The sequence below is a fragment of the Streptacidiphilus jiangxiensis genome, assembly GCF_900109465.1.
Classification (GTDB): domain Bacteria; phylum Actinomycetota; class Actinomycetes; order Streptomycetales; family Streptomycetaceae; genus Streptacidiphilus; species Streptacidiphilus jiangxiensis.
In genome coordinates, this window is the sequence record NZ_FOAZ01000025.1 from 1 (window position 1) to 114,540 (window position 114,540).

General features: G+C 71.5%; 104 protein-coding genes, 3 tRNA genes and 2 pseudogenes (1 of these 109 only partly in view). 77 read left to right on the top strand and 32 right to left on the bottom strand.

What is annotated here, in order from left to right; translation table 11 throughout:
* The 4 genes from BMY61_RS35205 to BMY61_RS46715 form a co-directional block, all read right to left on the bottom strand.
* Positions 1-1,160, bottom strand: a 1,160-nt coding sequence (locus BMY61_RS35205; protein ID WP_075004189.1) for an FG-GAP repeat domain-containing protein, incomplete at its 3' end; no start/stop codon positions are given.
* 79 nt (positions 1,161-1,239) lie between these two features.
* Positions 1,240-2,052 carry a hypothetical protein gene (locus BMY61_RS35210; protein WP_052439113.1) on the bottom strand — a complete coding sequence of 271 codons (813 nt, stop codon included), beginning with the start codon at positions 2,050-2,052 and terminating at the stop codon, positions 1,240-1,242.
* Positions 2,053-2,326: 274 nt separating this feature from the next.
* Positions 2,327-2,644 (bottom strand): hypothetical protein, encoded by a 318-nt coding sequence (locus tag BMY61_RS35215; RefSeq protein ID WP_042454090.1) that lies wholly within the window; start codon positions 2,642-2,644, stop codon positions 2,327-2,329.
* A 6-nt stretch (positions 2,645-2,650) separates the two neighbouring features.
* Positions 2,651-2,821, bottom strand: a complete 171-nt coding sequence (locus BMY61_RS46715) for a hypothetical protein (RefSeq protein ID WP_161791307.1) — start codon at positions 2,819-2,821, stop codon at positions 2,651-2,653.
* Between the two features lie 373 nt (positions 2,822-3,194).
* Here BMY61_RS46715 and BMY61_RS35220 point away from each other — a divergent pair, with 373 nt between their 5' ends.
* Positions 3,195-4,166, top strand: a complete 972-nt coding sequence (locus BMY61_RS35220; RefSeq protein ID WP_042454088.1) for a helix-turn-helix transcriptional regulator — start codon at positions 3,195-3,197, stop codon at positions 4,164-4,166.
* A gap of 196 nt (positions 4,167-4,362) precedes the next feature.
* A complete protein-coding gene (locus BMY61_RS46720) occupies positions 4,363-4,524 on the top strand; it encodes a hypothetical protein (protein WP_169791883.1) in 162 nt (53 codons plus the stop codon).
* On the opposite strand, the gene BMY61_RS35225 is transcribed toward BMY61_RS46720, so the two are convergent.
* The 5 genes from BMY61_RS35225 to BMY61_RS35245 all read right to left on the bottom strand — a co-directional run bounded on the left by BMY61_RS35225 (position 4,508) and on the right by BMY61_RS35245 (position 13,317).
* Entirely contained in the window at positions 4,508-4,846 is a 339-nt protein-coding gene (locus BMY61_RS35225) for a GtrA family protein (protein WP_042454134.1), read from the bottom strand. The genes BMY61_RS46720 and BMY61_RS35225 overlap by 17 nt on opposite strands.
* Before the next feature lie 92 nt (positions 4,847-4,938).
* Positions 4,939-5,877 carry a glycosyltransferase family 2 protein gene (locus tag BMY61_RS35230; protein WP_042454086.1) on the bottom strand — a complete coding sequence of 313 codons (939 nt, stop codon included), beginning with the start codon at positions 5,875-5,877 and terminating at the stop codon, positions 4,939-4,941.
* Between the two features lie 19 nt (positions 5,878-5,896).
* The gene (locus BMY61_RS35235; protein ID WP_143094681.1) at positions 5,897-8,515 is read right to left on the bottom strand and encodes a YfhO family protein; all 2,619 of its coding nucleotides are present in this window, start codon (positions 8,513-8,515) and stop codon (positions 5,897-5,899) included.
* A gap of 46 nt (positions 8,516-8,561) precedes the next feature.
* Entirely contained in the window at positions 8,562-10,838 is a 2,277-nt protein-coding gene (locus BMY61_RS35240) for a PLL family lectin (protein ID WP_052439111.1), read from the bottom strand.
* Between the two features lie 181 nt (positions 10,839-11,019).
* Entirely contained in the window at positions 11,020-13,317 is a 2,298-nt protein-coding gene (locus tag BMY61_RS35245) for a PIG-L family deacetylase (protein WP_052439110.1), read from the bottom strand.
* 190 nt (positions 13,318-13,507) lie between these two features.
* Between BMY61_RS35245 and BMY61_RS35250 the strand changes: the two genes are divergently transcribed.
* From BMY61_RS35250 to cimA, 4 genes are all read left to right on the top strand, one after another.
* Positions 13,508-16,042 carry a YfhO family protein gene (locus BMY61_RS35250; RefSeq protein ID WP_075004190.1) on the top strand — a complete coding sequence of 845 codons (2,535 nt, stop codon included), beginning with the start codon at positions 13,508-13,510 and terminating at the stop codon, positions 16,040-16,042.
* Between the two features lie 84 nt (positions 16,043-16,126).
* Complete coding sequence (locus tag BMY61_RS35255; protein ID WP_042454084.1) at positions 16,127-17,173, top strand: 3-isopropylmalate dehydrogenase; 1,047 nt, start codon at positions 16,127-16,129, stop codon at positions 17,171-17,173.
* A gap of 193 nt (positions 17,174-17,366) precedes the next feature.
* Positions 17,367-18,458, top strand: coding sequence for a branched-chain amino acid aminotransferase (locus tag BMY61_RS35260; RefSeq protein ID WP_042454082.1), 1,092 nt, complete (start codon positions 17,367-17,369; stop codon positions 18,456-18,458).
* A gap of 221 nt (positions 18,459-18,679) precedes the next feature.
* Complete coding sequence (gene cimA / locus BMY61_RS35265) at positions 18,680-20,269, top strand: citramalate synthase (protein WP_042454080.1); 1,590 nt, start codon at positions 18,680-18,682, stop codon at positions 20,267-20,269.
* Between the two features lie 144 nt (positions 20,270-20,413).
* Here the strand turns inward: cimA and BMY61_RS35270 are convergent, their stop codons facing one another.
* The 8 genes from BMY61_RS35270 to BMY61_RS35305 all read right to left on the bottom strand — a co-directional run bounded on the left by BMY61_RS35270 (position 20,414) and on the right by BMY61_RS35305 (position 30,640).
* Entirely contained in the window at positions 20,414-21,010 is a 597-nt protein-coding gene (locus BMY61_RS35270; protein ID WP_042454078.1) for a GTP-binding protein, read from the bottom strand.
* On the bottom strand, positions 20,991-21,572 hold the full coding sequence (locus BMY61_RS35275) for a DUF742 domain-containing protein (RefSeq protein WP_042454075.1): 582 nt from the start codon (positions 21,570-21,572) through the stop codon (positions 20,991-20,993). Before BMY61_RS35275 ends, BMY61_RS35270 begins: the two co-directional genes overlap by 20 nt.
* A gap of 65 nt (positions 21,573-21,637) precedes the next feature.
* Entirely contained in the window at positions 21,638-22,051 is a 414-nt protein-coding gene (locus BMY61_RS35280; RefSeq protein ID WP_042454072.1) for a roadblock/LC7 domain-containing protein, read from the bottom strand.
* A gap of 15 nt (positions 22,052-22,066) precedes the next feature.
* Positions 22,067-25,306, bottom strand: a complete 3,240-nt coding sequence (locus tag BMY61_RS35285) for a sensor histidine kinase (protein ID WP_052439108.1) — start codon at positions 25,304-25,306, stop codon at positions 22,067-22,069.
* A 258-nt stretch (positions 25,307-25,564) separates the two neighbouring features.
* Positions 25,565-26,146 carry a GTP-binding protein gene (locus tag BMY61_RS35290; protein ID WP_042454068.1) on the bottom strand — a complete coding sequence of 194 codons (582 nt, stop codon included), beginning with the start codon at positions 26,144-26,146 and terminating at the stop codon, positions 25,565-25,567.
* Entirely contained in the window at positions 26,127-26,501 is a 375-nt protein-coding gene (locus BMY61_RS35295) for a DUF742 domain-containing protein (RefSeq protein WP_042454066.1), read from the bottom strand. The genes BMY61_RS35290 and BMY61_RS35295 overlap by 20 nt, the downstream gene beginning before the upstream one ends.
* A gap of 218 nt (positions 26,502-26,719) precedes the next feature.
* Positions 26,720-27,133: a roadblock/LC7 domain-containing protein gene (locus tag BMY61_RS35300; RefSeq protein ID WP_042454064.1), complete on the bottom strand. Its 414-nt coding sequence runs from the start codon at positions 27,131-27,133 to the stop codon at positions 26,720-26,722.
* A gap of 15 nt (positions 27,134-27,148) precedes the next feature.
* A complete protein-coding gene (locus BMY61_RS35305) occupies positions 27,149-30,640 on the bottom strand; it encodes an ATP-binding protein (protein ID WP_244904230.1) in 3,492 nt (1,163 codons plus the stop codon).
* A 736-nt stretch (positions 30,641-31,376) separates the two neighbouring features.
* Between BMY61_RS35305 and BMY61_RS35310 the strand changes: the two genes are divergently transcribed.
* From BMY61_RS35310 to BMY61_RS35340, 7 genes are all read left to right on the top strand, one after another.
* Entirely contained in the window at positions 31,377-31,568 is a 192-nt protein-coding gene (locus tag BMY61_RS35310) for a hypothetical protein (protein WP_042454058.1), read from the top strand.
* A 118-nt stretch (positions 31,569-31,686) separates the two neighbouring features.
* The gene (locus tag BMY61_RS35315) at positions 31,687-32,454 is read left to right on the top strand and encodes a fumarylacetoacetate hydrolase family protein (protein ID WP_042454056.1); all 768 of its coding nucleotides are present in this window, start codon (positions 31,687-31,689) and stop codon (positions 32,452-32,454) included.
* Complete coding sequence (locus tag BMY61_RS35320; RefSeq protein WP_042454054.1) at positions 32,447-33,163, top strand: HAD family hydrolase; 717 nt, start codon at positions 32,447-32,449, stop codon at positions 33,161-33,163. Before BMY61_RS35315 ends, BMY61_RS35320 begins: the two co-directional genes overlap by 8 nt.
* Positions 33,164-33,240: 77 nt before the next feature.
* Positions 33,241-33,312, top strand: a tRNA-Gln gene (locus BMY61_RS35325).
* A gap of 22 nt (positions 33,313-33,334) precedes the next feature.
* Positions 33,335-33,407, top strand: a tRNA-Glu gene (locus BMY61_RS35330).
* A 70-nt stretch (positions 33,408-33,477) separates the two neighbouring features.
* Positions 33,478-34,773, top strand: a complete 1,296-nt coding sequence (locus BMY61_RS35335) for a M48 family metallopeptidase (protein ID WP_143094682.1) — start codon at positions 33,478-33,480, stop codon at positions 34,771-34,773.
* A 31-nt stretch (positions 34,774-34,804) separates the two neighbouring features.
* A tRNA-Gln gene (locus tag BMY61_RS35340) sits at positions 34,805-34,876 on the top strand.
* Between the two features lie 104 nt (positions 34,877-34,980).
* Here the strand turns inward: BMY61_RS35340 and BMY61_RS35345 are convergent.
* Positions 34,981-35,694, bottom strand: coding sequence for an IclR family transcriptional regulator (locus BMY61_RS35345; protein ID WP_042454049.1), 714 nt, complete (start codon positions 35,692-35,694; stop codon positions 34,981-34,983).
* Between the two features lie 178 nt (positions 35,695-35,872).
* On the opposite strand from BMY61_RS35345, the gene leuC reads away from it, so the two are divergent.
* The 4 genes from leuC to BMY61_RS35365 all read left to right on the top strand — a co-directional run bounded on the left by leuC (position 35,873) and on the right by BMY61_RS35365 (position 39,173).
* Complete coding sequence (gene leuC, locus BMY61_RS35350) at positions 35,873-37,297, top strand: 3-isopropylmalate dehydratase large subunit (protein WP_042454047.1); 1,425 nt, start codon at positions 35,873-35,875, stop codon at positions 37,295-37,297.
* A 6-nt stretch (positions 37,298-37,303) separates the two neighbouring features.
* The gene (gene leuD / locus BMY61_RS35355; RefSeq protein ID WP_042454045.1) at positions 37,304-37,900 is read left to right on the top strand and encodes a 3-isopropylmalate dehydratase small subunit; all 597 of its coding nucleotides are present in this window, start codon (positions 37,304-37,306) and stop codon (positions 37,898-37,900) included.
* A gap of 186 nt (positions 37,901-38,086) precedes the next feature.
* Positions 38,087-38,323, top strand: coding sequence for an SCO5555 family protein (locus BMY61_RS35360; protein ID WP_042454120.1), 237 nt, complete (start codon positions 38,087-38,089; stop codon positions 38,321-38,323).
* Positions 38,324-38,447: 124 nt separating this feature from the next.
* Positions 38,448-39,173 carry an HU family DNA-binding protein gene (locus BMY61_RS35365; RefSeq protein WP_042454042.1) on the top strand — a complete coding sequence of 242 codons (726 nt, stop codon included), beginning with the start codon at positions 38,448-38,450 and terminating at the stop codon, positions 39,171-39,173.
* Between the two features lie 417 nt (positions 39,174-39,590).
* On the opposite strand, the pseudogene cofC reads toward BMY61_RS35365, so the two are convergent.
* Positions 39,591-40,223: pseudogene (gene cofC, locus BMY61_RS35370) on the bottom strand (2-phospho-L-lactate guanylyltransferase); the annotation flags it as partial.
* A gap of 141 nt (positions 40,224-40,364) precedes the next feature.
* Here cofC and BMY61_RS35375 point away from each other — a divergent pair.
* The 3 genes from BMY61_RS35375 to BMY61_RS35385 all read left to right on the top strand — a co-directional run bounded on the left by BMY61_RS35375 (position 40,365) and on the right by BMY61_RS35385 (position 43,466).
* Complete coding sequence (locus tag BMY61_RS35375) at positions 40,365-41,153, top strand: lysophospholipid acyltransferase family protein (protein ID WP_042454117.1); 789 nt, start codon at positions 40,365-40,367, stop codon at positions 41,151-41,153.
* A complete protein-coding gene (locus BMY61_RS35380; RefSeq protein ID WP_075004192.1) occupies positions 41,150-42,154 on the top strand; it encodes an NAD(P)H-dependent glycerol-3-phosphate dehydrogenase in 1,005 nt (334 codons plus the stop codon). The genes BMY61_RS35375 and BMY61_RS35380 overlap by 4 nt, the downstream gene beginning before the upstream one ends.
* 163 nt (positions 42,155-42,317) lie before the next feature.
* Positions 42,318-43,466, top strand: coding sequence for a D-alanine--D-alanine ligase family protein (locus BMY61_RS35385; RefSeq protein ID WP_042454039.1), 1,149 nt, complete (start codon positions 42,318-42,320; stop codon positions 43,464-43,466).
* On the opposite strand, the gene BMY61_RS35390 is transcribed toward BMY61_RS35385, so the two are convergent.
* Positions 43,467-43,988, bottom strand: a complete 522-nt coding sequence (locus BMY61_RS35390) for a DUF3515 domain-containing protein (RefSeq protein ID WP_052439107.1) — start codon at positions 43,986-43,988, stop codon at positions 43,467-43,469.
* Between the two features lie 20 nt (positions 43,989-44,008).
* Complete coding sequence (locus BMY61_RS35395; protein WP_042454037.1) at positions 44,009-44,242, bottom strand: Lrp/AsnC family transcriptional regulator; 234 nt, start codon at positions 44,240-44,242, stop codon at positions 44,009-44,011.
* Between the two features lie 237 nt (positions 44,243-44,479).
* Between BMY61_RS35395 and BMY61_RS35400 the strand changes: the two genes are divergently transcribed.
* The 3 genes from BMY61_RS35400 (at position 44,480) to thiD (ending at position 47,476) form a co-directional block, all read left to right on the top strand.
* A complete protein-coding gene (locus tag BMY61_RS35400; RefSeq protein WP_042454035.1) occupies positions 44,480-45,445 on the top strand; it encodes a thiamine-phosphate kinase in 966 nt (321 codons plus the stop codon).
* A gap of 64 nt (positions 45,446-45,509) precedes the next feature.
* Positions 45,510-46,535, top strand: coding sequence for an ATP-dependent 6-phosphofructokinase (locus BMY61_RS35405; protein ID WP_042454032.1), 1,026 nt, complete (start codon positions 45,510-45,512; stop codon positions 46,533-46,535).
* Between the two features lie 128 nt (positions 46,536-46,663).
* Positions 46,664-47,476, top strand: a complete 813-nt coding sequence (thiD, locus tag BMY61_RS35410; protein ID WP_042454029.1) for a bifunctional hydroxymethylpyrimidine kinase/phosphomethylpyrimidine kinase — start codon at positions 46,664-46,666, stop codon at positions 47,474-47,476.
* A gap of 69 nt (positions 47,477-47,545) precedes the next feature.
* On the opposite strand, the gene rpmB is transcribed toward thiD, so the two are convergent.
* On the bottom strand, positions 47,546-47,731 hold the full coding sequence (rpmB, locus tag BMY61_RS35415) for a 50S ribosomal protein L28 (protein WP_035846000.1): 186 nt from the start codon (positions 47,729-47,731) through the stop codon (positions 47,546-47,548).
* A 318-nt stretch (positions 47,732-48,049) separates the two neighbouring features.
* Between rpmB and BMY61_RS35420 the strand changes: the two genes are divergently transcribed.
* The 13 genes from BMY61_RS35420 (at position 48,050) to BMY61_RS35480 (ending at position 59,842) form a co-directional block, all read left to right on the top strand.
* Complete coding sequence (locus BMY61_RS35420; protein WP_042454026.1) at positions 48,050-49,711, top strand: DAK2 domain-containing protein; 1,662 nt, start codon at positions 48,050-48,052, stop codon at positions 49,709-49,711.
* Between the two features lie 60 nt (positions 49,712-49,771).
* Complete coding sequence (recG, locus tag BMY61_RS35425; protein WP_042454024.1) at positions 49,772-51,970, top strand: ATP-dependent DNA helicase RecG; 2,199 nt, start codon at positions 49,772-49,774, stop codon at positions 51,968-51,970.
* A gap of 81 nt (positions 51,971-52,051) precedes the next feature.
* Entirely contained in the window at positions 52,052-52,564 is a 513-nt protein-coding gene (locus BMY61_RS35430; RefSeq protein WP_042454022.1) for a hypothetical protein, read from the top strand.
* A 164-nt stretch (positions 52,565-52,728) separates the two neighbouring features.
* Positions 52,729-53,319 carry a 16S rRNA (guanine(966)-N(2))-methyltransferase RsmD gene (rsmD, locus tag BMY61_RS35435; RefSeq protein ID WP_042454111.1) on the top strand — a complete coding sequence of 197 codons (591 nt, stop codon included), beginning with the start codon at positions 52,729-52,731 and terminating at the stop codon, positions 53,317-53,319.
* A 14-nt stretch (positions 53,320-53,333) separates the two neighbouring features.
* Positions 53,334-53,837 carry a pantetheine-phosphate adenylyltransferase gene (coaD, locus tag BMY61_RS35440; protein ID WP_042454109.1) on the top strand — a complete coding sequence of 168 codons (504 nt, stop codon included), beginning with the start codon at positions 53,334-53,336 and terminating at the stop codon, positions 53,835-53,837.
* Positions 53,838-53,887: 50 nt separating this feature from the next.
* Positions 53,888-54,985 carry a hypothetical protein gene (locus BMY61_RS35445; RefSeq protein WP_042454107.1) on the top strand — a complete coding sequence of 366 codons (1,098 nt, stop codon included), beginning with the start codon at positions 53,888-53,890 and terminating at the stop codon, positions 54,983-54,985.
* A gap of 209 nt (positions 54,986-55,194) precedes the next feature.
* On the top strand, positions 55,195-55,752 hold the full coding sequence (locus BMY61_RS35450; protein ID WP_425314729.1) for a YceD family protein: 558 nt from the start codon (positions 55,195-55,197) through the stop codon (positions 55,750-55,752).
* Between the two features lie 2 nt (positions 55,753-55,754).
* Complete coding sequence (gene rpmF / locus BMY61_RS35455; protein WP_042454021.1) at positions 55,755-55,928, top strand: 50S ribosomal protein L32; 174 nt, start codon at positions 55,755-55,757, stop codon at positions 55,926-55,928.
* 17 nt (positions 55,929-55,945) lie between these two features.
* A complete protein-coding gene (gene rnc / locus BMY61_RS35460; protein WP_042454019.1) occupies positions 55,946-56,698 on the top strand; it encodes a ribonuclease III in 753 nt (250 codons plus the stop codon).
* A 47-nt stretch (positions 56,699-56,745) separates the two neighbouring features.
* Positions 56,746-57,612: a bifunctional DNA-formamidopyrimidine glycosylase/DNA-(apurinic or apyrimidinic site) lyase gene (gene mutM / locus BMY61_RS35465; RefSeq protein WP_042454017.1), complete on the top strand. Its 867-nt coding sequence runs from the start codon at positions 56,746-56,748 to the stop codon at positions 57,610-57,612.
* A gap of 54 nt (positions 57,613-57,666) precedes the next feature.
* Entirely contained in the window at positions 57,667-57,981 is a 315-nt protein-coding gene (locus BMY61_RS35470; protein WP_052439105.1) for a type VII secretion target, read from the top strand.
* The gene (locus BMY61_RS35475) at positions 57,981-59,129 is read left to right on the top strand and encodes a WXG100 family type VII secretion target (protein ID WP_042454015.1); all 1,149 of its coding nucleotides are present in this window, start codon (positions 57,981-57,983) and stop codon (positions 59,127-59,129) included. Before BMY61_RS35470 ends, BMY61_RS35475 begins: the two co-directional genes overlap by 1 nt.
* The gene (locus BMY61_RS35480) at positions 59,126-59,842 is read left to right on the top strand and encodes a hypothetical protein (RefSeq protein WP_042454014.1); all 717 of its coding nucleotides are present in this window, start codon (positions 59,126-59,128) and stop codon (positions 59,840-59,842) included. Before BMY61_RS35475 ends, BMY61_RS35480 begins: the two co-directional genes overlap by 4 nt.
* Positions 59,843-59,855: 13 nt before the next feature.
* On the opposite strand, the gene BMY61_RS35485 is transcribed toward BMY61_RS35480, so the two are convergent.
* Both BMY61_RS35485 and BMY61_RS35490 read right to left on the bottom strand, forming a co-directional pair.
* A complete protein-coding gene (locus BMY61_RS35485) occupies positions 59,856-61,409 on the bottom strand; it encodes a glycosyl hydrolase 53 family protein (RefSeq protein WP_042454012.1) in 1,554 nt (517 codons plus the stop codon).
* A gap of 89 nt (positions 61,410-61,498) precedes the next feature.
* Entirely contained in the window at positions 61,499-63,532 is a 2,034-nt protein-coding gene (locus BMY61_RS35490; protein WP_042454010.1) for a beta-galactosidase, read from the bottom strand.
* A gap of 255 nt (positions 63,533-63,787) precedes the next feature.
* Here BMY61_RS35490 and BMY61_RS35495 point away from each other — a divergent pair, with 255 nt between their 5' ends.
* From BMY61_RS35495 to BMY61_RS35515, 5 genes are all read left to right on the top strand, one after another.
* Positions 63,788-65,110, top strand: coding sequence for an ABC transporter substrate-binding protein (locus tag BMY61_RS35495; RefSeq protein WP_042454008.1), 1,323 nt, complete (start codon positions 63,788-63,790; stop codon positions 65,108-65,110).
* A gap of 94 nt (positions 65,111-65,204) precedes the next feature.
* On the top strand, positions 65,205-66,113 hold the full coding sequence (locus BMY61_RS35500; protein WP_042454005.1) for a carbohydrate ABC transporter permease: 909 nt from the start codon (positions 65,205-65,207) through the stop codon (positions 66,111-66,113).
* Positions 66,110-67,003: a carbohydrate ABC transporter permease gene (locus BMY61_RS35505; protein WP_042454003.1), complete on the top strand. Its 894-nt coding sequence runs from the start codon at positions 66,110-66,112 to the stop codon at positions 67,001-67,003. Before BMY61_RS35500 ends, BMY61_RS35505 begins: the two co-directional genes overlap by 4 nt.
* Before the next feature lie 43 nt (positions 67,004-67,046).
* Entirely contained in the window at positions 67,047-68,081 is a 1,035-nt protein-coding gene (locus BMY61_RS35510; protein WP_042454001.1) for a LacI family DNA-binding transcriptional regulator, read from the top strand.
* Between the two features lie 116 nt (positions 68,082-68,197).
* Positions 68,198-69,394 carry a serine hydrolase domain-containing protein gene (locus BMY61_RS35515; RefSeq protein WP_042453999.1) on the top strand — a complete coding sequence of 399 codons (1,197 nt, stop codon included), beginning with the start codon at positions 68,198-68,200 and terminating at the stop codon, positions 69,392-69,394.
* A 6-nt stretch (positions 69,395-69,400) separates the two neighbouring features.
* On the opposite strand, the gene BMY61_RS35520 is transcribed toward BMY61_RS35515, so the two are convergent.
* Entirely contained in the window at positions 69,401-70,102 is a 702-nt protein-coding gene (locus BMY61_RS35520) for a CAP domain-containing protein (protein WP_236656410.1), read from the bottom strand.
* A gap of 218 nt (positions 70,103-70,320) precedes the next feature.
* Here BMY61_RS35520 and BMY61_RS35525 point away from each other — a divergent pair, with 218 nt between their 5' ends.
* The 4 genes from BMY61_RS35525 to ftsY all read left to right on the top strand — a co-directional run bounded on the left by BMY61_RS35525 (position 70,321) and on the right by ftsY (position 76,426).
* Positions 70,321-70,599, top strand: coding sequence for an acylphosphatase (locus BMY61_RS35525; protein WP_042453995.1), 279 nt, complete (start codon positions 70,321-70,323; stop codon positions 70,597-70,599).
* A gap of 334 nt (positions 70,600-70,933) precedes the next feature.
* Positions 70,934-71,128: a hypothetical protein gene (locus tag BMY61_RS35530; protein ID WP_042453993.1), complete on the top strand. Its 195-nt coding sequence runs from the start codon at positions 70,934-70,936 to the stop codon at positions 71,126-71,128.
* A 237-nt stretch (positions 71,129-71,365) separates the two neighbouring features.
* Entirely contained in the window at positions 71,366-75,157 is a 3,792-nt protein-coding gene (locus tag BMY61_RS35535) for a chromosome segregation SMC family protein (protein ID WP_082015356.1), read from the top strand.
* A gap of 33 nt (positions 75,158-75,190) precedes the next feature.
* Complete coding sequence (gene ftsY / locus BMY61_RS35540) at positions 75,191-76,426, top strand: signal recognition particle-docking protein FtsY (RefSeq protein WP_042453991.1); 1,236 nt, start codon at positions 75,191-75,193, stop codon at positions 76,424-76,426.
* A 91-nt stretch (positions 76,427-76,517) separates the two neighbouring features.
* Here ftsY and BMY61_RS35545 read toward each other — a convergent pair whose 3' ends face one another.
* A complete protein-coding gene (locus BMY61_RS35545) occupies positions 76,518-77,033 on the bottom strand; it encodes a bifunctional DNA primase/polymerase (RefSeq protein ID WP_042453989.1) in 516 nt (171 codons plus the stop codon).
* Between the two features lie 411 nt (positions 77,034-77,444).
* Here BMY61_RS35545 and nsdA point away from each other — a divergent pair, with 411 nt between their 5' ends.
* The 4 genes from nsdA (at position 77,445) to BMY61_RS35565 (ending at position 83,445) form a co-directional block, all read left to right on the top strand.
* Positions 77,445-78,905, top strand: coding sequence for a transcriptional repressor NsdA (gene nsdA, locus BMY61_RS35550; RefSeq protein ID WP_042453987.1), 1,461 nt, complete (start codon positions 77,445-77,447; stop codon positions 78,903-78,905).
* 303 nt (positions 78,906-79,208) lie between these two features.
* Positions 79,209-80,576, top strand: a complete 1,368-nt coding sequence (locus BMY61_RS35555; RefSeq protein WP_042453985.1) for an ammonium transporter — start codon at positions 79,209-79,211, stop codon at positions 80,574-80,576.
* Between the two features lies 1 nt (position 80,577).
* Positions 80,578-80,916, top strand: coding sequence for a P-II family nitrogen regulator (locus BMY61_RS35560; RefSeq protein WP_042453983.1), 339 nt, complete (start codon positions 80,578-80,580; stop codon positions 80,914-80,916).
* A 96-nt stretch (positions 80,917-81,012) separates the two neighbouring features.
* Positions 81,013-83,445, top strand: coding sequence for a [protein-PII] uridylyltransferase (locus tag BMY61_RS35565; RefSeq protein WP_042453981.1), 2,433 nt, complete (start codon positions 81,013-81,015; stop codon positions 83,443-83,445).
* Here BMY61_RS35565 and BMY61_RS35570 read toward each other — a convergent pair.
* Positions 83,379-83,900, bottom strand: a complete 522-nt coding sequence (locus BMY61_RS35570; RefSeq protein WP_052439103.1) for an LbetaH domain-containing protein — start codon at positions 83,898-83,900, stop codon at positions 83,379-83,381. The genes BMY61_RS35565 and BMY61_RS35570 overlap by 67 nt on opposite strands.
* A 207-nt stretch (positions 83,901-84,107) precedes the next feature.
* Here BMY61_RS35570 and ffh point away from each other — a divergent pair, with 207 nt between their 5' ends.
* The 3 genes from ffh (at position 84,108) to ftsH (ending at position 88,194) form a co-directional block, all read left to right on the top strand.
* Positions 84,108-85,661, top strand: coding sequence for a signal recognition particle protein (gene ffh, locus BMY61_RS35575; RefSeq protein WP_042453979.1), 1,554 nt, complete (start codon positions 84,108-84,110; stop codon positions 85,659-85,661).
* A 68-nt stretch (positions 85,662-85,729) separates the two neighbouring features.
* Positions 85,730-86,266: a GNAT family N-acetyltransferase gene (locus BMY61_RS35580; RefSeq protein ID WP_042453977.1), complete on the top strand. Its 537-nt coding sequence runs from the start codon at positions 85,730-85,732 to the stop codon at positions 86,264-86,266.
* A gap of 20 nt (positions 86,267-86,286) precedes the next feature.
* Complete coding sequence (gene ftsH, locus BMY61_RS35585; protein WP_042453975.1) at positions 86,287-88,194, top strand: ATP-dependent zinc metalloprotease FtsH; 1,908 nt, start codon at positions 86,287-86,289, stop codon at positions 88,192-88,194.
* 150 nt (positions 88,195-88,344) lie between these two features.
* Here ftsH and BMY61_RS35590 read toward each other — a convergent pair whose 3' ends face one another.
* Positions 88,345-89,112, bottom strand: a complete 768-nt coding sequence (locus tag BMY61_RS35590) for a class I SAM-dependent methyltransferase (protein ID WP_042453973.1) — start codon at positions 89,110-89,112, stop codon at positions 88,345-88,347.
* 163 nt (positions 89,113-89,275) lie between these two features.
* On the opposite strand from BMY61_RS35590, the gene proS reads away from it, so the two are divergent.
* The 18 genes from proS to BMY61_RS35680 all read left to right on the top strand — a co-directional run bounded on the left by proS (position 89,276) and on the right by BMY61_RS35680 (position 104,038).
* Entirely contained in the window at positions 89,276-90,688 is a 1,413-nt protein-coding gene (gene proS / locus BMY61_RS35595; RefSeq protein WP_042453971.1) for a proline--tRNA ligase, read from the top strand.
* 258 nt (positions 90,689-90,946) lie between these two features.
* Positions 90,947-91,546: a hypothetical protein gene (locus BMY61_RS35600; RefSeq protein WP_042453969.1), complete on the top strand. Its 600-nt coding sequence runs from the start codon at positions 90,947-90,949 to the stop codon at positions 91,544-91,546.
* Between the two features lie 226 nt (positions 91,547-91,772).
* Positions 91,773-92,210, top strand: coding sequence for a 30S ribosomal protein S16 (rpsP, locus tag BMY61_RS35605; RefSeq protein WP_042453967.1), 438 nt, complete (start codon positions 91,773-91,775; stop codon positions 92,208-92,210).
* 2 nt (positions 92,211-92,212) lie between these two features.
* Positions 92,213-92,452 carry an RNA-binding protein gene (locus BMY61_RS35610; protein ID WP_042430524.1) on the top strand — a complete coding sequence of 80 codons (240 nt, stop codon included), beginning with the start codon at positions 92,213-92,215 and terminating at the stop codon, positions 92,450-92,452.
* 107 nt (positions 92,453-92,559) lie between these two features.
* The gene (gene rimM / locus BMY61_RS35615) at positions 92,560-93,144 is read left to right on the top strand and encodes a ribosome maturation factor RimM (RefSeq protein WP_042453965.1); all 585 of its coding nucleotides are present in this window, start codon (positions 92,560-92,562) and stop codon (positions 93,142-93,144) included.
* Entirely contained in the window at positions 93,144-93,965 is an 822-nt protein-coding gene (gene trmD / locus BMY61_RS35620) for a tRNA (guanosine(37)-N1)-methyltransferase TrmD (RefSeq protein ID WP_042453963.1), read from the top strand. The genes rimM and trmD overlap by 1 nt, the downstream gene beginning before the upstream one ends.
* A gap of 155 nt (positions 93,966-94,120) precedes the next feature.
* The gene (gene rplS, locus BMY61_RS35625; protein ID WP_042453961.1) at positions 94,121-94,471 is read left to right on the top strand and encodes a 50S ribosomal protein L19; all 351 of its coding nucleotides are present in this window, start codon (positions 94,121-94,123) and stop codon (positions 94,469-94,471) included.
* Between the two features lie 39 nt (positions 94,472-94,510).
* Positions 94,511-95,248, top strand: coding sequence for a signal peptidase I (lepB, locus tag BMY61_RS35630; RefSeq protein WP_042453959.1), 738 nt, complete (start codon positions 94,511-94,513; stop codon positions 95,246-95,248).
* Positions 95,232-96,170, top strand: coding sequence for a signal peptidase I (lepB, locus tag BMY61_RS35635; RefSeq protein WP_042454096.1), 939 nt, complete (start codon positions 95,232-95,234; stop codon positions 96,168-96,170). Before lepB (BMY61_RS35630) ends, lepB (BMY61_RS35635) begins: the two co-directional genes overlap by 17 nt.
* A gap of 72 nt (positions 96,171-96,242) precedes the next feature.
* Complete coding sequence (gene lepB, locus BMY61_RS35640; RefSeq protein ID WP_042453958.1) at positions 96,243-97,337, top strand: signal peptidase I; 1,095 nt, start codon at positions 96,243-96,245, stop codon at positions 97,335-97,337.
* Between the two features lie 134 nt (positions 97,338-97,471).
* Positions 97,472-98,203: a signal peptidase I gene (lepB, locus tag BMY61_RS35645; protein WP_042453956.1), complete on the top strand. Its 732-nt coding sequence runs from the start codon at positions 97,472-97,474 to the stop codon at positions 98,201-98,203.
* Between the two features lie 30 nt (positions 98,204-98,233).
* On the top strand, positions 98,234-98,752 hold the full coding sequence (locus BMY61_RS35650) for an NUDIX hydrolase (RefSeq protein ID WP_042453954.1): 519 nt from the start codon (positions 98,234-98,236) through the stop codon (positions 98,750-98,752).
* Positions 98,753-98,765: 13 nt separating this feature from the next.
* The gene (locus tag BMY61_RS35655) at positions 98,766-99,098 is read left to right on the top strand and encodes a DUF2469 domain-containing protein (protein ID WP_042373970.1); all 333 of its coding nucleotides are present in this window, start codon (positions 98,766-98,768) and stop codon (positions 99,096-99,098) included.
* 126 nt (positions 99,099-99,224) lie between these two features.
* Positions 99,225-99,608 carry a YraN family protein gene (locus tag BMY61_RS35660; RefSeq protein ID WP_042453952.1) on the top strand — a complete coding sequence of 128 codons (384 nt, stop codon included), beginning with the start codon at positions 99,225-99,227 and terminating at the stop codon, positions 99,606-99,608.
* Between the two features lies 1 nt (position 99,609).
* Positions 99,610-101,223 carry a YifB family Mg chelatase-like AAA ATPase gene (locus BMY61_RS35665; protein WP_042453951.1) on the top strand — a complete coding sequence of 538 codons (1,614 nt, stop codon included), beginning with the start codon at positions 99,610-99,612 and terminating at the stop codon, positions 101,221-101,223.
* A 106-nt stretch (positions 101,224-101,329) separates the two neighbouring features.
* Positions 101,330-102,469, top strand: coding sequence for a DNA-processing protein DprA (gene dprA, locus BMY61_RS35670; RefSeq protein ID WP_042453949.1), 1,140 nt, complete (start codon positions 101,330-101,332; stop codon positions 102,467-102,469).
* A gap of 95 nt (positions 102,470-102,564) precedes the next feature.
* Positions 102,565-103,392, top strand: a complete 828-nt coding sequence (whiG, locus tag BMY61_RS35675) for an RNA polymerase sigma factor WhiG (RefSeq protein ID WP_042453946.1) — start codon at positions 102,565-102,567, stop codon at positions 103,390-103,392.
* A 46-nt stretch (positions 103,393-103,438) separates the two neighbouring features.
* Positions 103,439-104,038 carry a TetR/AcrR family transcriptional regulator gene (locus BMY61_RS35680; protein ID WP_082015355.1) on the top strand — a complete coding sequence of 200 codons (600 nt, stop codon included), beginning with the start codon at positions 103,439-103,441 and terminating at the stop codon, positions 104,036-104,038.
* An 80-nt stretch (positions 104,039-104,118) separates the two neighbouring features.
* Here BMY61_RS35680 and BMY61_RS35685 read toward each other — a convergent pair.
* A pseudogene (locus tag BMY61_RS35685) lies at positions 104,119-104,589 on the bottom strand (peptidoglycan DD-metalloendopeptidase family protein); the annotation flags it as partial.
* A gap of 331 nt (positions 104,590-104,920) precedes the next feature.
* On the opposite strand from BMY61_RS35685, the gene rpsB reads away from it, so the two are divergent.
* From rpsB to rlmN, 7 genes are all read left to right on the top strand, one after another.
* Positions 104,921-105,829, top strand: a complete 909-nt coding sequence (gene rpsB, locus BMY61_RS35690) for a 30S ribosomal protein S2 (protein WP_042453944.1) — start codon at positions 104,921-104,923, stop codon at positions 105,827-105,829.
* Positions 105,830-105,953: 124 nt separating this feature from the next.
* The gene (gene tsf / locus BMY61_RS35695) at positions 105,954-106,787 is read left to right on the top strand and encodes a translation elongation factor Ts (protein ID WP_042453942.1); all 834 of its coding nucleotides are present in this window, start codon (positions 105,954-105,956) and stop codon (positions 106,785-106,787) included.
* A gap of 213 nt (positions 106,788-107,000) precedes the next feature.
* On the top strand, positions 107,001-107,750 hold the full coding sequence (gene pyrH, locus BMY61_RS35700; protein WP_042453940.1) for a UMP kinase: 750 nt from the start codon (positions 107,001-107,003) through the stop codon (positions 107,748-107,750).
* A gap of 128 nt (positions 107,751-107,878) precedes the next feature.
* Complete coding sequence (frr, locus tag BMY61_RS35705) at positions 107,879-108,436, top strand: ribosome recycling factor (protein ID WP_042453938.1); 558 nt, start codon at positions 107,879-107,881, stop codon at positions 108,434-108,436.
* Positions 108,436-109,713 (top strand): phosphatidate cytidylyltransferase, encoded by a 1,278-nt coding sequence (locus tag BMY61_RS35710; RefSeq protein ID WP_042453937.1) that lies wholly within the window; start codon positions 108,436-108,438, stop codon positions 109,711-109,713. Before frr ends, BMY61_RS35710 begins: the two co-directional genes overlap by 1 nt.
* Before the next feature lie 158 nt (positions 109,714-109,871).
* On the top strand, positions 109,872-110,228 hold the full coding sequence (locus BMY61_RS35715) for a DUF805 domain-containing protein (protein ID WP_042453935.1): 357 nt from the start codon (positions 109,872-109,874) through the stop codon (positions 110,226-110,228).
* Between the two features lie 158 nt (positions 110,229-110,386).
* Complete coding sequence (gene rlmN, locus BMY61_RS35720; protein WP_042453933.1) at positions 110,387-111,520, top strand: dual-specificity RNA methyltransferase RlmN; 1,134 nt, start codon at positions 110,387-110,389, stop codon at positions 111,518-111,520.
* Between the two features lie 129 nt (positions 111,521-111,649).
* Here the strand turns inward: rlmN and BMY61_RS35725 are convergent, their stop codons facing one another.
* The 3 genes from BMY61_RS35725 to BMY61_RS35735 form a co-directional block, all read right to left on the bottom strand.
* The gene (locus tag BMY61_RS35725; protein ID WP_042453931.1) at positions 111,650-112,879 is read right to left on the bottom strand and encodes a Clp protease N-terminal domain-containing protein; all 1,230 of its coding nucleotides are present in this window, start codon (positions 112,877-112,879) and stop codon (positions 111,650-111,652) included.
* A gap of 124 nt (positions 112,880-113,003) precedes the next feature.
* A complete protein-coding gene (locus tag BMY61_RS35730) occupies positions 113,004-114,134 on the bottom strand; it encodes a hypothetical protein (RefSeq protein WP_042453929.1) in 1,131 nt (376 codons plus the stop codon).
* Positions 114,116-114,540 carry the 3' portion of an ABC transporter ATP-binding protein gene (locus BMY61_RS35735; protein ID WP_042453927.1) on the bottom strand. The gene runs 328 nt beyond the window's last position, so only the last 425 of its 753 coding nucleotides appear in the window; its start codon lies off the right edge, out of view — the gene reads right to left on this strand; the stop codon is at positions 114,116-114,118. The genes BMY61_RS35730 and BMY61_RS35735 overlap by 19 nt, the downstream gene beginning before the upstream one ends.

Genomic DNA, 114,540 nt, shown 5'->3' on the forward strand with positions numbered 1-114,540 from the left:
TAGTTGGTGAAGCCGTCGCCGGTGCCGACGCCCATCTGGATGGTGCCGTCGGGCTCGTAGATGAGGATGTCGGCCTTGCCGTCGCCGGTGACGTCGGCGAACTGGATGCGGGGGTAGTAGGTGGACCAGCCGCTGCTGATCTCGTGGTAGTTGGTGAAGCCGTTGCCGTTGCTGATGCCGACGGTGAGGGTGCCGTCGGGCTGGAAGATGAGCATGTCGGCCTTGCCGTCGCCGTTGATGTCGGCGAACTGGATGCGGCCGTCGTAGCCGCCCCAGCCGGAGCTGATCTGGTGGTAGTTGGTGAAGCCGTTGCCGGTGCCGACGCCCATCTGGATGGTGCCGTCGGGCTCGTAGATGAGGATGTCGGCCTTGCCGTCGCCGGTGACGTCCGCGAAGTGGATGCGGCCGTCGAACCCGCCCCAGCCGGAGCTGATCTCGTGGTAGTTCGAGAAGCCGTCGCCGTTGCCGACGCCCATCTGGATCGTGCCGTCGGGCTCGTAGATCATCAGGTCCGACTTGCCGTCACCCGTCGCGTCGTGCGTCTTCGGCGTGGCGGTGATGTTGTTGTAGCGAAGGCCCTCGAAGTCCTGCAGCGCGTATCCCTCGAGGGTGCTGTTGTAGATGCTGCCGGTGCTCTGGCTCGGCAGGACGCCGCCCATGTGCTCGGCGTCGTAGGCGAAGTCGCCGTTGCTGTCGGTCCAGTGGTCGAAGAGCACGACGTGCTTGGCGGTGTAGTCGAGGGCGTCGCCGGTCTGCAGGTTGGTGGCGCCGGTGATGTCCGAGGCGACGACCGTCGACACCGAGGGCAGCGTCTGGGTCACCAGGGAGTCCTTCAGGCCCCAGGCCATGGACACGAACCCGGAGCAGTCGGACCGGTAGGGGCCCCCGGTCGCACTGTCCACCCACCCGGCGCCCTCGCTGTACGGGACCTGGCTGTCGATCCATTCCTTGGCCCGGGCGGTCACCTGGGCCTGGGTGATCGTGTCGCCGGGATTGGCGGGGCCGAGGCTGCCGGTGCCGTTGGGGACGGTGTAGTTGCCGGGGGGGTTGACGACGGTGGCGTGCGCGGGGACGGCGGCGAGGATCCCGGTGAGCGCGGTGGTTGCCAGGACGGCTGCGATACGGCGGGACGTGCGCGGAGTGGAAGGGTGCGTGGGCATGACTGTGGCCTCTTTCGCGTGGATGGGTACGTGTGGGAGCGCGTGTTCGTGTCGCCGGGGGCGTCCGACTCGCGGCCGGCTACTTGGCGAGTTCGCCGGTGAGCGTGGCCAGCACCTGGGCGTCGCCGCTGGTGGCGTAGGCGGAGCCGTGCCCCGGGTACTCGCTGAAGGTCAGGACGATGAGGTGGGTGCCCGCGACGGCGGCATAGAAGTGGTTGGTCTGCGGGCCGGACGCGGAGGTGCCGAGCACCCCGGTCCAGGTGCGCTGCCAGGAGCCCGCGTTGGCCAGGCGGTCGGTGGTGACGACGGCGGCGTTCGCGGTGATTCCGGCTGAGGTCTGCACGGCGCGGCTCGTTGCCTGGCACGCGTCCATTTCGGCGACGATGCTCTGGTAGGCGCTGCGTGCGGCGGCGGTGGTGGGCAGGGAGAAGGTGTCCTGGACGGCCATGTTCTGGCCGTCGCCTCCCGCGAACGCCTGCTGTGTCCAGGTGGTGGCGCCGTGGACCTTCACGCACTCGTTCTCGCCGATGTCGTGCCCCACGACGGTGCGGGTCCGGGGGACTCCGACGGGCTGCCAGCGTTCCACGGCGGAGGCCGGCAGCTGCGCGGCGGCCAGCTGCGCGCCGGCGGAGGATCCCGCAGCGGGACTGGCAACGGAGACCGGGCGGGAGGAGGGCGCAGCCGTCGAGGAGGCGCTCGGCAGGGACGCCGTGCTGGGCCGGGACGCTGCCTGGGCAGGAGACGAGGCGGGTGACGAAGCCGGTGGACGCGGCGCGATCGCGGCGGGACCGGGTGCGGCCTCGGCCGATCCGAGCTCGGAGACTCCCACGGCGACGGCCGCCAGCAGCGGGACGGCGGCCAGTGCGAGGATGCGGCGGCGCTTGATGGGCATGACGGATCGAGTCCTTTGCGAGGAGAGACGGCGGGAGGGCGCGCGCACCCCGCGATATCGGCTGTCCTGCAGGGACAGCGGCGGCGGGTCCACAGACGAGGGCCGGGTGGTGGCGCGATGGTGGAGCGGGAGCACCGGAGAAGGGCCGTGAGTTCGGCGATCGGTGCTCTGTCAGGGCCTGCGCGTGGAAGGACGGCTGTCCTGCAGGAACAGCGGTCGTCGAGGCCGGGGGCCAGGTTCGCAGACAGGTCCGGTCAGGCCAGGCGGAACGCGATCACAGGGACGGGCGGCGTGTGTCCGGGACGGGCACGCGGGGCGGCAGGTAGCGGTCGCGCAGCACAGGGGACGCCTGGTGGGAGCGTTCGAGGAGGCGTGCGGCCCGCTGGAGGGCGCCGTTGGAGCTCGGCTCGCCGATGGTCCGGGTGAGCAGGAAGAGCAGCACTCCCAGGCGCTCGCTGTCAGGGCGTCCGCTGGCGTGCTCCAGGCCGTCCTCGGGGCGGGCGTGGGCCCATAGGGCGCTCAGTGCCTCGGCCACCTCGCCGGGGGGTTCGCCCGGAGTCCTGCGTTCGAAGCTGCCGTAGACGATCTCCATGTGATGTCAGCCCCAAGCGGAGGTGTCCGGAGCGACCGTCTGCACCACGGGCGCCGTCGCGCTCTGGGGGGCTGAGGCAGCCGCAGGAGCGGCGACGGCGGCGGAGGGGAGCAGGATCATGGTGCCCAGTGCGAGGGAGGCGACCGCGGCGGCCTGGGCGATACGGGTGCGGATCATGGTGATCCTTCCTTTCGGGTGGAAGTGGCGGTTGTCCTGAACCGGTCTCACGTCCCGCGGTTGACGCTTCGTCCGGTTGCCGTCCGGGGTGTTCCCTTGCCGGCGATCAATAGCTTCGCCGCAGATCACGTCCCACGGAAGGGAAGCCCGTCGCCCTGAACCGGACCTGTCCGGATCAGGAAAGGATGTCAAGCACATGACATGTCGATTCCGACGGCATTTGGTCGAACTTGCGCGGGGAGGCGGGCTCGCTCCGACTTCCCGGAGCTACCCAAACGCCGCAAAACGATCTTGAAATGTTCACGAACGAGCTGCGATGCTGAGCCGGACGCGCGGCCAGGGGGGACGCGCCGAACAGGATGGCCGTGTTCTCATGCTCGAAGCACTAGGACTGAGTACTGCCGCAGCGTCCGTGTACCAGGCCATGCTCGATCACCCGGGCCACAACGTGGACCGCCTCGCCCAGGTGTGTGCGCTGACCCCCGGAGGGGTCCACGACTGCCTCGACGAGCTGGCGGAGCTGATGCTGGTCCGGGCCTCCAGTGAGCACCCCGGGCAGATGCGTGCGGTCGCGCCGGAGGTCGGGTTGGCGGAGATGGTCGCCCGACAGGAGGCCGAGCTCGCCGCCCGTCAGGCGGGGCTTGCCGCCTCCCGCGCCGCGGTGACCCGGATGGTCGCCGATCGCGCCGAGACCCGTGCCGCCCACGGCGAACGCCTGCTGGGCATGGACGCCATCCAGGGCCGTATCGAGCAGCTGGTCCACGTGGCGAGCACCGAGATCATCGGGGTCCAGCCCGGAGTCCTGCGCTCCGAGGACGTCGCCGCCGTACACGCCCAGGACCTTGCGGCGCTGGCCCGCGGCGTCGCCATCCGCTCCCTGTTCCAGGAGGCGGCGCGTGCCCACGCCCACATCGAGACGTTCGCCATCACCCTGTTGGCCCACGGCGGCGAAGTGCGCACCGCGCCCGCCGTCCCGCAGCGGACCGTCATCATCGACCGCGCCCATGCCCTGGTCCCCATCGACCCGGCCGACACCCGCAAGGGTGCCCTGCACGTCACCGAACCCGGCCTCGTCCACGCCCTTCTCGAACTCTTCGAGCAGGCGTGGAGCACCGCGGTGCCCCTCGGCGCCGTCCGCCCCGACGACCCCCGAACCGGCCTGACCGGCCACGAGCGAGAGCTGCTGCGCCTGCTCGGGTCCGGCCTCACCGACGAAGGAGCCGGCCAGCGCCTCGGAGTCACCGATCGCACGGTCCGCCGCCAGATGGCCTCCATCATGGAGCGCCTCGGCGCCACCAGCCGCTTCGAGGCCGGTATCAAGGCCGCCCAACGCGGCTGGCTGTGAGAGCGTCATCTCGAATAGTAGGAAATCCGAGTATCTCTGGAGACAGTTGCTGTCCGCTGTCGTACCGTGAAATGACAAGCAACCGGATGGTCTGCCGTATCCACGGCCTGATCCGGTTCGGCCTCAGCGCAGGAGACCCCTGTCCGGCCCGCATTCACGAAAACGGACCGCACGAACTCTCCCCAGGAGTCTCCCCATGCACGCTGTGAAGACGCGTACCCGTCGTACCCCCGCCACCGCCAAGGACCGCGCGCAGGCCGCCGCCGCCCTGCAGCGTGCCCTGGACCGCCGCGACAACGGCGGTGCCACCGGGCACGAGCTGCAGGCCGACGGAGGGGTCGCTACGCCGTCCTGGTGAGGATCTTCCGCGACAGCACGAAGGTGAACGGGATCGCGGCGAGCGCTGCCACCAGCGGAGCGATCTTGTCGCTCATGCCGCACCCGCTCACCAGCACCACGGTGCCGACGCTCGTGATCACGTAGTTGGTCACGTTCGTCAGCGGGAACCTGACGAACTTCGCCCAGGTGGGCTTGGTCCGGTAGGTGAAGTACGTGTTCATGAAGAACGAGCCGACCATGCTGATCACGAACGCCAGCGTGTAGGCCAGGAAGTACGGCATGTGCGGGTGCAGCAGCAGGTAGCAGCCGTAGAAGGTCGCCGTGTTGACGCCGCCGACCATGCCGAACTTGATGATCTGCCAGAGGTCCTTCCGGCCCACGCGCGACCGTTCGGTCGCGGTGGGCTCGGAGGACGTGTCGGTGGTCACCGCCGTCACCGCCGGTCCAGCCGATCCCCCGCGCGTTCCTTGACCAGGAAGTGCGGACGCCGCTTCGTCTCGTAGTAGATCCGGCCGATGTACTCCCCGACCAGCCCGATCATGGCCATCTGCAGGCCGCCGAGGCCGACGATGGCCACGAGCAGCGTGACGTAACCCGGCGCGGTGATCCCGTTGACGATCGCCAGCACGGTGATGACCGCCGCGTACGCGAACGCCAGCGCACTCAGCAGCAGGCCGACGTGGATCCCCAGACGCAGCGGACGGTTGTTGAAGGAGATCAGCCCGTCGATGGCGTAGTTCAGCAGCGAGCTGAAACGCCACTTGGTCTCGCCCGCCTCACGGCTGGCGTTCTGGTAGTCGAAGGTGACGGTGTCGAAACCGATCCAGGAGAACAGGCCCTTGGAGAAGCGGTTGTACTCCTGCAGCGACAGCAGCGCGTCCACGGCCTGGCGCGACAGCAGTCGGAAGTCGCCGACGCCGTCCGTCAGCTCCACGTCCACCGCGCGGTTGATCAGGCGGTAGTACAGCTTGCTGAACAGCGTCCGGACGAACTTGTCGCCGTCCCGGCTGCGCCGGGCTATGACCTGGTCGTGACCGTGCTGGTAGAGCTCCAGCATCCGCGGGATCAGCGCCGGCGGGTGCTGCAGGTCCGCGTCCATGAGCACCACGGCGTCGCCGGTGGCCTCCTGGAGACCGGCCAGCATGCCCGCCTCCTTGCCGAAGTTGCGGCTGAAGGAGACGTACCGGGTCGTCTCGGGGTTGTCCTTCGCCAGCGTGCGCAGCAGGTTCAGGGTGCCGTCACGGCTGCCGTCGTCGACGTAGCAGACCTCGTACTCGATGGGCAGCTCGTCCAAGGTCTCGCGGATCTTGGCGTCGAAGAGCTGCAGGACAGCTTCCTCGTTGTAGCAGGGGACGACGATCGACAGTCTCATGTGGCGATTCCGGGTCTCATCAAGCGCGGGGACGGAAAAGCGGGAAACGACGGCGGACCCAGAGGTAGCCGGGCGGGACGAGCAGCCCCATCAGGCCGATACCGGTGCCGACGGCACCGGTCCTGACTCCGGGGGGAGTGTATGTGCAGGACAGCGAGTTCGCACCGGAGGGGCCCAGGGGAATACCGAACAGCCCATCGTAGTCGACCGGGGAGAGCGCCGGGCCGCCGTCGACCGAGCAGCTCCATCCGGTGCGGACGGTGGAGGCGAACACCGCGTAGCCGGTGCTGGCCTGGGGGAGCCGGGCGGAGAAGCCGTGCCCGGAGACCTGGAAGGCGGTCGGCCCGCTCGCGTGCTGCGCGGCGACGGCCGCGTCCAGCTTGGCGAGGTCCAGGCAGCCGACCTGCTCCGCCAGGAACGTCTGCGGGCGCGGCGAACGGAACGTCAGGGTGACCTTGCCGTCCGCGCCGACCTTGCCGAAGCCCGGGAGACCGTACTTGGTCAGCGGGTAGGAGCCGAGGAGGGTCGCCGAGGTGCCGTTCACGGTGACCGTGCCGTTGACGAAGCCGCTGTTGACGTGCACCTCGGAGCCGACCGGGCAGCTCGCGGTGAACGTCGGCACGCTCTGGCCCTTGGTGGTTCCCGGCACCACGAGCTCGCCGTTGGGCCGGAACTCCGCCGGAGCGCCGGAGGTCTGGGTGAGCTTCGGCACCTCCCAGACGGTCGCGCCCAGCAGGTCGTCGAGCCGCTGGAACGGCGTCGTGGCCTTGGCACCGGCCGGCGCGTCGCGGTGCACGGTCAGCAGCGGCGAGGCGGTCTGGTGCTGCTGGACGAAGCCGTTGGCGTTGCTCGGGTCGCTCGAGGCGTCCTGCAGGTAGGAGGTGACACCGAAGACCGCCCGGGAGGCGGGGTCGTCGGGGCTGAACACGTGGCGCCCCGCCATCGTGTACATCAGGCCCAGTCGGCCCATCGCGACCGCGGTCTCGGCCGGCACGTAGCTGCTGTAGTAGTCGCCGCCCTGGCCGTTCAACAGTTGGGAGTCGTTGTCGGCGAAGTAGTGCGGTCCCGGGTCGGTCCGGGAGACCGGCCAGTGGTCCGTGGCTGCCAGGGCTGCCCGGGCCGCCCTGGTCTGCGCGTCGACGGTGGTCTTCGGCGCGAAGAAGGGCCGGTGCCGGTCGCGCAACGCGTCGAGCGAGTACACCTGGACGACCCCGCCGGCGAAGACGGTGAGGGCCAGCGCCGCGCCGACGACGCGGGTGGCCCGCACACGGCCCCGGGACCGGCGCAGCGCCTCGACGCCGGCGATCGCCAGCAGCCCGCCGACCACCACGGTCGGGAGCATGTATCCCAGCTCCCCCGGGGTGTGCACGGTACCGAACAGGGCGCAGAGCACGATCACCACGATCAGTGCGGCGCCGCCGAGCAGCTCCTTCAGGGCGGGACGGCGGCTGAGCGCCAGCCAGGCGACGGTGACCAGCATCGCGCTGTAGACGAAGGCCTCACGGAACGGACTGCCGTTGGGCGCCGCCCCGCCGTGCCAGAGGATCAGAGTGGGCTGGAAGATCATGCTGGCCCAGGTGACGACGAGCAGCGCCGTCCAGGCGATCCGCTCCCGGGCAGGCACCCGCCGCATGAACGGGAAGCTGAGGCAGAGCAGCAGCGCGAGCATGCCGACCGCCGTGTCCGGCCCGGCGAACTGGTAGCGGACGGCCGGCAGCAGCCAGGCCACCTGGTCGACGAAGCTCGGCAGCCGGATCGGTGCGGGCGGCATCGGCGACGCCAGCTTGCTGGACTCGTAGGAGACCAGGAGCACGGGCGCCACCAGCGCCACACCCACCGCGATCGTCGCCGCCGCCCGCAGCAGGCTGAACAGCTTGGCGCGCAGCGCGTCCTCCCGCAGGTAGACGCGGACCAGCGCGACCAGCCCGGCGGCGAAGGTCGCCATGGCGGCCGTGTAGAAGTTGCCGAACCAGCCCACCGCCACCAGCAGCGGGCCGAGCACCCAGTGGCGACCCTGCAGGGCCCAGTCCACGGCGATGCCGATCAGCGGCACCGAGACCAGGCCCCAGGACCACATCGGGTCCGGCGAGCCCTCGTTCACGGCCCACGAGCACAGCCCGAAGCCGACCGCGAGCAGCGCCCGCAGCCAGGGCGAGCCCGGACGCACCCGGCCCAGCCAGTGCGTCATCAGCGCGGAGCCCAGGCCGATGCTCAGCAGGGTGGTCAGGAAGACCGGCATGTTCACGGCGTCGCGCGGGAACAGCGGGGTGAGCCAGGAGAACGGGTTGGCCAGGTAGGTGAAGAAGTCGCCGAGGTACGGGACCCCGAAGGCGCTGTTCCAGTTGTAGAAGAGGTCGCCGCCGCCCTTGCCGTGGAACAGGTCCCACAGGTGGGCGTGGAAGGGGACGAACTGGTTGCCGAGGTCGTTGATGGCCCGGCCGCGGTCGCCGAAGGGATAGGTGCCGCGCAGGCCCATGGCGACGCAGTACGCGCCCATCGCCAGTACGGCCGCGAACAGCCCGGCCTGCAGTTCCCGGCCGGGGCGGACGGGGGGCGTCGCCGGGGCGCCGACAACGGGCACGTCGCGCTGAGCCCGCCGTTCGGCGGACGGGCCGGTGGTGTGCACCGTTCTCTCCAACTCCCTCAGTGTGCGGCTCGGACCTGCTGGTTCTTCGGTCGCCTGATCAGCTCGAACGACTCGTCATCGGGCTCCCCTGTGCCTCGGTGTCGCCGACGACCTGCCAGGCACCCATGGCGGTGTCGACCGCCGCGGTGGCAGCCCGTGAGACGGCGATCCGGCCGTCAGGGCCCAGCGTGACCACGACGGGCCGACCGGAGGCATCCTCGATCAGGCTAGGCGAGTGGACATGGAACGGCCCGCCGTGGTCCCAGGCCGTCGGCGCTCCCGCGCCGGTCGCGACGGCCACCTGGCCGGAGTCGTCGCGCGCGGCCAGGACCAGGCCCGAGGCGGCGGCCCCGGTCCGGGACAGGGCCGCGACCCGGCCGTAACCGCCCGCGGTGTCCGGGGTGTCGGTGAAGGTCCAGGCACTCTGGCCGGGCTTCTGGTCGGCGATCAGCACCCGGGCGCTGACCGGCTCGCGGTAGACCAGCCGGACGGTGCCGTCGGCGAGGGTCACGGCGGTGACCGCGTCGCAGGATCCGGGCAGGCCGGTCGGCGCGCCCGGCCGGAGCGGTCCGCCCGGAACCTGCGTGGACCACTGCACCAGGGACTTCGGCGCCGCCGCGAAGACGTGGAGGTTGCCGTCCTGGGTGACGGCCAGCCCGAGGCCGTCGAGCACACCGACGTAGCCCTTGTCGGCGAGCCCGGCCGGCGAGGGGGCCGAGGCCCAGTCCGTCCAGGCTCCGCCGGCCGGCTGGCGCCGTGTGCTCACCGAGCCGGTCCAGTCGCGCACCACCAGGTTCAACGCCCCGGAGCCGTCGAGCACGACGGCGGGAAAGCCCATCTCCAGCGACTTCTGCGCGTCGTTCCACGGGGTGCCGAGGCTCTGCCACGGACCGAACGTGGGCGTGCCGCCCTGAGCGGTGCTCTGCTGGACGCAGGTCACCACCTCACGGCGCTGCCGCTGCAGCCCGGTGTCGAAGCTGGTGCGCAGACCGAACAGGGCGATCGCACCGTCCTGCCGCCGTACCGCGGAGATCTGCCCGGCGAGACCGTCGCCGTCGGTGGGGCCGACGGCGACGGGCCCTCTCCAGGTGCCCTTGCCCGCGGCGCGCTCCACCCACTGGACGGCCCGGCCGCTCAGTACCGCGAAGGCCGCGAGCCGACCGTCGGAGAGCCGCGCCGTCCAGTCGGTCGCGCCCGGTGCGGTCGTCCGGGTGCTGCGCGACCAGCTGTTGTGCGCCCCCGACGGGCCGACCTTCAGATCGCCGCAGCCGGCGGGGTCACCGCAGTGGCGGTTGTCGCTCCAGCCGTAGACGTCGAGCGCCGCCTGCTTCCCGCGCAGCACCGTGGGACCGAGGTTGACCGGCAGGTTCGCGGTGACGTAGCCGCGGAACGACTCCACGCTGCAGCCACGCGGTCGCTGCGCCGAGGCCCAGTAGGTCTGCAGGGCCTGGTGCGCGAAGTAGGCGGAGTAGGTGTGGTCCTGATGGTCCAGGTAGAGCGGTACCTGCAACTGCGGCGCCGGCAGTTTGGCGCCGCCGCCGAAGTTCTTCGGCGGGGTGGGTATGTGGATCGGGTTGGGGTCGAGGGTGCGGACCACGGTGGGGTTCCAGCGCCGGTAGACCGCGACGATCGAGTCGATCACGTCCTGGCGGCTGTAGGCGTAGGCCGACTGGACCGGACCCTCCGCCGGAACCAGCGTCGGCAGCGCCTGTGCGGCTCCCAGCCACAGTCCGCGCAGGCTCGTGGGGTTGGCCAGGTCCACCGAGCGGCTCTCACGCAACTCCATCCAGACCAGCTGGACGTGCGGGTGGTCACGCAACGTGTTGAGCTCGACCTCGAAGCCGGGGATCAGTTCGGCCGCCTCGATGTCCCAGGGGGCGTCCCAGCGGCCGGTCACCATCTGTGAGTGGGCCGCGCGCAGGCCGTTCATCCGGGCGCGGACGAACGCGGGCCGGTTGGACCGGTACTTGTCTCCCTTGTGCATCCGGGAGCGGTAGATGTTCAGGCCGTCCGACTCGCCGCCGGTCAGGCAGACCGTGACCGAGTTCGCCCCGCCCGCCGCGGCGGCCTTGAGCGAGAGCGTCAGGTCAGGGTTGTGGAAGTAGAGTCCGTCGTCGGCGTGCGCGATCACGTGGACGTAGGAGACGCCGGTGCTCACAGCCCCGATGAGGGCGGGCGAGCTCGTGTCCGAATCCCCTTCGCTGTCCGCCCCGGTGTCGGAGGAGGGGAGCAGCTCCCAGAGGCCGCCGGCGGCAAGAGCGGTGACGGCAGCACCACCACCGAGCTGAAGTGCGCGGCGACGGGTCAGGGCAGCCGTCGGGCGGAACTTCGTCATGGATGGGGGCCTTCGTCAATCGGCACGTACGCACGCGTTCGTCGCGGGAATCTCTCGCTGCACGATAGAGCAGTCGTGCAGGAACGATGGTAAGAGCCCGTTGCGACGTCCCTTGCCCGGCGTTCATCCAGAGGACGCCGGGCACGGCTAGTTCGGTTCCGTACGATCCGCGGTGGGGTGGTCAGGCGGGCTCGCGGGTGGCCGCTCCGGCCGGGGTGCCGCCGCCCAGGGCTCCGGACGAGGCCGGGGCCCAGTCGGTGAACGGCGCGTCCGGCGCCGTCGAGGTCTGGCGGGCGAGGTGGAGCCCACCGTCGCTGTGCAGCGCGACGGCCACGGCCCGGCCCTTCGCGTCCACGGCCAGACCGGGTACGTGCATCACGAAGGCCTCGTCCGACTGCCAGGCCTTCGGGAGGGCTGTGGCCGCGGCGGTGCCGGCCGCGACCCCGCCGTCGTCGTTCCGGGTGACCAACGCCACACCGGTCGGGGCGCCGACCGGGCCCGTCTGCCGACCCACGACCAGGCCGTAGCCACCGGCGTCCGGCACCTTGTCGGTGACCCGCCAGGCGGCGGCCTTCGGGGGCAGCTCCGCGACGACGATCCGGGCCGACGAGGGCTCGCGGTACAGCAGTCGGATCGTGCCGTCGGCCAGTGCCTCTCCGTTGATCGGCCCGGAGGAGAGCGGCAGACCCACTGCGACGGCCGGACGCGGGAGTGCTCCCGGCGTGGGGGAGGCCCAGTGGGCCAGGGTCTTGCTGCTCGGCGCGAAGACGTGCACCAGCCCGTCCGGCGTGGCCACGGCAGCCAGACCGTCCTGGACGCCGATCAGGCCGAAGCTCGGGAGGTTGGCGGAGAGGTCGGCCCAGGGCTGCCACGCGTCGTCGCCGCTGCGGGTGCGAACGCTGACGCCGCCGGCGAAGTTGCGGACGAAGACATGGGTGTTGGCGCCGCTGTCCACGGTGACGGCCGGAAAGCCCATCTCCATGGCCTGGACCGGGTCGGTGTCCGGGCAGCCGAGACTCTCCCAGCCCCCGAAGGTCAGCGGCTGGCCCGGTGCGCTGGTCTGCACCGCGCTGACCACCTCGCGAGTGGTCCGGTGCGGGTCGGCGTCGAGCACCATGCGCACGGTGAACAGCGCCAGCTTCCCGTCGGGCAGCTGCACCGCGGAGATCTGGCCGGAGAGTCCGGAGCCGCCGACCGGGGTGGGTCCGGCCCAGCCGTCCTCGCCGGCCTTGCGCTGGACCCACTGAACGGCGGTGCCGCTCAGCAGCGCGAACGCGGCCAGCCTGCCGTCGCTCAGCCGGGCGACCCAGTCCGAGGCGCCGGGAGCGACGTAACGGGTACTGCGGGCCCAGCGCTGGGTGACGTCCCAGGCGCTCAGCTTGCGGTCCGCACAGCCTGCCTGGTCCGTGCAGGAGCCGGCGGGCACACCCATGCCGGCGTAGATCTGCAGCGCCTGCCGCTTCGGACCGAGGATGGCGGGCCCGAGATTCCACGGCATGAACTCGTTGACGTAGCCGCGGTAGGTCTCGACGAGGCAGACCCGGGTCTGCTGGTTCTCGGCCCAGTACTCCTCGAGCGCCTGGTGCGCGAAGAGAGCCGAGTAGACGTGGTCCGCGTGGTCGGTGTAGACGGGCAGCTGGAGCTGCGGAACCGGCGGCTGCTTGCCGTTGCCGAAGTTCGGCGGCTGGTTGAACTTGTGGATCGGATTGGTGTCCAGGGTCCGGACCACGGACGGGCGGTAGAGGCGGAAGACCGCCTTGAGCGAGTCGACGACCTGTTGCCGGGAGTACTGGTAAGGACCCTGGACCGGGCTCTCCTCCGGCTGGATGGTCTCCAGGGTCTGCGTGGCGCCGAGGTACAGACCGCGCAGGCTGTCCGGGACGGGGTTGCCGATCGTGCGGTTCTCGCGCAGCTGCAGCCAGTACAGCTTGACGTTGGGTGCGGCCTCCAGGGTGTTGACCTCCACCTGGTGACCGGCCACCAGCTCACCGGCCTCGATCACCCAGGGGCTCTGCAGGTCGCCGGTGGCTATGAGGGCCATCGCCCGGCGCAGGGCGTTCATCCGGGCGCGGGCGTAGGCGGGGCGGTTCCGCGGGCCGGGCGGGTGCGGCGGGTTCTTGCTGCCGGCCTCGTTGCCCTCCAGCCCGTTGTAGCCGTCCGACTCTCCGCTGGTGAGGCAGACCACGACGCAGGGGTGACCCGACTTCATGGCGAGCGCCAGCTCAGGGTCGTGGAAGTAGAGGCTGTCGTCGGCGTGCGCGATCACGTGCACGAAGGAGGTGCCCGTGCTCTGCCCTATCGGCGAGACGACGCCGGGGGACATCCCGCCGCCCGGGTGCGGAGAGCCGGCGGAGACTCCCTGGAAGAGCTCGCGCGCGGAGATGCCCAACACGGTCGCAGTGGCGGCACCGCCGCCCAACCAGAGTGCGCGACGCCTCGTCAGTCCCCCCGCCAGACGGCTGGTGATGCCTTCCGCCATGTGAGACGCGTCTCCTTCTACCTGTGCCAAAGTTGTCAATCAGCCGATGCAGCACCGAACCCTAGCCGACCTGCGGTTGTGAGTGAGGTGAGGCTCCGTGTGGTCGCTCTTACGTGGGACTGGACGTGCCAGGCCGCTAGACTGTTCCATTCCGAAGGTCACGAATGGGTCCCGAGAGCAGGAAGCTGAATTGCGGAGTATCAAGGCGGCAAGCCTGTCGGCCGTCCTCTCGATGGCGGCCTACTGCGCGGGCCTGGCGATGTACGGCACGTATCCCTTCGGGAGCCACTCGCGGGCCATGAACGACCTGCGGAACCAATATGTGCCTTTTCATGTGGCGTTGTGGGATCTGCTCCACGGCGTCGGGCACAACAGCCTGTTCTTCAACTGGAACAGTTCCTACGGCGTCGGCTTCCTCGGTGAGTACTTCACGTACCTCGCCAGCCCGTTCTCTTTGCTGGTCGGCCTTTTCCCCCGACAGCAGGCGGATTTCCCGGTCTTCCTCGTCTCGCTGCTGAGCATGGGTCTGGCCGCCGCGATGATGACGATCTTCCTGGGCCGTCTCGCGCCGGGTTCCGGTTGGCTGCGGGCGCTGCTCTCGGTCGGATACGCGCTCTGCGGCTGGTCGGTCATCGACGGCTCCGTCGTGCCGATGTGGATGTTCGGCCTGGCGGCACTGCCCATGCTGTGCATCGCCGCCGACTGGTGCCTGCAGGGCCGCCGCTGGGTGGCGGGCGCGCTCGTGGTCGGCCTGTGCTGGTACGCCAACTTCTACTCGGCCGCGATGGCCACCCTGGGCGCCGCGCTGGTACTGATCCTGCGCCTGGCCCTGGACCCGGACCTGGATCTTCGCGGGCGGCTCCGGGTGCTGTGGCGGGCCGCCTCCATGGTCGTCGTCGGCCTGCTGCTGGCGGCACCCGCCATCCTGGTCTCCGGTCTGGCGTCCAAGGACGCGCAGCCCTCCGAGAGTTACGTCATATCCGTCGGCGTGGGGCCGCTGGACTACCTGGCGAAGTTCCTGCCGGGCGTCAACCCGGTCGTCAATGCGCCGAACGTCTTCGTCGGCGTGCTCGTGCTGTTGCTGGTCCTGGTGCTGCCGTTCCAGCGCCGACTGCCGGTCCGTGTCCGCGTCGCCTGGCTCGCGCTGATCGTGCTGACCGCGCTCTCCTTCACGATCCATGCCACCGCACTGGTCTGGCAGGGTTTCGCGATCCCGCACGGGGTGCCGTGGCGGGAGACCTTCGTGCTCAGCGGCTTCATGGTGATGGCGGCCTGGCTGGCCCTGGCCAACCGCCCGGACCGCCGCGCCCTGTTGGGCGGCGGCGGCCTGCTGGCCCTGCTCGCGTTGGTCACCGTCGGGACCGGGACCGCGAACTGGCTCAGCTGGACCCTGCTCGGCGTCGGCGGCGTGCTCGCGCTCGGCGCGCTGGTGCTGCTCGGACGGGAGGGTCTCTCGCCCTCCCGCCGCCGGCTCGTCTGCGGCCTGATGACCGCCGGCGTCTTCGTCGGCGCCACGCTGGGCATCTACAACGTGACGAACCTGCAGGGCGACCGGCCCGCCTACACCGGCCCGCGTACGACGATGAACAGCGTCACCGCCTCCGGCTACGAAGCGATCAAGGCCGCGAACGCCTGGCCGAACCAGCGCTTCGACGTCGGTTCCGAGGTGTTCGTCACCGACAACGACCCGATCCTCATGGACGCCGATGGCGGCTCGTTCTACAGCAGCTACATTCCCGCCCCCACCGCCACCGCACTGCAGCAGCTGGGCCTGCCCTGGGCGATGGCCGGGCGTCACATCATCGCGCCCGCGGACCCGGTCTCCCAAGCGCTGCTGAGCGTCGGCCGGACGCTGACCCCGACCGGCGCCGGCAGCGGCCAGGTCACGGCGAAGCCGGCCCCGGTCGCACCGGTGCCGCTGGTCACCGTCCACAGCGGTGACGGCACGGACACCCACGGCGCACCGGCCGGCACCGTCTGGGCGAACCAGCAGGCACTGCTCGGAGCGAGCGTCTACCAGGTGCCGACCCTCCATCGAACGGACGCGGGCGGCGCCCTGGTGCCGTCCGCGGGCGGTGTCGGTGGCGATCAGGCATGGCCGGTGGCCGCGCAGTCCACGACGTCGTTCGGCTTCGAGTGCCGAGCCGGCAGTGCCGCGTTCCTGTACGCACCGTACTTCGGCGGCACGGTGACCTCGTTCGGGAAGGCCCGGACCCTGAACGGTGCGTACCCCGTGCTCAGTTCGGGCGTCCGTTTCCTGGGCGACGTGCCGGCCGACGGTCGGGCCACGGTCGAGGTCACCACCACCCGCGGGGGACAGCAGATCCCCCAGTACGCGGTGGGCTGCCTCAGCCTGCCGGCGCTGAAGGCGGCGACGGCGGCCTCCGCGCAGACCGCGCCGACGGTGGTCCACGCGCAGGGCGCGCACCTGGACGCCTCCTTCCCGGCCGGCACCACGGGCACCGCGGTCGTCGCCACCACCGACGTCAAGGGCTGGACCTGCTCGGTGAACGGCGGCGCGGCGAAGACCCCCTCCTCCTACGCGGGGATGCTCGCCGTTCCGCTCGCCGCCGCGTCGGGTGGTGGCGCGGAGCACCTGTCCTGCGACTACACCCCGCCCGGACTCGCGCCCGGCCTGGCCGGCACGGGAGCGGGCACCCTGGCCCTGGCCGCGGTCCTGGTCGTGGCCTGGAGGCGCCGCCGCACGCCCGCCGACGCCCGCTGAGGCGGGGGGCGGGGCAGCCGACGACGTCGTCCACACTGCGGACAATGCGTGTCAATGCCTGGACGTCGGAGTAAGGTCCGGGCCATGTCTCGCACTCTCCGCCTCGCAGTGATCCCTGGTGACGGTATCGGCCAGGAGGTCGTCGCCGAAGGGCTGAAGGTCCTGTCCTCGGCCCTCCCCGCCGACGTGAAGGTGGAGACCGCCGAGTACGACCTCGGCGCCCGCCGCTACCACGCCACCGGTGAGACCCTGCCGGACGGCGTGCTGGAGGAGCTCAAGGGCGCCGACGCGATCCTGCTGGGCGCCATCGGCGACCCGTCCGTGCCCTCCGGTGTGCTGGAGCGCGGACTGCTGCTGAAGCTGCGTTTCGCCTTCGACCACCACGTGAACCTGCGCCCGGGCAAGCTCTTCCCCGGCGTCGCCTCGCCGCTCGCGGGCAACCCCGACATCGACTTCGTCGTGGTCCGCGAGGGCACCGAGGGCCCGTACGTCGGCAACGGCGGCTCGCTGCGCACCGGCACCGACCAGGAGATCGCCACCGAGGTCAGCCTCAACACGGCCTTCGGCATCGAGCGCGTCGTCCGCGACGCCTTCGCCCGCGCCCAGGCGCGTCCGCGCAAGAAGCTGACGCTGGTCCACAAGAACAACGTGCTGGTCCACGCCGGCCACCTGTGGAAGCGGATCTTCGACTCGGTCGCCGCCGAGTACCCCGAGGTCACCACCGACTACCTGCACGTCGACGCGGCGACGATCTTCTTCGTCACCCAGCCCGAGCGCTTCGACGTGATCGTCACCGACAACCTCTTCGGCGACATCCTGACCGACCTCGCCGCGGCCGTCACCGGCGGCATCGGCCTGGCGGCCTCCGGCAACATCAACCCCACCGGCGCCTTCCCGTCCATGTTCGAGCCGGTCCACGGCTCCGCCCCGGACATCGCCGGCCAGGGCAAGGCCGACCCGACGGCCACGATCCTCTCGGTCGCCATGCTGCTCGGCCACCTCGGCTACGCCGCCGAGGCGGCGAAGATCGAGGACGCCGTCGCCGCCGACCTCGCCGAGCGGGCCTCGCTCACCGCTCCGCGCACCACCTCCCAGATCGGCGACGCGCTCGCCGCCCGAGTAGCCGGCTGACCCGCCGGCCTCCTCCGCTACACCACAGCACCGGGCCGGCGACGGCCCGGTGCTGCGCGTTTGTCCTCCTCAGCGCGACGCTCACCAAGGCACCGGCTGTCGCTTACGCCCCGATCAATGCGACTATCGACCCTGGGGAACCGATCCCCGGTCGAGTACCCCGCCAAGACGACACGGTGAAGGACAAACGTCGATGACCTCTATCGAGCTCAAGCCCTCGGCCCACCCACTGACCGATGCCGAGCGCGAGGCCCGCCTGGCCTCCCCTGGCTTCGGCCGCTTCTTCACCGACCACATGGTGACCATCCGCTGGACCGAGGGGCGCGGCTGGCACGACGCCCAGCTGGTGCCGTACGGCCCGCTGGAGATCGACCCGGCCAACATGACCATCCACTACGGTCAGTCGATCTTCGAGGGCCTGAAGGCGTACCGCACCGCCGACGGCCGCATCCAGACCTTCCGCCCCGAGGCGAACGCCGCCCGCTTCCAGGCCTCCGCCCGTCGTCTGGCCATGCCGGAGCTGCCCGAGGAGCTCTTCGTCGAGGCCGTCGAGGCACTGGTCAAGCAGGACCAGGCGTGGGTGCCGACCCAGGACGAGTCGAGCCTCTACCTGCGGCCCTTCATGTTCGCCACCGAGGTGGGCCTGGGCGTGCGCCCGGCCAACGAGTACCTCTTCATGCTGATCGCCTCCCCGGCGGGCGCCTACTTCTCCGGCGGCGTCAAGCCGGTCTCGGTGTGGATCTCCGAGGAGTACGTCCGCGCCGCCCCCGGCGGCACCGGCGCGGCCAAGTGCGCCGGCAACTACGCCGCCTCGCTGGTCGCCCAGGCCCAGGCCGCGGCCGAGGGCTGCGACCAGGTCGTCTGGCTGGACGCCGTGGAGCGCCGCTGGATCGAGGAGATGGGCGGCATGAACCTCTACTTCGTCTTCGGCGAGGGCGAGAACGCCCGCGTGGTCACCCCCGAGCTCTCCGGCTCGCTGCTGCCCGGCATCACCCGCGACTCGCTGCTCGCCATCGCCGGTGACCTCGGGTACGCGACCGACGAGCGGAAGATCTCCACCGACGAGTGGCGTGACGGCAACGCCTCGGGCGAGCTGACCGAGGTCTTCGCCTGCGGCACCGCCGCGGTGATCACCCCGGTCGGCTCGGTCAAGTCCGCCCGCGGCGACTGGCAGGTCGGCGACGGCAAGCCCGGCCCGGTCACGATGAAGCTGCGCGAGACGCTGTTGGCGCTGCAGACCGGCAAGCGCGAGGACACCCACGGCTGGATGCACCCGATCGTCTGACCTGAGATTTCATAGGACGGTCACGTATCTCGCATGGCAAGATGCGCGGCCGTCCTCCGGGTCGGTGTGCCAGACTGCGAAGGTGCCCACGTTCGCACTGATTATTAGCTGCAGCGCGCAGGTCTGAGTTCCCGAGCAGGAACCGACCAGCGTGCAGACCTCTCGCATCCGCGAGGGGTCTTTTTCGTTGAACGAGCAGCACCGACAGGAGACCACCGGCCATGAGTTCCCTCACCGACGAATTCCACGTCTTCGACACCACGCTGCGCGACGGCGCGCAGCGCGAGGGCATCAACCTCACCGTCGCGGACAAGCTCGCCATCGCCCGCTACCTGGACGAGTTCGGCGTGGGCTTCATCGAGGGCGGCTGGCCGGGCGCCAACCCGCGCGACACCGAGTTCTTCGCGCGCGCGAAGAACGAACTGAAGCTGGAGAACGCCCAGCTGGTGGCCTTCGGCGCGACCCGCCGAGCCGGTGGCACCGCGGCGGACGACGCGCAGCTGCAGGCACTGGTCGCCTCCGGCGCGCCGGTGGTGACGCTGGTCGCCAAGTCCCACGACCGCCACGTCGAGCTGGCGCTGCGTACCACGCTGGAGGAGAACCTCGCCATGGTCCGCGACAGCGTCGCGTACCTGCGGTCCCAGGGCCGCCGCGTGTTCATCGACTGCGAGCACTTCTTCGACGGCTACAAGGCCAACCGCGCCTACGCGCTCTCCGTCGTGCGTGCCGCGCACGAGGCGGGCGCGGACGTGGTGGTGCTGTGCGACACCAACGGCGGCATGCTGCCCGGCGGCGTCCGCGAGATCGTCGCCGACGTGCTGGCCGAGACCGGCGCGCGGCTCGGCATCCACGCCCAGGACGACACCGGCTGCGCCGTCGCCAACACCCTCGCCGCGGTGGATGCGGGCGCGACGCACGTCCAGTGCACCGCCAACGGCTACGGCGAGCGGGTCGGCAACGCGAACCTCTTCCCGGTCGTGGGCGCGCTGGAGCTCAAGCACGACCGGCGGGTGGTGCCCGCAGGCCGCCTCGCCGAGATGACCCGCATCTCGCACGCGATCGCCGAGGTCGTCAACCTCACCCCGTCCACGCACCAGCCGTACGTCGGCGTCTCCGCGTTCGCCCACAAGGCCGGGCTGCACGCCTCGGCCATCAAGGTGGACCCGGACCTCTACCAGCACACCGATCCGGCCCTGGTGGGCAACACCATGCGGATGCTGGTCTCCGACATGGCCGGGCGGGCCTCGGTGGAGCTGAAGGGCAAGGAGCTCGGCTACGACCTCTCCACCGACCGCGAGCTGGCCGGTCGCGTCGTGGATCGGGTCAAGGAGAAGGAGCTCGCCGGCTACACCTTCGAGGCCGCCGACGCCTCCTTCGAGCTCCTGCTCCGGGCCGAGGTCCGGGGCGCCCAGGAGCGCTTCTTCACCCTGGAGTCCTGGCGCGCGATCGCCGAGCAGCGGGCCGACGGCACGACCGCCAACGAGGCCACGGTGAAGCTCTGGGCCAAGGGTGAGCGCATCGTGGCCACCGGAGAGGGCAACGGCCCCGTCGACGCCCTGGACGCCGCCCTGAGGGCCGCGGTGGGCCGCTTCTACCCGCAGCTGGCCCGGCTGGAACTGACGGACTACAAGGTCCGCATCCTGGAGGGCCAGCACGGCACCGGCTCCCAGACCCGCGTCCTGATCGAGACCACGGACGGTGTGACCTCCTGGTCGACCGTCGGTGTGGCGGAGAACGTCGTCGGCGCCTCCTGGCAGGCCCTGGACGACGCCTACACCTACGGCCTCATCCGCGCCGGCCTCACCGCCTGAGCGTGACCCCCTCGGGGGCCGCCGCCGCAGCGATCGCGGCGGCCTCCCGGGCCGCGGCCTCGGGCGATGGCATCACCGCCGGGGAACGACGAAGGGCGCGAGGGGAGTTCCTCGCGCCCTTCGAACGTCGTACCGGCGTGCCGGTCAGCGCAGGCGGGCCAGCAGCGCGTGCTCGACGAGCGTGATCAGCGCCGACTTCGCGCTGTCGCGACGGCGGGCGTCGGTGGTGATGATCGGGGTCTCGTGGCCGAGCTGGAGGGCCTCGCGGACCTCGTCCGGCGTGTGCGTCTGGCTGCCGTCGAAGGCGTTGATCGCGACGATGAACGGCAGGCCGCTGTTCTCGAAGTAGTCGATCGCCGGGAAGCAGTCGGCCAGGCGGCGGGTGTCCACGAGCACGACGGCGCCGATGGCGCCGCGGACCAGGTCGTCCCACATGAACCAGAAGCGGTCCTGGCCCGGGGTGCCGAACAGGTAGAGGATCAGGTCCTCGTCCAGGGTGATACGGCCGAAGTCCATGGCGACCGTCGTGGTCGTCTTGCCGCTGACGTGGCTGAGATCGTCGATCCCGGCGGAGGCCGAGGTCATCACGGCCTCGGTACGGAGCGGGTTGATCTCGGAGACCGCGCCGACGAGGGTGGTCTTGCCCACGCCGAAGCCGCCCGCCACCACGATCTTCGCGGAGGTCGTGCTGCGGCCCCCGGTGGCGGCCGGGGCAGTCGGCCTAGAGCTTGCGAAGTCCACTGAGCACCCTTTCGAGCAGTGTCACATCAGGCGTTCCGCCGGATTCGCCCCCGGCGGCGGGCTGGTGGATCGCGACCAGGCCGGATTCGGCCAGGTCCGCGACGAGAATGCGAGCCACACCCAGCGGCATGGACAGCAGGGCCGAGATCTCGGCGACCGACTTGATGTCCATGCACAGGTTGCAGATGCGTTGGTGTTCGGGGAGCAGCGAACCGATCCGCTCCGGAGCGGCCGTCGTGGAGACGAGCGCCTCGATGGCCAGCTGGTAGCGCGGACGGGTCCGGCCGCCGGTCATCGCGTAGGGGCGGATGAGGGGTTCCTCGTCGTGGTGCTCCGGCTCGACCGGCGCCTGGGGGCGCCCACCGTGCGGGGCCGACTGGGGCTGCCACTCCTGCGGCTGCTGGTCCTGCCAGTAGCCGGACTGCCCGGCGTGGGGCGCCTGGTCGTAACCGGGGTACCCAGAGGCCGGGGCGTAGCCGCCGGCGGGACCGCCGAACGCGTCATGGCCTGTTCCCGGATAGGCAGCGCCGTACTGGCCGTTCTGGTCCTCGGGCGGTGTCACGGTTCCTCCTCACGAACGATCTGGATGCGGACGCGGCTCGCTTGGCGTCAGGTGGTGACGCCGGTTCAGTGCAGAAGGCTGCCCTGGAGTTCGGCGCGCAGGGCCGGGGTGAGGACGGTGCCGGCACGGTCGACCAGCAGGGCCATCTCGTAGCCGACGAGGCCGATGTCGCTGTCCGGGGAGGCCAGCACGGCCAGGGCGGAGCCGTCGGAGACGGCCATGAGGAAGAGGAAGCCGCGCTCCATCTCCACCACCGTCTGTGCGACCTTGCCGCCCTCGAAGATCCGGGACGCGCCCTGGGTCAGCGAGGTGAGGCCGGAGGCGACGGCGGCGAGCTGGTCGGCGCGGTCGCGGGGGAAGCCCTCGGACATGGCGAGCAGCAGGCCGTCGGCCGACACGACCACGGTGTGCGAGACCCCGGGGGTGTTGTCGACGAAGTTGGTGATCAACCAGTTGAGGTTCTGGGCCGCCTGGCTCATCTGACTCATCTTGGATCAACGCTCCTGGGGGTTGGTGCCGTACGGGCCAGAGCCCTGGTGGGGGGTGTCGCCCGCGTTGTGACCTTGCTGGATGCCGCGGCGCAGGTTGGTGAGCCTGCCCCGGACCTCCTCGGGGGAACGGGACAGCTGGGGCTGCGACGAGGGCAGATCGGGGGTGCCTGCGCCGTCGGGGTCCTGGAACTGACCGGGGAGCAGGTTCTGCTTCGGTACGCGGCGCGGCAGACCGGAGGTGGTGGTTCCGGCGCCGGACGCCTCACGGGGTGCCGAGGCGCTCGGCCCGGCGGCCGGCAGCGCGGCCGCGGGACGGCCGTGCGCGGGCGGCATGACCGGCATGGCGCTGGTGGTCTGACCGCTCTCCTTGGCGCCGGTGAACCAGTTGGGGCGCTCGCCACTGTCGCGGCCGCCGATCGCCCCGCCGCCGAGCGCGGCGCCCGGTCGCCGAGTGGGCAGACCGTTGGCGCCCAGGGCGGTCGGCTCCTGGCCCTGCGGGCTCTGCGGCGCGACGGGGCCGGGCTCGTAGGCCGGCGCGCCGGTGCCGTAGTGCTGCATGCCGGGGGTCGCCCCGGGGGTGAGGTAGGTGTCCTCGGCGTAGTCCGCACCGTAGGTCTCGTGCTCGGCCACTCCGGCCTCGAAGTGCTGGGCGGTGTAGCGCCCGGCCTCGTAACCGGCGTCCGGTGCCGGGTAGGACGGCGACGGCTGGTGGCCGCGCGCGTGGCTACCGTCCAGGTTCTGCGGGTGGCCCGACGCGTTCTCCGCGCCGAACCCCTGGGCGTAACCGGAACCGTACTGTGCGGAGTAGTCGGCGCGCGGCTCCGTCTCGAACTCCGAGCGGTACTCGGCGTCGAAGCCGTCGAAGGCCTGGGCGCCGTCGGCGTACTCCTGGCCGCCGTACTCGGGGCTGTACCCGTACTCGGCCGGAGCCGGGGTGCGCTCGTCGTAGGCGGGAGAGTCGCCCGACTCCAGCGCGACCTGCTGGCGGCGCTGGCCCAGGCGCAGCGAACGCTGCACCGAGTCGAGCGCGCTGCCCTGCTCACCGGCCTCCAGGGCACGGTCGTAGCGGCTGTCGTCGAAGCCGAGCTCGCTCGCGGTGCGCATGCCCGCCATGCCCGCGCCCTGCGCGGCCTCCGGGTAGATGCGGGAGACGGTGAACTGCTCCTCGGGCTCGACGGCACCGGCCGCCAGGGTCAGCCGCTCGGGCAGCATGACCAGCGAGGTGGTACCGGCGGACTCGCCGGAGGGGCGCAGCTGGACGCGGATGCCGTGTCGCTCGGACAGGCGGCCGACCACGAAGAGGCCCATCTGGCGGGAGACGGAGGCGTCCACGGTCGGCGGGTCGGCCAGCTTCGCGTTGATCTCGGCGAAGTCCTCGGAGGTGAGGCCGATGCCCTTGTCGTGGATCTCGACCAGCACGCGCTGGTCGGGCAGGCGGGTCGCGGTGACGCGCACCTTGGTCTGCGGGCTGGAGAAGGTGGTGGCGTTCTCCAGCAGCTCGGCGAGCAGGTGCACGAGGTCGGTGACGGCGGGACCGACGACGTCGGTCTCGGGTATGCCGGCCAGCTCGATGCGCTCGTACTGCTCCACCTCGGAGGCGGCCGCACGGAGCACGTCCACCAGCGGGATCGGCTCACCCCAGGTACGGCCCGGGTCCTCGCCGGCGAGGACGAGGAGGTTCTCGCCGTTGCGGCGCATGCGGGTGGCCAGGTGGTCGAGCTTGAAGAGGTTCTCCAGCTGGTCCGGGTCGGCCTCGTTGTTCTCCAGGTCCGTGATCAGCGCCAGCTGGCGCTCGATCAGGCCGTGCGAACGGCGGGAGAGGTTGGTGAAGATCGCGTTGACGTTGCCGCGGAGCAGGGCCTGCTCGGAGGCGAGTCGGATGGCCTCGCGGTGGACCTCGTCGAAGGCGCGGGCGACCTCGGCGATCTCGTCCTTGCCGTTCACCTGGATCGGCTCGACCGTGAGGTCGACCTTGCCCGGGTCGGTCTTGGAGAGCTGGCGCACCAGGTCGGGCAGGCGCTGCTGGGCGACCTGCTCGGCGCCGTCACGCAGACGGCGCATGTTGCGGATCATCGAGCGGGCGACCAGAGCCGTCATCACACCGGCCAGCAGCACCGCGCCGAGCACGATGGCGGCGTTCATGATGGCGTCGTTGCGGGCCTTGGACGCCTGGTCCGAGGCCTGGGTCACCGCGTCGGCGACCAGCTTGCTCTCGACCGTGCGCAGTGCGTCGAAGACGGCCGTGGTCTCCTGGCCCCACAGCAGCGGCGTGACGCCGGCCGCCCGGGCGTGGGCCGGGTCCGGCGCCGCCACCAGGATGTTGACCATGCCCTGGATGTCCAGGGCCTTGCCCGACTTGGCGCCGCCACCCTGCGCGGCGGCCGCGCTCTGCTGGTTGGCGTTCTCCATGGCGGCCTGCACGTTCTGCAGGCCCTGGTTGAGCGCGGTGACGAAGGCCGGGTCGGCGGCGTTGGTGAACTCCTGCTGCGCGATGCCCTGCAGGTAGAGGTAGCTGAAGGCCTTCATCTGCTGGGTGAAGTACAGAGTGGTGGCCGCCGCGCTGGTGTTCGGCTTGTACTTCTCCAGCAGCATGTGCAGGACGATGGCGCGCTCGATCGAGTCGGCGTCCTTGGCCAGGGTGATCGCGTAGATCGCGCGGCCGTCGGAGTTGATGCTGCCGCCGTTGCTGAAGACCAGCTCGTTGTCGAGGCCCTGGAGCGCGGAGAAGAGGGAGGAGTACGCCTCTTCGGCCGTCGTGGTCGGCTGGCTGTAGTCCAGCTTGCGCAGCCCGTCGATCTTCGCGAGCTGCGGCTTGGCCGCCGCGATGCGCTCCTGGACATGCCCGATGTTCGGCGCGTTCGCGGCCAGCGCCTCGAAGTTGGCGATGGCCGTGTTCGTGTTGTCCCGGAGTTTCTTCACCGTCTGGTCGAGCGGCGCGCTCGCCGCCGCCGAGCCGGGCTTCATCAGGTACGGGATCGAGCCGTCACGTTCCTGGTCGATGGCCTGCGTCACCTGGGTCGAGGCCTCGACCAGCTTGGCGACCTTCTGGGCGTCCTGGGCCTGCTGCCACGCGGTGTACGAGCTCTGCACCCGTAGGCCGGCGAAGGCGAGCGCCGCAAGGACCGGGACCAGGAGGATCGCGATCAGCTTGAAGGGCAGGCGACGGTTGCTCAGGGAGAGCCGACCCGCAGGCCGGACCTGGGGCGCGCTTCCGGCGCCTGGAGCTGCCTCGTTGTGGCTCACTCGACTCAACCTCTCGGCCGGGGCGGCCTTGTCGTGCATCCGGGGGTCATCCGGCGGTGGCTGGCATTTCAGCACGGGCGTATGGCCTTGGCCAAACACCCTCCGGTTCACAGGGATCCTGGAGTAAATGGGACATAAACACCCACGGACGGCGAATGCCCGCGCTGCGTTCTGCGCAGCGTGTGCACTCGCCTACCGATGGTGAGAGCTGGGTGGGAAATGCGTGTCGAACCGTTATAGAAAGTTCAACACGCAGTCTCAGCGCAGCCGGGCGAGCAGCGCGTGCTCGACGAGCGTGATGAGCGCCGACTTGGCGCTGTCGCGCCGCCGCGCGTCGGTGGCGATGATCGGCGTGTCCGGTCCCAACTGCAGGGCGTCGCGCACCTCGTCGGGCGAGTGCGTGGCGAAGCCGTCGAAGTTGTTCAGCGCCACCACGAACGGCAGGCCGCTGTTCTCGAAGTAGTCGATTGCCGGGAAGCAGTCGGCCAGGCGGCGGGTGTCGACCAGGACGACGGCGCCGATGGCGCCGCGGACCAGGTCGTCCCACATGAACCAGAAGCGGTCCTGGCCCGGGGTGCCGAACAGGTAGAGGATCAGGTCCGCGTCGAGGGTGATGCGGCCGAAGTCCATGGCGACCGTGGTCGTGGTCTTTCCGCCGACGTGGGTCAGGTCGTCGATCCCGGCGGAGGCCGAGGTCATCACGGCCTCGGTGCGCAGCGGGTTGATCTCGGACACGGCCCCCACGAGGGTGGTCTTGCCCACGCCGAAGCCGCCCGCCACCACGATCTTCGCGGAGGTGGTGGCCCTGGTGGCGGTCGGACTAGAGCTTGCGAAGTCCACTGAGCACCCTTTCGAGCAGCGTGACATCGGGCGCGCCGCCGTTGTCGGAGGCGGCCGCAGGCTGGTGGATGGCGACCAGGCCGGCCTCGGCCAGGTCGGCGACGAGGATGCGGGCGACACCCAGGGGCATGGGGACCAGGGCGGAGACCTCCGCCACCGACTTCACCTCGCGGCAGAGGTCGACGATCCGCGCGTGCTCCGGCAGCAACGTCCCCGAGCGGTACGCCTGGGGCGTGCTGGTCACCAGCGCCTCGATGGCGAGCTGGTAGCGCGGACGGGTGCGGCCGCCGGTCATCGCGTAGGGACGCACGAGCGGCTGCCGGGCGCCGCTCTGGCCTCCGTGCGGTGAAGTCATCAGTCCTCCTAGTGCTGCAGCGGCCGTCGTGCCTTTCCGCGGCGAGGGTGGGTGGTGCTGTCCGTGTCCGGAGCAATGTCCTGGCACGAGTGGCACCGGAGTGTACGGGGCCGACGGCCCGTGAGTCCCGGCAGTGCCAGGATTCACGGGCCGAGGTGGCCCATGTCTCATTCGTCGGGTCCGTCGGGTTCGTCGGCTCCGCAAGGGCCGACGAACCCTCAGTGCAGCAGGCTGCCCTGGAGTTCGGCGCGCAGGGCCGGCGTGAGCACGGTGCCGGCACGGTCGACCAGCAGCGCCATCTCGTAGCCGACCAGGCCGATGTCGCTGTCCGGCGAGGAGAGCACCGCCAGGGCGGAGCCGTCGGAGACGGCCATCAGGAAGAGGAAGCCGCGCTCCATCTCCACCACCGTCTGCGAGACCTTGCCGCCCTCGAAGATCCGGGACGCGCCCTGGGTCAGCGAGGTCAGGCCCGAGGCCACCGCGGCGAGCTGGTCGGCCCGGTCGCGGGGGAAGCCCTCGGACATGGCGAGCAGCAGGCCGTCGGCCGACACGACCACGGTGTGCGACACCCCGGGGGTGCTGTCGACGAAGTTGGTGATCAACCAGTTGAGGTTCTGGGCCGCCTGGCTCATCTGACTCATCTTGGATCAACGCTCCTGGTTGTTGCTGCCGTACGGGCCGTTGCCCTGACCGGGGCCGGCCGTGCCCTGGGCCCGGCCTTGCTGAATGCCGCGACGCAGGTTGGTGAGACGTCCGCGGACCTCGTCGGGAGAGCGGGAGACCTGCGGGCCCGGAAGGGCCTGCGACTCCGCCGTGCCCGGGACCAGGTTGGCCTTGGGCACACGACGCGGCAGACCGGAGGGCATCACGCCGCCCGCGCTGGGCTCGCGCACCTGCTCCGCGCGGCGCCACGTCTCGTCGTTGGCCGAGCTGCGCCACGGCGCCGAGTCGGGGCTCATCCCGGAGACCCCGGTCGCACCGGCGGGCGCCTGCGGCTGGGCCGGACGGCCGGGCTGCTCGAACTGGCCGGTGCGGCCCCCGTCGAACTGTCCCTGCTGTCCCTGCTGTCCCTGCTGCACCGTCGGGAACTGGCCGGTGGCCGACTGGCCGCCGAACTGCGCGGTGCCGGAGGCCTGCTGGCCGCCCTGGTTCTCGGAGACCTGGATACCGCGCATCCGCTCGGCGCGACCCGCGCGGAACCAGGTGGTCTCCATCTGCTCGAAGATCGGCGAGGGAGCGGCCGACTCGTTGGCCGGAGGCAGCGCGCGGGTGAGCGGGTCGCCGCCGAAGTCCGGCTGCGGCGCGGGCTGCGGCTGCGGTGCGACCGGCGCCGGGGGCATCGGACGGGCCGGCGGCTCGTCGTCGAAGCGCGGACGGGCGAACTGAGCGGTGCTCTCCGCAATCGAGGAGGGCTGACTGATCGGGCCCGGGCCGGGACGGCCCCCGGCCGGAGAACCGTGCTGCGGCTGCTCCGCCCAGGGGGACGGCTCGTGGCCGTAGCCGGTGTCGCCGCGGCCGCCGAACGGCTGCTGGGCGGGCTGCTGCTGGGTCGGCTGCTGCGGCATCGGGGCCGGCGCGCCGCGCTGCGGCAGCGGCTGGCCGTAGCCGGCGTCCTGCTGGCCGGGCTGACCCGGACCCGCCTGGCCGAAGTTGGGCAGCGGGATACCGCGGCCGTCGGTACGGCTGGAGTCGTAGCCACCGGGCTGTCCGGCCGGGGCCGGCGCGGACGGCTGGCCGAAGCCCTGCTGACCCGTCGGGGCCGGCGCGCCACGCTGCGGCAGCGGCTGGCCGTAGCCGGCGTCCTGCTGGCCGGACGGGCCGGGCTGACCCGGACCCGCCTGGCCCGGCAGACCGGTGCCGACGGGCAGGCCGCGGCCGTCGGTCGGCTGGCCGCCGCGCTGGGGCAGGCCGCCCTGGGGCAGACCCAGCGTCGGCTGAGGCTGCTGCGGCAGGGAGGGACGGCCACCACGGCCGTCGGTGCCGCCCTGCGGGCCGGAGGCCAGCGGGGTGCGCTGCGGACCGGCCGGCGCGGCCGGACGCTGCGGGGCCGCGGGGGCGGCCTTGGCCGCACCGGCGCCACCGGCACCGGCACGACGCTCGGCGACGTTGGTGACGTCCACCGGCAGCATGACCAGCGCGGTGGTGCCGCCCGAGTCGCTCGGACGCAGCTGGATGCGGATGCCGTGACGCAGCGAGAGTCGACCGACCACGAAGAGGCCCATGCGGCGGGAGACGGAGACGTCCACCACCGGCGGGTTCGCCAGGCGCTCGTTGATCTCGGCCAGGTCGTCGGGGGAGAGACCGATACCGGTGTCGTGGATCTCGATCAGCACGCGGCCGTCGGGCAGCGCGTGACCGGTGACCTTGACGCGGGTCTGCGGGCTGGAGAACGAGGTGGCGTTCTCGAGCAGCTCGGCGAGGAGGTGCACGAGGTCGTTGACGACGCGGCCGGCGACGTCCGCCGTCGGCACCGAGGCCAGTTCGATGCGCTCGTACTGCTCCACCTCGGAGGCGGCGGCGCGGAGCACGTCGACCAGCGGGACGGGGCGGGTCCAACGACGACCCGGGTCCTCACCCGCGAGAACCAGGAGGTTCTCACCGTTACGACGCATACGCGTCGCGAGGTGGTCGAGCTTGAACAGCTGGGCCAGCTGGTCCGGGTCGGCCTCGCGCGACTCCAGCTCGGAGATCATCGCCAGCTGGCGCTGGATCAGACCCTGGGAGCGGCGCGAGAGGTTGGTGAACATCGCGTTGATGTTGCCTCGGAGCAGGGCCTGCTCGGCGGCGAGTCGGACGGCCTGGCTGTGGACCTTGTCGAAGGCTCGGGCCACGTGCCCGATCTCGTCCGTGGTGTCGATGCCGATCGGTTGGATCGAGACGTCCACGTCCTGCGGATCGGACTCGGAGAGCTTGCGGACCATCTCCGGCAGCGTGTGCTCGGCGACGTCCTCGGCGGTCTGCTGCAGCTTGGCCAGCGTGCGCACCATCGAGCGGGCCACCAGGGCGGCGCCGAGGATGGCGACGAGGAGAACGGCGACGATCAGACCGGCGTTGGCGTAGGCGTCCGTCTGCGCCTGCGAGCGCAGGTCGGACGCGGTGGTGTTGAGCTCCTGGACCAGGAAGGACTCGTCCTGGTTCATCTGCAGCATCTGCGTGCCGGAGCGGGCCGACCAGTCGGCGGGGCTCAGCAGGTTCGGCTGCTGGTCCAGGGGGGTGCTCGACTGCAGCACCTGGCCGGCCCAGCGGGTCGCTTCGGCGATGTTGGTGTTGCTCTGCCAGGAGCCGATCAGGTTCTGGGCCTTGGCCGAGCCGTAGAGCGCGGTGAACTCTTTCGTCGCCGTCGTGGCGTCGGCCAGGGCTGCCGCGGCGTACTGGCGGTCGCTCGCCGACAGGGTCGGCGTGGTGTTCGTGTCGCCGGGCTTGGTGTAGGTCAGGGCGCCGAGGATCGTGGACCGGACGATGGCCATGTCCTCGTGCCACTGCGTGAAGGCCTGGAGCGACCGGGTCGCCTGGACCAGCTGCAGGTTCGAGGACGCGAGGGCGAGGTCCTGGGTGATCTGGGTCAGCGGGGTGATCAGGTTGTCGAACTGGGCGACGGTCTTCTGCAGGTCGCTGCCGGCCAGCGTGTAGTCGAACGCGCTGCTCTCGATGGTCGGCAGCTGGTCGAGCTTGGCCTGCACCGAGTCGATGTCGACGCCGCCACCGGGGAGCTGCGACTTGTCGAGCGAGTCGATCAGGTTGGTCAGCTTCTGACGCTTCCGGTGCGTCTGCTGCTCGTCGTAGATGACGGTGCTGTTTTCCTTGACCGGCTGGTCCTGCACGCCGCTCGCGCCCGCCATGTCGTCGCGCTCCTGCTCGAGCGAGGTGGCGAGCAGCGTGGCGGCCTGGGCGACCTCACCGAGCTTGGCGACGTTGTCCAGCTGCTGCTGGGTCTGGAGCGAGCCCTGGATGCGCAGACCACCGAGGACGATGGCGGCGACCACGGGCAGCACCAGAAGGGCGGTCAGCCTGGTACGGATGCGCCAGTTGCCGAGCGAGAAGCGCTTGGTCCGACCGGGCCTGGGCGCGGTCACCGAGCCTATTCGGCTCGATCCGCCACCGCCGCTCTTCTTGTCGGCCTTGGCGTTCTTCTCGGCCATGCCGGGCGCGCCGGCCGGACCGGCGTCGGAGCCGGGGCGGCCAGACGTGGGCCCGGGGCGGGGGCCCTCGGCGGCGTGGGGGGCATTCGGCGACGGCTGCTGGTGGCCAGCTGCTCCGCGGTCCGCCGGGTTGCCCGCGCCGCCACCCCTCTTGATACGTCCCTGCACTAGCGTCGCAACCTCTGGACCAGGCGTCCCCCGCTGCGCGCAGCGGCGGAACGGTGTCGAGTTTCTCGGAAGGCGTGGACCCGGTCGGGTCCGAGCTTCGCCTATTGGAGTCTGCGGCCGGCATCCAGTCGCAGACTCCCTGCCGCCGTCGAGTGCCCCGGTGCCGAGCTGGTGCTGGGGGAGGGACGGGCTCCGGCGGTCCGTGGCATTCCAGCACAGGCCCCGATCTCCAACAAGGGGCGACGCTCGGTAGCGGAGGCTGTGACGATCAGTGATGCCGGTGTGACGGAATGTGTGAAACGAGGCCGGGGAAACCGTACGTATCGGACATGAATGCGTCCGAAGTGCGGGTGGCGGGGTGACGCCCCGTCATGATTTTGTCCGATATGGGCCTTATGTGGCACTTATGGAATCGGCCACAATGCCGTAACTGTCGCGCTTGGAGTGTTCCAAAGTGACCAAGCTCACAGGTTATGAGGTGGTGCCGAGTGGCTCTCCTGTGGAATGAGATCCTGGATGCGGGCACGACGCGTGACCCCCTCCCGATCGAGACCAAGGTGAGTCCCCGGTGACCTTCAAGACGACCATGAGCTTCCGTCCCACGGCCAACCCGCGCCGGACCAAGCTCGACGCCCTGCCGGCCGACGGTGGCCCCGCCCTGCGCACCTCCGCCGAGCAGCCGGTGGAGCTCCCGCAGCAGACGGCCAACCCGCGCCGCACCAACCTGATGGTCGCCCCGCCGGTCGTCGTCGCGGACTGACCGCGCCGCGTCTCCTCGGAAAGGGCCCCGCTTCGGCGGGGCCCTTTCTTCTGCCCGGACTAATGTGGTCGTGATCCACCCGTTCCACCCGTTCCCGCCCAGAGGAGACGTCCGCACCGTGCGCATCGCCAGGTACACCCACGAGGGCGAGGTCACCTTCGGCGTGGTCGACGCCCAGGCCGAGACCGTCGCCGCGCTCGCCGGCCACCCGTTCGGCGAGCTCCAGCCGACCGGCGTGGTGCTGCCGCTGTCCGACGTGCGGCTGCTGTCGCCGATGCTGCCGAGCAAGATCGTGGCCGTCGGCCGCAACTACGCCGCCCACGCGGCCGAGCTGGGCAACGAGGTGCCCGAGGCGCCGCTCACCTTCTTCAAGCCCTCCACCGCGGTGATCGGCCCCACCGAGAACATCGCCTACCCGCCGTTCTCCTCCGACGTGCAGTACGAGGCCGAGCTGGCCGTCGTCATCGGCCGGATGTGCCGGGAGGTGCCGCACTCCCGGGTGAACGACGTGATCCTCGGCTACACCTGCGCCAACGACGTCACCGCCCGCGACGTCCAGCAGCGCGAGGGCCAGTGGGCGCGCGCCAAGGGCTTCGACACCGCCTGCCCGCTCGGCCCCTGGATCGAGACCGACCTCGACCCGGCCGACCTCGCGATCACCTGCACCGTCAACGGCGAACTGCGCCAGGCCGGCCGTACCTCGCAGATGGTCCGCTCGATCGCCGACCTGATCGTCCACATCTCCGACGCGATGACGCTGCTCCCCGGCGACGTCATCCTCACCGGCACCCCCGCCGGCGTCGGCCCGCTGGCCGTCGGCGACGAGGTCGCGGTCACCGTCGAGGGCATCGGCACGCTGAGCAACCGCGTGGTCAAGCGTGGCTGAGGTCGGTGTCCTGTGGGACATCGACGACACCCTCTTCGACTACTCGGGTGCCGAACGCGCGGCCATCCTGGAACACCTCGACGCGCTGGGGATGCTGGCGGAGTTCGACTCGCCGCAGCGGGCGCACGAGCTCTGGAGCGGGGACGTCGAGGCGGTCTACGAGCGCTTCCTCGCGGGCGAGCTCGGCTTCCAGGAGCAGCGCAGGGTCCGCGTCGCGCTCTTCCTCGGTCGGATCGGCCGGACCGCCGAGGATCCCGACGCCTGGTTCGCCGGTTACCTGGACGCCTTCACCCGGCACCGCCGCGTTTTCGACGACGTGATACCCGCCCTGGACGCGTTGCCCGGCTACCGGCACGGGCTGCTCTCCAACTCCTCCAGCCGTTACCAGGAGGACAAGCTGACCGCGATCGGTCTGCGCGACCGCTTCTCCTCGCTGGTCTGCTCGGACGAGATCGGGCATGCCAAGCCCGCACCCGAGGCCTTCTGGGCCGGCTGCGCCGCGCTGGGACTGCCGCCCGAGCAGGTGGTCTACGTGGGCGACAAACTGACGACCGACGCGCGGGGCGCGCTGGCCGCCGGGCTGCGCGCGGTCTGGCTCGATCGGCGCGGCCTCGGCGGAGGCGGCGAGGTGCTGCGGATCGACACCCTCGCTGACCTGCCGGAGCTGCTCCGGGTTATCGATTTTGGAGCGTCGGCCACCGTCCTGTAGTGTTCTTCTTGTTGCGCCGCCCGGAAGGGACAGGGGAGAGCCGAGAAGCTCTCACCAAGATCTTCTGGACAGTGCGATGGGGTATGGTGTAATTGGCAGCACGACTGATTCTGGTTCAGTTAGTCTAGGTTCGAGTCCTGGTACCCCAGCTCAAAACGAAATACTGATCTCGCCCCCGTTGTGTAGCGGCCTAGCACGCTGCCCTCTCACGGCAGTAGCGCCGGTTCGAATCCGGTCGGGGGTACCGAAGGAAAAGAGCTCCGGATAGGATCCGGAGCTCTTTTGCATTTTCAGGCGCATTTCAGGGGTGGGGTGTGCGCGGATTTCTGGCCGCGGTCGTCGGTCTTGCTGTTGTGGCGCTCTATCTGACCTGGGGTCTCGGCATGTTGCTGAGCGAGCGGGCGGACGCCGGGGTGAACGTCGGCGGGGCGGTGTTCATCCTGGCGCCCGTGGTGGTCGGCGTGGTCGCCCGCCGAGTCGTCGCCCGGCGCCGCCGCGTCGAACGCGAGGACCGGCTGCAGCGCCTGCACGAGGCGCGGCTCGAACTGACCCGGGCGGAGCAGCCGGAGCTCTGGGAGTTGGTCGAACGGACCGCCCGCGCGTGCCGGGCCGTGGTGCCCGAGTCCGTCGAGCTCCACGCCGGTGCCGGCGCACGCGTGCTCCGCTACGGGCCGGCCCAGCGCCCGCGGCTGATGCTCGGCGTGCCGCTGCTGCTCGGCATGGACGTCGATGAGCTGACGGCGGTTCTCGGGCACGAGTTCGGCCACGTCCGCCGCGGCCCGCACCTGCGGCTGGCGCGCCGCTCGGACGAGCGGCGGCTCCGGCGGCGGCTGCGCCTCGCGCTGGCCCGCCGGGAGGAGTTGGCCTGCGACGCGACGGGTGCCCTGGTGGCCGGTCCGGCGGCCATGGCCTCGGCGCTCCGGGCCCTCGCCGAGTGGGGTTGGGCCGAGCACCGCTACACCGCCGACTACCTCCAGCCGGGCGTCGCCGCCGGGGTTCGGCCCCGGGAGCTCTACCGCGGCCTGGCCGCGTTGTTCGCGGACCCCTCCCGCGCCGACGAGCGCGCGGCCCACCTGCGCGCCGTCCTCGACGGGCGGGAGGATCCGCGGCACACCCATCCAGGGTTGAGCCGTCGCCTGGACGCGTTGGCGCGCCGCTCGGGAGCGCGGTCCGTCCCGGCCGACGGCCGGCCCGCGCTCGAACTCCTCCGCGGCGCCGACGGGGTGCTGGACCGGGCGGCCGAACTCCTGCTGGATCGCGACATCGTGAAGGCGCGTCCGCTGGACTGGGCCGAGTACTTCCACACCGCCGGACGGATCGCCAACAGCCGTGTGGCGCTGCCCGTCTCGGTCCGTGTCGGCGGCGCGGGCGACCTGGGGCGGGTGGTCGGGCTCTGGGAGAACGGCGGCCTGCCCGACCTCGCGGTCCAGGCGGTCGCGCTCGACGCGCTCGCCGCCGCCGGGCACGTCCGGTGGGTGGCCGACTGGGCGGCGCCGCTGCGCGCGGTCCGCGCGGACGGGAGCCCGCTGCCGGAGGGCGACGCGGCCGCGCTGGTCGCCCTGATCAGGGAGCTGCGGGTGCCGGTCAACCACGTCCCGGTTTTCGGGTAGTATCTTCCTCCGGCGGTCCGCGGATCGTCCTTGGGGTATGGTGTAATTGGCAGCACGAGTGATTCTGGTTCATTTAGTCTAGGTTCGAGTCCTGGTACCCCAGCTGTGAAGAGGCCCTCATCGAGGGCCTTTTTTGTTTGCCTTCGCCGTGGCAACGACGCAGGGGCGGACCGCCGTAGCGGTCCGCCCCTGCTGGTACGTGGATGGTCAGGCGCGCCGCAGCGCGTCGGTGAGGCGGGCCGCCGCCTCGACGATGGCCTGGGCGTGCAGTCGGCCCGGGTGGCGGGTCAGGCGCTCGATCGGGCCGGAGACGGAGACCGCCGCCACGACCCGGTTGGACGGCCCGCGCACGGGCGCCGAGACGGAGGCCACGCCGGGCTCGCGCTCGCCGATGGACTGCGCCCAGCCGCGGCGTCGCACGCCGGAGAGCGCGGTCGCGGTGAAGCGCGCGCCCTGGAGGCCGCGGTGCAGCCGCTCCGGCTCCTCCCAGGCGAGCAGCACCTGGGCCGCGGAGCCGGCCTTCATCGGGAGCGTGGAGCCCACCGGGACGGTGTCCCGCAGGCCGGAGAGCCGCTCGGCGGCGGCCACGCAGATGCGGAGATCGCCCTGCCGCCGGTACAGCTGCGCGCTCTCGCCCGTCACGTCGCGGAGGTGGGTGAGCACCGGGCCGGCCGTGGCCAGCAGTCGGTCCTCGCCCGCCGCGGCGGCGAGCTCGGAGAGGCGGGGCCCCAGGATGAAGCGGCCCTGCATGTCACGGGTGACCAGGCGGTGGTGCTCCAAGGCGACCGCCAGCCGGTGCGCGGTGGGGCGCGCCAGTCCGGTGGCCGAGACGAGCCCGGCCAGGGTCGCGGGGCCTGCCTCTAGCGCGCTCAGCACCAGAGCAGCCTTGTCGAGAACGCCGACGCCACTAGAGTTGTCCATGCCCTGATATTGCAGTCTCGGATCGCGAGACGCAAGTTCAATCTTCTGGGAACTGCGTCACTCTGGAGGAACAGGGGCTCCCGAGGGGCATCCGAGGGGCTCCTACAGGAGCTTTCGCCAAGCAGACGCCACGTAATCGACGGCTTGACCGGCGACGTAGCCGGTCGGAGGGACAGCGATGGGACGCACACTCGCGGAGAAGGTCTGGGACGACCACGTCGTTCGGCGCGCCGAGGGCGAGCCCGACCTCCTCTTCATCGATCTCCACCTGCTGCACGAGGTCACCAGCCCCCAGGCGTTCGACGGGCTGCGTCTCGCGGGCCGCAAGGTGCGTCGCACGGACCTCACCATCGCCACCGAGGACCACAACACCCCGACCCTCGACATCGACAAGCCGATCGCGGACCCGGTCTCCAGGGTCCAGTTGGAGACGCTGCGCGCCAACTGCGCCGAGTTCGGCGTGCGCCTGCACTCGCTGGGCGACGTCGAGCAGGGTGTCGTCCACGTGGTGGGACCGCAGCTGGGTCTGACCCAGCCCGGCACCACCGTGGTCTGCGGCGACTCGCACACCTCCACCCACGGCGCCTTCGGTGCGCTGGCCTTCGGCATCGGCACCAGCCAGGTCGAGCACGTGCTGGCCACCCAGACGCTGCCGATGGACCGCCCGAAGACCATGGCCATCACCGTCGAGGGCGACCTGCCCGAGGGCGTCACCGCCAAGGACCTGATCCTGGCCGTCATCGCCAAGATCGGCACCGGCGGCGGCCAGGGTTACGTCCTGGAGTACCGCGGCTCGGCGATCCGCGCGCTGTCGATGGAAGCGCGGATGACCGTCTGCAACATGTCGATCGAGGCCGGTGCCCGCGCCGGCATGATCGCCCCGGACGAGACCACCTTCGCCTACCTCCAGGGCCGCGACCACGCGCCCACCGGCGAGGACTGGGACGCCGCGGTGGCGTACTGGAAGACCCTGGCCACCGACGAGGACGCGGTCTTCGACGCCGAGGTGTTCATCGACGCCGCCTCGCTCTCCCCGTTCGTCACCTGGGGCACCAACCCGGGCCAGGGCGCGCCGCTGGGCGCGAACGTGCCGGACCCGGCCTCCTTCGAGGACCCGCAGGAGCGCATCGCCGCCGAGAACGCCCTGACGTACATGGGCCTCACGGCCGGCACCCCGCTGCGCGAGGTGAAGGTCGACGCGGTTTTCGTCGGCTCCTGCACCAACGGCCGCATCGAGGACCTGCGCGCCGCCGCCGCGATCGTCGAGGGCCGCCGGATCGCCGACGGCGTGCGGATGCTGGTCGTCCCCGGCTCCGTCCGCGTCGCCCTGCAGGCGATCGAGGAGGGTCTGGACAAGGTCTTCACCGCCGCCGGTGCCGAGTGGCGCCACGCCGGTTGCTCGATGTGTCTGGGCATGAACCCCGACCAGCTGGCCCCCGGTGAGCGCTGTGCCTCCACCTCCAACCGCAACTTCGAGGGCCGCCAGGGCAAGGGCGGCCGCACCCACCTGGTCAGCCCCCAGGTGGCTGCCGCCACCGCGGTGCTGGGCCACCTGGCCTCGCCCGCCGACCTGTCCGACGTCCAGCAGCTCGTGGAGGCCTGAGCAGCCATGGAGAAGTTCACCTCGCACACCGGCCGGGCTGTCCCGCTGCGTCGCAGCAACGTCGACACCGACCAGATCATCCCCGCCCACTGGCTCAAGAAGGTCACCCGCAACGGCTTCGAGGACGGCCTGTTCGAGGCCTGGCGCAGGGACGACGCGTTCGTCCTCAACCGCCCGGAGCGTCAGGGTGCCACGGTCCTGATCGCCGGCCCCGAGTTCGGCACCGGCTCCTCCCGCGAGCACGCGGTCTGGGCCCTGCAGAACTACGGCTTCAAGGCCGTCATCTCCTCCCGCTTCGCGGACATCTTCCGCGGCAACTCCCTGAAGAACGGCCTGCTGACGGTGATCCTGCCGCAGGAGACCGTGGAGCGGCTCTGGGAGCTCGTCGAGGCCGACCCGCAGGCGGAGGTGACCGTCGACCTGGAGGCCCGTGAGGTCCGCGCCGAGGGCGTCACCGCCTCGTTCGCGCTGGACGAGAACGTCCGTTGGCGTCTGCTGAACGGTCTGGACGACATCTCCATCACCCTCCAGCAGGAGGCCGACATCGCCTCCTACGAGGCCGCGCGCCCCTCCTTCAAGCCGACCACCACGCCGGTCGGCTGACCTCTCAGCAGCGCTTTTCCGCCACATCCAGGCAGCCCCCCGGTGTCCACCGGGGGGCTGCCTGCTGTCTTCCGGGTGACTCTGTGTAAGGTCATCGCCGGGTGCAAGCAGGAGACAACTGGCCTTGAGTGGCACAATCTCCGCATGAGTCCCGGTGACCCGCCCCTGGGCGACGACGACGCGGAGATGACCGAGGAGGCCGCGGACGTCGAGCTCTACGGGCTGGTTGCACGGCGACTCAAGGATGCACACGCCCGTGTGCGTGCTCTGGACGTGTCGGACGCGGAGAGGGCCGCGTTGACCCGTTCGTTGCTCATGGTGACGGAGGCGGCGAAACGCGATCTCCCGGAAGCTGCACGGAGGTTGGCGCGTTTCGTAGCGGACCTGGACGGCCTCGGGCCGACCGGTCGGACGACGGGCTGAACCCGTAATCCATTGCGACACAAGGGTGATGCGCCCGTTTGGTTATTGAAATGGCGTATATACATGCCTAACGTGCGAATTGCCCTGAAGAATCTTCCGGGCACCCGTTTCCGAAGGGGAAGACGTGAACAAGGCGCAGCTTGTTGAAGCGGTAGCCGAGCAGCTTGGTGGCCGTCGCGCCGCCGCAGAGGCAGTTGATGCTGTGCTCGACACCATCGTGCGTGCGGTGACCGCGGGTGACCGCGTGTCCGTGACCGGTTTCGGCACTTTCGAGAAGGTGGACCGCGCCGCGCGGTTCGCCCGTAACCCGCAGACCGGCGACCGGGTCAAGGTCAAGAAGACCGCGGTTCCGCGATTCCGCCCGGGCCAGGGCTTCAAGGACCTGGTCAGCGGCTCGAAGAAGCTCCCGAAGTCGGGCGTCTCGGTCCGCAAGGCCCCCAAGGGCTCGCTGACCCCGGGCAAGTCCGGCATGGTCGCTCCGGCCGGTTCCCCGGCCGCGAAGAAGGCCGCGGCCGCGGCCAAGAAGGCCACGGCGAAGAAGACCACGCCCACGGTCAAGAAGGCCGCCGCCAAGAAGGCGACGACCGCTGCTGCCGCGACCACGGCGCCCGCCGCGAAGAAGGCCACGCCGGCCAAGAAGGCCACCACGGCGAAGACCGCGGCGGCGAAGAAGACCACGGCTGCCGCCAAGAAGACCACGGCGGCGGTCAAGGCCCCGGCGAAGAAGACGGTCACCGCGAGCACCTCCCGCCCCGCGGCCAAGAAGGCCACGACGGTGAAGAAGGCCACCTCGGCGGCCAAGAAGACCACGGCCAAGAAGGCTCCCGCCAAGAAGGCCGCGGCGAAGTAACACAACGCTCTCGTCGAGCACACCTCACCCGAGGGGCGCGCGAACCCACCCAGGTTCCCGTGCCCCTCGGTGCTTGCGTTGCACCACCCAGGGGCGCGGGGAACTGCGCGACAAGCCACCCACGCAGGTAGAGCACCGAACGTGCAGGGCCATCCGCTCGTCAGTGGTTTCTGGCGTAGCTCCTCGCGCCCCTGGTGGTGCAACCAGAGGTGGTGCGGGACGTCAGAACGTCTGCAGGGTGATGAGTGTGATGCGGCGGTCGGGGCCTGCGCCCTCGGTCTCGATGCGGACGCGTTGGCCGGGCCGGAGCAGGCGCAAGCCGCCCGCGTCGAACGCGGCGGCGTCGAACGGGAGCGGGGTGCCGTCGTCCAGGAGGACCTGGCCGCTGCGGCTGTCGGGGGAGTACGTGTACGCGGTCGCCTGCATGAGCCCAAGCGTAGTCAGCGTGTGCCGCCCGGCGCCCAGCGCCAGGGCCACACGCAGGTCCTCGCCGGTGTCCACGTCCCGGCGTACGCTCGGCACACCGTCCAGATCCAGTTCCACCGCCCCGGACGCGGCATGCGCCGCGCGGGACGCACCGCCGAAGAGGGGGGCGAGCGGGACGTTCGCGCCCGCGGCGAGGACCGTGGTCCCGATGCCCTGGGTGTCCGCGAGGAACGCACGGGGATGTGCTGACGCCGCGGTGAGGACCCGCGCCAGCTCGTCCGGCCGAAGCGCCGGCAGATCCGCCGACATCGCCGCCACCGCGCCCGCGTCAAGCGCCTCGCGCGCGTACCGCGCGCCGTGCGCGACCGCCGCGTTCAGGCCTGCGGCCGGTGAATCGGGTATGACCAGGGCCCCCGCCAGGGCCAGTTGCGCGCCCGCCTGCTCGTCGTCGCAGACGGCCACCACGCGCGCCACCGCCGCGCAGCCCCGCGCCGCCACGACGGTGTCGAGCGCGAAGGCGAGGGCGAGCCTCGGCCGGAGCGCCCCGACCGCCGGTGCCAGTCGGGACTTGCCCACGGACGGCGGCTTCAGCGGGATCACCACGGTCGTCTTCGGCGTCGTCATCGGCGCCCATTGTGCCCGGAACGGCCCCCTGCCGGTGGGGGCGCCTCGACAGTCGGACGAGGCAGGGGCGACACTTGTGCGGTTGAACGTTAAGAATCACCGTCGGCCCCGCGGGGGACGGCGCGCAAAGGAGGAGTGCTCGTGCCCGGCTCCAGCACCAGGGCGGCGCGCCGCAGATACGGTTTCTGGTACCGCCTCGCCGCGGTGATCGCGAAGCCGCCGCTGTTCGCCATGACCAAGCGGGACTGGAGCGGTTACGAGAACATTCCGGCCGAGGGCGGATTCCTGACCGCGATCAACCACAACTCGTATTTGGACCCGCTGGTCTACGGGCACTATCAGTACGACTCCGGTCGCCCTGCGCGATTTCTGGCGAAGGCCGGTGTCTTCAAGCTGCCGGGGATCAAGCAGATTCTGCACGGCGCAAAGATGATCCCGGTGTACCGCGGATCCACCGACGCGACGCAGGCTTTCCGCGCCGCGATCGACGCCGTCGACTCCGGTGAATGCGTCGCGTTCTACATCGAGGGCACGCTGACGCGTGACCCGGACCTGTGGCCGATGACCGGCAAGACCGGTGCGGCCCGCGTCGCGCTGATGACCGGCGCGCCCGTCATCCCGGTGGCCCAGTGGGGCGCGCACGAGATCATGCCGCGCTACGCGAAGGGCGGGAGGGGCAACCGGCGCTTCAAGCCGTTCCCCCGAAAGACCGTCAAGGTCGTCGCCGGCCCGGCCGTGGACCTGGACCGCTTCCGCGACCAGGAGATCACCGGGGCGGTGCTGCGCGAGGCGACGGACGCCATCATGGACGACATCACCGCGCTGCTGGAGCAGCTGCGGGGCGAGAAGGCCCCGGCCGACCGCTTCGACATGGCCAAGTCGCGCGCGGTGCAGGGTCAGGCTTCGATCGAGAAGGAGCCCGCCGAGTGACCACCCGCTGCGCCGTCTTCGGGAACGGCTCCTGGGGCACCGCCTTCGCGATGATCCTTGCCGACGCGGGCTGCGAGGTGACCCTGTGGGGGCGCCGGCAGGAGCTCGTCGACGCCATCAACGACACCCGCACCAACCCGGAGTACCACCCGGGCATCGAACTCCCGCCGAACATCACGGCCACGACCGACCCGGCCAAGGCGGCGGAGGGCGCGGACTTCACCGTGCTCACCGTCCCCTCGCAGACGTTGCGCCCGCTGCTGGCCGAATGGGCGCCGCTGCTGGCCCCGGACACCGTCCTGGTCAGCCTGATGAAGGGTGTGGAGCTCGGCACGGCCAAGCTCATGAGCGAGGTCATCCAGGAGGTCGCCGAGGTGCCCGCGGAGCGGGTCGCGGTCGTCTCCGGGCCGAACCTCGCGCCCGAGATCATGCAGCGTCAGCCCGCGGCGAGCGTCGTCGCGTGCGCGGACGAGTCGGCCGCCCAGCGCCTCCAGGCGGCGTGCCTGACGGGCTACTTCCGGCCCTACACGATCACCGACGTGGTCGGCGCGGAGCTCGGCGGCGCGGTGAAGAACGTCATCGGTGTGGCGGTCGGCATCGTCGACGGCCTGGGCTTCGGCGACAACACCAAGGCCTCGCTCATCACCCGCGGCCTCGCCGAGACCACCCGCCTGGGCCTGGCGATGGGCGCGGACCCGCACACCTTCGCCGGCCTCGCCGGCATGGGCGACCTCGTCGCCACGTGCAGCTCGCCGCTGTCGCGGAACCACACCTTCGGCCTCAACCTCGGCCGCGGCATGTCCCTCGCCGAGGCGACGGCCGCGATGCGGCAGACCGCCGAGGGCGTGAAGTCCTGCGTCTCGGTCCTGGACCTGGCCCACCGCAACGGCGTCGACATGCCCATCACGCAGACGGTCGTCGACATCGTCCACGGCGGCAAGTCCCCCCGGACGGCGGTCAAGGAACTCATGGGCCGCAGCGCCAAGCCCGAACGGCGTTAGGCCTTCTTGGGGGCGCGAGGAACTGCGCGACAAGCCACTGGAGCAGATGGTTCCCAACGCGCAGTGCCACCCCCATGTCGGTGGTTTCTCGCGCAGTTCCTCGCGCCCCTGGGGGTGCCCTGCCGGGCCTTGGCTGGACAGTGCGGGTAGTGTCCTACGCGATATGAGCACTCAGCCTTCCTCCCCCAGTCCCGCCGGAGGGCGCAAGCCCCGCGTCGCGGTCGTCTTCGGCGGCCGCAGCTCCGAGCACGCCATTTCTGTCGTCACCGCCGGCAGCGTTCTGCGCGCGCTGGATCGGGACGCGTACGAGGTGCTGCCGATCGGCATCACCCATGACGGCCGCTTCGCGCTCACCACCGACGAGCCCGAGCGGATGGCCATCACCGACGGCAAGCTGCCCGACGTGGACCAGCTCGCCGAGTCCACCGAGGGCCAGGTGAACCTACCCGCCAGCCCCGTCGCCCGCGAGGTCGTCTACGCGGAGCCGGGCGCCGTGCCGAAGGCGCTGGGCGAGGTCGACGTCGTCCTGCCGCTGCTGCACGGCCCGTGGGGCGAGGACGGCACGCTGCAGGGGCTGCTGGAACTGTCCGGCGTGCCGTACGTCGGCTCCGGTGTGCTGTCCAGCTCGGTCGGCATGGACAAGGAGTACACCAAGCGGGTGCTCGAGGCCTTCGGCCTGCCCGTCGGCCCGTACACCGTGGTCCGGCCGCGTGAGTGGGCGACCGAGGCCGGCCGCGAGGCCGCGCTCGCGCGCATCGGCGAGCTGCAGTACCCGGTGTTCGTGAAGCCGGCCCGGGCGGGCTCGTCCATCGGCATCACCAAGGTGAGCGACCCGGCCGACCTGGTCCGCGCGATCGAGTTCGCCCGCGAGCACGACCCCAAGGTGATCGTCGAGCAGGGCGTCGTCGGGCGCGAACTGGAGTGCGGTGTCCTGGAGTTCGAGGACGGCCCGCGCGCCAGCCTGCCGGCCGAGGTGCTCGTCGCGGAGGGCTTCGACTTCTACGACTTCGAGGCCAAGTACATCGACTCCAGCGACGTGCAGATCCCGGCGAACCTGAACGAGGACGAGCTCGGCCGCCTGCAGGAGCTCGCCGTGCAGGTCTTCGAGGCGCTCTCCTGCGAGGGCCTGGCCCGCGTCGACGTCTTCCTCCAGGAGAACGGCGAGTTCGTGGTCAACGAGATCAACACCATGCCGGGCTTCACCCCGATCTCGGCCTTCCCGAAGATGTGGGAGGCCTCCGGCATCGCCTACCCGCAGCTGGTCGACCACCTGCTGCAGGCGGCGCTGCGCCGTTCCACCGGCCTGCGGTAACTACGCGCAGGAGAACTTGCGGTCCGCGTCGAGCGGGCTCGCCTTGGCCACGGCCCCGGCGAGCTCGCCGAGCGGCGACTGCCGGCCGAAGTACGCGCCCGGCACGTACACCTCGACGATCGCCTGCTGGTCCACCGAGGAGAAGGTGAAGCTCTTGTCGGCCGGGTTGTGGACCGAGGCCCAGCAGACCCCACCGATCTCCGCGCCGCTGAGGTTGTCGCCCTCGGGGTTGTAGTCCTTGGAGTGCGGGTCGAGCACGCTCGGCATCCCCGCTCCGCAGCGAAGGGTCACCGCGGGATCGCCCCAGGCGGCCGTGGCGTCGCCGGCGGGGGTGGTGTCGCGGCGGTCCAGGCCCATCAGGGTCTTCGGCAGCGCCTTCTGCAAGGCCGCGCACTGCTGCGCCACCGCGCCCGTGGTGGTCGGCGCGGCGACGGGCACGCGTCCGCCCCCGCCGCCGCCGCAGGCGGTCAGCAGGAGGGCGGTAGCGGCGGTCAGCGCGAACGGCGCGGCGATCCTGGTCACCCCGAGATGCTAACGGGGAGCTACAGGTGCACCACCGGGCAGGTCAGGGTTCGGGTGATCCCCTCCACCTGCTGGATCTGCGCCACGACGAGTCGGCCGAGATCGTCGACGCTCTCGGCCTCGGCGCGGACGATGACGTCATAGGGACCGGTGACGTCCTCGGCCTGGACCACTCCGGGGATCCCGGAGATGACCTCGGCCACATTGGACGACTTGCCGACTTCTGTCTGGATGAGGATGTAGGCCTGTACCACGAGGGACCTCCCGGCGGCTCGGAGCGGAGATCTTGCGGAGGTTCTGGTTCCCCGACGGTGACGAAGGAAACAGGGGAACCGAGGGAACCGCCACGTTATCGTCCTCCGTCGCCCGTCGGGGAGCCCTTGAAGGCGCTTCCAGGGCGTACGCTGCGCGCGTGAGGCGCGCGTGTGCACGCCGGTGACCGACAGTCCACCGAAAAGTCCCAGGAACGGACCAGATCCGGAAGGAAACCCATGCAGGTCGGCGAGCTCGGTGAGTTCGGACTGATCCGGGAGCTGACCTCCCGGCTGCCGCAGACCTCGGCCGTGGAGCTCGGTCCGGGCGACGACGCGGCCGTCGTCGCCGCGCCCGACGGGCGGGTCGTGGCCACCACCGACGTGCTGTTGGAGGGCAGCCACTTCCGCCGGGACTGGTCCACCGCCTACGACGTGGGTCGCAAGGCCGCCGCGCAGAACCTCGCCGACGTCGCGGCCATGGGCGCCGTGCCGACCGCGCTGCTGCTGGGCCTGGTCGTCCCGGCCGAGCTGCCGGTCACCTGGGCGCTGGAGCTGATGGACGGCCTGCGCGACGAGTGCCAGGTCGCGGGCGCGGCCGTGGTCGGCGGCGACGTGGTGCGCGGCGAGTCGATCACCGTCTCCATCACCGCACTGGGCGACCTGCAGGGCCGCCGACCAGTCACCCGCTCGGGAGCCCGTCCGGGCGACAAGGTCGCGGTCACCGGCTGGTTGGGCTGGTCCGCGGCCGGCTTCACCGTGCTGTCCCGCGGGTTCCGCTCCCCGCGCGCCTTCGTCGAGGCGCACCGGCGTCCGGAACCGCCGTACCACGCGGGCCCGGCCGCGGCCGTCCTGGGCGCCACGTCGATGATCGACGTCAGCGACGGGCTGGTGGCCGACCTCGGCCACGTCGCGGAGGCCAGCGGGGTCCACATCGACCTGCGCGCCGCCGACTTCGACGTCCCGGCGCAGATGGCCGACATCGGCCAGGCGGTGGGCGTCGACCCGCTCCAGTGGGTGCTCTCCGGTGGGGAGGACCACGCGCTGGTCGCCACCTTCCCGGCCGACGCGCACCTGCCGTCGCGCTGGCGCGTCGTCGGCGAGGTGACCCGCCCCGCGAGCCTGTCCGGCACCGGTCGGGTGACGGTCGACGGCGCGCCGTGGGATCGCGTGGGCGGATGGGACCACTTCGGCGCCCAGGCGTAAGTCCCCCCGGTTGGGGCCCTTGTGCTGTAGGGCAAAGCATCCCCTTTCTGCATAGTCTTCCCTTATGCGAATCGGCGTGCTGACGAGCGGTGGCGACTGTCCCGGCCTCAACGCGGTGATCCGCTCGGTGGTGCACCGGGCGGTCACCGAACACGGCGACGAGGTGGTCGGGGTCCAGGACGGTTTCCTCGGGCTGATCGAGGGCCGCACCCGCCCGCTGGGCCTCGAGGAGGTCACCGGCATCCTGACCCGCGGCGGCACGATCCTCGGCAGTGCCCGGGTGGAACGCGAACGCATGCGGGAGGCCGTCGCCAACGCGCACGGGCTCGCGGCGGAGGTCGGCATCGACGCGCTCGTCGCGATCGGCGGCGAGGGCACGCTGACGGCGGCCCGGATGTTCAGCGAGGCGGGCCTGCCGGTCGTCGCGGTCCCGAAGACGATCGACAACGACATCGACGCGACGGACGTGACCTTCGGCCACGACACCGCCGTCTGGGTCGCCACCGAGGCGATCGACCGGCTGAAGACCACGGCCGAGTCCCACCAGCGGGTGATGGTGGTGGAGCTGATGGGTCGCCACACCGGGTGGATCACCCTGCATGCCGGGATGGCCGGCGGCGCGCACGGCATCCTCATCCCCGAGCGGCCGTTCGACGTCGAGACGGTCTGCTGCATGGTCGAGGAGCGGTTCTCCCGCGGCAAGAAGTTCGCCATCGTCGCGGTCGCGGAGGGCGCGCAGCCGGCCCCCGGCACGATGCGCTTCCAGCACGGCGGCACGGACGCCTTCGGCCACCAGACCTTCGGCGGCATCGGCTCGCGCCTGGCCGGCGAGATCGCTCAGTGGATCAACAAGGAGTCCAAGCCGGTCATCCTCGGCCACATCCAGCGCGGCGGCACCCCCACGGCCCAGGACCGGGTCCTGGCGACCCGCTTCGGCTGGCACGCGGTGGAGGCGGTCCACAAGGGCGCGTACGGCCACATGACCGCGCTGCGGGGGACGGAGATCCACCTGGTGCCGATCGCGGAGGCGGTGGCGCAGCTCAAGACCGTCCCGGAGGACCGGTGGACCGAGGCGGAGGCGGTGCTCTGAGGCGCGCAGCGCCTCCAGGGACGCGGGGAACGTGACCAGCCACGGACGTGCGGACGGTCCTCAACGCGCAGGGCCATCCGTACCGGGTGGGTTTCTCGCGCAGTTCCCCGCGCCCCTAGGGTGAGTGCATGGTTTCTGTCTCACCCAACCCAGCCCCGCCCCGCGTCCTGACCATCGCGGGGTCCGACTCCGGCGGTGGCGCCGGGATCCAGGCCGACCTCAAGACGATGCTGGCCCTCGGCGTGCACGGCATGAGCGTCATCGCCGCCGTGACCGCGCAGAACTCCGTCGGGGTGCAGGGCTACTGGGAGCTGCCCGTCGAGGCCGTCGTCGCGCAGTACCGGAGCGTCGTGGACGACATCGGCGTGCAGGCCGTGAAGACGGGCATGCTGGCCAGCGCCGAGCTGGTCGAGGCCGTGGCCGGCCTCCTGGCCGAGAAGCCCGCTCCGGTCGTGGTGGACCCCGTCGGGGTGAGCAAGCACGGGGACACGCTCCTCGCCACGTCGGCCGTGAGCGTGCTGCGGGACCGCCTGCTGCCGCAGGCGACCGTCGCGACGCCGAACCTGCACGAGGTGGCGCAGCTCACAGGCATCGAGGTCACCCGAGAGAGCGAGCTCTCGGACGCGGCGAAGGCCGTGCAGGACCTCGGGCCGCAGTGGGCGCTGGTCAAGGGCGGGCACCTGGAGGGCGACGCGGTCGACCTGCTGCGCGCGCCCGACGGCACCGAGACGCTGTTCCGCGCGCCCCGGCACGACAACCGCCACACCCACGGCACCGGCTGCACCCTGGCCAGCGCCATCGCTTCCTACCTGGCGCTGGGTCTCACGGTCCCGGACGCGGTCGACGCCGCGAAGCGGTACATCACCGGCGCGATCGAGCACGGCTTCGCGCTCGGCGCGGGTATCGGCCCGGTCGACCACGCGTGGCGATTCCAGAACTAGGGCAAAGCGAAGGGCCGGCCCACCCGAGGGTGGACCGGCCCTTGCGAAGCCGGAGGGGCAGCCGCCGCGTCAGCGGGAAACCTTGCCGGCCTTGATGCACGAGGTGCACACGTTGAGCCGCTTCGGCGTACGCCCGATCACAGCGCGGACCGTCTGGATGTTGGGGTTCCAACGACGACGGGTCCGGCGGTGCGAGTGGGAGATGTTGTTGCCGAAGCCCGGCCCCTTGCCGCAGACGTCGCAGTTGGCAGCCACGGGAGTCACTCCAAAGACTTCAGATGCACTAACGGTTCCAACCCCGTGGCGCGAACGCCGCGACAGCGGCTCGCACCGACTGTCCTTGGGGGTGTCCTGGAAGGGATTCCAGGCAACCGGAGCAGCATACATCGGCTGGCTCCGTAGAACGAAACTACCATGGCCGGGCGATGAACCCCGCATCGCCGTCGCTCCGTCTCCGCTGACCGGGGGCCCGACCGGGCGGTAGCCTGCGGGAAAGCCAGGCGCCTGTGGAAGGACCAGACGCCTGTTGGAAAGCCAGAAGAAGGCTCGAGAGCCCCCACGAGGAGAGACCCGGTGCCGCAGACCCTCGACGCCGCGGCCGTACGTGACTGGTGCCGTCTCTCCCTGGCCGCCCTCGGCCAGGCGCGTGAGGAGATCGACGCGCTCAACGTCTACCCGGTGCCCGACGGCGACACCGGCACCAATCTCTACCTCACCGTCGAGTCCGCCGTCGGACAGGTCGAGGCGCTGTTCGGCGACGGCGCCGCCACCGCCCCCACGTTGGAGGCCACGCTGCGGGCGATGGCCCACGGCGCGCTGCTGGGCGCACGTGGCAACTCCGGCGTGATCCTCTCCCAGCTGCTGCGCGGCGTCGCCGCCTCCGTCGGTTCGGGCCCGTGCGACGCGGACGCGCTGCGTCGCGCGCTGCGCTCCGCCGCCGACGCCGGGTACGAGGCGGTGGCCGTCCCGGTCGAGGGGACCGTGCTGACCGTCGCCGCCGCGGCCGCCGACGCCGTCGCGGGACTGCCGGAGGCGGCCCCGCTCGCGGCCGTCGCCGAGGTGGCCTTCGAGGCGGCGGGAGCCGCCCTCGCGCTGACCCCGCAGCAGTTGGACGTGCTGGGCCGGGCGGGCGTCGTCGACGCCGGCGGGCGCGGTCTCGTGGCCGTGCTCGGCGCTCTCGCCGACGCGGTCAACGGGCAGTCCCCGATGGGGCCGCTGGCGCTGGCCACCCCGCGCGCCGTCGTCCTGCCGCCCGCCGAGTCGCCGCTGCTGCTCACCCAGGACCCCACCGGCCCCGCCTACGAGGTCGTCTACCTGCTCGACGCCCGCGACGAGGCGGTGCCGCAGCTGCGCGCCCGGCTCGGTGCGTTGGGGGACTCCCTGGTCGTCAGCGGCGGCGAGGGCCTGTGGAACGTGCACGTCCACGTGGACGACCCCGGCGCGGCCGTGGAGGTCGGCATCGAGGCCGGACGCCCGCACCGGATCCGGATCACGCACTTCGCCGCCGCGGCGGCCGACGCGTCCGGCGAAGCGCACGCCGACGAGCCGTACGCCGGCCGGCTCAGCCCGACCAGGGCCGTCGTCAGCGTCGTCCAGGGGGAGGGCCTGGCGGGCCTGTGCCGCGAGTGCGGCGCCACCGTCCTGCCCGCCGATCCGGACCGCGCGCCCAGCAGCGCCGAGCTTGCCGCCGCGATCCGGCTCGCCCACGCCCGCGAGGTGGTGCTGCTGCTCAACGACGCCGAACTGCGCGCCGCCGCCGGCGTCGCCGCCGACCAGCTGCGCGGCGAAGGCGTCCGGGTCGCCGTCATCCCGACCCGCTCGCCCGTCCAGGGACTGGCCGCGCTGGCCGTCCACGAGCCCGCCCGCCGCTTCGACGAGGACGTCGTCGCGATGACCACCGCCGCGGGCGCCACCCGCTACGCCGAGCTGGCCCTCGCCGAGGGGGAGTCGTGGACGATGGCCGGCGTCTGCCAGGCCGGTGACGTCCTCGGGCTCATCGACGGCGACGTCGCCGTCATCGGCAGCCCGGAGGAGATGACCGTCACCGCGACGACGGTGCTGGACCGCATGCTCGCCGCGGGCGGCGAGATGGTGACCCTGATCGTCGGCGAGGACGCCGAGCCGGGACTCGCCGACGCGCTGGTGACCCACCTGCGGCGGACCAACCCGGTCGTCGACGCGGTCGTGTACGAGGGCGGCCAGGGCGCCGCGCCGCTGGTCGTCGGCGTCGAGTGAGGCGGCGACCGACGCGGCCGGTACGCCGCGCTGTCCGACCGATGGTGCATCGTTGACCCTGTGTCTCCTTTCGACGACAAGCTCGAGAAGCATCTCGGCGCCCCCGCCAAGCACCTCGCCGACGGCCTCGACCTGCACACCGTCGGAGACCTGCTGCACCACTTCCCGCGCCGCTACAACGAGCGCGGCGAGCTGACCAGCCTCGACTCGCTGGAGATCGACGAGCACGTCACCGTCGTGGCCCGGATCGAGAAGTGCACCCTGATCCCCTTCCGCGGCCGCAAGGGCGACCGGCTGGAGGTCGTGGTCACGGACGGTCGCGGGCGGCTGTCGTTGACGTTCTTCAACCAGCGCTGGCGGGAGAAGGAGCTGCGGCCCGGCCGCAGCGGCCTGTTCGCCGGCAAGGTCGGTGTCTTCAACCGCACCCGGCAGCTGACCAACCCGGACTACGAGCTCTTCGGCGACGCCGACGACCCGGACGCCACCAAGGCCGCCGACCGGTTCGCCGGGCGGCTCATCCCCGTCTACCCGGCCTCGGCCAAGGTGCCGTCCTGGCGGATCGCGCTGGCCGTCGAGCACGTGCTGGACGCGGTCGCGTGGGAGCAGGTCCACGACCCCGTCCCCGCCTCGCTGCTGGCCGAACGCGGCCTGATCCCGCTGCACCAGGCCCTGGAGCAGATCCACCGCCCGCGCAACCAGGCCGAACGCCTCGCCGCGCAGTCGCGCCTGAAGTGGGACGAGGCCTTCGTGCTGCAGGTGGCCCTCGCCCGCCGTCGCGCCGACGACGCGGCCCGCCCGGCCGTCGCGCGCGAACCGCGTCCCGGTGGGCTGCTCGACGCCTTCGACGCCAAGCTGCCCTTCACACTGACCGACGGACAGCAGCGGGTCTGCGCCGAGATCTTCGCGGACCTCGCCACCGAGCACCCGATGCACCGCCTGCTCCAGGGCGAGGTGGGCTCCGGCAAGACCCTGGTCGCGCTGCGCGCGATGCTCGCCGTCGTCGACGCGGGCGGTCAGGCGGCGATGCTGGCGCCCACCGAGGTGCTCGCGCAGCAGCACCACCGCTCGATCGTGGAGATGATGGGCGAGCTGGCGGAGGCCGGCATGCTCGGCGGCGCCGACCAGGGCACCAAGGTCACCCTGCTGACGGGCTCGATGGGCGTCGCCGCCCGCAAGCGCGCCCTGCTGGACCTGGTGACGGGGGAGGCGGGCCTGGTCATCGGCACCCACGCGCTGATCGAGGACAAGGTGCAGTTCCTCGACCTCGGTCTGGTCGTGGTCGACGAGCAGCACCGCTTCGGCGTCGAGCAGCGCGACGCGCTGCGTGCCAAGGCCGAACGCCCGCCGCACCTGCTGGTCATGACGGCCACCCCGATCCCGCGCACCGTCGCCATGACGGTCTTCGGCGACCTGGAGACCTCCGTCCTGGACCAGCTCCCGGCCGGCCGTTCGCCCATCTCCTCGCACGTCGTCCCGGCCCAGGAGCGCCCCAACTTCCTGGCCCGCGCGTGGGAGCGGATCCGCGAGGAGGTCGGCAAGGGGCACCAGGCCTACGTCGTCACCCCGCGCATCGGCGACGAGGAGGACGAGAAGGCCCTCAAGAAGGCGGAGAAGGCGGCCGCGAAGGAGGGCGGCGAGGACCGTCGCCCGCCGGTGGCCGTCCTGGACGTCGCTGAGGAGCTGCGTGGTGGCCCGCTGGCGGGCCTTCGGGTGGAGGCGCTGCACGGCAGGATGGCGCCGGACGCCAAGGACGAGGTCATGCGGGCCTTCTCGGCCGGCGAGGTGAACGTGCTCGTCGCGACCACGGTCATCGAGGTCGGCGTCAACGTCCCCAACGCCACCGTCATGGTCATCATGGACGCGGACCGCTTCGGCGTCTCCCAGCTCCACCAGCTGCGCGGCCGCGTCGGCCGCGGCTCGGCGCCGGGCCTCTGCCTGCTGGTGACGGACATGCCGGCGGCCTCGGGTGCCCGCCAGCGCCTGGACGCCGTGGCCGGGACGCTCGACGGCTTCGAGCTCTCCCGCATCGACCTGGAGCAGCGTCGCGAGGGCGACGTCCTGGGTCAGGCGCAGTCGGGCGTGAAGTCCTCGTTGCGCGTGCTGTCGGTCCTGGAGGACGAGGACGTCATCGCCGCGGCCCGGGACGAGGCGACCTCGTTGGTCGCCAAGGACCCGGAACTGACGGAGCATCCGGCCCTGCGCAGCGCCCTTGACTCGCTCCTCGGAGCGGAGCGTGCGGAGTACCTGGAGAAGGGCTGATTGTCAGTGCCGTGGGAGACAATAGAAGTGTTGTGAACGAGGCCCTGACCGGCCAATTCAACGTTCTCAGGGGGCACTTCCATGGCGTTCCGTCACCTGAACGAGCTGCCGCTCGGTGACAAGGTCTTCCGCATCGAACTCAGCAGTGAGGACGACCGAGAGGTCACCCTCACCCTCACCGGCTGGCGCGAGGGTCACGCGTCCGAGCCGATCGCCTCCGGCAAGCTGCGGCTGCCGGTGGAGGACACCGCGTCCCTCCGCATCGCCCTCAACCGCGCGCTGCGCGCCCTTGCCATCGTCGCCGACGTCTCCGAGCCGATCCCGGACCGGGACGTGCTGCGTGAGCTCTACCCGGGCCACGGTGCGCCGTGGGTCCCGCAGCACGAGGAGGAGCTGGTCCGCCGGTTCCACGAGGGCGAGACCATAGCCCGCGTGGCGGCCCGCTTCGGCCGCACGCCCGACTCCGTCCGCACCAAGCTGCGCGAGCTGGGCCACGACCCCCGCCGCCCCGAGTACTGCCCGCCCGACGGCTGCCTCTCCTGGAGCCGCTACGCCAGCCCGAGCCTCCTGGGGGCTGTGAGCACGGAGGGATGACCTGAGGGGCGCGAGGAACTGCGCGACAAGCCAGCCACGAGCGGATGGTCCCGAACGTGCAGGGCCATCCGCACGCGGGTGGTCCCCGCGCAGTTCCTCGCGCCCCCGGACAGTGCACTAGCTTGAAAGTGCACACCTTTCCGACCAGCAAGGACACCCGCCTCATGACCCGCGTGATCGCCGGAGCCGCTCGCGGCCGACGCCTCGCCGTGCCGCCGGGGAACGGCACGCGTCCCACCTCGGACCGGGCACGGGAGGCGCTGTTCTCCAGTTGGGAGGCGCTGCGTGGTTCCCTCGCGGGCGCCCGGGTGATGGACCTGTACGCCGGCTCCGGTGCCGTGGGTCTCGAGGCTCTTTCCCGAGGCGCGGCCCACGCACTGCTGGTGGAGGAGGACGCCGCCGCGGTGAAGGTGATCCTCGCCAACGTGCGGACGCTCTCCCTGCCCGGCGCCGAGGTCCGTTCGGGAAAGGCCGAGCGGGTGATCGTCGGTGCGCCGCCGTCCACCCCGTACGACCTGGTGTTTCTCGATCCGCCGTACGCCGTGACCGACGACGAACTGCGCGAGATACTGGTCACACTCGTCTCTGAGGGCTGGCTCGACGCCGACGTGATCGTCACCGTGGAGCGCAGCACCAGGGGCGGCGCTTTCACCTGGCCGGAGGGCTTCGAGGGCCTGCGCGAGCGCCGCTACGGCGAGGCGACCCTCTGGTACGGTCGCGCCGCCGACGGAGCCGGCAAGGAAGCCGGCCTGTGAGCGAGGAGATGACGATGTTCCGCCGTGCCGTCTGCCCGGGGTCGTTCGACCCCATCCACAACGGCCACCTCGACATAATCGAGCGCGCCTCGCGGCTCTACGACCAGGTCCATGTCGCCGTGCTGGTCAACCCCTCCAAGAAGGGGATGTTCAGCGTCGACGAGCGGGTCGCCATGATCGAGGAGATCACCGCGGGGTACGGCAACGTCAAGGTCGAGTCGCACCAGGGCCTGCTCGTCGACTACTGCCGCGACCGGGACATCCCGGCGATCGTCAAGGGCCTGCGCGCCGTCAGCGACTTCGACTACGAGCTGCAGATGGCCCAGATGAACTACGGGCTGACCGGCGTGGAGACCCTCTTCGTGCCGACCAACCCCACCTACAGCTTCCAGTCCTCCTCGCTGATCAAGGAGGTCGCGGTCCTCGGCGGCGATGTGTCCCACCTTGTCCCGGACTTGGTGCTGCGCAGGCTGACCGAGCGGATCGCCGAACGTCGGGCACAGCCCACGAACCCGTAGGACTGAGTACAGTTCCTTACTCCAGTTCCCTCGCGGAAAGCGTGACCCCGGTGGACGTGCAGCAGAAGCTCGACGAGATCACCAAGCTGGTGGAGGGTGCCCGGTCGATGCCGATGTCGGCGTCGGTCGTGGTCAACAAGGCGGACCTGGTGGGCCTGCTGACGGAGCTGCGCGAGGAGCTGCCGAGCGAGATCGCCCAGGCCCAGCAGACGGTCCAGTACGGCGACCAGGTGGTCGAGGACGCCCGTCGCGAGGCCGAGCGCGTCGTCGCAGCCGCCCACGAGGAACGCCAGGCGCTGATCAACGGCACCGACTACGTCACCGTCGCGCAGGCCGAGTCCGACCGGCTGCTGGGTGAGGCCCGCGCCGAGGCGGCCGAGCAGCGCCGCGAGGCGGACGACTACGTCGACAGCAAGCTCGCCAACTTCGAGGTCGTGCTGACCAAGACCCTGGGCGCGATCGGGCGCGGGCGCGCCAAGCTGCGCGTGGCCGGGGGGCCGGTCGAGGGCGAGGACGGCGAGGAGTTCACCCAGGACGCCTTCCGCTCGCCCAGCCCCGAGGTGGACGAGTACGTCGATGTGAAGCTCGCCGCACTGGAGACCGCGCTCAGCAAGACGCTGGAGGCGGTCGGTCGTGGCCGGGACAAGCTGCTGGGCAAGGCGCCGATCGACGAGCTGGGCGCCTACCTGGCCGCCGCCGACCAGGCGCAGGGCATCGAGCAGGGCGACATGCGGCAGGCGGCGGTGGCCGCCGAGCTGAGCCGTCAGGGCCTGATGACCGGGCACGACGGCATGCAGCCCGGCCAGGAGATGCACCCCGGCCAGGAGATGCACCCCGGGATGCAGCCGCAGCCGCAGGTCGAGTACTGGCCGCCGCAGGACCCGTACGGCCAGCCGCAGCAGCCGGTCTACGACCCCTACCAGGGCGGTTACGTCGAGCCGCAGCCGCAGCCCGTCTACGACCCGTACACCGGGGGCTATGTCGAGCCGCAGCCGGCCTACGACGCCTACGGCCAGCCGGTCCAGCACGCCCAGATCCCGCAGCAGCAGCACTACGCCCAGCAGCCGCCGCAGCAGGAGGTCACGAGCTTCTTCGACACCGGCTTCATCGACGTGTCGAAGCTGCGGGAGTACGGTCAGGGACACTGATCGTCGCGTGATCGTCCGGCCCGAAGTTGGGTCGGGGTTCCGGCGTCGGGTATTCTGACCTCTCCGGCTTGATGTGCTGGGATTTGCTGCTGCCCTCGAACGGGGCGACGGCCGCCGAAGACCAAGAGAAGGACAGACCCCTGAACCGCCTCGACCACCGCAACCCGCTCGTGTTCGACACACACGAGCTGGGCCGTCGGCCTGGGGCGATGCGGAAGGTGTCCCGCTCGGTCCCGGCGCCCGAGAACCTCGGTAACGAGGTGATCGGTGTGCCGGTCGGCGCTCCCGTCGAGCTGGAGCTCCGTCTGGAGTCGGTCATCGAGGGCGTGCTCGTCACGGGCACGGCCGACGCCGACCTCAAGGGCGAGTGCGTACGCTGCCTGGAGCCGATCGAGCGCGAGCTCGAGGCGGACTTCCAGGAGCTGTACTACTACCCTGAGGCGGCCGACCGCTTCAAGGGAGGGTCCGACTCCGACGAGGACGAGGACGACGAGACTTACCGTCTTGAGGGCGACCTGTTCGACCTCGAGACGGTGCTGCGTGACGCGGTGGTGCTCGCACTGCCGCTGCAGCCGGTGTGCCAGGACGACTGCCTGGGACTGTGCCCCGAGTGCGGGGCACGGCTCACGGACGACCCGGACCACCACCACGATGCCGTCGACCCCCGGTGGGCGGCACTGCAGGAACTCTCGGCCGCATCCAGCGCGACCGGTAGCGAAGAGGACAGCGTCACCCGGGAGGGTGCCGCCGAGAACCAGGAGAAGTAGCTGTGGCTGTTCCCAAGCGGAAGATGTCGCGCAGCAACACGCGTCACCGTCGTGCGCAGTGGAAGGCCACTGTTCCCGCGCTCGTGGCGTGCGACCGCTGCAACCAGCCGAAGCTGGGTCACATCGCGTGCCCGAGCTGCGGCACCTACAACCGCCGTCAGGTCCTGTCGGTCTGACGGCAGGAGAACACCAGATGTCAGCGTCAGCATCCGCTTCGCACGCCGACACCGGGTACAGCGTTCTGGAGGGACGGCTCGGCTACACGCTTGAGCCGTCCCTTCTGACGCGTGCACTGACTCACCGCTCGTACGCGTACGAGAACGGTGGCCTCCCCACGAACGAGCGTCTGGAGTTCCTGGGCGACTCGGTGCTGGGCCTGGTGGTGACGGACACCCTCTACCGCGTCCACCCCGACCTTCCGGAGGGGCAGCTCGCGAAGCTGCGCGCCGCGGTGGTCAATTCGCGCGCCCTTGCGGACGTCGCGCGGGGTCTGGAACTCGGTACTTTCATCAGCCTCGGCCGTGGCGAGGAGGGAACCGGTGGACGGGACAAGTCCTCGATCCTCGCGGACACCCTCGAGGCCGTCATTGGCGCGGTCTATCTCGACCAGGGCCTGGACAGCGCCTCCGAGCTGGTGCACCGGCTCTTCGACCCGTTGATCGAGAAGTCGTCGAACCTCGGTGCGGGCCTGGACTGGAAGACCAGTCTCCAGGAGCTCACCGCGACCGTCGGGATCGGTGTGCCGGAGTACGTCGTCACGGAGTCCGGTCCGGACCACGAGAAGACGTTCATCGCCGCCGCCCGCGTGGCCGGCGAGGACTACGGCACGGGCACCGGCCGCTCCAAGAAGGAGGCCGAGCAGAAGGCCGCCGAGAGCGCTTGGCACGCCATCCGCGAGAAGCACGGTGACGGCAACGCCCGCTCCGCGCCCGCCGCGGACGCCTGACCGCGTCCTCACGCCCACCACGAGCCCACTGCGACTAGGCTGCCCGGATGCCTGAGCTTCCCGAAGTAGAGGTCGTCCGGCGCGGTCTGGACCGCTGGGTCAGTGGACGGACCGTTCGTGCGGTCGACGTGCTGCACCCGCGTGCCGTGCGCCGCCACGAGGCCGGCCCGGACGACTTCGCCGCGCAGCTGCGCGGCCGGGAGCTCGGTCCGGCGCTTCGTCGTGGCAAGTACCTGTGGCTGCCCCTGCCCGGCACCGGCGTCTCGCTGCTGGGCCATCTCGGCATGAGCGGCCAGCTGCTGGTGCAGCCGGAGGGCGCGCCGGACGAGAAGCACCTGCGGGTGCGGGTCCGCTTCGACGACGCGGCCGGCACCGAGCTGCGCTTCGTGGACCAGCGCACCTTCGGTGGTCTCGCCGTCGAGGACGCGGACCCGAGCGACCCGGACGCGGCCCCGATGTCCCTCGCGCACATCGCCCGCGACCCGCTCGACCCGCGCTTCGACGACACCGCCTTCCTCGCCGCGCTGCGCCGCCGCAGCAGCGGCGTCAAGCGCGCGCTGCTGGACCAGTCCCTGATCAGTGGCGTCGGCAACATCTACGCCGACGAGGCGCTGTGGCGCAGCAAGCTGCACTACGACCGTCCCGCCGACACCCTCACCCGGCCGGCCTCCGAGCTGCTGCTCGGCTCCGCCCGCGCGGTGATGACGGAGGCCCTGGCCCAGGGCGGCACCAGCTTCGACAGCCTCTACGTCAACGTCAACGGCGAGTCCGGCTACTTCTCCCGTTCCCTCGACGCCTACGGTCGTGAGGGCGAGGCCTGCAACCGCTGCGGCACGGCGATGCGCCGCGCGGCGTGGATGAACCGCTCCAGCTACTTCTGCCCGAAGTGCCAGAGGCTGCCCCGGCCCCGGTGAGTGATCACTGATGTGGCAGGCTGCTGACCGCACGCGTTCAACGGGGAGGCAGCAGTGGCGGCTGAGCACTTCTATGTCGGCAACGAGTACCTGCACGATCTGGCGACGGAGTTCCAGCAGGCGGCGGACCGGCTCGCGTCGCTGGCTCCCGCCTTCCAGAACAACGTCATCGAGATCGGCGAGGCGTTCGGCCTTCTCGGCGCCTGCACCGGCGCGGCCTCGCAGTACCAGTCGCTGGTCGAGCACACGGCCCACGGTCTCGGGGAGCTGGAGCAGGCGCTGGCGGCGGACTCGGCCGGTCTGGAGCACACGGCGGAGATGTACGACCAGGTGGAGCACTGCAACGCCGGCCTGCTCGGGGGAGTCTGATGTACGACATCAACGGCGCCATCGCCGACAAGGTCGCCAAGGTTCTCTCCCTGCTCAACCTGCCCTGGCCCGGCGGCGATCCCGCGACCCTGCGGGACTTCGCCGGTGAGTGGCGTGCCATGGCCGGCGAGCTGACCCGGACGGCCGACCAGCTCGACTCCCGGGTCGGTCAGGTCGTCGGCACGCACTGGCAGGGCGCGGCGGCGGACGCGTTCGAGGCGCATTGGCGCCTCCAGCACCAGGCGATGCAGCAGAGCTCACAGAACTTCGAGGCGGTGGCCAAGGAGCTCGAGTCCTACGCCGACGAGGCGGAGCAGATCATCGCCGCGATCGTCGAGATCGCGCTGCAGATCGCCGAGTTCGAGCTGGCCGGGGCGTTGCTGACCGTCTTCACCGCCGGGATCTCCGACGCCGTCGCGGCGGCTGCCTCCGGCGAGCGGGCCTGGAAGATCACCCAGCTGATCGACAAGTTCATCAAGCTGGGCGAGAAGGCCATCAAGGTGATCACTGAGCTGATCAACGAGATCCGCAAGATGGGCGCGATTCCCAGGATCATCATGGACGCCCTGAAGAACACGGCGATGAACCTGATCGGCACGCAGCTGACCAACGTCATGACCGGCCAGGGTTGGATCAAGGGCTCGGACGTGAAGACCGCCGCGCTCGCGGGTTCGTTGGGCAGCGTGGGTGGTTCGGCGCTCGACGGGCTCGGCGAGAAGTTCGGCGGCAGCGGTGGCCTCGGGAAGATCGGCAACTTCCTGTCGGGCAAGGGCGCCGACGGCGAGCCGCTCACCGGTGCCGCCGCCTTCGGGTCGCGCGCCTTCGGGGGCGGACTCACCAGCGGCGCCGCCGCGGTGGGCACGGACATCTACCAGGGCAAGGACGCGGGCACGACCGTCGCGGACGGGGTGACCTCCACGGTCACCGGTGGCGTCGGCGCCGGAGTCGCGGGCGGCCACCAGGTCGACGCCCTGCCGAGCCAGGGCCGCCACGCCAAGCCCGTCGGCCCCTACACGCCGATCACGACCGACCTCGGGGCGAACGGATACGTCTACGGCGCGGGCGGCGCGGTCGAGACCGACATCAACGCGACGAAGCTGACGCCCCAGCAGCAGGGCGCGGACGGGGCCGTGGAGGTGGTCCCGTGATCGGTGCGGTGGTGGCCGGTGTGGTGGTTCTGGGTCTCCTGGGGATGGTCGCGATGTTCAGCATCCGTGCGTCGGGCAAGGCGTCGAAGAGCGACAAGGAAGCGGCCCTCGCGGGTCGTCCCGGTTGGGCGACGGCCGACGCGAAGGGCCTGGCGGAGCGCTATCGGCGTGCCTCGCCCTTCTCCTTCGGCGAGCGCACCTTCGGCGGGCTGTTGCGCGGACCGCTGCTCGGCGGGCTCCGAGCCGAGACGTTCCTCGTCCTGTTCGGCCAGAACCACGACGCGCGCAATCAGCAGATGACCAGCTGGACCGTCGCCACCGTGATCTTCCCTTACCCGCTGCCCATGGTCGCCCTCTCCACCACGAACGACCCGCGCGACCGGGAGCCGACCCCCCAGGACCCCTCGCGCTACAGCGAGGGGTCGCACGGCCCGGCCTTCGCCGGCTTGCGCGGCTTCGCCACCGACCCGGCGGCCGCCGCGGCGCTGTTCACCCCCGAGGTGCTGGACCGCACCCGGGCGCTTCGCGCCGACTGGCGGATGGACGGGCACGTGCTGATCGCCGTGGTGAAGGAGCGTCTGCCCGCGCCTGCCAGGATGACCCTGGTCGACAACATGGCCTGGATCGGCACGCTCCTCCCGGCCGAGGTCCGGGAGACGGCCGCCCTGCAGTCGGACCCCTGGCCGGGCCCGACGGCAGAGCGGCCTGCGTAGCCTTGCAGCGCCGCTACCGCGCCGCGTAGTCGTTCACGACGGGCAGGGCCTTGTCCGAGAAGTCGAACATCGCCTGGTTCTCCCAGCCGTCGCCGGACGAGGCGTTCGTCGGGTCCCAGCCGTTGCCCGCCACCACCGTCCAGGTCGGCTCCCAGTAGAACGCGCCCCAGCCGAGCCCGTTCGGGACGGCCTGGACGATCGACTGGACGTCGCGGAAGTTCGCCGCCTGCCCGGCCGGGGTGGCGGCGTAGCCGGCGTCGAGCGTGGTGTTGGTGGAGGTGACCGAGTTGGTCTCGGAGTCACCGTTGGCCATCGTCCACGGGTAGGCGGTCTCGGCCACGAGGACCGGCTTCTTGAAGGTCGCCGCCAGGTCGTCCAGCGTGGTCTGGAGTTGGTCCAGCGGGCCGTGCCAGTAGTCGTAGTAGGACAGCCCGATCACGTCGAACGGAACGCCGTCGTTCACGGCGTTCTGGTACCAGGCCTTGTCGGTGGCGTCCGCCGCACCGTTCGCGATGTGCAGCATGATCTTCGTGTTCGGCGCCGCCGCCTTGACGCCGCTGATCCCGGCCTTGAGCAGCGCCGCGAACTGGCTCCAGTTCGAGGTGGAGCCCAGTGACCAGAGCATCCCGGCGTTGACCTCGTTGCCGACCTGGACCATGTCCGGCGCCGTGCCCTGGGCGACGAGGTCGCCGACGACCTGCTTGGAGTAGGCGGTCACCTGTGTCTCCAACTGCGTGAGACTGTCGCTCGCCCACGCGGCGGGGATCGCCTGGTGCCCGGGATCGGCCCAGGTGTCGGAGTAGTGCAGGTCCAGCAGCAGGCCCATGCCCTTCGCCTTGACCTGCTTGGCCATCGCCAGCAGCTCGGTCTCGTCGTCGAACCCGTCCGCAGGGTTCACCCAGACGCGCAGCCGCGCGTAGTTCATACCCGCGTTGCCGAGGACCGTGAGCGCGGTCTGCTGCGTGCCGCTGCTGTTGTCGTAGACGCCGCCCAACTCCTGGCCACGCTCCAGACTGGAGACGTCACCGCCCCGGATCGGCAGCGAGGCGTAGCCGGAGGTGAAGCTGATGTCGTCGTAGTTGGTCCAGTCGCCGGCGTTGGCGTCGGAGTAGAGGCCGATGGTGCACTGGCCGCCGCTGACGGTCGTGGAGACCACGATCCGCACCCAGTTGCCGTCGGCGGTCGGCGGGACGGAGGTCTGCTTGTCGCTGCCGCCGCAGCCCAGCAGGCCGATGGTGTCGGTGTTCTGCCCGCCGCCGGAGCGGACCCAGGCGGTGAGTGTGTAGGTGCCGTTCGCCAGGCCGGTAAGCGTCTGATAGGTGGTCACCTTGTAGGCGCTGGATGCCCAGTGGGTGAGCCGGTAGCTGCCGGAGTGGCCGCCGGACTCGGTGTAGGAGGCGGACGAGGTCCCGCTCGTGCTCCAACCGGCCGGCGTGGCGGTGCCCTTGCCGTCGCTCTCGAACCCGCCGTTGTTGACCGAACCGGCGGCGTGAGCTGCGGGCGCACCGAGCAGTGCGGCGGAGGCGAGCAGTGAGACAGCGGTGGTACGGACTATCAGGTGGCGCATCGTCAACGTCCTCTCTGACGTCGAGATGGGGTGGGAGTGCCCCGGTGGCGTGACCCTCAGCACGCCACCGAGGCAGAGGCGCGCCCGGACTATCGGGGATCCAGGCGCACCACGCGTACTCCGCCCGCCGGGACGCCGAGGCGTCCGGCCACCCGCTCGTCGGTCAGCAGCTCGGTGCCGGGTCGGGGGACCGGCACCTTGGCGTCGACGGCGTTGTGGTTCACGGCGAACAGGTACGCGGCTTCGGGGCCCTCCCGCAGCACCACCTCGACGTCGCGCGGGAGTTCCGCGCGGTCGGGCAGGCGGGCGTCGGCGCAGGCCAGGGCGAGGACCTGGCCGAGCTGTGCGGGGGAGAGGCGGGTGGAGAGGTACCAGGCGGCGCCCGCGCCGCGCAGGTTCCGGGTGACGGCGGGGCCGCCCGCGGCCGGGCCGTCGGCGTAGTGCCAGACCGTCTCCGCGCCCTGCGCGACGACGGCCTCGGCCCACACCTCGCCGGTCAGCCGTGCGCCGCCGGTCCGTCCGGCGTCGCCACCGAGAGCGACCGTCTCGCCGGCGCGCAGCGGCAGGAACTCCTCGACGGTCAGGCCCAGCACGTCCCGCAGCACGCCCGGGTGCGGGCCCGGGTGCACGGTGTCGTGCTCGTCGACGATGCCTGAGAAGTAGGACACGACGAGCGTGCCGCCGTTCTCCACGTATCGGGTCAGGTTCGCGCCGGTGGCTGTGGTGGCCAGGTAGAGCGCGGGGACGACGACCAGTGGGTAGGCGGAGAGGTCGGCCTCGGGGTGGGCGAAGTCGACCGTCAGGTGCCGGTCGTACAGGGCCTCGTAGAAGGCGTCGGCGCGCTCGTCCGCACGGTGGTCGACGCTCGGGCGCCACTCCAGCGACTGCGCCCACCACGAGTGCCAGTCCCACAGCACCGCCACGTCGGCGACGGTCCGGCTGCCGGCGACCTCGCCGAGGCGGGTCAGGTCCGCGCCGAGCTGCTTGACCTCGCGCCACATCCGGCTGTCCGTGCCGGCGTGGGGCAGCATCGAGGAGTGGAACTTCTCCGCGCCGAAGCGGGAGGCCCGCCACTGGAAGAACATCGCGCCGTCGGAGCCGCGGGCGACGTGGGCCAGGCTGTTGCGACCCAGCTCGCCGGGGCGCTTGGCGATGTTCCGCGGCTGCCAGTTGACCGCTCCGGTGGAGTGCTCCAGCAGCAGCCACGGTGCGCCGCCCGCGACGGAGCGGGTGAGGTCCGCGGCCATGGCCAGGTTGACGTGGGTGCGTTCGGCCTCGCTGACCAGGTAGTGGTCGTTGGTCACCAGGTCGACCTCGTCGCCCCACCGCCAGTAGTCGACGCTGCTGCACTGGCTGAGCGCCGTCATGAAGTTGGTGGTGACGGGCGTGCCGGGGGAGAGCCGGTGCAGGATGTCGCGCTCGGCGGTGAAGTTGGCGAGCATCGCGTCGGAGGAGAACCGGGCGAAGTCCAGCTGCTGGCCCGGGTTCCCGGCGGTGGGGGTGCGCAGCGGCGCGCCGACCTGGGTCCACTCGGTGTAGCGCTGGCCCCAGAAGGTGGTGCCCCAGGCCTCGTTCAGCCGCGCGAGGCCGTCCAGGCCCTCGCCGTGGCGGGCGCGCAGCCAGCGGCGGAAGTCGGCGGCGGAGGTGTCGCAGTAGCAGGCGGAGACGGGCGCGCCGTACTCGTTGTGGACGTGCCACATGGCCAGCGCCGGGTGGTTCGCGTAGCGCTCGGCCAGGGCGGTGGTGATGCCGGTGACCGCGGCGCGGTAGGCGGGGGAGCTGTGGCAGATCGCGGCCCGGCCACCGAAGGCGAGACGCTGCCCGTCCTTGGTGACCGGCAGCGCCTCGGGATGACGCTGGTAGAACCAGGCCGGCGGGACGACGGTCGGGGTGCCGAGATCGGCGGCGATGCCGTTCGCGTGCAGCAGGTCCAGCAGGCGGTCCAGCCAGCCGAAGTCGTGGACGCCCGGTTCGGGCTCCAGCAGCGCCCAGGAGAAGATCCCGACGCTGACCATGGTGACGCCCGCCTCGCGCATGAGGGCCATGTCCTCGGCCCAGACGTGCTCGGGCCACTGCTCGGGGTTGTAGTCACCGCCGAACGCGAGGCGGGGGGTGGACGGCATGGGCGTCTCCTGCGTTGCGCTTCTGTGAACGTGCACACCGTAATGGACAACAGCCTTGTTCTGGCAAGTGGGTAGTTGTTGGATTCTGAGTGACTCGATGCCCTATTTGACCTGGTATTTCACGGGTTTTCTGGCTGTGGGACTCCATAGATAACCGCTCGGCAACAAGTCTTGACAGATGTCACGGCGGTTTCCGTACTGTGAACGTTCACAGCGCCAGTGCTGCTCATCCGCTGCTCATCCGTGGGAGGAACCATGCTGTCCGCCGCCCCCAGAGGCCTCCGCCTCGCCCTCGGCCTCACCTCGGCGGCCGTCGCCGCCACCCTCGTCGCCGGCTGCAGCAGCAGCGGAACCACGAGCGCGGCGCCCGCCGCGTCGGGACCGGTCCACCTGACCTACTGGGCCTGGGCCCCCGGGCTGGACCAGGTCGCCGCGATCTGGAACAAGTCCCACCCGACCATCCAGGTCACCGTCGAGAAGCAGGCCTCCGGCGACGACCTGCTCACCAAGGTGATCACCGCCTCCAAGGCGGGCAGCGCGCCGGACCTGGTCCAGGCCGAGTACCAGGCCCTGCCGACGCTGGTCAGCAACAGCGTCCTCGCCGACATCTCCGCGCAGGACGGCTCGGCCTCGTCCAAGTTCGCGCCGGGCATCTGGCAGCAGGTCACTCTCGGCACGAACGCCGTCTACGCGATCCCGCAGGACAGCGGTCCGCTGATGTTCTACTACCGCACCGACCTCTTCACGAAGTACGGCCTGACCGTCCCCACCACCTGGGACCAGTTCAAGGCCGACGCCGAGAAGCTGCGCGGCGAGGACAGCAGCAAGTACCTCACCACCTTCTCCGCCAACGACGCGGGCCTGTTCGCCGGCCTCGCCCAGCAGGCCGGCGCGCAGTGGTGGACCACCACCGGCAGCAGCTGGAAGGTCTCCCTCGACGACGCCGCCACACAGAAGGTCGCGAGCTTCTGGGGCGGCCTGGTCAAGGAGGGCGCCATCGACAACCAGCCGATGTACACCCCCGCCTGGAGCAAGGCCCTCGACGACGGCACCCAGCTCGCCTGGGTCAGCGCCGTCTGGGCGCCCGGCGTGCTGAGCAGCAGCGCCCCCTCCGGCAAGGGCAAGTGGGCGATGGCCCCGCTGCCGCAGTGGACCGCGGGCCAGAACGTCACCGGCAGCTGGGGCGGCTCCTCGACGGCCGTCACCGCCGACTCCAAGAACAAGGCCGCCGCCGCGCAGTTCGCGCTCTGGCTGAACACCGACCCGCAGGCCGTCGCCGCCCTGGTCAAGGACTCCTACGTGTACCCGGCCGCGACCGACGCCCAGACCGGCGGCGCACTGGCCACCGCGCCGGACTACTTCGGCAACCAGCCCGACTTCTACACCCAGGCCGCGAAGATCGCCGCGACCACGGAGCCCGCGGCGTGGGGCCCGAACGTCAACACCGCCTACAGCGCCTTCAAGGACGCCTTCGGCAAGGCCGCGCAGAACAGGAGCGACTTCCTGGCCGCGCTGAGCAGCGTGCAGCAGACCACCCTCGCCGACATGAAGACCCAGGGCTTCACCGTCTCCGGCTGAGCGGCCTCCGGCTGACCACCCGTCGGCACCCCCGACCCCGGGCGCTCCTGCGCCGCGCCCGGGGCTTTCCCCAGCACGAGTTACGGAGACCCGCATGGCCGCTCGCCGCGTCCGCAGCGCGCCCTACCTCTTCATCGCGCCCGCCGTCATCGCCTTCACGCTGCTGCTGGCGGTGCCCATCGGTTACGCCGTCTACCTCAGCTTCCGCGAGGTGCACATCACCGGTCTGGGCCTCGGCCCCGGCGCGCGCAGCGAGCGCTGGGCGGGCCTGGCCAACTACACCTCCGCGCTGGGCGACCACGAGCTGCTCGCGGGAGCCGGCCGGGTGCTCGTCTACGGCGGCCTGCTGGTGCCGGTCATGCTCGGGCTGGCGCTGCTCTTCGCGCTGCTGCTGGACGCGGACCGGACGCGGCTGCGCGCGTTCTCCCGGATCGCGATCTTCCTGCCCTACGCCATCCCCGGTGTGGTCGCCACTCTGCTGTGGGGCTTCCTCTACCTGCCGACCACCAGCCCCGGCTACTACGTCCTGCACCAGCTGGGCATGAGCGGCCCGCAGCTGCTCCAGGGCAACGGCATGTACGTGGCCCTGGCCAACATCGCCATCTGGGGCGGCACCGGCTTCAACATGATCGTCATCTACACCTCGCTGCGGTCCATCCCGGCCGAGCTCTACGAGGCCGCCCGCCTCGACGGTGCGAGCGAGCTGCAGATCGCACTGCGGATCAAGATCCCGATGGTGCTGCCGTCGCTCGTGCTCACCTTCTTCTTCTCGCTCATCGCGACGCTCCAGGTCTTCGCCGAGCCGATGAACCTCAAGCCGCTGACCAACGGCATCTCCTCGACCTGGAGCCCGCTGATGAAGGTCTACCGCGACGCCTTCACCCGCGGCGACATCTACTCCGCTTCGGCGACCTCCGTGGTCATCGCCTTCGTCACCCTGGCCGTCTCGTTCGGCTTCCTGAAGCTCGCCGGCCGCCGCGCCTACGGGGAGGACAACTCATGAGCAACGTCATCGCGGAGCGCACGCGCGCCGTCGTGCCCGTCACCGTCGCGGCCGGGCCGAAGCGCAAGGGCGGCTGGATCCCCACGCTGGGCCTGCTCGCCGGGGCCCTCTACACGCTCTTCCCGGTGCTGTGGGTGCTGATCGCCTCCACCAAGAGCATCGACCAGCTCTTCTCCACCTTCACCCTGCTGCCCGGCAGCGGCCTGCTCACCAACCTGCACCAGCTCTCCGCCTACCGAGGCGGCGAGTTCTGGGAGTGGATGGTCAACTCCGCCCTCTACGCCGGGGTCGGCGGCGCGCTGTCCGCGCTGCTCTCCGGTGTCACCGGCTACGCGCTGGCCAAGTACCGCTTCGCCGGACGGGGTGCGATCTTCAACATCCTGCTGGCGGGCGTGCTGATGCCGCCGGTCGTGCTGGCCGTGCCGCAGTACCTGCTCTTCGCCAAGGCCGGGCTGGCCGACTCCTACTGGTCGGTCCTGCTGCCCAGTGTGATCAGCCCCTACGGCATCTACCTCGCCCGGATCTACGCGGCCGGGGCGATCCCCGACGACGTGCTGGAGGCGGGCCGGATGGACGGCGCCTCGGAGTGGCGGCTGTTCCGCTCGGTCGCGCTGCCGATGATGGCGCCGGGCCTGGTCACCGTCTTCCTCTTCCAGTTCGTGGCCATCTGGAACAACTTCCTGCTGCCCTTCGTGATGCTCGGCGACGACCACAAGTTCCCGGTCACCGTCGGCCTCTACACGCTGCTGCTGCAGGGCGCGAACGCCCCGGCGCTGTACACGCTGGTCATCACGGGCGCGCTGCTGTCGGTGCTGCCACTGATCGCGCTGTTCCTCTCGCTCCAGCGCTTCTGGCGCCTCGATCTGCTCTCCGGAGCCGTAAAGTCCTGAGCAGCGCCCCCACCACGTCCGATCTCCCGTCAGAAAGCCTTCCATGACCGATCCCGAGGCCACCCCCGCCCGCCGCCGACCGCCGACGATCCACGACGTCGCGCGCGAGGCGGGGATATCGCGCGGAACGGTCTCCCGTGTGCTCCAGGGCGGCCACAACGTCAGCCCCGAGGCGCTGAAGGCGGTCAACGCGGCGATCAAGAAGACCGGTTACGTCGTCAACCGGCACGCCCGCAGCCTGGTCACCCAGCGCTCGGACTCGGTCGCCTTCCTGCTGACGGAGCCGCAGGACCGGTTCTTCGAGGACCCGAACTTCGGGCACCTGCTGCGCGGCTGCACCGCCGCGCTGGCGGAGCACGACATCCCGCTGCTGCTGATGATCGCCGGCACCGAGGAGGAGCGGCGCAGGATAGGGCGCTACATCACCTCCGGTCACGTCGACGGGGTGCTGCTGGTCTCCTCCCACTCGGGCAACCCGATGGTGGAGCTGCTCCAGCAGGCGCAGATGCCCGTCGTCGCCTGCGGCAAACCGCTCGGCCACGCGACCGCCACGCCCTACGTCGCGGCCGACGACCGCGAGGGCGCGCGGCTGCTGGTCCGCCACCTGGTGGCGACGGGGCGGCGCCGGATCGCGACCATCACCGGTCCACTGGACACCCCCGGAGGGGTGGACCGTCTCTCCGGCTACCGCGAGATGCTGGCCGAGGCGGGCCTCGGCTACGACCCGGCCCTGGTGGTCGAGGGCGACTACTCCCGCGCGGGCGGCTCGGCCGGCATGGAGAGGCTGCTGGCCCAGGCGCCGGACCTGGACGCGGTCTTCGTCGCCTCCGACCTCATGGCCGACGGCGCCCTGGCCGCGCTGGACCGCGCGGGCCGCAGCGTCCCGCACGACGTCGCGGTGGGCGGCTTCGACGACTCGACGGTCGCTGCCTCCGCGCGTCCCGCGCTGACGACGGTCCGTCAGCCGTGGGAGCGGATCAGCGGCGAGATGGTCCGCGTGCTGCTCGACCTGATCGCGGGCCGTCCGCCGGCCTCGGTGATCCTGCCGACGGAGCTGGTGCGGAGGGAGTCGGCGTAGGGACCGGACGAGTGGACTCGCGGGCGGGCGCGACCGCCTGCGCCCACCGGGGCGGAAGCGGCGGTGATGATGCCCGACAAGGTCACTTCATCGGAAGAACGGAAGAGTCGCCCGTCATGCGCCGTGCCCACGCCCGCCGTCTCCTCTCCGCCGCCGTCGCCCTCGCCGCGCTCGCGCCGGTTGTCCTCGCCGCTCCGTCGGTCCAGGCCGCCCCACGCACGGCGGCCCATCCGGCGAGTCAACGCGCGGCGGACGACTGTCCACTCGATCCGGTGCTGGCCGCCCGCCTCGACAAGGCGATCGAGCAGGTCCGCAAGGAGACCGGCACCCCCGGTGTCACCGTCGGCCTCTGGATGCCCGGCCGCGGCGACTACGTGCGCTCCTTCGGGGTCGCCGACAAGGCCACCGACGCGCCGATGCGGCCGGACCTGTTCCTGCGGATCGGCAGCGAGACGAAGACCTTCACGGCGACCGCGGTGCTCCAACTGGTCGACCAGGGCCGGGTGAAGCTCGACGCCCCGATCGCCGACTACCTCCGCGGCGTCCCGGACGGCCGGCACATCACCGTCCGTCAGCTGCTGGAGATGCGCAGCGGTCTCTTCTCCTACAGCGCCGACCCGACCTTCATCACGACGCTGCTCGCGGACCCGCACCGCCAGTGGGCCCCGAGGGAGCTGCTGGCGTACGCCTTCCGCCACAAGAACGTCTTCCCGCCGGGAACGCAGTTCCAGTACTCCAACACCAACTACGTCCTGCTCGGCCTGCTGGTCGAGAAGCTCGGCCGGATGCCGCTGGCCGACTTCGTCCGCGAGCGGGTCCTGAAGCCGTCCCACCTGGACCACTCGCTCTTCCCGTACGCCGCCGAGTTCCCCAGGCCGCACGCGCACGGCTACACCGACCAGACCCCGACCGGCGCGGTGGCCGACGCGACGACCTGGAACCCCAGCGCCGCCTGGGCGGCGGGCGCGATGATCTCCGACCTGCGCGACATGCGCCGCTGGGCCAAGGACGTCGCCACCGGCACGCTGCTCTCCCCGGCGACCCAGGCGCAGCGCGTCAACTTCATCCCGGCCGGCTTCCCCGGCGCGGGCTACGGCCTGGGCCTGTTCGAGACCAACGGCTGGCAGGGTCACAACGGCTCGATCCCCGGCTACGAGAGCGCGGTGGTCTACCTGCCCGCGGAGGACGCCACCCTGGTGGTCCTCCTCAACACCGACGTCCTGTACCAGGGCGCCGAGCCCAGCACGGTGTTCGCCCACGCCATCACCCAGATCGCGACGCCGAACCACGTGTACACGCTGCCGAACGGGTAGCCGCCCTCAGAAGCCGAAGTCCTGGGTCCACCAGGGGCCGCCCGGGCCCTGGAAGACGCCGACGCCGAGGGAGTGGTAGGCGCAGTCGAGGATGTTGGCGCGGTGGCCCGGGCTGTTCAGCCATGCGGTCATCACCTCGTCCGGGGTCTGCTGGCCGCGGGCGATGTTCTCGCCGCCGAGATCGGTGATGCCGAGGGCGCGGGCGCGGTCCCACGGGGTGCGGCCGTCCGGGTCGGTGTGGGAGAAGAAGCCACGCGCCGCCATCTCGTCGCTGAAGGACTGCGCCAGCGTCGTCAGCGCCGCCGAGGCGGCCAGGGGGGCGCAGCCGTGCTGCGCCCGCGCGGCGTTGACGAGGGTGAGGATCGCCGCCTGGTCCGTGCCCGTCGAGGCGGACGCGGACGCGGACACGGAGGAGGAGGCCGAGGGCGGCACCGACATGCTGGGTGACGCCGAGGGGATCGGGGACGCCGAGGCGCTCGTCGCGGACGGCGTGGAGGTGGGGGCCGCCGGCGTCGAGGGGTGCCGGCTCGGGTGGGCGCCGATCGGGGTCGGGTGCGTGCTCCGGCCGCCGGTCGTCGCCGCGACGGGTGTGCCGACCGCTCCGGCCGGATCGCCGGCCACGGCGATGCCCGGGGACAGGCCCGGGGGCATCGGCAGCGCGCCGCTCAGCACGACGCCTATGCCCGCCGCGGCGGCCGTCGCCGCCACGGCCAGGACCGTCCGCGCCGGCCCACGGCGCCGAGGCGCCCGACGGTGTCCACGGTGACCGCCCCGCTGGGGGCTCTGCGCATGACGCGACACGACCGTCGCCCTCCCCGCCCCCGAGTTGTCCGCTCGCCCGACCGAGTGATTGGTGAGGACTGTAGGGCATCACGGGGAGGCATGGGGAGCGGCCCGGTTTCGCCGCCGGTGGGAGACTTGCGCCCATGAGTGCAGAGGTACGGATGACCGCCTGGGTGCGCGGCAAGGTGCAGCAGGTGGGCTTCCGCTGGTGGACCCGTTCCCGCGCGCTGGAGATCGGACTGACCGGCTACGCCTCGAACCTGGGGGACGGCCGCGTCCAGGTGGTCGCCCAGGGCCCACGTGAGCTGTGCGAACAGCTGCTGGAGCTGCTGCGCCACGGCGACACGCCCGGGCGGGTGGACGGGGTCACCGAGCTGTGGGGGAGCGTCGACTCCGCCTACGAGGGATTCGCCATCCGCTGAGCGCCCCGTCGGTCCGGCGGCTGCCGGTTTGCCCAGGCCGGAAGTATTTCCCGGCTGTTGCGCATCTCGCCATCGCGTGGTTGACTGCGCACCAACGAAGTCGCCGGGATACGCAGCGTGACAACTCCGCCGCATCCGCCGGACGACTCAGGTAGCACGCTGTGATCGTGTTGACCGTCTGCGCGTTTGGTGAGACGCTGGAAACCCGCGCACCCGTACGTCCGCTCAGGGCTGATCGGCCCCGTACAGCCTTGCTCGGGCACGCGTTCCGGTGCGGCCCACTTCACACGACCCCACATCGCGGTCGGTCACTCAGCGTGGAGGACCATCCATCATGGCAAAGGCGCTTCTCGGTTACGTCGGCGGACCCGACCCCCGACTGCTCGCCGAGATGCGACGTCTCCAGCAGCGTGTCCAGGACCTGGAATCCGAGCTCATCCGTATCCAGGCCGAGAACGATGCTCTGCAGGCCGTCGCGGACCACGAGCAGCTGCTCCGCATGGACGCAACCCAGGCGGTGCTGGCCTGATCCTGACCTTTCCGCGTAGGTCAGGAGCAGTCGGTGCCGTCACTGGATAGTGCAAGGGACGCCTACCCGGCGTCCCTTCGTCGTTCCCCGGTGTTGCTGCTTTGTTCGTCCCCGCATCGTTGACCCCTCAACTGCGATATGCCCCTGACTCATCCTGACGAAACCGAGCCGTCACCCGGCTCGGACGGTGCCGACGGTTAGGGTGTCCCCGAGTCGTGGGAGTGGAGGTCGGCACCGGTGCACCTGAAGAGCCTCACGTTGCGCGGGTTCAAGTCCTTCGCCTCGGCCACCACGCTGCGCTTCGAACCCGGCATCACCTGCGTCGTCGGCCCCAACGGCTCCGGCAAGTCCAACGTCGTGGACGCGCTCAGCTGGGTCATGGGCGAGCAGGGCGCGAAGTCGCTGCGCGGCGGCAAGATGGAGGACGTCATCTTCGCCGGCACGACCGGCCGCGCGCCCCTCGGCCGCGCCGAGGTCGCGCTCACCATCGACAACACCGACGGCGCGCTGCCCATCGAGTACGCCGAGGTCACCATCTCGCGGACGATGTTCCGCAACGGCGGCAGCGAGTACGCCATCAACGGCGGCACCTGCCGGCTCCTCGACATCCAGGAGCTGCTCTCCGACTCCGGCATCGGCCGGGAGATGCACGTCATCGTCGGTCAGGGCCAGCTCGACTCCGTCCTGCACGCCGACCCGATGGGCCGCCGCGCCTTCATCGAGGAGGCCGCCGGCGTCCTGAAGCACCGCAAGCGCAAGGAGAAGGCGCTGCGGAAGCTGGACGCGATGCAGGCGAACCTGACGCGTGTGCAGGACCTCGTCGGCGAGCTGCGCCGCCAGCTGAAGCCGCTCGGGCGACAGGCCGCGATCGCCCGACGGGCGGCCGTGATCCAGGCCGACCTGCGCGACGCGCGGCTGCGCCTGCTGGCCGACGACCTGGTGACGCTGCGCCGGGTCGTCGAGGAGGAGATCGCCGACGAGCTGGCGCTGCGGCTGCGGCGCAGTGGCGTCGAGCAGGAGCTGACGCAGCTTCAGCAGCGTGAGGCGGTGCTGGAGGCGCAGGTCGCCCAGCTCGGCCCGGCGGTGGAGCTGGCCCAGCAGACGTGGTTCGACCTCTCCTCGCTCGCGGAGCGGGCCCGGGGGACCATCGGCCTGGCGGAGGCCAGGGTCCGGCACGCCCGCACCCCCCAGGGGGAGGAGCGGCGCGGCCGGGACCCGGAGGACATGGAGCGCGAGGCCGCGCGGATCCGCGAGCAGGAGGCGGAGCTGGCCGAGGCGCTGGAGGAGGCGCAGTACGCCCTCGCGGAGACCGTGGAGCGCCGGGCCGAGCTGGAGCGCGAGCTCCAGGCCGAGGAGCAGGCGCTCCGCGCCGCGGCCCGCGCCCTGGCGGACCGGCGCGAGGGCCTGGCCCGCCTTCAGGGCAAGGTCGCGGCCGCCCGCTCACGCGCCTCCGGCTCCGCCGAGGAGATCGGCCGCCTCGCCGAGGCCCGCGACGCCGCGCTGGAGCGCGCGGCCGCCGCGCAGGAGGAGTACGAGACCCTCCAGGCCCAGTCCGACACCCTGGACACGGCGGACGAGGCCGCCGACGCGGAGCACGCCGCGCTCCGGTCGCAGCTCTCCACCGCGGAGGAGACCCAGTCCCGCGCCCGCGAGGCCCTCGCCACCGCGGACCGCGAGCACGCCGCGCTCACCGCCCGCCGCGACGCCCTCGCGCTGGCCCTGCGCCGCAAGGACGGTACGGCCGCGCTCCTCTCCGCCACCGACCGCCTCGCCGGCCTCCTCGGCCCGGCCGCCGGCCGGCTCACGATCACCCCGGGCATGGAAACACCCGTCGCCGCCGCCCTCGACCGCGCGGCGGACGCCGTCGCCGTGACCTCCGTCGCCACGGCCGCCGACGCCCTCCGGCTGCTCCGCAAGGACGACGCAGGCCGCGCCGCCCTCCTCATCGCCTCGCCGACCGCCCCCTCAGCCGAACGCACGCCGCAGGCAGCCGCCTCCGGCGGCTTCGCCGCGCCGGGCGGCGCCGCTGCCGCAGGTGGTGCGGGATCGTCGGGCGGGCTGGGCGTGGTGCCCGAGCTGGGCGGTTCCACGGCCGGAAGCACGCCGCAGGCGGGTGGCGCTGCGGGGGCTCTGCCTGCCGGGGCCGTGTGGGCGGGCACCCTCGTGGCCGGTTCTGCCGAGGTCGTCGCCGCGGCGCAGGCGCTGCTGCGTGGGTACGTCGTGGTCGAGGGACTCGAAGAGGCGGAGTCCGTGGTCGCGGCGCACCCCGACCTCGTCGCCGTCACGGCCGAAGGCGATGTCCTTGGTGCCGCGTACGCCTACGGCGGGTCCGCCGGGGCGCCGAGTGTGCTGGAGACGCAGGCGGCCGTCGACGAGGCCGAGGCGGGGCTGGAGGCGCTGCTCGCGCGGCGGGATGCGCTGCGTGGGGAGCTGGACGAGGCGACCGTGCAGCGGAAGGAGCTCACCGCCCGCGTCGAGGAGATCGCCGTGACGCGCCGCGCCGCCGAGAAGGAGAAGTCCGCCGTCGCGCAGCAGGTGGGGCGGCTCGCGGGGCAGGCCCGTGGCGCGGCCGGAGAGGCCGAACGGCTCGCCGCCGCCGCCGCGAAGGCCGCCGACGCGCAGGAGCAGGCCGCGATGGAGCTCGCCGAGCTCGAGGAGCGGCTGCTCGTCGCCGAGGAGCTGCCCGCCGACGAGGAGCCGGACACGGCCACCCGCGACCGACTCGATGCCGAGGCGTCCCGCACCCGCGCGGCCGAGATGGAGGCCCGACTGGCCGTGCGCACGCACGAGGAGCGGGTGCGCGGCCTGGCCGGCCGTGCCGACGGCCTCGACCGCGCCGCTCGCGCCGAGCGCGACACCCGGGCGCGCGCCGCGGCGCGGGCCGCCCGCGCCGCGCACGACGCGCAGGTCGCGTCCGCCGTCGCCGACGGTGCGCGGCAGCTGCTCGCCCACGTCGAGCACTCCCTCGCGGAGGCCGCCGCGGCCAAGGCGACCGCCGAGCAGGACCGCGCCGCGCGCGAGGCCGAGCTGACCCGCGAGCGCGCCCGCAGCCGGGACCTCAAGAACGAGCTCGACAAGCTCACCGACTCCGTCCACCGGGACGAGGTGCTCCGCGCCGAGAAGCGGCTGCGTATCGAGCAGCTGGAGAGCAAGGCGCTGGAGGAGCACGGCATCGAGTCCGACGCGCTGCTCGCCGAGTACGGCCCGGACCAGCTCGTCCCGCCGTCGCTGCCCGCCGAGGGCGAGGAGCCGACGGAGGCTGGCACATCATCGGCTGACGCCGAGGAGCCCCAGCCGCGCCCCTACAAGCGGGCCGAGCAGGAGCGCAGGCTCAAGGCCGCCGAGAAGGCCTACACCCAGCTCGGCAAGGTCAACCCGCTCGCGCTGGAGGAGTTCGCCGCGCTGGAGGAGCGCCACCAGTTCCTCTCCGAGCAGTTGGAGGACCTCAAGACCACCCGCCGCGACCTGCTGACCGTGGTCAAGGAGGTCGACGAGCGGGTCGAGCAGGTGTTCACCGCCGCGTACCACGACACCGCGCGCGAGTTCGAGGGCGTCTTCTCCCGGCTCTTCCCGGGCGGCGAGGGCCGGCTGATCCTCACCGACCCGGAGAACATGCTGACGACCGGCGTCGAGGTGGAGGCGCGTCCGCCGGGCAAGAAGGTCAAGCGGCTCTCCCTGCTCTCCGGCGGCGAGCGCTCGCTCACCGCCGTCGCGCTGCTGGTCTCGATCTTCAAGGCGCGCCCGAGCCCGTTCTACGTCATGGACGAGGTCGAGGCCGCGTTGGACGAGACCAACCTGCGGCGCCTGATCGCGATCATGGAGGAGCTGCGCGACAACTCCCAGCTGATCGTGATCACGCACCAGAAGCTGACGATGGAGTGCGCCGACGCGCTCTACGGCGTCTCGATGCGCGGCGACGGCATCTCCCAGGTGATCAGCCAGCGCCTGCGTGACGAACCTCGCAAGCCGCCGCGCCAACTGCGCCGGACAGAGGAACCGACACCGGAACCCGAGGTGGCTTCCGAATAGGGCCCTTCCCGCGTACCCGATACTGGGAGGGTCATGGAAACCGTCATTCTTGCTGTAGTCATCGCTGTGGTCGCCGTCGTGGCGGCCACCGGTCTCGTCGTCACCGGTCGACGGCGCAAGCAGCTGCCAGCTCCCGAGGCGCAGCCGCAGATCACCAAGCCCGCCGCCGAACCGAAGGCCGAGCCGCAGGTCGGCGAGGATGCCGCGGTCAGTGCGCCCGAGGAGCGGCGCACCGTCGAGGAGGTCATCCTCCCCGCCCAGGCCGAGGCGCAGGCCGAGACGGCGGAGGCCGAGACGGCCGAGGCCGCACCGGCCGAGCCCGAGCTGGAGGTGCCCGAGCCGACGGCCGGCCGTCTGGTCCGGCTCCGCTCGCGCCTCGCGCGCTCGCAGAACACCCTCGGCAAGGGCCTGCTGTCGCTGCTCTCCCGGGACCGCCTCGACGAGGACACCTGGGAGGAGATCGAGGAGCTGCTGCTCACCGCGGACGTCGGTGTCACGCCCACCCAGGAGCTGGTCGAGCGCCTGCGCACCCGCGTCAAGGTGCTCGGCACCCGCAGCCCGGAGGAGCTGCGCGGCCTGCTGCGCGAGGAGCTCGTCGCGCTGATCGACCCCGAGCTGGACCGCACCCTGCACGTCTCGCGCCACGACGAGGAGACCCCGGCCCGCCCGGCCGTCCTGCTGGTCGTCGGCGTCAACGGCGTCGGCAAGACCACCACCAGCGGCAAGCTCGCGCGCGTGCTCGTCGCCGACGGCCACACGGTCGTCCTCGGCGCGGCCGACACCTTCCGTGCCGCCGCCGCCGACCAGCTGCAGACGTGGGGCGAGCGCGTCGGCGCCCGCACCGTGCGCGGCCCGGAGGCCGGCGACCCGGCGTCGGTGGCCTTCGACGCGGTCAAGGAGGGCATCGCCGAGGGTGCGGACACCGTGCTCGTCGACACCGCCGGCCGTCTGCACACCAAGACCGGTCTGATGGACGAGCTCGGCAAGGTCAAGCGCGTCGTCGAGAAGCACGGCCCGGTCGACGAGGTGCTGCTCGTCCTCGACGCCACCACCGGCCAGAACGGCCTGGTCCAGGCGAAGGTCTTCGCCGAGGTCGTCGACATCACCGGCATCGTGCTGACCAAGCTCGACGGCACCGCCAAGGGCGGCATCGTCATCTCCGTCCAGCGTCAGCTGGGCGTCCCCGTCAAGCTCATCGGCCTCGGCGAGGGCGCGGACGACCTCGCCCCGTTCGAGCCCGGCGCCTTCGTCGACGCCCTCCTGGGCTGAGACCCGCTCCCCACGCACCCAAGCCGCCGCCCGCTCACCGAGCGGGCGGCGGCTTCGTCTTTGCCTTGCCGCCCGCCCCGGCCCCAGCGCCTCAGCGTCGGCCGACGAGCTCCGGGGCGCGCTGGTGGCTGGCGTAGGCGAGCGTGCCGAGCAGCAGCTTCGGGTCCGGGAGGCGGAGGGCGTTGTCGGACGTCGGCGGGCGGAGCCAGCGCGCGCCCGGGGTGGGCGGGGCCGGGACCGAGGAGCCGGGGCCGTGGGGGAGGAGGTCGAGCTCGGCGTCGTCCCAGCCGGTGCGGTACAGCAGCTCCGGCAGGCGGGACGCCGTCTGCGGCGCGACGAAGAAGTACGCGCGGCCGTGGGCGGCCAGCACGGGGCCGGGGCGGATGCCCATCCGCTCCAGGCGGACCAGCGCCGCGCAGCCGGCCGGCTCTGCCACGTCGAGCGCGTCGAAGCCCTGGCCGGTGAGCAGCTGGAGGGCGGAACCCTCCAACTCCGAGGCCCAGCCCCAGCGTGAGCGGTACTCCGCGGCGGCCTCGGATCGGGTCAGCTTGGCCCGGCGCCGCTGGACCCGGAGCCAGCTGTCGCCGAACAGGGAGTCGGTGCTCATCAAGTCCACTCACCTCCAACCGATCGGGGGAGACCTTGGTTACGGGGCGCATGCCTGCGGCCTTCGCGCCTGAACAATTCGGGCACCGGGCGCCGCAGTTCGTGCGGTGTGCTATTCAGGAGCTACGGCAGTGAACGGCCTGCTCACCAGTGAAGCGCGAGTGAGTCGCGGGAAGTTCACTCGATGGGGTGGCGAAAGGTGGCGTTTCTTCGCGCAAGCTCCCCCGGTCGGCGCAAATCGCGCTACGTTCCTGATGCAGGGTCGGCAGACCCGGCGAGACATGAGCACATCAGCGGGTATGCCAGTGGCACGACCGACAGCCTGTTCGGTCATCGCTCAACTCAGCCCGCTTCCATGCCAATTGGCAGCACAGCAAACTGACGGCCGCGAGCCCGGGATGGGGGCGTTCCGGTGGGCGACAAGCAACCCAACGACAAGCTGACGGCGTGGTTCGTCAGGAGTGGCTGGTCCAAGGGCGAGTTGGCCCGTCAGGTCAACCGCCGCGCCCGCCAGATGGGCGCCGCGCACATCAGCACCGACACCTCGCGGGTGCGGCGCTGGCTCGACGGCGAGCAGCCGCGTGAGCCGATCCCGAAGATCCTCTCCGAGCTGTTCTCGGACCGCTTCGGCTCGCCGGTCCCGGTCGAGGATCTCGGGCTCAAGGCCATCGCACCGCTGACCCCGGGCTCCGGCATCGACCTGCCCTGGGGCGGCGACCAGACGGTCCAGCTGATCTCCGAGTACTCGCGCAGCGACCTGATGCTCAACCGCCGCGGCTTCCTCGGCACCTCCCTCGCGCTGACGGCCGGTTCCGCCCTGATCGAGCCGATGCAGCGCTGGCTGACGCCCAATGCGCACGGCCGGCCCACCCCCGTGCTGGCCGCCGCCCGCGAGGGCGAGCCGGTCACCGGCCGGCTCTCCGGCCCCGAGCTGGACCTGCTCGAGTCCACGGTCATGATGTTCCGTCAGTGGGATGCGCAGAACGGCGGCGGGCTGCGCCGCAAGGCGGTCGTCGGCCAGCTGCACGAGGTCTGCGACCTGCTGCAGGAGAGCTACAGCCCGCAGACCACCCAGCGCCTCTTCCAGACCACGGCCCAACTCGCCCACCTGGCCGGCTGGATGTCCTACGACGTCGGGATGCACCCGAGCGCGCAGAAGTACTACGTCCTCGCGCTGCACGCCGCCAAGGAGGCGGGGGACCGGCCCTTCGGCGCGTTGATCCTGACGGACATGTGCCGCCAGATGATCCACCTGAACCGTCCCGGCGACGCGCTCGAGCTGATCCACCTGGCCCAGTACGGCTCGCGCGACACGGCGAGTTCACGCCAACTGGCACTCATGCACGCCATGGAGGCCCGCGCGTACGCCAATCTCGGCGAGGCGGGCAAGTGCTACCGAGCCGCCCGGCACGCCGAGGACTGCTTCGACGAGGCGGGCAAGGAGGACCCGAAGCCGGACTGGCTGGGCTTCTTCTCCGAGGCCGAGCTGCACGCCGAGAACGGCCACTCCTACCGCGACCTCTGCTACCACACCGGCCGCAGCCAGGTGTACGCGCTGCAGGCGGAGCCCGAGATCGGCGAGGCCGTGCGGCTCTTCTCGGAGGATCCGAGCCACAAGCGCTCCTACGCCCTCAACCTGATCGGCATGGCCAGCGTCCACGTGCTCAACCGTGAGCCGGAGCAGGCGGCGGCCACCGCCGAGCAGGCCATGGAGATCGCTGCCCGGATCCGCTCCGAGCGTGTCAATACGCGCCTGCGCAAGACGACCGAGGCGGCCGAGCGCGAGTTCAAGGACGTTCCGAGCGTGCGCCGGCTGCGTGAGCAGATCGACCAGACCATCCCCGAGACCCTGGCCAACCGGCACACCGCCTGACCGCTCCCGAGCAGCACGTTCCTCACCGAAACACCGTGGTCTCCGGCCGCGAGCGCCGTCCCCCTTCACCCGACTCGGCTCCCCCACGCCAGGTCATTCGGACGGTTCTCGCGGCCGGTTTTCGGTGAGGCTTCGTTCACCGTCGCGTAACACCGGCGTCAGCTTCGTCACCCACGCGAAACAACAGCAGGTCATCGGCGGAAACCGGCCTGCGTCAATCTCCTCAGCATCAGCCGAACGACCCCGGGGGCACGGGACGGGATACCCGGGATCGGATCGGCCCGACATTTCGAGGAGACGCCGATGCCCAGCGGCTTCAGCGGCGGAGACACCGCATTCGTACTCATAAGCGCGGCCCTGGTCATGCTGATGACCCCCGGTCTCGCTTTCTTCTACGGCGGCATGGTCCGGGTCAAGAGTGCCCTGAACATGCTGGCCATGAGCTTCATCGCGCTCGGCATCGTCACAGTGTTGTGGGTGCTCTTCGGCTTTTCGATCGCCTTCGGTCCGGATTCCTTCCACGGTCTGATCGGTGACTTCTCGATGATCGGCATGCGCCACATCGGAATGAACCAGCTGTCCGGGACGATTCCGACCTTTGCATTCTCGATGTTCCAGCTGATGTTCGCGGTGATCACCCCGGCGCTGATCTCCGGCGCGATCGCGGACCGGGCCAAGTTCACCGCCTGGGCGCTCTTCCTGACCTTCTGGGTCAGCGTCGTCTACTTCCCGGTCGCGCACTGGGTCTTCTACACCGACAACGGCAAGGGCGGCTGGCTGGTCGACCACATCGGCGCGCTGGACTTCGCCGGTGGCACCGCGGTGCACCTGAACGCCGGTATCGCCGGTCTGGCCCTGGCCTTCGTGCTCGGCAAGCGGGTCGGGTTCAAGAAGGACCCGATGCGTCCGCACAGCCTGCCGCTGGTGATGCTGGGCTCCGGCCTGCTGTGGTTCGGCTGGTTCGGCTTCAACGCCGGCTCGGCGCTCTCCGCCAACGGTCTGGCCGGTCTCGCCTTCACCAACACCCAGGTCGCCACCGCCGCCGCCATGCTCGGCTGGCTGATCTTCGAGCGGATCAAGCACGGCGCGTTCACCACGCTGGGCGCCGCCTCCGGCGCGGTCGCCGGCCTGGTCGGCATCACCCCCGCCTGTGCGTACATCAGCCCCCTCGGCGCCATCGCCCTCGGCCTGATCTGCGGCGCCCTCTGCGCCTGGGCGATCAGCCTCAAGTACAAGTTCGGCTTCGACGACTCGCTCGACGTGGTCGGCGTCCACGCGGTCGGCGGTGCGGTCGGCGCGCTGCTGATCGGCCTGCTGGCCACCGGTGGCGGCGGCTCGACGGCCAAGGGCCTCTTCTACGGCGGCGGCTTCTCGCAGCTGGGCAAGCAGGCGATCGGTGTCGGCGCGGTCGGCGTCTACTCCTTCGTCCTCGCCTGGATCATCGGCACGGTCATCCAGAAGACCATCGGCTTCCGGGTCTCCGAGGAGGTCGAGGTCGCCGGTATCGACCAGGCGGAGCACGCCGAGTCGGCCTACGACTTCAGCGCGGTGGGTGCGGCCCTCTCCAAGGCCTTCGCCCCCTCGGTCGCCGCCTCGCCCGCCAAGGCGGTCGTCGAGCCGGCCGAGCCCGCTGAGCCCGCCGAGCCCGCCGAGACGAAGGTCGATGCCTGAGATGAAGCTCATCACCGCCGTGATCAAGCCCCACCGCCTGGACGACGTGAAGGAGGCCCTGCAGGCCTTCGGCGTCCACGGCCTGACGGTCACCGAGGCCAGCGGCTACGGCCGCCAGCGCGGCCACACCGAGGTCTACCGGGGCGCGGAGTACACCGTCGACCTGGTGCCGAAGGTCCGCATAGAGGTGCTGGCCGAGGACGACGACGCCGACAACGTCATCGACGTCATCGTCAAGGCGGCCCGGACCGGCAAGATTGGTGACGGCAAGGTCTGGAGCGTCCCGGTCGAGTCCGCGGTGCGGGTCCGCACCGGGGAGCGCGGCCCGGACGCGCTGTAACGAAGAACTGATGGTGAAGCGGGCTCGCGACCGAGGAGGGTCGCGGGTCCGCTCCGCCGTATCCGCAGGCGGCAGTCCCGAGGAACGGGGAAGAACGTGACGGACCAGCAGGCGGCTGAATCCGGCTACGCGGCGGCACGGCTCGCGTTGCTGCGCGAGGACGGCCGCACCGGCGCCGCGCGGCGCCAGGCACTGTCGCACTTGTCGGACCGTTGGCTGAGCGGCCTGCTGGCCGACGCCCTGCAGGGCGCGCCCGCGCAGGGCGTCGCGCTGGTCGCGGTCGGTGGCTACGGGCGCGGCGAGCTCTCCCCACGCAGCGATCTGGACGTGCTGCTGCTGCACGACGGCGGCGCCCGGGCAGCCGCCGTCCCCGCCCTGGCCGAGCGGGTCTGGTACCCGGTCTGGGACCAGGGCGTGGCCCTGGACCACTCCGTGCGCGACCTCGGCCAGGCCCGCAAGGTGGCCGCCGAGGACCTCAAGGCCCAGCTGGGCCTGCTCGACGCCCGCCACATCGCGGGCGACCAGGAGCTGACCGCCTCGCTGCGCTCCGCGGTCCTGGCCGACTGGCGTGCGACCGCGCCCAAGCGGCTGCCGGAGCTGCGCGAACTGTGCCGGGAGCGCGCGGAGCGGCAGGGCGAGCTCGCGTTCCTGCTGGAGCCGGACCTGAAGGAGGCCCGCGGCGGTCTGCGCGACGTCACCGCGCTCGACGCGGTGGCCGCCTCCTGGGTCGCCGACGCCCCACGTGCGGGCCTGGCCGAGGCGGCCACCCGGCTGCGCGACGTCCGTGACGCGCTGCACCTGGTCACCGGCCGCGCCACGGACCGGCTCAGCCTGCAGGAGCAGGACGCCGTCGCCGCCGATCTGGGCCTGCTGGACGCGGACATCCTGCTGCGGCAGGTCTACGAGTCCGCCCGGGTCATCGCCTACGCCGCCGACGTGACCTGGCGCGAGGTCGAGCGGGTGCTGCGCGCCCGCGGCGGGCGCGGCACCCGCCGGATGTTCGGCTTCGGCGGCGCCGCGGCCGCCGCCCGCGGTCCGGTGCCGCGGCGGCCGCTGGCCGAGGGCGTGGTGGAGATGGAGGGCGAGGCCGTGCTGGCCGCGCCCGCGCGGCCCGACCACGACGTGGTGCTGCCGCTGCGCGCCGCCGCCGCAGCAGCCCAGGCGGGTCTGCCGCTGGCGCTCAGCACGGTGCGCCGGCTGGCCGTGGAGTCCAAGCCGTTGCCGGTGCCGTGGCCGGACGAGGCCCGCGAGCAGCTGATCACGTTGCTGGGCGCCGGGGAGAGTGCGATCCCGGTCTGGGAGGCGCTGGAGGCCGAGGGCCTGGTGGCCCGGCTGCTGCCGGACTGGGAGCGGGTGCGCTGCCGCCCGCAGCGCAACGCCGTCCACCGCTGGACGGTGGACCGCCACCTGGTCGAGACGGCCGTGCGCGCGGCGGCGATGACCCGCCGGGTGGCCCGCCCCGACCTGTTGCTGGTCGCCGCCTTCCTGCACGACATCGGCAAGGGCTGGCCGGGTGACCACTCCGAGGCGGGCGAGGTGATCACCCGCGACGTGGCCACCCGCATCGGCTTCCCCAAGCAGGACGTGGAGACCCTCGCGCTGCTGGTCCGCCACCACCTGCTGCTGGTGGAGACCGCCATGCGCCGTGATCCGGACGACCCGGCCACGGTCGCCGTCGTCACCGATGCGGTCGGCACCGTCGGCACGCTGGAGCTGCTGCACGCGCTGACCGAGGCCGACGCGCTGGCCACCGGCCCGGCGGCGTGGAGCAACTGGCGGGCCACGCTCGTCGGCGAGCTGGTCCAGCGCGCGGCCGCCGCGCTCGCGGGCGACGCGGGGCCGTCCGACAGCGCCGTCGACGCGACGGCGGAGGAGGAGCGGCTGGCCGTGGAGGCGGCCCGCACCGTCGGCCCGGTGCTGTCCGTCCGGGCGGAGGCGGAGGGGGGCGAGGGCTCCGGCAGCGAGCCGATGGGCGTCGAGCTCACCCTCGCGCTGCCGGACCGCCCGGACGTGCTGCCGACCGTCGCGGGCGTCCTGGCGCTGCACCGGCTGACCGTGCGCACCGCCGCGATCCGCGAGCTGGACCCGATCGGCGCCGGGCCGGTGCTCGTGCTGACCTGGAAGGTCGCCGCCGAGTTCGGCGACGTCCCGGAGGCGGCCCGGCTGCGCGCCGACATCCGCCGGGCGTTGGACGGCGGCCTGGACGTCGCCCGTCGCCTCGCCGAGCGCGACGCGTCCGCGCCCAGGCGGCGCGGCGTGGTCGCCCCGCCGCCGCGGGTGACGGTGGCCCGGGGGAGCAGTGCCTCGGCGACGGTGCTGGAGGTCCGCGCCCACGACGCGCCCGGCCTGCTGCACCGGATCGGCCGCGCCCTGGAGGGCACCGGCGTGCGCGTCCACCGCGCCCGCATCTCCACGCTGGGTGCGGACGCGGTCGATGCGTTCTACCTCACCGACGCGGCCGGTCAGCCGCTGTCGGACGCGGCGGCGACGGAGCTGGCGCGCTCGGTGGAGCGGGCACTGCTGGCCTGAGCCCGCTCGATCTCGTCCAGGGGCTGCCGGAACCCGACGCGGCGGGCCGGCACCCCCGCCCAGATCTCGTTCGGACCGGTGGACCGCGTCAGCACGGCGTTGGCGCCGACGATGGTGCCCGCGCCGACGGTGAGCACTCCTTGCTTGCAGACCACGCGTACACCCGAGCACAGCACGGCGCCGTCCTCGACCACGACCCGCTCCATCCGGCTGAGCTCCTGCGGCACCCAGGGGTCGGCGCGGCCGATGGTGACGTTGTTGTAGAGGACGACGTCGGCGCCCAGGGTCGTGTAGGGGTGGAGGACCAGCCCGAAGCCCCGGTGGAAGACGACGAGCCCGGGACCGATCTCGGCGGCGGCGGGCACCTCGACGCCGTAGAGCGCGAGGACCTCCTGCACGACGCGTTTCAGCAGCGGGTGACGGCGGGCGTAGATCAGCTTGGCGACCAGCGACATACACCCATGCTGGTGACGTCCCGCCGCGCCCGGGGGAGGACTCGCGCACGGTCCCCCGTACGAGTGGCTGCGCGCGTCCGGGCGACGCGACGCCGGCCCCCTGCCGTCGGCCCCTCTTACGGGTGCATTCCCAGGACCGTCGGGCGGGCAGATACCCTGGAAGGCGAATCAGTTTCCGCCCCCGAGCAACGAGGACCCGCGACCGACGTGTTCGACACCCTTTCCGACCGCCTCGCAGCGACGTTCAAGAACCTCCGGGGCAAGGGCCGCCTCTCCGAGGCGGACATCGACGCCACCGCCCGTGAGATCCGCATCGCCCTGCTGGAGGCGGACGTCGCCCTCCCGGCGGTGCGTGCCTTCATCTCCCGGATCAAGGAGCGCGCGGCCGGCGCCGAGGTCAGCGCCGCGCTGAACCCCGCCCAGCAGGTCATCAAGATCGTCAACGAGGAGCTCATCAGCATCCTCGGTGGCGAGACCCGCCGCCTGCGCTACGCCAAGACCGGCCCGACGGTCATCATGCTGGCCGGTCTCCAGGGTGCCGGTAAGACCACCCTGGCCGGAAAGCTGGCCAAGTGGCTCAAGGACCAGAAGCACACCCCGCTGCTGGTCGCCTGTGACCTCCAGCGCCCGAACGCGGTCACCCAGCTCGGCGTCATGGCCGAGCGCGCCGGTGTCGCGATCTACGCCCCCGAGCCGGGCAACGGCGTCGGCGACCCGGTCAAGGTCGCGCGCGACTCGATCGACTACGCCAAGAACAAGCAGTACGACGTCGTCATCGTCGACACCGCCGGTCGCCTCGGCATCGACGCCGAGATGATGCAGCAGGCCGCGGACATCCGCGCCGCGATCAACCCGGACGAGGTCCTCTTCGTCGTCGACGCGATGATCGGCCAGGACGCGGTCACGACCGCGCAGGCGTTCCTCGAGGGCGTCGACTTCACCGGTGTCGTGCTCTCCAAGCTCGACGGTGACGCGCGTGGTGGTGCGGCCCTGTCGGTGGCGCACGTCACCGGCCGCCAGATCATGTTCGCCTCCAACGGCGAGAAGCTCGAGGACTTCGACGCGTTCCACCCGGACCGGATGGCCTCGCGCATCCTGGGCATGGGTGACGTCCTCTCCCTGATCGAGCAGGCCGAGAAGACCTTCTCCCAGGAGGAGGCCGCCAAGGTCCACGCCAAGCTCGCCAGCAAGGGCGGTAAGGAGTTCGGCCTCGGCGACTTCCTGGCCCAGCTGGAGCAGGTCTCCAAGATGGGCTCGATCACCAAGCTCCTGGGCATGCTCCCGGGCATGGCGCAGATGCGCGACCAGATCAACAACATCGACGACAAGGACGTCGCCCGGGTGGGCGCGATCATCAAGTCGATGACGCAGGCCGAGCGCGACGACCCGAAGCTGATCAACGGTTCGCGTCGGGCCCGTATCGCCAAGGGTTCCGGCGTCCACGTCTCCGAGGTCTCCAGCCTGGTCGAGCGCTTCTTCGAGGCGCGCAAGATGATGTCGGCGATGGCCGGCGGCAAGGGCATCCCCGGGATGCCGGGCATGCCGGGCATGGGCGGCGGCGCGTCGCGCAAGCCCAAGCAGCAGAAGGCGGCCAAGGGCCGTCGCCAGAGCGGCAACCCGCTCAAGCGCCAGCAGGACGCCCAGCAGGCGGCCCAGAAGAAGACCGACGGCGCGGTCCAGCCGGGCGGCGCGTTCGGCCTGGGTGCCGGGCAGGGACCGTCGGACTTCGAGCTCCCCAAGGAGTTCAAGGACCTGCTGTAGGGCCTGATGTAGGGCCGGCAAGGCGATTCTCAGGGGCACGGGGACGTGCCCCTGAGTAGTCTCACCCCATGCGTGTAGAGATCAGGTTCCCTCAACTCTCCGATGCTGCCGCGTACTACGAGGCCGTCACCCGTTCGGCGGAGCACATCGGGCGGTGGAATCCCGTCGAGCCGGACGCGCTGCCGGACATGGTGCGGCGTCAGGGGGAGGCCCTGCGCACCTACCTGGTGTTCGACACCGAGGACGGCGGGCTCGTCGGAACCTGCAACGTGGCGAACATCGTGCGCGGTCGGTTCCAGAACGCCTCGCTCGGCTACAACTCCTACCTGCCGTACAACGGGACCGGACGGATGTCCGAGGGCATGCGCCTGGTCGTCGACGCCTGCTTCCGGCCGCAGGCCGAGGGCGGTCTGGGCCTGCACCGTCTGGAGATCAACGTGCAGCCGGAGAACGGCCCCTCCATCGCGATGGCCAAGCGCCTCGGGTTCCGACTGGAGGGGTACACCCCGCGCATGCTCTTCCTGCAGAACGCCTGGCGGGACCACGAGCGGTACGCGCTGACCATGGAGGAGTGGCCCGGCGCGGGCGCTGGCAAGCTGTCCTGATTGTCCGTATTGTCGCAAGGGTGACCAGCCCTGTGCCGCCTCGTGAGGACCCCGACAAGCTCTGGCGGTCGGAGGGCGCCCCGTCCACGCCCCCGCCGCCGCGGAAGACCTCGCGGGGCAACTGGTTCAGCATGATCCTCACCGCGCTGGTGGTCTTCCTCCTGGTGGACCTGCTGCTCAGCGCGTTCGGCGGCGGGCGCAAGACCAACATCCCGTACACGGAGTTCACCAAGCAGTTGAGCGCCGGTCAGGTCTCCGAGATCTACGCCAAGGGCGACTCGATCGAGGGCAAGCTCAAGAGCGCCCAACCGAACCCGGGCAACAGCAAGCAGACCTACGAGAACTTCACCACCACCCGTCCCACCTTCGCCAACGACAACCTGTGGTCCGAACTGACGACCCAGAACGTCAAGGTCGACGCCGAGCCGGTGGTGAAGGAGCGCGGCTTCCTCGCCAACCTGCTGATCTCGCTCGCGCCGATGCTGCTGCTGATCGTGCTCTGGATCTTCATCGCGCGCCGGATGAGCGCCGGCGGCGGCATGGGCGGGCTGGCCCGCAAGGCCCCGCCGAAGCCGGTGGAGCTCGCGCCCGGGGCCAAGCGCACCACCTTCGACGACGTGGCCGGCATCGACGAGGTCAAGGACGAGCTCGCCGAGGTGGTCGACTTCCTGCGCCGTCCCGAGGACTACCGCAAGCTCGGCGCGAAGATGCCGCGCGGCGTGCTGCTGGCGGGCCCTCCAGGCACCGGCAAGACGCTGCTTGCCCGCGCCGTCGCGGGGGAGGCGAACGTCCCGTTCTTCTCCGCCTCCGCCTCCGAGTTCATCGAGATGATCGTCGGGGTCGGCGCGTCGCGCGTGCGCGAACTGTTCGCGGAGGCGCGCAAGGTCGCGCCCGCGATCATCTTCATCGACGAGATCGACACCATCGGCCGGTCCCGGGGTGGTGGCAACTCGATGGGCGGTCACGACGAGCGCGAGCAGACGCTCAACCAGATCCTCACCGAGATGGACGGCTTCTCCGGGGCCGAGGGCGTCGTCGTCCTCGCCGCCACCAACCGCTCCGACGTCCTGGATCCGGCACTGCTGCGGCCCGGCCGCTTCGACCGCACGGTCATGGTCAGCCCCCCGGACCGCACCGGTCGCGAGGCGATCCTGAAGATCCACACCCGTGACAAGCCGCTCGGTGCGGACGTCGACCTGGAGCAGGTCGCCAAGACCACCCCCGGCATGACCGGCGCGGAGCTCGCCAACCTCGCCAACGAGGCGGCGCTGCTCGCGGTCAAGCGCAAGGACGACGCCCTCTCGGCGCGAGACTTCTCCGAGGCGTTGGAGAAGGTGCAGCTCGGCGCCGTCCGCGCGCTGGTCATGCCCGACGCGGACCGGCTGCGCACGGCGTACCACGAGTCCGGCCACGCCCTGCTCGGCATGTTGCAGCCGGGCGCGGACCCGGTCCGGAAGATCACCATCGTGCCGCGCGGGCGGGCGCTGGGCGTCACCCTCTCCACGCCCGAGGCGGACCGGTACTCCTACACGGAGGAGTACCTGCGCGGCCGCATCATCGGGGCGCTCGGCGGGATGGCCGCGGAGCAGGTGGTCTACGGCGTGATCACCACGGGCGCGGAGAGCGATCTGGAGCAGGTCACCAACATCGCGCGCGGCATGGCCGGCCGCTGGGGCATGAGCGAGCGCGTCGGCCGCCTCACCGCGATCCCGAACGACGCCCAGGGCGCGTACGGCCTCGCGGCGGCGCCCAGCACGCTCGACGCCGTCGACGAGGAGACCCGCCGCATCGTGGCGGAGTGCTACGACGAGGCCTGCCGCAAGCTGGTGGCCCACCGCGAGCAACTGGACGCGCTGGCGAGCGCCCTGATGGAACACGAGACCCTCGACGAGGACGAGGCCTATCGGGTCGCAGGCCTGTCGGCGTAGCCGCCAGGGGCGCGAGGCTCTACCGACATGCGGCTCCGCCGCGTGGGCGCGAGCAACCACCCTGTGCGGATGGCCCTGCGCGTCGAGGACCATCCGCCCATCGGTGGCTTGTCGCGCGGTTCCCCGCGCCCCTGGATGGTGCAGCGTCCCTCAGTGAATACGTTCCGCGATCACGTACCGGAAGACGTTCTCCATCCGGACCGACCCGTCCCCCCGTGCGAACGGGAACAGCGCTTCGCGCAGTTCCTTCTCCACCTGCCGTTCGCCCGCCGACTCCGTCGCCGAGTCGAAGACGCCCGTCGAGAGCAGTCCGCGCAGGGCGCTCTCCAGGTCCGGGTAGGCGTACGGGCAGTACACCCGCCCGCCGCCCGCGGGCCGCAGGCCGGCTGCGGTGACCAGGGACTCGACCGCGCCCGGCGCGGCCAGCGCGAACGCGTCGTAGCCGCCGTGGCGGCGGGCGACGTCCAGGACGCCGGCGGTCTCGCAGCGCTCCTCGGGGCCCCAGACCGCGAGGGCGACGTGGCCGCCGCGGAGCGTGAGCGCGGCGGCGTCGCGGACCAGGGCCTGCGGGTCCGCCGCGCAGGAGAGGTGTTCGAAGGCGGTGACCACGGAGTGGGTCGCGGCCAGTCCGGGGGAGAGCTCGCGGTAGACGTCGGACAGCACGCGCAGCGCGCGGTCCTGGGCCAGCTCCCGCAGTTCCGCCTCCGGTTCCAGCCCGGCGACCTCCGCGCCGCGCGCCGCGGCCAGCAGCAGAGCCAGCCCCGAGCGGCAGCCGAGACCCAGGACGGAGGTGGCCGGGCCGACGTCGAGCCGGTCGTAGACCGCCTCGTAGAGCGGTACGAGCATCCGCTCCTGGATCTCCGCCCAGTCACGGGCCCGTTGTCGCGCGCGCGTCCGGGTCGGCTGCGTCGAAACCATGTGACGGCTCCTCACCACGGGCGGCCGGGGGGTCTGCGGGGGTCTGCCTCCAATCAAGCGCGCGATCCGCCCGGCGTCCATAGGCCGGACGGTCCCCCTTGGGCGGTATCGCGGGACGGATCTGATTGGAGCCGGAGCCTTTCCGCGCCGTACCATTCGCCCCATGGCAAAGGCTCCCATTCTCACCCCCCAGGCGGAGGACTTCCCGCGCTGGTACCAGGATCTGATCAACAAGGCCGAGCTGGCCGACAACGGTCCGGTGCGCGGCACCATGGTCATCCGACCGTACGGCTACGGCCTGTGGGAGCGGATGCAGCAGGAGATGGACGCGCGGATCAAGAAGGCCGGCGCCCAGAACGCCTACTTCCCCATGTTCATCCCGCAGTCGTACCTGACCCGTGAGGCCGAGCACGTCGAGGGCTTCGCCCCGGAGCTGGCCGTGGTCACCCACGGTGGCGGCAAGGAGCTCGAGGAGCCCGTCGTCGTCCGGCCGACCTCCGAGACGATCATCAACGAGTACTTCTCGAAGTGGGTCCAGAGCCACCGCGACCTGCCGCTGCTGATCAACCAGTGGGCCAACGTGGTCCGCTGGGAGCTGCGTCCGCGCGTGTTCCTGCGCACCACCGAGTTCCTCTGGCAGGAGGGCCACACGGCCCACGCCACCTACGAGGACGCGCACGCCTACGCCTCGATGATCCACACCGACGTGTACGGCGACTTCATGACCAACGTGCTGGGCATCGACGTGGTCCTCGGCCGCAAGACCGCCAAGGAGCGCTTCGCGGGCGCCATCAACACCCTCACCCTCGAGGGCATGATGGGCGACGGCAAGGCGCTGCAGATGGGCACCAGCCACGAGCTGGGCCAGAACTTCGCCAAGGCGTTCAACACCACCTACCTCAAGGGCGAGGGCGAGCGCGAGCACGTCTGGCAGACCTCCTGGGGTGTCTCCACCCGCATGGTCGGCGGCCTGATCATGTCGCACGGCGACGACAGCGGTCTGCGCGTGCCGCCGCGTCTCGCCGCCGTCCAGGCCGTCGTGCTGGCGATCAAGGGCGACGACGCCGTGCTGGCCAAGGTGCGCGAGATCGGCGCCCAGCTGGAGGCCGCCGGCGTCCGCGTGGTCGTCGACGACAAGACGGACACCCCGTTCGGCCGCCGCGCGGTCGACTGGGAGCTCAAGGGCGTTCCGCTGCGCATCGAGGTCGGCCCGCGCGACCTGGAGAACGGCACCGCGATGCTGGTCCGCCGCATCGCCGGCGGCAAGGAGCCGGTCAACGCCGACGCGCTGGCCACGCTGGTGCCGACGATCCTCGAGGAGGACCAGGCGCTGCTGCTGCAGCAGTCCCGTGAGCGTCGCCTGGCCCGCACGGTGGACGTCGCCTCGATCGAGGAGGCCCGCGAGGCCGCGGCGACCGGCTGGGGTCGCATCTCCTGGGCCGACCTGGGCCCCGAGGGCGAGGCCAAGCTGGCCGCCGAGGGTGTCTCGGTCCGCTGCATCGTCGCCGAGGACGGCTCGGTGCCGGCCGAGGACGACCAGCCCGGCAACATCGCGATCGTGGCGCGCGCCTACTGAGCCACTGACCCTCGTCCTGGGCGCTGAGAAGCCGCTCGGTCGATCGTCGTAGACGGGCCGGTTCGGGTCCCTCGTTCGAGGGATGCCGGACCGGCCCGGTCCATTTGGTCAACTTCCCTTCTCAGATGGGAAGGTGGCGAACCGACGCCGCGAGCGGCCCCGGTGACCCCGGGATGTGTCCCAGGTCACGGAAAAATAAAGCCTTCAACAATTCCCGGATCTGCGGAACATCCCGGGAACCTTCCTCGTTTGCGTTGCGTGAGCACGACACAACCTCTGGTTCTTGCCGCTGAGCTGGCCGTCGCCTGGGGCGACATCCAGCGCTTCCACTCCGACCTGCCGAACCTCGCAGCCCCGGAGTCGCTGATCGGGGAGTCCTCCTCGGCCTGCGGCACCGAGCTGGGTTTCGAGCGGCTGCTGCACGAGGCCGCACACGGCCTCGCCGCCGCGCGCGGCATCCGGGACACCTCCCGGGCCGGGCGCTACCACAACCGTCGCTTCCTGGCCCTGGCCGACGAGCTCGGTCTGGACCACAACGCCGACCCGCATCCGAGCTCCGGATTCTCCCTGGTCACCATGCGACCGGAGACCCGCGAGCGCTATGCGGAAACGATTGAGCGCCTCCAGCAGGCGCTCGGCGACCACGCCGCCGCGACCAGCGGTGTGGTGGACCGGTCGCGGACCTTCCGTGGTCCGGCCACCCGGCACGGCTCCTCCGGGGGCGGCGTCCGCGTCAAGGCCGTCTGCGGTTGCGGCCGCAACGTCCGGGTGGTCCCCTCCGTGCTGTCCCAGGCGCCGATCGTCTGCGGAAACTGCGGAGAGACCTTCCAGATCGCCGAGCCCCGCACCCGTCGCTGATCCCGGTGTGCGGTCCGTGGTCCCGCCGGTCCACGGCCCGCTGCCGGCGGGTTGCCCGGTGGTCGGCCGTCCCGCGCCGATATGGCAGAATGGACAGCTGAGTACTCGGCAGCCGAGCAGGACCCCTCTCTCCTCCGGCTGACGTGTCCGTCGAGCAGCCAGCAGCCGCAACCCCACGTGGAATGCGCGGCTGCTCAACCACGTCAAAACCAGGAGAACCACTCCCGTGGCAGTCAAGATCAAGCTGAAGCGTCTCGGCAAGATTCGCTCCCCGCACTACCGCATCGTCGTCGCCGACTCGCGCACCAAGCGTGACGGCCGCGCGATCGAGGAGATCGGCATCTACCAGCCGACCTACGACCCCTCGATCATCCAGGTCGACGGCGAGCGTGCGCAGTACTGGCTGAGCGTCGGCGCCCAGCCGACCGAGGCCGTCCTCGCCATCCTGAAGCTCACCGGTGACTGGCAGAAGTTCAAGGGCCTGGAGGCCCCGGCGCCGCTGAAGGTCGCCGAGCCGAAGACCACCGACTTCTCGCACCTCTTCGCCAAGGCCGTCGCCGGCTTCGAGGACTCGACGACCGGTGTCGCCATCACCCCGAAGGCGAAGAAGACGGAGAAGAAGGACGAGGCCGCTGCCGAGTCCGACGCTTCCGCCGAGGCGTGAGCATGCTGGAGGAAGCCCTCGAGCACCTGGTGAAGGGCATCGTCGAGAACCCGGACGAGGTCCAGGTCCGCTCGCGTGAGCTCCGCCGGGGCCGGGTCCTGGAGGTGCGGGTGCACCCCGAGGACCTGGGCAAGGTCATCGGCCGCGGTGGGCGCACGGCTCGTGCGCTGCGCACCGTGGTCACCGCCCTCGGCGGTCGCAGCGTCCGCGTCGACCTCGTCGACGTGGACAGCGCTCGCTGACGGGCTGCTGAGAGGCACCTCTACGGACCGGCTGGGATCATTGGATCCCAGCCGGTCCTTGCGTTTCATGCCTTGCTTTTCATGATGTCCGAAGGAGACACGGAACAGTGCAGCTGATCGTCGGCCGGATCGGCCGCGCCCACGGGATCAAGGGCGACGTCACCGTGGAGGTGCGCACCGACGAGCCCGAGCTGCGGCTCGGCCCCGGCGCGGTGCTGATGACCGACCCGAGCTCGGCCGGTCCGCTCACCGTCGCCTCCGGCAAGGTGCACAGCGGACGACTGCTGCTGCGCTTCGAGGGAGTCAACGACCGCAACGGCGCCGAGGCGCTGCGCGGCACCATGCTGATCGCCGAGATCGACCCGGAGGACACCCCGGAGGACCCGGACGAGTACTACGACCACCAGCTGGTCGGTCTGGACGTGGTGCTGAGCGACGGCACCCTCGTCGGCGAGCTGACCGAGGTGCTGCACCTGCCGTACCAGGACCTGCTGACCGTCGTCCGTCCGGACGGCACCGAGGTGCTGGTGCCCTTCGTGAGCGAGATCGTCCCGGAGATCGACCTGGAGGCGCAGCGCGCCGTCATCACCCCGCCGCCGGGACTGATCGACGCCGCCCAGGCCGTCGTCGCCTCCTCCCGCGACGAGGAGCCGGAAGCCGCGGACGAGAAGAGCGGCGAGGCCGACGCCTGATGCGCATCGACGTCGTCACGATCTTCCCCGAGTACCTCGCCCCGCTCGACCTCTCCCTGGTCGGCAAGGCCCGCGCCCGTGGGCAGCTGGACGTGCGCCTGCACGAGCTGCGCGAGTTCACCCACGACATCCACCGCACCGTCGACGACACCCCGTACGGCGGTGGCCCCGGCATGGTGATGAAGCCCGAGCCGTGGTCCGAGGCGCTCGACACCGTCGTCGCCTCCGGCCCGGGGGAGGGCGCGGTGCCGACGCTGGTCGTGCCGACCCCCAGCGGACGGCCGTTCACCCAGGAACTGGCCCAGCAGCTGGCCGCCGAGCCGTGGCTGGCCTTCGCGCCCGCCCGCTACGAGGGCATCGACCGCCGCGTGATCGAGGACGCCGCCGACCGGATGCCGGTCGTCGAGGTCTCCATCGGCGACTACGTGCTGGCCGGCGGCGAGGTCGCGGTGCTGGTCATCGTCGAGGCCGTGGCGCGACTGCTGCCCGGCGTGCTGGGCAACGCCGAGTCGCACCAGGACGACTCCTTCGCGCCCGGGCGGATGGCGGACCTGCTGGAGGGCCCCGTCTACACCAAGCCCGCCGATTGGCGCGGCCGCGAGGTGCCGGAGGTGCTGCTCAGCGGCCACCACGGCAAGATCGCCCGCTGGCGCCGGGAGCAGGCCTTCGCCCGCACCCTCGCCCACCGCCCGGACCTCGTGGCCCGCTGGCGCCGCGAGGAGATGGACAAGCACGACCTGAAGGCGCTGGCCGCGCTGGGTGTCTGGTGGGACGAGCCGAGCGGCCGATTTCTCCAGTCGCCCGAGGCCGTGGCAGAATAAGCCGTTGCTGCCTGTCTCCGGCCGCCGCGGCCTTCGCGCCGCACCCAGGACCGCCGCCTCTGCCTCAGGGGGGACGACGGGAACCGGCTGACACACAGCTCCTCATCTGGAGAACTATTCCGCGGGCGGCCTGTGGCGCCTGTGATGGAGAGATCATGGCCAACCTGATCAGCGAGATCGACTCCGCGTCGGTCCGTTCTGACATCCCGACGTTCCGCGCCGGTGACACCGTGAACGTCCACGTTCGCGTCATCGAGGGCAACCGCTCCCGTATCCAGCAGTTCAAGGGTGTTGTCATCCGTCGCCAGGGTGCGGGCGTCCGCGAGACCTTCACGGTCCGCAAGGTCTCCTTCAACGTCGGCGTCGAGCGCACCTTCCCGGTGCACACCCCGATCGTCGAGAAGATCGAGGTCGTCAGCCGCGGCGCCGTCCGTCGCGCCAAGCTGTACTACCTGCGCGACCTGCGCGGCAAGGCCGCCAAGATCAAGGAGAAGCGCGAGAGCTGAGCTCCGCGCCAAGCTTGATGGCTTAGGCTGCTGCCCGCCATGGATACGCAGCAGCTTCCCGAGGACCGCGACAGCGCTCCGTCCCCCGTCCAGGACGAGGGGACCGATGCGCCGTCGCGGTCCTTCGGCGTTTCGAGGAGGGTCAAGGAGCTGGCGGCGCTCGTCGCCGTCTGTGTCCTGGCCCTGGTGCTGCTGAACCGTTTCGTCGCGCAGCCGTTCACGATCCCGTCGAGCTCGATGGAGAACACCCTCGCGGTCGGCGACCGGGTGCTGGTCAACAAGCTCTCCTACGACTTCGGCGGCTCCCCGAAGCGCGGTGACGTCGTGGTCTTCGACGGCCGCGGCTCGTTCATCGACACCGTGACGCAGGACACGACGGACGGCTCGGGGAACGACTTCGTCAAGCGCGTGATCGGGATCGGCGGCGACACCGTCAAGTGCTGCGACGCCCGCGGCCGGATCACCGTCGACGGGGTCGAGCTCGACGAGAGCTCCTACCTCCACCCGGGCGCCGCGCCCTCCAGCTTCCCGTTCGTGGTGCAGGTGCCGGCCGGTGAGCTGTTCGTGCTCGGCGACAACCGGGCCGTCTCCGCCGACTCCCGCGCCCACCTCGGCGACCCGGGCGGTGGCTTCGTGCCGGTGAGCAAGGTCGTCGGACGCGCGGAGTGGGTGATCATGCCGGTCGGCCACTGGCGTTCGCTGGGCCGCCCGTCGGTCTTCGCCGGGCTGGACCGCGCGATCGCGGCAGGGGGTGCGTCCCGTGGGCACCAGGGGTAGACCGCGCCACGCGTCCGAGGAGAACGCGCTGCCCGAGCCGGCCGCCCCGGAGCAGGCCGCGCCGGGCCAGGCCGTGTCGGGCCAGGCCGTGTCGGCCGACGCGTCCCGCGCCGGGCGTGGCCGGGCGGAGCGGCGGCGCACGGCCCAGCGCGCCAAGCGGCGCCGGCAGCGCTCGCTGGTGCGCGAGGTGCCGCTCGTCATCGGTGTGGCCCTCGCCATCACGCTGCTGCTGCAGACCTTCCTGGTCCAGGTCTTCTCGATCCCCTCGGGTTCGATGCAGAACACCATCGCCATCGGCGACCGGGTGGCCGTGGACAAGCTCTCGCCCTGGCTCGGCTGGACCCCGCAGCGCGGCGACGTGGTGGTCTTCAACGACCCGAGCGACTGGCTCAGGAACGACCCGGTGCCCTCCTCGGGGCCGGTGCTCGGTGCGGTCAAGAGCACCTTCACCTTCCTCGGACTGCTGCCCTCGGACCGCGACCTGATCAAGCGCGTCATCGGTCTGCCCGGCGACACCGTCGCCTGCTGCGGCGCGGACGGGAAGATCACCGTCAACGGCCACGAGATCGACGAGCCCTACCTCTACGCCGGCAACGCGCCCTCGCGGATCCCGTTCAAGGTGACGGTGCCGGCGGGGGAGTTGTGGGTGATGGGTGACCATCGCGACATCTCGGCCGACTCCCGGTACCACATGAGCGAGCCCGGCGGCGGTTTCGTGCCGGAGAAGGACGTGGTCGGACGGGCCGTGGCGATCGTGTGGCCGATCTCGCGCTGGCAGACACTGCCGGGCGGCCAGCAAAGTGTTCGTCAAGTTTCCTCCGCGGGGCCACTCCACCCGGTTCCTGCGGAACTCCCGATCGTTATGGGTGTGGTCGCGGCTGCGCCAGGGGTGGGGCGTCTGCGTCGTGGCCGCCGCGGGTGAGGTGTCGCCGGTGGGTGCGGTGATAGGTCAGGCGTGGACGGGTGCCGTCCACGGTTCAGCTGAGGAGGCGGTGTGGGGGACTTGGTGATCGGTGCCCGATCTGGTGTCGGCGAGCCCGAGGACTCCAGCGGCCGTACCGTAGGGTCCGTGGACGACAAGGCACGCGGGGAAGCCGCCGAGGAGAAGAGCGAGGCTGCGGAGAAGATGGGCGACCAGGCGGGGAGTTCGACCCCGGACCTCTCGAAGGAGGACGGTCTCCGCGGAGCCACCGGCCTCGGTGCGGGCGGAGGCGGCGGCCACGACGACCTCGACGACGACCTCGACGGCGGGGCCGGCGCGTCCGGTGCCTCCGGCGCGGCGCGGACGGCGACGTCGAAGAAGGCGGCGAAGAAGCAGCGCTCCTTCTGGAAGGAGTTGCCGATCCTCGTCGTCGTGGCGCTCGCGCTGGCGCTGCTGATCAAGACCTTCCTGGTGCAGGCCTTCTCGATCCCCTCCGGCTCGATGGAGAACACCCTCCAGATCGGCGACCGCGTCCTGGTCGACAAGCTGACGCCCAACTTCGGTGCCAAGCCCTCGCGCGGCGAGGTCGTCGTCTTCCACGACCCGAGCGACTGGCTCGCGGGCGAGCCCGGCCAGCAGCAGAGCAGCAACGGTTTCGTCCGCGGCTTCCAGGACGTGCTGTCCTGGATCGGCCTCATGCCCTCGGTCAACGAGAAGGACCTGATCAAGCGCGTCATCGCGGTCGGCGGCGATACCATCAGCTGCAAGGGCACCGGCCCGGTCTTCGTCAACGGCAAGCCGCTGAACGAGCCCTACCTCTACCCCGGCAGCACCGCCTGCGGTGACAAGAACATCCCCACCTTCAAGGTCCCGGCCGACTCGATCTACGTGATGGGTGACCACCGCCAGGACTCCCTCGACTCCCGCTACCACGCGGACGAGCCGGGCGGCGGCTCCGTGCCGGACAAGGACGTCGTCGGCCGTGCGATCGTCGTGGCCTGGCCGATCTCCCACTGGAAGACCCTGCCGATCCCGGACACCTTCTCCCAGCCCGGCATCAACAACCAGGCCCTCGCCTTCGGCGCCGGCCACCCGGGCTTCGTCGGCCTCGCCGCCGCCGTCCCGCTCACCTGGCTGAACCGGCGCCGCAAGCTGCGCCAGAAGTAGCCGCCCCGGTTTGTGGTGAACCCTTGCGAGGGCCGTGGTACCGACGAGTAATCTGCTCGGACGCGCCACGGCCCTCCGCCGTGTGCGTCGGCGCGGCGGCGCGGCAGAGCGGGATCGAGCGGGGAGCGGCACTCATGGCGGGACGGAAGCCCACGGCGGGCGCGGTGGTCCAGGCGCTGGGCATCGGGATCGGACTGGTCGCGATGGTCGGCGGCTTCGTGCTGCTCGCCCTCCAGTACCGCCCCTACGCGGTGCCGACCGGCTCCATGGAGCCGACGGTCATGGCCGGCCAGACGGTGCTCGCGGAGAAGGTCTCCGGGAGCGAGGTCGGCCGCGGCGACGTAGTCGTCTTCAAGGACACCGACTGGGGCAACACCGCCATGGTCAAGCGGGTCATCGGCGTCGGCGGCGACACGGTGAAGTGCTGCGACACCCAGGGCCGGGTGACGGTCAACGGCGTGCCGCTGGACGAGACCTACCTCGACGAGAACCCGACCATCGGTCGCGCCGGCCCCGCCGACCAGCAGTTCTCCGCCACGGTCCCGGCCGGTCGGCTCTGGCTGATGGGAGACAACCGCTCGATCTCGGAGGACTCCCGGGTCCACATCGACCAGCTCGGCGGCACCGTCCCGGCCTCGGCCGTGGTCGGCCGGGTCGAGGGCGTGGTCTTCCCGGTCGGCTCGATGCACACCATCGACCGCACCGCCGTCTTCGACACCCTGCCCGGTGGCCACGCGGCGACGGACCACGGCCCGCTGGGTCTGGCCGCCTACGCCGCGGTCGGCGGCGGGGCGCTGGTGTTGATCACCGCGGGGGCGGGTACGGTCGCTGGCATAGTGACTCGTCGGCGCACGCGCGAGGCGTGAGCCGGGGCCGACCGGACGGAAAGGCGGGGGATGGGACCGAAGCGGCGCAGGGCGGCACGGGTCCTGCTCCTCGATCCGCAGGACCGGATCCTGCTGCTGCACGGCTTCGACCCGCAGGAACCCGGCCGCCAGTGGTGGTTCACCCCGGGCGGCGGCGTCGAGGAGGGGGAGGACCACGCGGAGGCCGCACAACGCGAGATCGCGGAGGAGACGGGCATCCGCGACGCCCGCATCGGCGGGCTGCTCGCCACACGGGCGACCGAGTTCCAGTTCGACGGTCGCATGTACGCGCAGGACGAGTGGTACTACCTGGCCCGCACCGACACGGTCGAGACCGATGTCTCGGGCCAGACCGAGCTGGAACAGCGCAGCACGGACGAGCTGCGCTGGTGGACCCTGGAACAGCTGACCGCCACCCGCGAGACGATCTATCCGAACGGGTTGGCGAAGCTGCTGGGCACGGTTCTGCGCGAAGGCCCACCGGCCCGCCCGGTCAGGCTCTCCGGGCCGCGCCTGTGGTCCACAATGGTTGGACGTACGCACAGCTGAGGGGAACGTAGGGATGAGTGCCGAGGATCTCGAGAAGTACGAGACCGAGATGGAGCTCAAGCTCTACCGGGAGTACCGGGACGTCGTCGGTCTGTTCAAGTACGTCATCGAGACCGAGCGCCGCTTCTACCTGACCAACGACTACGAGCTCAAGGTCCACTCGCTCCAGGGCGAGGTGTTCTTCGAGGTCACGATGGCCGACGCGTGGGTCTGGGACATGTACCGCCCGGCGCGCTTCGTGCGGCAGGTACGGGTGCTCACCTTCAAGGACGTGAACGTCGAGGAGCTCGCCAAGAGCGACCTCGAGCTGCCGCAGGACGACGCGGGCTTCGGCGGCGGGCACTGAGGCCGTCCTCCGATCCCTCGTGCGGGTGAGCGGGTTTTCCACAGGCCCGGGTTGTCCACAGACCGACTGAGGTCGGTGGATTCGCGCTCCGCGCAGCGGAAGGCTGCTGCGCGGAGGTGATCCCCGATGACCGCACGGACCCAGGCGCTCGGCGCCTACGGAGAGCGCGCCGCCGTCCGCCACCTGGAGTCGGCCGGACTGCGCATCCTCGACCGCAACTGGCGCTGCCGGGCCGGTGAGCTCGACGTCGTCGCGCTGGACCCGTTGCCGGACGGCCAGGTCCTGGCCGTGTGCGAGGTGAAGACCCGCACCGAGGGCGGTCCGCAGAGCCCGACCGAGGCCATCGACGAGGCCAAGGCGACGCGTCTGGCCGACCTCGCGGAACGCTGGCTCGCGGAGCGCTGGTCCGGGCCGCCGCCCCCGGGCGGGGTCCGCATCGACCTTCTCAGCGTGGTCCACGGCCGCCGGGGCCCGGCGCGGGTCACGCATCTGCGCGGGGCGGTGGCCTGAGATGGCCTTCGCCCGCACCGGCTCCGTCGCCCTCCTCGGCGTGGACGGCGTCGTGGTCGAGGTCCAGGCGGACATCGAGCCGGGGCTCGCCGCGTTCACCATCGTCGGCCTGCCGGACAAGGCGATCAACGAGTCCCGGGACCGGGTCCGTGCCGCCCTGGTCAACAGCGGTGAGAAGTGGCCGCTGCGCAAACTCACCGTCGGGCTCTCCCCGGCGTCGGTGCCCAAGTCGGGCTCCGGCTTCGACCTGGCCATCGCCTGCGCCGTGCTGGCCGCGTCCGAGCGGCTGAAGCCTGCCAGCATCGAGCGGCTGCTGCTCGTCGGCGAGCTCGGCCTGGACGGCCGCGCGCGCCCGGTGCGCGGCGTGCTGCCGGCCGTGCTGGCCGCCGCCGAGGCCGGGTACGCCAGGGTCGCCGTCGCCGCGGCCACCGCCGCCGAGGCGGCGCTGGTCCCCGGAGTCGAGGTGCTCGCCGTCCGCTCCTTGCGGCAGCTGATCGCGCTGCTGTGCGGCGAGCCGGAGCCGGAGGAGCCGCCCGAGCCGCTCTTCGGCTGCGGCCCCGATCCGGCCCTCGCGGGCCTCTCCCTGCCCGGCCTGGGCGTGCGCCACGTGGACGCCGCCGACGGCTGGCGCAAGGACCTCTCCGACGTGGCCGGCCAGTTCGAGGCTCGTCGCGCCCTGGAGCTGGCCGCGGCGGGCGGGCACCATCTCTTCCTCAAGGGCCCGCCCGGTGCGGGCAAGACGATGCTGGCCGAGCGACTGCCCGGCATCCTGCCGCCGCTCGGGCAGAAGGAGGCCCTGGAGGTCACCGCCATCCACTCCATCGCCGGTCTGCTCCCGGCCGGTCGGCCCCTGGTGCGGCACCCGCCGTACTGCGCGCCTCATCACAGCGCGACGATGCCCGCGATCGTCGGCGGCGGCAGCGGCCTGCCCCGGCCCGGTGCCGCGTCCCTCGCCCACCGCGGAGTCCTCTTCCTCGACGAGGCCCCGGAGTTCAGCGCCCGCGTGCTGGACGCGCTGCGGCAGCCGCTGGAGGCCGGGGAGGTGCTGGTCGCCCGCTCGGCGGGGTCGATGCGCCTGCCCGCCCGGTTCCTGCTCCTGCTCGCCGCGAACCCCTGCCCGTGCGGGCGCTGGTCCCGGCGCGGCGACGGGTGCGAGTGCACGCCGACGATGGTGACGCGCTATCAGGCGCGGCTGAGCGGTCCGCTGTTGGATCGGGTGGACCTCCGGGTCGAGGTGGACGCGGTGAGCCGCAGTGCGCTGCTGCAGCGGGACACGGCCGCCGAGTCCAGCGCGTCGGTCGCCGCGCGCGTCCTGGCGGCCCGTGAGCGCGCGGCGGCGCGGTACCGGGAGGCGCCCTGGGGGCTGAACGGCGAGGTCCCCGGCCACGAGCTGCGCACCCGCCATCCGCTCGGCCCCGACGCCCTGCGGGACGCGGAACGCGAGATGGAGCGGGGCTTCCTCACCGCGCGCGGCCTCGACCGTGTCCTGCGTGTCGCCTGGACCGCCGCCGACCTCGCCGGCGCAGACCGCCCCCACCGCGACCACGTCCGCACCGCCCTCGCCCTCCGCGGCACCGCGTTCCGCACCGCCCCAGCCCCGGACCCCTGCTTCTGATCCCTTCGTCCGTCCGTGCCGCGCCTCGTCCAGAAGCGAGGCGTCGGCACGGGGCCCGCCCCTTGCCCCTCCCTCCTCAGAACTCCCTCCTCAGACCGGAGCCCTCATGGACACCCCTCATCCCGCCCCCTCCGCTGGTGCCGACTCCGGGCAGCTCCCCGAGCGTGAGCGCGTGCTGTGGGCGGCGCTGGGGCGGGTGGTGGAGCCGGGGGACGAGCGGGCAGGGGAGCTGATCGAGGAGTGGGGGCCTCGGGAGGCGCTGGCGCGGATCGTGCGGGCGTTGCCGGGCGGGGTGGTGCCGCCCGACGGGGCGCGGGAGATCGCGCGGGGCGCGCTGATCGGGGCGCGGCTGGTGTGCCGGGGTGAGTCCGGGTGGCCGACGCAGTTGGACGACCTGGGGCCGGTGCGGCCGGTGGCCCTGTGGGTGCGCGGCGCGGCTTCGCTGCGGGTGCTGGCGGTGCGGTCGGTCGCCGTCGTCGGCGCGCGGGCCTGCACCGGCTACGGGCAGCGGCTCGCGGCGGACCTGTCGGCGAGCCTGACCGAGCGCGGCTGGACGGTCTTCTCGGGTGCGGCCTACGGGATCGACGCCGCCGCCCACCGCGGTGCCCTCGTCGTCGGCGGCCCCACCGTCGGGGTGCTCGCCTGCGGCGTGGACCAGGTCTACCCGCGCGCCAACGAGAACCTGCTGCGCCGCATCACCGAGTGCGGCGGCCTGGTGGTCAGCGAGCTGCCGCTCGGGGCCCACCCCAACCGGCCCAGGTTCCTGCAGCGCAACCGCATCATCGCCGCGCTCACCCGCGGCACGGTCGTGGTGGAGGCGGCGCGCCGCAGCGGCTCGCTGAACACCGCCCGTTGGGCGGGCGACCTGTGCCGGCAGGTGATGGCCGTGCCGGGCCCGGCCAACAGTTCGCTCTCCGCCGGCACGCACGAACTGATCCGCCGCGGCGCGGTCCTCGTCGCCGACGCGGGGGAGGTGGTCGAACAGGTCGGCGAGATCGGAACGGATCTCGTGGCCACGCCGGAGGGGCGTGAACGCCTTCGCGACGCGCTCGCTCCCGAGACTCTGCGCGTGCTCGAATCGCTCCCCGCCTCGACACGCGGCGCGAGCCCGGAAACGCTGGTCCAGCGGTGTCTGTTGGGCCCGGACGTGGTGCTGCGGCGCCTGTACGAGCTCGCCTCGCTCGGTCTGGTCGAACGTCTCGGGGCGCACTGGAGGCTGAATCCGGCGTGCAAGGCGACTTCATAGCGCTCAGAAACCGCATCGTCACGCTACGCTCGCAACCATTCCGTTGAATGGCCCAATGGATCGCCAATGGATCGTCAGAACGGCTCAAGCGACGCATGCCCAGGTACGCCAGCTCCCCTGCGGGGGAACCCCGCAGCATCCCCGGCCCGCGCACCGCGCGGGTGCGTACGGTGGACGAGCTCTGGCGTGCCTACAAGGAGTCCGGCGACCCACGCCTGCGCGAGCAGCTGATCCTGCACTACTCGCCGCTGGTGAAGTACGTGGCCGGGCGTGTGGGGGTGGGCCTGCCGGCCAACGTGGAGCAGGCGGACTTCGTCTCCTCCGGGATCTTCGGCCTGATCGACGCGATCGAGAAGTTCGACCCCGAGCGGGCGATCAAGTTCGAGACGTACGCGATCAGTCGGATCCGCGGCGCGATCATCGACGAACTGCGCGCGCTCGACTGGATCCCGCGCTCCATCCGGCAGAAGGCGCGCGCGGTGGAACGTGCCTACGCGACGCTGGAGGTGAGCCTGCGCCGCACGCCCGGCGACTCGGAGGTCGCGGCGGCGATGGGCATCGCGATCGAGGAGCTCCACGGCATCTTCAGCCAGCTCTCGCTGGCCAACGTCGTCGCCCTCGACGAGTTGCTGCACACGTCGGGGGAGAGCGGCGAGGCGCGCGGCAGCCTGGTCGACACGCTGGTCGACACCGCGGCGGACGACCCGGAGGAGGTCGCCGAGACCCGCGAGGTCCGCAGGCTGCTGGCGCGGGCGATCAACACACTCCCGGAGCGGGAGAAGACGGTGGTGAGCCTGTACTACTACGAGGGGTTCACCCTTGCCGAGATCGGCAACGTGCTCGGGGTGACCGAGAGCCGGGTGAGCCAGATCCACACGAAGGCCGTCCTCCAGCTGCGGGCGAAACTCTCCGACGCCCGGTAGGGCCCCTGGGGGATATGCGGCGGCTCGTCCCAGTAACCTGAACGACGTGCCGAGAATCCGAGCCGCCTCCGTCGCCGAGCACCGCAAGCTGCAGCACGACGCGCTGCTCGCCGCCGCACGCGAGCTGCTGGCGGAGGGCGGGACGGAGGCGCTGACCTTCCCCAACCTCGCCTCCCGGACCGGGCTGGCCCGCTCCTCGGTCTACGAGTACTTCAAGTCCCGCGGCGCGGTCGTGGAGGCGCTGTGCGCCGTCGACCTGCCGGTGTGGGCCGCCGAGGTCGCCGACGCGGTGCGCGCCGAGCGCACGCCCCGGGCGCGCGTGGAGGCCTACGTGCGGGCGCAGCTCGCACTCGTGGGGGACGCCCGGCACCGCGCGCTCGCGGCCCTGTCCGCGCTGGAGCTGGACGCCGCCGCGCGCGAGCGCATCCGCGCCGCGCACGGGCTGCTGGTGGGCCCGCTCGTCGCCGCCCTGACCGAGCTCGGGCATCCGCGTCCGGCGCTCGCCGCACAGCTGCTCCAGGGCACGGTGGAGGCGGCCGCCCGGCGGCTGGAGATCTGCGAGGCGGCCGACGAGTCGCCCGTGACGGTGGTGGACGCGGCGGTCGCCCTGCTGCTGGACGGAGTCAGCGGGAGCAGCCGCGCCTGACCGGGGGCGACCAGGGCCAGCGGATCGAGGTAGTGCCGGCCACGCAGCAGCCCCCAGTGCAGGCAGCTGACCGGGCAGTGCCCGCCCCTCCCGGCCAGCGTGCCGAGCACGCTGCCCGCGCCCACCGCCTCGCCGACCGCGACCTTGGCCTCCACCGGCTCGAAGGTCGTCCGCAGTGGTGGCGAGCCGGTGCCGGACAGTTCCACCGCGACGACCGGCTTGCCCGCGATCACCCCGACGTAGGAGACGACTCCGGTCCGCACCGAGCGGACGGGCGCGCCGACGGCCGCTGCCAGGTCCACACCGCGGTGCCCGGCCGCCCAGCGCACCGCGGGCGGGGCGAACCGGCGCAGCACGTCCGCGAGCGTCCCGCCCGTCGGCAGCGGCCGCACCAGCACCTCGGACGGCCCGGTGGCGTGCGCCCGGCCCGGCGGGCCGAGCGCGGCGGCGGCCAGCCAGAGCAGCAGCCCGAGCACCAGCAGCAGCCGGCGTCCGCCCGGGAGCGGCGGCAGCGGCGGAGGGGGAGCGGGAGCGACCGTGGTGTGCGTCATGCCCGCAGCGTCCCGCGCCGCCCGGACAACACCGGTCCCGGCCGCCGAAGTTGTGGACAACCTGGGCCCTGTGGAAAACCGCGTCACCCCTGAGGGTGAGCCCCTGCGACCTGGCGCGGTCGCCCGCTGTCCGGCGCGTCCCGTACACTTCTTTCGCGACCCGGCGTGCCGGGTCGACTTCGCACGCCCCCGCGCCGGTCCTCCGGCGCAGTGCCGCTCGGTCCTCGGTCAGCCCCTCGCGGGGAGCCCAGGAACCGGCACGCAGCAGGGCGTCAGGCGCCACGGCCACCGGCCGCGGCGGAACAACCGAGCAAACTCAAGGAGCACGGCCATGGCCGTCGTCACGATGCGGGAGCTGCTGGAGAGCGGCGTCCACTTCGGTCACCAGACCCGTCGTTGGAACCCGAAGATGAAGCGCTTCATCTTCACGGAGCGCAACGGCATCTACATCATCGACCTGCTGCAGTCGCTGAACTACATCGACCGCGCGTACGAGTTCGTCAAGGAGACGGTCGCCCACGGCGGCTCCGTCCTCTTCGTCGGCACCAAGAAGCAGGCCCAGGAGGCCATTGCCGAGCAGGCCGGTCGCGTGGGCATGCCCTACGTCAACCAGCGCTGGCTCGGCGGCATGCTGACCAACTTCTCCACCGTCTACAAGCGTCTGCAGCGCCTCAAGGAGCTCAGCGAGATCGACTTCACGGATGTGGCCGGCTCCGGTCTCACCAAGAAGGAGCTCCTCGTCCTCCAGCGCGAGTACGAGAAGCTGGAGAAGACGCTCGGCGGTATCCGCGACATGCAGCGCGTGCCGTCCGCGGTGTGGATCGTCGACACCAAGAAGGAGCACATCGCCGTCGGCGAGGCTCGCAAGCTGAACATCCCGGTCGTCGCGATCCTCGACACCAACTGCGACCCCGACGAGGTCGACTACAAGATCCCGGGTAACGACGACGCCATCCGCTCGGTCACCCTGCTGACCCGCGTGGTTGCCGACGCCGTCGCCGAGGGCCTGATCGCCCGTTCCGGTGCCGCCAAGGCCGACGCCAAGCCGGCCGAGTCGGGTGCCGACCAGCCGCTGGCCGAGTGGGAGCTCGAGCAGCTCGCCGGCGCCGAGAAGAAGGCCGAGGAGGCCGAGGCCCCCGCCGCCGAGGCCGAGGTCCAGACCTCCGCCGAGACCGAGAAGGTCGCCGACGCCGAGGCTGCCGAGGCCCCCGAGGCCGCGGCCGAGGCCGAGCAGGCCTGAACCGCCTGACTGCTTGACCGTGGGAGGGGTACGGCGGCAACCGCCGACGTACCCCTTCCGTGTGTCGAGCGCCCGCGATTCTTCGCTCACTTCACAAGACAACGCGAGAAGAGACTCAGGAACCATGGCGAACTTTTCCGCCGCGGACGTCAAGAAGCTCCGCGAGCTCACCGGCGCCGGGATGATGGACTGCAAGAAGGCCCTGGACGAGAGCGAGGGCGACGTCGAGAAGGCGGTCGAGCTGCTCCGCATCAAGGGCCAGAAGGGTGTCGCCAAGCGTGAGGGCCGCGACGCCTCCAACGGCGCCGTCGTCTCCCTCATCGAGGGCACCTCGGGCGTCCTGGTCGAGCTGAACTGCGAGACCGACTTCGTCGCCAAGGGTGACCGCTTCGTGGCCGTCGCCAACGAGCTGGCCGCCTTCGTCGCCAAGACCTCCCCGGCCGACATCGACGCCGCGCTGGCCTCCGAGATCGAGCCCGGCAAGACCGTCCAGCAGTTCGTGGACGAGGCCAACGCGGGCCTGGGCGAGAAGATCGTCTTCCGTCGCTTCGCCCAGTTCAACGACGGCAACTACGTCAACGTCTACATGCACCGCACCGACCCGGACCTGCCGCCGGCCATCGGCGTCATGGTCGAGCTGGACGGCGAGAACGAGGACGTCGCCAAGGGCGTCGCCCAGCACATCGCCGCCTTCGGCCCGAACTTCCTCTCCCGTGAGGAGATCCCGGCCGAGGTGCTCGACAACGAGCGCCGCATCGCCGAGGCCACCGCGCGCGAGGAGGGCAAGCCCGAGGCTGCCCTGCCGAAGATCGTCGAGGGTCGCGTCACCGGCTTCGTCAAGGAGAACGCCGTTCTCGAGCAGGCCTACGCCCGCGACAACAAGAAGACCGTTCAGCAGGTGCTGAACGAGGCCGGCGTCAAGCTGGTCCGCTTCGTCCGCTTCCGCGTCGGCGCCTGATCCTCGGATCGAGCAGCGGGGTCGGCCTCGGCCAGCCCCTACGATGTGAGTCGTGAGAACGACGAGGAGGCCACTGCCCTGCGGGTGACCTAACAGGTTCCGGCGGCAGTGGCCTCTTTCTCATACCCCCTGTCTTTCTCATAGGTGCAGCCCTGATCCGGGGTATGCGCACCACCAGTGCACCACCCAGTTGTGCTTCACAAGGAGGAGCCGATGCAGATGACCGCTGACGAGGGCACCACGCGTCGCCGCGTACTGCTCAAGCTTTCCGGCGAGGCGTTCGCCGGTGGCGGCGGCCTCGGCGTGGACCCGGACGTGGTGCACGCGATCGCGCGCGAGATCGCGACCGTGGTGCGTGGCGGCACCGAGGTGGCCGTGGTCATCGGCGGCGGAAACTTCTTCCGCGGTGCCGAACTCCAGCAGCGCGGCATGGACCGGGCCCGCTCGGACTACATGGGCATGCTCGGCACCGTGATGAACTCCCTCGCGCTGCAGGACTTCCTGAACAAGGAGGGCATCGAGACGCGGGTGCAGACCGCGATCACGATGGGCCAGGTCGCCGAGCCCTACCTGCCGCTGCGCGCCGTGCGCCACCTGGAGAAGGGCCGCGTCGTGATCTTCGGCGCCGGTATGGGCATGCCCTACTTCTCCACCGACACCACGGCCGTTCAGCGCGCGCTGGAGATCCACGCCGAGGTGCTGCTCATGGGCAAGAACGGTGTCGACGGCGTCTACGACTCGGACCCGCGGACCAACCCGGACGCCGTCAAGTTCGACGCCCTGGAATACTCCGAGGTGATCGCCCGGGATCTCAAGGTCGCCGATCTGACCGCGATCACGCTGTGCAAGGACAACAACCTGCCGATCCGCGTCTTCGAGCTGCTCAGGGAGGGCAATATCGCCCGGGCGGTTCGCAATGAGAAGATCGGAACGCTGATCAGCACGGACGCGCCCACCGCCTGAGGCGCCCGCCGCCGCGCGCTGCCCGCGCGCGGGGGATGGACAACCGGGTGGTCCTCGGCAAACGTGCCCGGTAGAAGCGATGTAGTTCCAGCAGTTCGAGACCGGGTCGCCCCGGACAGGAGCAGATTGTGATCGAAGAGACCCTCCTCGAGGCCGAGGAGAAGATGGAGAAGGCCGTCAGCGTCGCCAAGGACGACTTCGCCGCGATCCGCACCGGCCGTGCGCACCCCGCGATGTTCGCGAAGATCGTCGCCGAGTACTACGGCACGATGACTCCGATCAACCAGCTCGCGTCCTTCTCGGTGCCGGAGCCCCGGATGGCGGTCATCTCGCCGTTCGACAAGAGCTCGCTGCGGGTCATCGAGGAGGCCATCCGCAACTCGGACCTCGGCGTCAACCCGAGCAACGACGGCTCCATCATCCGCGTGAACTTCCCGCAGCTCACCGAGGAGCGGCGCAAGGAGTACATCAAGGTCGCCCGCACCAAGGCGGAGGACTGCAAGATCTCCATCCGCAACGTGCGTCGCAAGGCCAAGGACACGCTCGACAAGCTCGTCAAGGACGGCGAGGCGGGCGAGGACGAGGTGCGCCGCGCCGAGAAGGAGCTCGACGACGTCACCGGCCGCTACGTCGCCCAGGTGGACGAGCTGCTCAAGCACAAGGAAGCCGAGCTGCTCGAGGTCTGATGAACGACGATTCCTTCTGGGGGCCGACTCTTGGAGACAAGGGTGCCGGGGCCCGCGCACAGGGCCACGGACTGCCACCGGAGGGAACGGCGCCGGACGGAACGGCGCCGCTCGGTGACGACCAGGCCACCACGCTGCTGCCGCCCGTGATCTCCCACGGGCCGGCAGCGGGGCCTGCCCAGCCTCCGTACGGCTCCTCGCAGCAGCCGGGCCACGGCGGTGATCCGGGCTACGGGCACCAGCCGGGGTACGGGCAGCAGTCCGGCCACGGCCAGCAGTCCGGTCACGGGCAGCAGCCCGGGTACGGACAGCAGCCCCTCGGTCTGCACGGCGACCCGGCCATGGCGCACACTCAGTACATGCCTCCCGTCCCGCCGGCCCCCGAGCAGCAGCCCGGCGGCCCGGCCAAGGCCGCGTCCGACGCCGCCGCACCGCAGACCCCGGCGCCGGCCAAGGCCGCACCCAAGGGCGGCCGCGACCTGCGGGCCGCGGTCGGCGTGGGCCTCGGCCTCGGCGCGGTCATCCTGGCCTCGCTCTTCGTGGTCAAGTGGCTCTTCGTCGGTGTGGTCGTGGCGGCGGTCAGCGTCGGCATGTGGGAGCTGACCAGCAGGCTCACGGAGGCCAAGGGCATCCGCGTCCCGCTGGTCCCGCTGCTGGTCGGCGGCGCGGCGATGCAGGTCGCCGCGTACCTCGGCGGCCCGGAGGCCGCGGTGGTGGCGCTTGCCCTGACCAGCCTCGCGGTCCTGGTCTGGCGGATGACGGAGCCGCCGGAGAACTACCTGCGGGACGTGACGGCCGGGATCTTCACGGCCTTCTACGTCCCCTTCCTGGCGACCTTCGTGATGCTGATGCTGGCGGCGCACGACGGTCCGCAGCGGGTGGTCCTCTTCCTGGTGCTCACCATCTGCAGCGACACCGGCGCCTACGCGGCGGGCTCGCGCTTCGGCAGGCACAAGCTCGCCCCGCGGATCAGCCCCGGCAAGACCCGCGAGGGCCTGGCCGGTGGCGTGCTGCTGTGCATGATCGCCGGCGCGGCGGGCATGCAGCTGATGATCACCGGCGGCAGCTGGTGGCAGGGCCTGGTCCTCGGGGCGTGCGTCGCGATCTCGGCCACCCTGGGCGACCTCGGTGAGTCGATGATCAAGCGGGATCTCGGCATCAAGGACATGGGCACGCTGCTCCCGGGCCACGGCGGCATCATGGACCGCCTCGACTCGCTGCTGCCCACCGCACCGGTGGTCTGGCTGGTCCTGGTCGGCTTCGTCGGCGCCGGCTGAGCCCCGCCGCACGCACCCCCACCGCAGGCCCCGCCCCCTCGGGCGGGGCCTGCGGTGTTTCCCGGTTCCGTTTTCTGCCACAACTCTTGACCGGTGTCCGTGGCGGCTCTACGTTCCTCCCGGCTCGCACGCGCGGGCGAGGACACCGAGGGGGATCCGTGAACTGGTATGTCGCAGTGCTCAAGAACTACGTGGGCTTCACCGGCCGGGCCGGGCGCCAGGAGTTCTGGATGTTCGTCCTGTTCAACATCGTGATCGACATCGTGCTGTCGATCGTCGACCTGGCCATCAACTCCCAGCTTCTGGCCGGCCTCTACGGCCTGGCCGTGCTGCTGCCCTCGCTGGCCGTCGCGGTCCGCCGCCTCCACGACACCGGCCGCTCCGGCTGGTGGATCCTGATCGGCATCATCCCGATCATCGGCTGGATCGTCCTGATCGTCTTCTACGCCGCCGAGGGCCAGCCCAACGCCAACCAGTTCGGCCCGACCCCGCGCCGCACCCCGGTCGAGGCCTGATCCTCGCCCACCCCGCAGGCCCCGTCCGAGGAGGGCGGGGCCTGCGGCATGCCGCGGGACATTCAGCAAACCCGGACCGCGGCAACCGGGAGCGTCGCACCGCCCCCAGAGCTGCCCCCCCAGGGAACGGGTCCCTGATCTGAGACACTGGGTGAATCATGCCTAAGCCACTCCCCGGTGAACTCACCTTTGTCGCGCCTCGCGGGGCCAAGCCGCCGCGTCACCTCGCCGACCTGTCCGCAGCCGAGCGGAAGGAGGCGATCGTCGCGCTGGGCGAGAAGCCGTTCCGCGCCGACCAGCTGTCGCGTCAGTACTTCGGGCGCCTCGCCGCGCGCCCGGAGGAGTGGACGGACATTCCCGCCGCGTCGCGCGACAAGCTCGCCGAGGCGATGCTGCCGCAACTGATGACGGAGGTGCGGCACGTCTCCTGCGACGACGACACCACCCGCAAGACGCTGTGGAAGCTCTTCGACGGCGTGCTGGTCGAGTCGGTGCTGATGAAGTACCCCGACCGGGTGACGATGTGCATCAGCTCGCAGGCCGGCTGCGGCATGAACTGCCCCTTCTGCGCCACCGGCCAGGCCGGGCTCACCCGCAACCTCTCCACCGCGGAGATCGTCGAGCAGATCGCCGCGGGCATGCGCGCGATCAAGGCCGGCGACTTCGGCGGCGCGCAGCCCGGCGAGGACGGCGAGGCGCGGGCCGTCCGGCTGTCCAACGTCGTGTTCATGGGCATGGGCGAGCCGCTCGCCAACTACAAGCGCGTCATCGCGGCCATCCACCGTCTCACCGACCCCGCTCCCGCCGGCTTCGGGTTGTCGCAGCGCGGCATCACCGTCTCCACGGTCGGCCTCGTCCCCGCGATCAACAAGCTCGCGGAGGAGGGCCTGAGCGTCCGTCTCGCGGTCTCCCTGCACGCACCGGACGACGAGCTGCGCAACGAGCTGGTGCCGGTCAACACCCGCTGGAACGTCGCCGAGGTCCTGGACGCGGCGTGGGACTACGCGGCGCAGTCCAGCCGCCGGGTCTCCATCGAGTACGCGCTGATCAAGGACATCAACGACCAGGCGTGGCGCGCGGACCTGCTGGGCCGCCTGCTGAAGAACCGCAACGCCCACGTCAACCTGATCCCGCTGAACCCCACCCCGGGCTCCAAGTGGACGGCCTCCCGCCCGGAGGACGAGCGCGAGTTCGTCCGCCGCCTCCAGTCCCACGGCGTCCCCGTCACCGTCCGCGACACCCGCGGCCAGGAGATCGACGGCGCCTGCGGCCAGCTGGCCGCCGCGGGCTGAGCGCGTTCGCCGTCACTCGTCGATGGAGCGCCCGGCCGGCGTGGTGACGGCGACGACCTGGCCGCCATGAGCCTCGCGTGCGTTCACGGGCGCCGCCCAGGCACGGGAGGCGCCGCGCACCAGCGGGTCTCAGACCCGCAGCAGCGCCGCGCGCAGCGCCAGGGGCGGGTGGGTGAGCCACCCCAGCGTGGTGCGCCGGAGGCGGGCGCGCGGGGACGGGTCGTCGTGGTGGAGTGCCCGGTGGAGTCGGATCCAGTCGGTGGCCGCGTCGTGACCGGCCCAGCGAAGGGCCTTGGCGTCGCAGGCGAGCTCGGAGATCCAGCAGGTGGCGGTCCACAGCAGCAGCCCGCCGCCGACGAGGACGCCCGCGGCCGCGAGGGAGCCGCTGGCAGGGGCCAGCCAGATCAGGGTCACCAGGAGTGTCGCCGCCACCCGGCGGATACGGGGGTCGTTGCGCAGGAGGTGGGACACCTCGTGGCGGGACACGAAGGCCAGCGCCTTCGGGCGGGCCAGATGGGCCTGGGCGATCACGATGTAGGCGCGGTGTCCGGCCCGGCTGCAGCGGCTGCGCACCTTCTGACCCTCGCGGTACAGGTGAACCTCGGTCATGCCGTAGTCGGCGAGCAGCAGGGGCAGCTCGGGTGGCAGCGTGGCGGGCTGCGTCGGCGCGGCGCGTCGGCGCTCTGCCATGCGGTCGAAGGCGCGCTGCGTGCGGAGCGTGCCGAGCGCCACGGAGACCGGCGGGGCGGCGACGGCCGCCGCGATCAGCGGGGCCTCGCCCAGAATGCCCTGCCCGATCCGGATGCCCACGAAGGCGCAGGCCGCGTAGGCGAGCAGGAGCACGGCCAGCGTGCGGGTCACGGTGCCGCGCCGGGGGAGGGCTCCCGCAGGAGGCCCCTGGTCCGGTAACGAGGTCGGCCCGGCCGCGGCAGGGAGATCGGTGGTGGCGAGGGTGGTGCGCGCCTGCTCGGCGACGCGATCGGCGTCCACGCCGTTGGCCCGGAGGGTCCGGCGGGCCTGGCCGTCCGGCGCCGCCAGCACGCCGAGCAGCAGGTGCAGGGGAGCGATCACGTTGTGCCCGGCCGCCAGCGAGGCGCGCAGGGTGTCCAGCAGCGACTGCTTGGCCTCGTCCGTGAACGGGATGTTCCCGGCCGGCCCGGGTGGGCCCGCGACGTGCAGTGTCTCCGCGCGCAGCCTGGCGGCCCGGAGCACCCGCGTCGCCGGCTCGTCACCGGGGAGGAGCAGGATCCCGCCGAGCAGGTCACTGCTCTCGATCCGGTCGCTGCCGCGTCGTCGTGCCGACTCCTGGGCCAGCACGACGACCTGTCGCGCACCTGACGTGAACCGATCGAACACCATTCCCCCCATGGCTGCGGTGAGCGGCTCATGGTGGCACGGCGGTCCGGAGTGGGACGTCCCCTTGCGAGTGAACAGGTGGTGAGTTCACGGCGCCGCCCTGCCCCGGAGCCCCCGGAGCCAGGTCTCAGACGCTCAGTGCCGCAGCCGCCAGCAACCCCGCGCCGGCGGCGGCGGCCAGGACGACCGCGCCCGCCGCGGCCGTGCGGAGGGCGACGGATCCCTGCAGGACGGAGGTCGGCGAGCCCATGCGTCGCAGCGGCGTGTACGCGGCGCGGTGGGCGCCGGCGAGTTCGGCCAGGCGGGTGAGGAGCGCGCCGAGGACGCAGAGGGCGACCAGGCAGGCCTCGACGAGGGGGAGCGGCCCCAGGCGCCGGTGGGGGTCGTCGGCGTACTGGTACCAGGCGACCGCGCCGAGCGCGGCCGCGACGGAGAGGACGGCGAGGGGAGTGCCGAGGCGCCAGGCCTGGGCCTGGAGCCCGCGGCCGGCGAGGAGGCGGGTGGCCCGGGGGCGACCCCAGGCGAGCGCCTGTCCCGCGCCGTAGAGCAGGACGGGGACGGCGAGGGCGATGCCGGTGGTCGCGACGAACCAGCCGACGGCCGCCGCCTCGGGCGCGTTCACCCGGACGGCGGTCACCACGATGAGCGTGCCGAGGGCGGGCAGCCCGGCTGCGAGCGCGATGCGGCGCAGAGTGGGGCGGCGCTGCGGCTGGTCGGAGCCGTCGACGGGGATGACGTCGGAGGGTCGGACCGCGGCCGCCGCGGCGACACCGCCGAACAGCGGGACCAGCGCGAGCAGCGTGACGGTGCCGGCGGCCGGCAGGGAGCCGCGCGTGCCGAGCGCGTCGTCGAGACGGCCACCGGGCACCAGGTCCACGACGTGGGCGCGCAGCAGCAGGAAGCCGACGAGGGCGACCACCGCGCCGAACGCGCAGGCGAGGGCCATCTCCCCGGCGAGCAGCAGCCGCATCCGCACCGGGCCGACACCGGCCGCGACCAGGCCTGTCATCCGTTCGGGCTGCTGCAGCGGCAGAGCGCGGGCCCAGGCCCCGGCGAGGTAGGCGACGGCGGCAAGAGCGGGCAGGCACCACAGCAGCCGGTCCAGCGCCGGTCCGGCCGGGGCCGGTGCGGGGGTGGAGACGGCGCGGCCGAGGGCGCGCAGCAGCAGCGCGGCCACGATCGCCGACGCGACGCTGGTCAGCGTCCAGCGCAGCAGGTCCAGCGCACGGTATCCGCGCGCTACACGGAGGTAGAACACGTAGGGGCGTCCTCTTCGAGCTCACTCAGCGCGACGGCGTCCCGGGCGTCGACAGGGGTGGCGAGTCGTCCATCGGCCATCACCGCCACCCGGTTGGCATATCTGGCCACGCTCGCGTCGTGCGTCGCCAGAATAAGCGTGATCTTGTGCGATCGCGACGCGGTGAGCAGTATCCGCATCACCTGGTCCTGCGACTCGCGGTGCAGGGGGGCCGTCGGCTCGTCGGCGAAGACCACCGCGGGCTGTGCGGCGAGCGCCCGGGCGACGGCGATCCGCTGGCGCTGGTCCTGGAGCAGCTCGGCGGGGCGGCGCTTGGCGCAGTCGGCGACGTCGAGCCGTTCCAGCCACTCGGCGGCGGAGGTCGCGGCGATCTTGCGGGAGGTGCCGGCCAGCAGCATCGGCAGGG

Coding starts and splice junctions, on each gene's coding strand:
- BMY61_RS35260 (WP_042454082.1), top strand. CDS start 17,367: ATGACCTCTATCGAGCTCAAGCCCTCGGCCCACCCACTGACCGATGCC.
- BMY61_RS35245 (WP_052439110.1), bottom strand. CDS start 13,317: ATGGCGGAAGGCATCACCAGCCGTCTGGCGGGGGGACTGACGAGGCGT.
- BMY61_RS35530 (WP_042453993.1), top strand. CDS start 70,934: ATGGCAAAGGCGCTTCTCGGTTACGTCGGCGGACCCGACCCCCGACTG.
- BMY61_RS35580 (WP_042453977.1), top strand. CDS start 85,730: ATGCGTGTAGAGATCAGGTTCCCTCAACTCTCCGATGCTGCCGCGTAC.
- rlmN (WP_042453933.1), top strand. CDS start 110,387: ATGCCTAAGCCACTCCCCGGTGAACTCACCTTTGTCGCGCCTCGCGGG.
- lepB (WP_042453959.1), top strand. CDS start 94,511: ATGGATACGCAGCAGCTTCCCGAGGACCGCGACAGCGCTCCGTCCCCC.
- rpsB (WP_042453944.1), top strand. CDS start 104,921: ATGGCCGTCGTCACGATGCGGGAGCTGCTGGAGAGCGGCGTCCACTTC.
- BMY61_RS35710 (WP_042453937.1), top strand. CDS start 108,436: ATGAACGACGATTCCTTCTGGGGGCCGACTCTTGGAGACAAGGGTGCC.
- proS (WP_042453971.1), top strand. CDS start 89,276: ATGGCAAAGGCTCCCATTCTCACCCCCCAGGCGGAGGACTTCCCGCGC.
- BMY61_RS35305 (WP_244904230.1), bottom strand. CDS start 30,640: ATGGCCGAGAAGAACGCCAAGGCCGACAAGAAGAGCGGCGGTGGCGGA.
- BMY61_RS35430 (WP_042454022.1), top strand. CDS start 52,052: ATGGCGTTCCGTCACCTGAACGAGCTGCCGCTCGGTGACAAGGTCTTC.
- BMY61_RS35515 (WP_042453999.1), top strand. CDS start 68,198: ATGCGCCGTGCCCACGCCCGCCGTCTCCTCTCCGCCGCCGTCGCCCTC.
- cimA (WP_042454080.1), top strand. CDS start 18,680: ATGAGTTCCCTCACCGACGAATTCCACGTCTTCGACACCACGCTGCGC.
- BMY61_RS35650 (WP_042453954.1), top strand. CDS start 98,234: ATGGGACCGAAGCGGCGCAGGGCGGCACGGGTCCTGCTCCTCGATCCG.
- BMY61_RS35525 (WP_042453995.1), top strand. CDS start 70,321: ATGAGTGCAGAGGTACGGATGACCGCCTGGGTGCGCGGCAAGGTGCAG.
- BMY61_RS35490 (WP_042454010.1), bottom strand. CDS start 63,532: ATGCCGTCCACCCCCCGCCTCGCGTTCGGCGGTGACTACAACCCCGAG.
- BMY61_RS35475 (WP_042454015.1), top strand. CDS start 57,981: ATGTACGACATCAACGGCGCCATCGCCGACAAGGTCGCCAAGGTTCTC.
- BMY61_RS35610 (WP_042430524.1), top strand. CDS start 92,213: ATGCTGGAGGAAGCCCTCGAGCACCTGGTGAAGGGCATCGTCGAGAAC.
- BMY61_RS35240 (WP_052439111.1), bottom strand. CDS start 10,838: ATGACGAAGTTCCGCCCGACGGCTGCCCTGACCCGTCGCCGCGCACTT.
- rnc (WP_042454019.1), top strand. CDS start 55,946: ATGTCAGCGTCAGCATCCGCTTCGCACGCCGACACCGGGTACAGCGTT.
- BMY61_RS35215 (WP_042454090.1), bottom strand. CDS start 2,644: ATGGAGATCGTCTACGGCAGCTTCGAACGCAGGACTCCGGGCGAACCC.
- BMY61_RS35505 (WP_042454003.1), top strand. CDS start 66,110: ATGAGCAACGTCATCGCGGAGCGCACGCGCGCCGTCGTGCCCGTCACC.
- BMY61_RS35655 (WP_042373970.1), top strand. CDS start 98,766: ATGAGTGCCGAGGATCTCGAGAAGTACGAGACCGAGATGGAGCTCAAG.
- leuD (WP_042454045.1), top strand. CDS start 37,304: ATGGAGAAGTTCACCTCGCACACCGGCCGGGCTGTCCCGCTGCGTCGC.
- BMY61_RS35230 (WP_042454086.1), bottom strand. CDS start 5,877: ATGAGACTGTCGATCGTCGTCCCCTGCTACAACGAGGAAGCTGTCCTG.
- BMY61_RS35360 (WP_042454120.1), top strand. CDS start 38,087: ATGACCGAGGAGGCCGCGGACGTCGAGCTCTACGGGCTGGTTGCACGG.
- BMY61_RS35210 (WP_052439113.1), bottom strand. CDS start 2,052: ATGCCCATCAAGCGCCGCCGCATCCTCGCACTGGCCGCCGTCCCGCTG.
- lepB (WP_042453956.1), top strand. CDS start 97,472: ATGGCGGGACGGAAGCCCACGGCGGGCGCGGTGGTCCAGGCGCTGGGC.
- coaD (WP_042454109.1), top strand. CDS start 53,334: ATGTTCCGCCGTGCCGTCTGCCCGGGGTCGTTCGACCCCATCCACAAC.
- BMY61_RS35225 (WP_042454134.1), bottom strand. CDS start 4,846: ATGGTCGGCGGCGTCAACACGGCGACCTTCTACGGCTGCTACCTGCTG.
- BMY61_RS35725 (WP_042453931.1), bottom strand. CDS start 112,879: ATGGTGTTCGATCGGTTCACGTCAGGTGCGCGACAGGTCGTCGTGCTG.
- rsmD (WP_042454111.1), top strand. CDS start 52,729: ATGACCCGCGTGATCGCCGGAGCCGCTCGCGGCCGACGCCTCGCCGTG.
- BMY61_RS35560 (WP_042453983.1), top strand. CDS start 80,578: ATGAAGCTCATCACCGCCGTGATCAAGCCCCACCGCCTGGACGACGTG.
- BMY61_RS35545 (WP_042453989.1), bottom strand. CDS start 77,033: ATGAGCACCGACTCCCTGTTCGGCGACAGCTGGCTCCGGGTCCAGCGG.
- BMY61_RS35405 (WP_042454032.1), top strand. CDS start 45,510: ATGCGAATCGGCGTGCTGACGAGCGGTGGCGACTGTCCCGGCCTCAAC.
- BMY61_RS35555 (WP_042453985.1), top strand. CDS start 79,209: ATGCCCAGCGGCTTCAGCGGCGGAGACACCGCATTCGTACTCATAAGC.
- BMY61_RS35665 (WP_042453951.1), top strand. CDS start 99,610: ATGGCCTTCGCCCGCACCGGCTCCGTCGCCCTCCTCGGCGTGGACGGC.
- BMY61_RS35385 (WP_042454039.1), top strand. CDS start 42,318: ATGAGCACTCAGCCTTCCTCCCCCAGTCCCGCCGGAGGGCGCAAGCCC.
- BMY61_RS46715 (WP_161791307.1), bottom strand. CDS start 2,821: ATGATCCGCACCCGTATCGCCCAGGCCGCCGCGGTCGCCTCCCTCGCA.
- BMY61_RS35570 (WP_052439103.1), bottom strand. CDS start 83,900: ATGTCGCTGGTCGCCAAGCTGATCTACGCCCGCCGTCACCCGCTGCTG.
- BMY61_RS35485 (WP_042454012.1), bottom strand. CDS start 61,409: ATGCGCCACCTGATAGTCCGTACCACCGCTGTCTCACTGCTCGCCTCC.
- BMY61_RS35220 (WP_042454088.1), top strand. CDS start 3,195: ATGCTCGAAGCACTAGGACTGAGTACTGCCGCAGCGTCCGTGTACCAG.
- BMY61_RS35590 (WP_042453973.1), bottom strand. CDS start 89,112: ATGGTTTCGACGCAGCCGACCCGGACGCGCGCGCGACAACGGGCCCGT.
- tsf (WP_042453942.1), top strand. CDS start 105,954: ATGGCGAACTTTTCCGCCGCGGACGTCAAGAAGCTCCGCGAGCTCACC.
- BMY61_RS35500 (WP_042454005.1), top strand. CDS start 65,205: ATGGCCGCTCGCCGCGTCCGCAGCGCGCCCTACCTCTTCATCGCGCCC.
- thiD (WP_042454029.1), top strand. CDS start 46,664: ATGGTTTCTGTCTCACCCAACCCAGCCCCGCCCCGCGTCCTGACCATC.
- BMY61_RS35400 (WP_042454035.1), top strand. CDS start 44,480: ATGCAGGTCGGCGAGCTCGGTGAGTTCGGACTGATCCGGGAGCTGACC.
- pyrH (WP_042453940.1), top strand. CDS start 107,001: ATGCAGATGACCGCTGACGAGGGCACCACGCGTCGCCGCGTACTGCTC.
- dprA (WP_042453949.1), top strand. CDS start 101,330: ATGGACACCCCTCATCCCGCCCCCTCCGCTGGTGCCGACTCCGGGCAG.
- BMY61_RS35280 (WP_042454072.1), bottom strand. CDS start 22,051: ATGAGCCAGGCGGCCCAGAACCTCAACTGGTTGATCACCAACTTCGTC.
- BMY61_RS46720 (WP_169791883.1), top strand. CDS start 4,363: ATGCACGCTGTGAAGACGCGTACCCGTCGTACCCCCGCCACCGCCAAG.
- BMY61_RS35345 (WP_042454049.1), bottom strand. CDS start 35,694: ATGGACAACTCTAGTGGCGTCGGCGTTCTCGACAAGGCTGCTCTGGTG.
- mutM (WP_042454017.1), top strand. CDS start 56,746: ATGCCTGAGCTTCCCGAAGTAGAGGTCGTCCGGCGCGGTCTGGACCGC.
- BMY61_RS35660 (WP_042453952.1), top strand. CDS start 99,225: ATGACCGCACGGACCCAGGCGCTCGGCGCCTACGGAGAGCGCGCCGCC.
- BMY61_RS35255 (WP_042454084.1), top strand. CDS start 16,127: ATGTCTCGCACTCTCCGCCTCGCAGTGATCCCTGGTGACGGTATCGGC.
- BMY61_RS35510 (WP_042454001.1), top strand. CDS start 67,047: ATGACCGATCCCGAGGCCACCCCCGCCCGCCGCCGACCGCCGACGATC.
- BMY61_RS35450 (WP_425314729.1), top strand. CDS start 55,195: ATGCGGAAGGTGTCCCGCTCGGTCCCGGCGCCCGAGAACCTCGGTAAC.
- ftsY (WP_042453991.1), top strand. CDS start 75,191: ATGGAAACCGTCATTCTTGCTGTAGTCATCGCTGTGGTCGCCGTCGTG.
- trmD (WP_042453963.1), top strand. CDS start 93,144: ATGCGCATCGACGTCGTCACGATCTTCCCCGAGTACCTCGCCCCGCTC.
- leuC (WP_042454047.1), top strand. CDS start 35,873: ATGGGACGCACACTCGCGGAGAAGGTCTGGGACGACCACGTCGTTCGG.
- BMY61_RS35295 (WP_042454066.1), bottom strand. CDS start 26,501: ATGACTTCACCGCACGGAGGCCAGAGCGGCGCCCGGCAGCCGCTCGTG.
- BMY61_RS35495 (WP_042454008.1), top strand. CDS start 63,788: ATGCTGTCCGCCGCCCCCAGAGGCCTCCGCCTCGCCCTCGGCCTCACC.
- rplS (WP_042453961.1), top strand. CDS start 94,121: ATGGCCAACCTGATCAGCGAGATCGACTCCGCGTCGGTCCGTTCTGAC.
- whiG (WP_042453946.1), top strand. CDS start 102,565: ATGCCCAGGTACGCCAGCTCCCCTGCGGGGGAACCCCGCAGCATCCCC.
- BMY61_RS35300 (WP_042454064.1), bottom strand. CDS start 27,133: ATGAGCCAGGCGGCCCAGAACCTCAACTGGTTGATCACCAACTTCGTC.